General features: G+C 50.4%; 95 protein-coding genes (2 of these 95 cut by a window edge). 39 read left to right on the top strand and 56 right to left on the bottom strand.

Annotated elements, in window-relative coordinates; translation table 11 throughout:
• Positions 1-55 carry the 5' portion of a TIGR03936 family radical SAM-associated protein gene (locus DESTI_RS07725; protein WP_014809404.1) on the bottom strand. The gene continues 2,465 nt to the left of window position 1, outside the view, so 55 of the gene's 2,520 nt are visible here — the first part of the coding sequence; it begins with the start codon at positions 53-55; the stop codon falls past the left edge of the window.
• Between the two features lie 62 nt (positions 56-117).
• On the opposite strand from DESTI_RS07725, the gene DESTI_RS07730 reads away from it, so the two are divergent.
• The 10 genes from DESTI_RS07730 to DESTI_RS07775 all read left to right on the top strand — a co-directional run bounded on the left by DESTI_RS07730 (position 118) and on the right by DESTI_RS07775 (position 7,510).
• A complete protein-coding gene (locus DESTI_RS07730) occupies positions 118-366 on the top strand; it encodes a hypothetical protein (RefSeq protein WP_014809405.1) in 249 nt (82 codons plus the stop codon).
• Positions 367-405: 39 nt separating this feature from the next.
• Positions 406-1,893, top strand: a complete 1,488-nt coding sequence (locus DESTI_RS07735; protein WP_014809406.1) for an acetate--CoA ligase family protein — start codon at positions 406-408, stop codon at positions 1,891-1,893.
• A 427-nt stretch (positions 1,894-2,320) separates the two neighbouring features.
• Entirely contained in the window at positions 2,321-2,632 is a 312-nt protein-coding gene (locus DESTI_RS07740) for a TetR/AcrR family transcriptional regulator (RefSeq protein WP_052316011.1), read from the top strand.
• A gap of 12 nt (positions 2,633-2,644) precedes the next feature.
• Positions 2,645-2,917 carry an LmrA/YxaF family transcription factor gene (locus DESTI_RS07745; protein ID WP_272913409.1) on the top strand — a complete coding sequence of 91 codons (273 nt, stop codon included), beginning with the start codon at positions 2,645-2,647 and terminating at the stop codon, positions 2,915-2,917.
• Between the two features lie 70 nt (positions 2,918-2,987).
• Positions 2,988-3,746 (top strand): hypothetical protein, encoded by a 759-nt coding sequence (locus DESTI_RS28580; protein WP_014809408.1) that lies wholly within the window; start codon positions 2,988-2,990, stop codon positions 3,744-3,746.
• 53 nt (positions 3,747-3,799) lie between these two features.
• Positions 3,800-4,549, top strand: a complete 750-nt coding sequence (locus DESTI_RS28585; RefSeq protein WP_014809409.1) for an enoyl-CoA hydratase/isomerase family protein — start codon at positions 3,800-3,802, stop codon at positions 4,547-4,549.
• A 37-nt stretch (positions 4,550-4,586) separates the two neighbouring features.
• Entirely contained in the window at positions 4,587-5,510 is a 924-nt protein-coding gene (locus DESTI_RS07760) for an MBL fold metallo-hydrolase (protein WP_014809410.1), read from the top strand.
• A 154-nt stretch (positions 5,511-5,664) separates the two neighbouring features.
• Positions 5,665-6,207 (top strand): RNA pol II promoter Fmp27 protein, encoded by a 543-nt coding sequence (locus DESTI_RS07765; protein WP_014809411.1) that lies wholly within the window; start codon positions 5,665-5,667, stop codon positions 6,205-6,207.
• A 23-nt stretch (positions 6,208-6,230) separates the two neighbouring features.
• On the top strand, positions 6,231-6,869 hold the full coding sequence (locus DESTI_RS30655) for a hypothetical protein (protein WP_014809412.1): 639 nt from the start codon (positions 6,231-6,233) through the stop codon (positions 6,867-6,869).
• Positions 6,866-7,510 carry a 50S ribosomal protein L11 methyltransferase gene (locus tag DESTI_RS07775; protein ID WP_052316012.1) on the top strand — a complete coding sequence of 215 codons (645 nt, stop codon included), beginning with the start codon at positions 6,866-6,868 and terminating at the stop codon, positions 7,508-7,510. The genes DESTI_RS30655 and DESTI_RS07775 overlap by 4 nt, the downstream gene beginning before the upstream one ends.
• Before the next feature lie 79 nt (positions 7,511-7,589).
• Here the strand turns inward: DESTI_RS07775 and DESTI_RS07780 are convergent, their stop codons facing one another.
• Genes DESTI_RS07780 through dsrA form a run of 3 tightly spaced genes read right to left on the bottom strand, consistent with a single transcriptional unit; the run spans position 7,590 to position 10,275 of the window.
• Positions 7,590-7,829, bottom strand: a complete 240-nt coding sequence (locus DESTI_RS07780) for a dissimilatory sulfite reductase D family protein (protein WP_014809413.1) — start codon at positions 7,827-7,829, stop codon at positions 7,590-7,592.
• A gap of 23 nt (positions 7,830-7,852) precedes the next feature.
• Complete coding sequence (gene dsrB / locus DESTI_RS07785; RefSeq protein ID WP_014809414.1) at positions 7,853-8,971, bottom strand: dissimilatory-type sulfite reductase subunit beta; 1,119 nt, start codon at positions 8,969-8,971, stop codon at positions 7,853-7,855.
• A 14-nt stretch (positions 8,972-8,985) separates the two neighbouring features.
• Positions 8,986-10,275 carry a dissimilatory-type sulfite reductase subunit alpha gene (gene dsrA / locus DESTI_RS07790; RefSeq protein ID WP_014809415.1) on the bottom strand — a complete coding sequence of 430 codons (1,290 nt, stop codon included), beginning with the start codon at positions 10,273-10,275 and terminating at the stop codon, positions 8,986-8,988.
• Between the two features lie 780 nt (positions 10,276-11,055).
• On the opposite strand from dsrA, the gene DESTI_RS07795 reads away from it, so the two are divergent.
• Together DESTI_RS07795 and DESTI_RS07800 are read left to right on the top strand one after the other, a co-directional pair.
• On the top strand, positions 11,056-12,300 hold the full coding sequence (locus tag DESTI_RS07795; protein ID WP_014809416.1) for a hypothetical protein: 1,245 nt from the start codon (positions 11,056-11,058) through the stop codon (positions 12,298-12,300).
• A gap of 289 nt (positions 12,301-12,589) precedes the next feature.
• Positions 12,590-14,014 (top strand): cobyrinic acid a,c-diamide synthase CobB, encoded by a 1,425-nt coding sequence (locus DESTI_RS07800; protein WP_014809417.1) that lies wholly within the window; start codon positions 12,590-12,592, stop codon positions 14,012-14,014.
• 278 nt (positions 14,015-14,292) lie between these two features.
• Here the strand turns inward: DESTI_RS07800 and DESTI_RS07805 are convergent, their stop codons facing one another.
• The 11 genes from DESTI_RS07805 to proC form a co-directional block, all read right to left on the bottom strand.
• Entirely contained in the window at positions 14,293-15,627 is a 1,335-nt protein-coding gene (locus tag DESTI_RS07805; protein WP_014809418.1) for an SGNH/GDSL hydrolase family protein, read from the bottom strand.
• A 175-nt stretch (positions 15,628-15,802) separates the two neighbouring features.
• Positions 15,803-16,012 (bottom strand): hypothetical protein, encoded by a 210-nt coding sequence (locus DESTI_RS07810; RefSeq protein WP_014809419.1) that lies wholly within the window; start codon positions 16,010-16,012, stop codon positions 15,803-15,805.
• A gap of 101 nt (positions 16,013-16,113) precedes the next feature.
• Positions 16,114-16,524, bottom strand: a complete 411-nt coding sequence (locus DESTI_RS07815) for an ATP-binding protein (RefSeq protein ID WP_157212119.1) — start codon at positions 16,522-16,524, stop codon at positions 16,114-16,116.
• A gap of 17 nt (positions 16,525-16,541) precedes the next feature.
• Entirely contained in the window at positions 16,542-16,883 is a 342-nt protein-coding gene (locus DESTI_RS07820) for an STAS domain-containing protein (protein WP_014809421.1), read from the bottom strand.
• A gap of 128 nt (positions 16,884-17,011) precedes the next feature.
• Positions 17,012-17,779 (bottom strand): acyl-CoA dehydratase activase, encoded by a 768-nt coding sequence (locus tag DESTI_RS07825; RefSeq protein ID WP_014809422.1) that lies wholly within the window; start codon positions 17,777-17,779, stop codon positions 17,012-17,014.
• Position 17,780: 1 nt separating this feature from the next.
• The gene (locus DESTI_RS07830; RefSeq protein WP_014809423.1) at positions 17,781-19,013 is read right to left on the bottom strand and encodes a 2-hydroxyacyl-CoA dehydratase subunit D; all 1,233 of its coding nucleotides are present in this window, start codon (positions 19,011-19,013) and stop codon (positions 17,781-17,783) included.
• Positions 19,014-19,523: 510 nt separating this feature from the next.
• A complete protein-coding gene (locus tag DESTI_RS07835) occupies positions 19,524-21,071 on the bottom strand; it encodes a polyamine aminopropyltransferase (RefSeq protein ID WP_014809424.1) in 1,548 nt (515 codons plus the stop codon).
• Between the two features lie 12 nt (positions 21,072-21,083).
• Positions 21,084-21,308, bottom strand: a complete 225-nt coding sequence (locus DESTI_RS07840) for a DUF350 domain-containing protein (protein WP_014809425.1) — start codon at positions 21,306-21,308, stop codon at positions 21,084-21,086.
• 448 nt (positions 21,309-21,756) lie between these two features.
• On the bottom strand, positions 21,757-21,969 hold the full coding sequence (locus DESTI_RS07845; RefSeq protein WP_014809427.1) for a hypothetical protein: 213 nt from the start codon (positions 21,967-21,969) through the stop codon (positions 21,757-21,759).
• A gap of 229 nt (positions 21,970-22,198) precedes the next feature.
• Positions 22,199-24,112 carry a DUF4178 domain-containing protein gene (locus DESTI_RS07855; protein WP_083846668.1) on the bottom strand — a complete coding sequence of 638 codons (1,914 nt, stop codon included), beginning with the start codon at positions 24,110-24,112 and terminating at the stop codon, positions 22,199-22,201.
• 58 nt (positions 24,113-24,170) lie between these two features.
• Positions 24,171-24,977: a pyrroline-5-carboxylate reductase gene (proC, locus tag DESTI_RS07860; RefSeq protein ID WP_014809430.1), complete on the bottom strand. Its 807-nt coding sequence runs from the start codon at positions 24,975-24,977 to the stop codon at positions 24,171-24,173.
• Positions 24,978-25,136: 159 nt separating this feature from the next.
• On the opposite strand from proC, the gene yedF reads away from it, so the two are divergent.
• On the top strand, positions 25,137-25,769 hold the full coding sequence (gene yedF, locus DESTI_RS07865) for a sulfurtransferase-like selenium metabolism protein YedF (protein WP_014809431.1): 633 nt from the start codon (positions 25,137-25,139) through the stop codon (positions 25,767-25,769).
• A 712-nt stretch (positions 25,770-26,481) separates the two neighbouring features.
• On the opposite strand, the gene DESTI_RS07870 is transcribed toward yedF, so the two are convergent.
• Positions 26,482-27,315, bottom strand: a complete 834-nt coding sequence (locus DESTI_RS07870) for an MBL fold metallo-hydrolase (protein WP_014809432.1) — start codon at positions 27,313-27,315, stop codon at positions 26,482-26,484.
• 203 nt (positions 27,316-27,518) lie between these two features.
• Here DESTI_RS07870 and dnaK point away from each other — a divergent pair, with 203 nt between their 5' ends.
• Complete coding sequence (dnaK, locus tag DESTI_RS07875) at positions 27,519-29,432, top strand: molecular chaperone DnaK (protein WP_014809433.1); 1,914 nt, start codon at positions 27,519-27,521, stop codon at positions 29,430-29,432.
• A gap of 235 nt (positions 29,433-29,667) precedes the next feature.
• Here the strand turns inward: dnaK and DESTI_RS07880 are convergent, their stop codons facing one another.
• The 7 genes from DESTI_RS07880 to DESTI_RS07910 all read right to left on the bottom strand — a co-directional run bounded on the left by DESTI_RS07880 (position 29,668) and on the right by DESTI_RS07910 (position 38,833).
• Positions 29,668-30,819: a CaiB/BaiF CoA transferase family protein gene (locus DESTI_RS07880; RefSeq protein WP_014809434.1), complete on the bottom strand. Its 1,152-nt coding sequence runs from the start codon at positions 30,817-30,819 to the stop codon at positions 29,668-29,670.
• 238 nt (positions 30,820-31,057) lie between these two features.
• Complete coding sequence (locus tag DESTI_RS07885) at positions 31,058-32,200, bottom strand: acyl-CoA dehydrogenase family protein (RefSeq protein WP_014809435.1); 1,143 nt, start codon at positions 32,198-32,200, stop codon at positions 31,058-31,060.
• The gene (locus DESTI_RS07890; RefSeq protein ID WP_014809436.1) at positions 32,187-32,873 is read right to left on the bottom strand and encodes a TetR/AcrR family transcriptional regulator; all 687 of its coding nucleotides are present in this window, start codon (positions 32,871-32,873) and stop codon (positions 32,187-32,189) included. The genes DESTI_RS07885 and DESTI_RS07890 overlap by 14 nt, the downstream gene beginning before the upstream one ends.
• 89 nt (positions 32,874-32,962) lie before the next feature.
• Positions 32,963-35,062 (bottom strand): 3-hydroxyacyl-CoA dehydrogenase NAD-binding domain-containing protein, encoded by a 2,100-nt coding sequence (locus DESTI_RS07895; RefSeq protein WP_014809437.1) that lies wholly within the window; start codon positions 35,060-35,062, stop codon positions 32,963-32,965.
• A 14-nt stretch (positions 35,063-35,076) separates the two neighbouring features.
• Positions 35,077-36,270, bottom strand: coding sequence for a thiolase family protein (locus DESTI_RS07900; RefSeq protein ID WP_014809438.1), 1,194 nt, complete (start codon positions 36,268-36,270; stop codon positions 35,077-35,079).
• Positions 36,271-37,177: 907 nt separating this feature from the next.
• Positions 37,178-37,603 carry a tRNA (N6-threonylcarbamoyladenosine(37)-N6)-methyltransferase TrmO gene (gene tsaA, locus DESTI_RS07905; RefSeq protein ID WP_014809439.1) on the bottom strand — a complete coding sequence of 142 codons (426 nt, stop codon included), beginning with the start codon at positions 37,601-37,603 and terminating at the stop codon, positions 37,178-37,180.
• A gap of 45 nt (positions 37,604-37,648) precedes the next feature.
• A complete protein-coding gene (locus tag DESTI_RS07910) occupies positions 37,649-38,833 on the bottom strand; it encodes an ABC transporter permease (protein WP_014809440.1) in 1,185 nt (394 codons plus the stop codon).
• A gap of 256 nt (positions 38,834-39,089) precedes the next feature.
• Between DESTI_RS07910 and DESTI_RS07915 the strand changes: the two genes are divergently transcribed.
• Positions 39,090-40,511 (top strand): MATE family efflux transporter, encoded by a 1,422-nt coding sequence (locus tag DESTI_RS07915; protein ID WP_157212120.1) that lies wholly within the window; start codon positions 39,090-39,092, stop codon positions 40,509-40,511.
• A gap of 301 nt (positions 40,512-40,812) precedes the next feature.
• On the opposite strand, the gene DESTI_RS07920 is transcribed toward DESTI_RS07915, so the two are convergent.
• The 5 genes from DESTI_RS07920 to DESTI_RS07940 form a co-directional block, all read right to left on the bottom strand.
• A complete protein-coding gene (locus DESTI_RS07920; RefSeq protein WP_014809442.1) occupies positions 40,813-41,979 on the bottom strand; it encodes a deoxyguanosinetriphosphate triphosphohydrolase in 1,167 nt (388 codons plus the stop codon).
• 39 nt (positions 41,980-42,018) lie between these two features.
• A complete protein-coding gene (locus DESTI_RS07925; protein ID WP_041286046.1) occupies positions 42,019-42,486 on the bottom strand; it encodes a zinc-ribbon domain-containing protein in 468 nt (155 codons plus the stop codon).
• 346 nt (positions 42,487-42,832) lie between these two features.
• Complete coding sequence (locus DESTI_RS07930; protein WP_014809444.1) at positions 42,833-43,624, bottom strand: EI24 domain-containing protein; 792 nt, start codon at positions 43,622-43,624, stop codon at positions 42,833-42,835.
• Between the two features lie 229 nt (positions 43,625-43,853).
• Positions 43,854-44,081: a SelT/SelW/SelH family (seleno)protein gene (locus tag DESTI_RS29780; protein WP_014809445.1), complete on the bottom strand. Its 228-nt coding sequence runs from the start codon at positions 44,079-44,081 to the stop codon at positions 43,854-43,856.
• Positions 44,082-44,227: 146 nt separating this feature from the next.
• Positions 44,228-45,721: a transglutaminase-like domain-containing protein gene (locus tag DESTI_RS07940; protein WP_014809446.1), complete on the bottom strand. Its 1,494-nt coding sequence runs from the start codon at positions 45,719-45,721 to the stop codon at positions 44,228-44,230.
• A gap of 177 nt (positions 45,722-45,898) precedes the next feature.
• Here DESTI_RS07940 and DESTI_RS07945 point away from each other — a divergent pair, with 177 nt between their 5' ends.
• Positions 45,899-46,801 carry a DNA-methyltransferase gene (locus DESTI_RS07945; protein ID WP_014809447.1) on the top strand — a complete coding sequence of 301 codons (903 nt, stop codon included), beginning with the start codon at positions 45,899-45,901 and terminating at the stop codon, positions 46,799-46,801.
• A gap of 354 nt (positions 46,802-47,155) precedes the next feature.
• Here DESTI_RS07945 and DESTI_RS28590 read toward each other — a convergent pair whose 3' ends face one another.
• From DESTI_RS28590 to DESTI_RS07960, 3 genes are read right to left on the bottom strand one after another with little or no spacing between them, the layout of a single operon-like run.
• Positions 47,156-48,244, bottom strand: a complete 1,089-nt coding sequence (locus tag DESTI_RS28590) for a glycosyltransferase family 4 protein (protein ID WP_014809448.1) — start codon at positions 48,242-48,244, stop codon at positions 47,156-47,158.
• Between the two features lie 3 nt (positions 48,245-48,247).
• A complete protein-coding gene (locus DESTI_RS07955; RefSeq protein ID WP_014809449.1) occupies positions 48,248-49,216 on the bottom strand; it encodes a polysaccharide deacetylase family protein in 969 nt (322 codons plus the stop codon).
• Positions 49,213-50,286: an SGNH/GDSL hydrolase family protein gene (locus DESTI_RS07960; RefSeq protein ID WP_014809450.1), complete on the bottom strand. Its 1,074-nt coding sequence runs from the start codon at positions 50,284-50,286 to the stop codon at positions 49,213-49,215. The genes DESTI_RS07955 and DESTI_RS07960 overlap by 4 nt, the downstream gene beginning before the upstream one ends.
• Before the next feature lie 547 nt (positions 50,287-50,833).
• On the opposite strand from DESTI_RS07960, the gene DESTI_RS07965 reads away from it, so the two are divergent.
• From DESTI_RS07965 to DESTI_RS07980, 4 genes are all read left to right on the top strand, one after another.
• Positions 50,834-51,100 carry a hypothetical protein gene (locus DESTI_RS07965; protein ID WP_014809451.1) on the top strand — a complete coding sequence of 89 codons (267 nt, stop codon included), beginning with the start codon at positions 50,834-50,836 and terminating at the stop codon, positions 51,098-51,100.
• Between the two features lie 244 nt (positions 51,101-51,344).
• Positions 51,345-52,574 (top strand): (Fe-S)-binding protein, encoded by a 1,230-nt coding sequence (locus DESTI_RS07970; RefSeq protein ID WP_014809452.1) that lies wholly within the window; start codon positions 51,345-51,347, stop codon positions 52,572-52,574.
• Between the two features lie 169 nt (positions 52,575-52,743).
• Positions 52,744-53,616, top strand: coding sequence for a 16S rRNA (adenine(1518)-N(6)/adenine(1519)-N(6))-dimethyltransferase RsmA (gene rsmA, locus DESTI_RS07975; RefSeq protein ID WP_014809453.1), 873 nt, complete (start codon positions 52,744-52,746; stop codon positions 53,614-53,616).
• Between the two features lie 174 nt (positions 53,617-53,790).
• Entirely contained in the window at positions 53,791-54,042 is a 252-nt protein-coding gene (locus DESTI_RS07980; RefSeq protein ID WP_014809454.1) for a hypothetical protein, read from the top strand.
• 52 nt (positions 54,043-54,094) lie between these two features.
• On the opposite strand, the gene DESTI_RS07985 is transcribed toward DESTI_RS07980, so the two are convergent.
• The 5 genes from DESTI_RS07985 to asnB all read right to left on the bottom strand — a co-directional run bounded on the left by DESTI_RS07985 (position 54,095) and on the right by asnB (position 61,919).
• On the bottom strand, positions 54,095-54,859 hold the full coding sequence (locus DESTI_RS07985) for an MBL fold metallo-hydrolase (protein WP_014809455.1): 765 nt from the start codon (positions 54,857-54,859) through the stop codon (positions 54,095-54,097).
• A gap of 470 nt (positions 54,860-55,329) precedes the next feature.
• Positions 55,330-56,022 carry an MBL fold metallo-hydrolase gene (locus DESTI_RS07990; protein ID WP_014809456.1) on the bottom strand — a complete coding sequence of 231 codons (693 nt, stop codon included), beginning with the start codon at positions 56,020-56,022 and terminating at the stop codon, positions 55,330-55,332.
• 220 nt (positions 56,023-56,242) lie between these two features.
• Positions 56,243-56,788: a 4Fe-4S dicluster domain-containing protein gene (locus DESTI_RS07995; protein WP_014809457.1), complete on the bottom strand. Its 546-nt coding sequence runs from the start codon at positions 56,786-56,788 to the stop codon at positions 56,243-56,245.
• On the bottom strand, positions 56,763-58,748 hold the full coding sequence (locus tag DESTI_RS08000) for an aldehyde ferredoxin oxidoreductase C-terminal domain-containing protein (protein ID WP_014809458.1): 1,986 nt from the start codon (positions 58,746-58,748) through the stop codon (positions 56,763-56,765). The genes DESTI_RS07995 and DESTI_RS08000 overlap by 26 nt, the downstream gene beginning before the upstream one ends.
• Positions 58,749-60,044: 1,296 nt before the next feature.
• The gene (gene asnB / locus DESTI_RS08010; protein WP_014809459.1) at positions 60,045-61,919 is read right to left on the bottom strand and encodes an asparagine synthase (glutamine-hydrolyzing); all 1,875 of its coding nucleotides are present in this window, start codon (positions 61,917-61,919) and stop codon (positions 60,045-60,047) included.
• Positions 61,920-62,544: 625 nt separating this feature from the next.
• On the opposite strand from asnB, the gene DESTI_RS08015 reads away from it, so the two are divergent.
• The 6 genes from DESTI_RS08015 to DESTI_RS08040 all read left to right on the top strand — a co-directional run bounded on the left by DESTI_RS08015 (position 62,545) and on the right by DESTI_RS08040 (position 70,645).
• Positions 62,545-64,305, top strand: coding sequence for a sigma 54-interacting transcriptional regulator (locus DESTI_RS08015; protein ID WP_014809460.1), 1,761 nt, complete (start codon positions 62,545-62,547; stop codon positions 64,303-64,305).
• Positions 64,306-64,756: 451 nt separating this feature from the next.
• On the top strand, positions 64,757-66,211 hold the full coding sequence (locus tag DESTI_RS08020; RefSeq protein WP_014809461.1) for a hypothetical protein: 1,455 nt from the start codon (positions 64,757-64,759) through the stop codon (positions 66,209-66,211).
• Between the two features lie 22 nt (positions 66,212-66,233).
• Positions 66,234-67,682 carry a 4-hydroxyphenylacetate 3-hydroxylase family protein gene (locus DESTI_RS08025; protein WP_014809462.1) on the top strand — a complete coding sequence of 483 codons (1,449 nt, stop codon included), beginning with the start codon at positions 66,234-66,236 and terminating at the stop codon, positions 67,680-67,682.
• A 57-nt stretch (positions 67,683-67,739) separates the two neighbouring features.
• Positions 67,740-68,066, top strand: coding sequence for a hypothetical protein (locus DESTI_RS08030; RefSeq protein ID WP_014809463.1), 327 nt, complete (start codon positions 67,740-67,742; stop codon positions 68,064-68,066).
• Entirely contained in the window at positions 68,063-69,415 is a 1,353-nt protein-coding gene (locus tag DESTI_RS08035; protein ID WP_014809464.1) for an acetyl-CoA hydrolase/transferase family protein, read from the top strand. The genes DESTI_RS08030 and DESTI_RS08035 overlap by 4 nt, the downstream gene beginning before the upstream one ends.
• A gap of 318 nt (positions 69,416-69,733) precedes the next feature.
• Positions 69,734-70,645 carry an N-acyl homoserine lactonase family protein gene (locus DESTI_RS08040; protein ID WP_014809465.1) on the top strand — a complete coding sequence of 304 codons (912 nt, stop codon included), beginning with the start codon at positions 69,734-69,736 and terminating at the stop codon, positions 70,643-70,645.
• A gap of 502 nt (positions 70,646-71,147) precedes the next feature.
• Here DESTI_RS08040 and DESTI_RS08045 read toward each other — a convergent pair.
• From DESTI_RS08045 to mfd, 3 genes are all read right to left on the bottom strand, one after another.
• Positions 71,148-72,179 carry a rod shape-determining protein gene (locus DESTI_RS08045; protein ID WP_014809466.1) on the bottom strand — a complete coding sequence of 344 codons (1,032 nt, stop codon included), beginning with the start codon at positions 72,177-72,179 and terminating at the stop codon, positions 71,148-71,150.
• Between the two features lie 119 nt (positions 72,180-72,298).
• Entirely contained in the window at positions 72,299-73,573 is a 1,275-nt protein-coding gene (locus DESTI_RS08050; protein ID WP_272913397.1) for a peptidylprolyl isomerase, read from the bottom strand.
• Between the two features lie 155 nt (positions 73,574-73,728).
• A complete protein-coding gene (mfd, locus tag DESTI_RS08055) occupies positions 73,729-77,331 on the bottom strand; it encodes a transcription-repair coupling factor (protein ID WP_157212123.1) in 3,603 nt (1,200 codons plus the stop codon).
• 384 nt (positions 77,332-77,715) lie between these two features.
• On the opposite strand from mfd, the gene DESTI_RS08060 reads away from it, so the two are divergent.
• Positions 77,716-78,420 (top strand): YfgM family protein, encoded by a 705-nt coding sequence (locus DESTI_RS08060; RefSeq protein WP_014809469.1) that lies wholly within the window; start codon positions 77,716-77,718, stop codon positions 78,418-78,420.
• 38 nt (positions 78,421-78,458) lie between these two features.
• Here DESTI_RS08060 and DESTI_RS08065 read toward each other — a convergent pair whose 3' ends face one another.
• Positions 78,459-78,674 (bottom strand): hypothetical protein, encoded by a 216-nt coding sequence (locus DESTI_RS08065; protein ID WP_014809470.1) that lies wholly within the window; start codon positions 78,672-78,674, stop codon positions 78,459-78,461.
• A gap of 175 nt (positions 78,675-78,849) precedes the next feature.
• On the opposite strand from DESTI_RS08065, the gene DESTI_RS08070 reads away from it, so the two are divergent.
• Complete coding sequence (locus tag DESTI_RS08070) at positions 78,850-79,125, top strand: HU family DNA-binding protein (protein ID WP_014809472.1); 276 nt, start codon at positions 78,850-78,852, stop codon at positions 79,123-79,125.
• A 328-nt stretch (positions 79,126-79,453) separates the two neighbouring features.
• Here the strand turns inward: DESTI_RS08070 and DESTI_RS08075 are convergent, their stop codons facing one another.
• From DESTI_RS08075 to DESTI_RS08090, 4 genes are all read right to left on the bottom strand, one after another.
• Positions 79,454-80,035 (bottom strand): hypothetical protein, encoded by a 582-nt coding sequence (locus DESTI_RS08075; RefSeq protein ID WP_014809473.1) that lies wholly within the window; start codon positions 80,033-80,035, stop codon positions 79,454-79,456.
• A gap of 560 nt (positions 80,036-80,595) precedes the next feature.
• Positions 80,596-81,120 carry a hypothetical protein gene (locus tag DESTI_RS08080; RefSeq protein ID WP_014809474.1) on the bottom strand — a complete coding sequence of 175 codons (525 nt, stop codon included), beginning with the start codon at positions 81,118-81,120 and terminating at the stop codon, positions 80,596-80,598.
• Between the two features lie 4 nt (positions 81,121-81,124).
• On the bottom strand, positions 81,125-81,709 hold the full coding sequence (locus DESTI_RS08085; protein ID WP_014809475.1) for an RNA polymerase sigma factor: 585 nt from the start codon (positions 81,707-81,709) through the stop codon (positions 81,125-81,127).
• 126 nt (positions 81,710-81,835) lie between these two features.
• Positions 81,836-82,678 carry an RNA polymerase factor sigma-32 gene (locus DESTI_RS08090; RefSeq protein ID WP_014809476.1) on the bottom strand — a complete coding sequence of 281 codons (843 nt, stop codon included), beginning with the start codon at positions 82,676-82,678 and terminating at the stop codon, positions 81,836-81,838.
• A gap of 153 nt (positions 82,679-82,831) precedes the next feature.
• Between DESTI_RS08090 and DESTI_RS30660 the strand changes: the two genes are divergently transcribed.
• Positions 82,832-83,122 (top strand): hypothetical protein, encoded by a 291-nt coding sequence (locus tag DESTI_RS30660; protein WP_157212124.1) that lies wholly within the window; start codon positions 82,832-82,834, stop codon positions 83,120-83,122.
• 44 nt (positions 83,123-83,166) lie between these two features.
• Here the strand turns inward: DESTI_RS30660 and DESTI_RS08100 are convergent, their stop codons facing one another.
• The 4 genes from DESTI_RS08100 to DESTI_RS08110 form a co-directional block, all read right to left on the bottom strand.
• The gene (locus DESTI_RS08100) at positions 83,167-85,680 is read right to left on the bottom strand and encodes a Lon protease family protein (RefSeq protein ID WP_014809478.1); all 2,514 of its coding nucleotides are present in this window, start codon (positions 85,678-85,680) and stop codon (positions 83,167-83,169) included.
• 146 nt (positions 85,681-85,826) lie between these two features.
• On the bottom strand, positions 85,827-86,000 hold the full coding sequence (locus DESTI_RS30665) for a hypothetical protein (protein WP_014809479.1): 174 nt from the start codon (positions 85,998-86,000) through the stop codon (positions 85,827-85,829).
• Between the two features lie 19 nt (positions 86,001-86,019).
• Positions 86,020-86,433 (bottom strand): hypothetical protein, encoded by a 414-nt coding sequence (locus tag DESTI_RS08105; RefSeq protein ID WP_014809480.1) that lies wholly within the window; start codon positions 86,431-86,433, stop codon positions 86,020-86,022.
• Positions 86,434-86,492: 59 nt separating this feature from the next.
• Entirely contained in the window at positions 86,493-87,101 is a 609-nt protein-coding gene (locus DESTI_RS08110; protein WP_014809481.1) for a D-sedoheptulose-7-phosphate isomerase, read from the bottom strand.
• 357 nt (positions 87,102-87,458) lie between these two features.
• Between DESTI_RS08110 and DESTI_RS08115 the strand changes: the two genes are divergently transcribed.
• The 8 genes from DESTI_RS08115 (at position 87,459) to DESTI_RS08150 (ending at position 98,793) form a co-directional block, all read left to right on the top strand.
• Positions 87,459-89,456: a ribonuclease catalytic domain-containing protein gene (locus DESTI_RS08115; protein WP_014809482.1), complete on the top strand. Its 1,998-nt coding sequence runs from the start codon at positions 87,459-87,461 to the stop codon at positions 89,454-89,456.
• 64 nt (positions 89,457-89,520) lie between these two features.
• Positions 89,521-93,363 (top strand): serine/threonine-protein kinase, encoded by a 3,843-nt coding sequence (locus DESTI_RS08120; protein ID WP_014809483.1) that lies wholly within the window; start codon positions 89,521-89,523, stop codon positions 93,361-93,363.
• 91 nt (positions 93,364-93,454) lie between these two features.
• Positions 93,455-94,081 (top strand): NUDIX hydrolase, encoded by a 627-nt coding sequence (locus DESTI_RS08125; protein WP_014809484.1) that lies wholly within the window; start codon positions 93,455-93,457, stop codon positions 94,079-94,081.
• Positions 94,074-94,286, top strand: coding sequence for an FmdE family protein (locus DESTI_RS31710; RefSeq protein WP_014809485.1), 213 nt, complete (start codon positions 94,074-94,076; stop codon positions 94,284-94,286). The genes DESTI_RS08125 and DESTI_RS31710 overlap by 8 nt, the downstream gene beginning before the upstream one ends.
• Positions 94,231-94,890 (top strand): MBL fold metallo-hydrolase, encoded by a 660-nt coding sequence (locus DESTI_RS08130; protein WP_014809486.1) that lies wholly within the window; start codon positions 94,231-94,233, stop codon positions 94,888-94,890. Before DESTI_RS31710 ends, DESTI_RS08130 begins: the two co-directional genes overlap by 56 nt.
• Positions 94,891-95,226: 336 nt before the next feature.
• Positions 95,227-96,780, top strand: coding sequence for an FG-GAP repeat domain-containing protein (locus tag DESTI_RS08140; protein WP_014809487.1), 1,554 nt, complete (start codon positions 95,227-95,229; stop codon positions 96,778-96,780).
• Positions 96,781-96,973: 193 nt separating this feature from the next.
• On the top strand, positions 96,974-98,152 hold the full coding sequence (locus DESTI_RS08145) for an AAA family ATPase (protein WP_014809488.1): 1,179 nt from the start codon (positions 96,974-96,976) through the stop codon (positions 98,150-98,152).
• Positions 98,149-98,793, top strand: coding sequence for a DUF4276 family protein (locus DESTI_RS08150; RefSeq protein ID WP_014809489.1), 645 nt, complete (start codon positions 98,149-98,151; stop codon positions 98,791-98,793). Before DESTI_RS08145 ends, DESTI_RS08150 begins: the two co-directional genes overlap by 4 nt.
• A 146-nt stretch (positions 98,794-98,939) precedes the next feature.
• On the opposite strand, the gene DESTI_RS08155 is transcribed toward DESTI_RS08150, so the two are convergent.
• From DESTI_RS08155 to DESTI_RS08165, 3 genes are all read right to left on the bottom strand, one after another.
• Positions 98,940-101,039 carry a sodium-translocating pyrophosphatase gene (locus tag DESTI_RS08155; protein ID WP_014809490.1) on the bottom strand — a complete coding sequence of 700 codons (2,100 nt, stop codon included), beginning with the start codon at positions 101,037-101,039 and terminating at the stop codon, positions 98,940-98,942.
• 153 nt (positions 101,040-101,192) lie between these two features.
• The gene (locus tag DESTI_RS08160) at positions 101,193-102,740 is read right to left on the bottom strand and encodes an adenylate/guanylate cyclase domain-containing protein (protein WP_041286052.1); all 1,548 of its coding nucleotides are present in this window, start codon (positions 102,738-102,740) and stop codon (positions 101,193-101,195) included.
• 25 nt (positions 102,741-102,765) lie between these two features.
• Positions 102,766-103,455: a SagB/ThcOx family dehydrogenase gene (locus DESTI_RS08165; RefSeq protein ID WP_014809492.1), complete on the bottom strand. Its 690-nt coding sequence runs from the start codon at positions 103,453-103,455 to the stop codon at positions 102,766-102,768.
• Between the two features lie 265 nt (positions 103,456-103,720).
• Between DESTI_RS08165 and rbp the strand changes: the two genes are divergently transcribed.
• Positions 103,721-104,011 carry an RNA-binding regulator gene (rbp, locus tag DESTI_RS08170; protein ID WP_052316124.1) on the top strand — a complete coding sequence of 97 codons (291 nt, stop codon included), beginning with the start codon at positions 103,721-103,723 and terminating at the stop codon, positions 104,009-104,011.
• Positions 104,012-104,515: 504 nt separating this feature from the next.
• Here the strand turns inward: rbp and DESTI_RS28595 are convergent.
• The 5 genes from DESTI_RS28595 to DESTI_RS08195 form a co-directional block, all read right to left on the bottom strand.
• Positions 104,516-105,118: a pyridoxamine 5'-phosphate oxidase family protein gene (locus DESTI_RS28595; RefSeq protein WP_014809494.1), complete on the bottom strand. Its 603-nt coding sequence runs from the start codon at positions 105,116-105,118 to the stop codon at positions 104,516-104,518.
• Between the two features lie 264 nt (positions 105,119-105,382).
• Positions 105,383-106,525 (bottom strand): acyl-CoA dehydrogenase family protein, encoded by a 1,143-nt coding sequence (locus tag DESTI_RS08180; protein ID WP_014809495.1) that lies wholly within the window; start codon positions 106,523-106,525, stop codon positions 105,383-105,385.
• Between the two features lie 472 nt (positions 106,526-106,997).
• On the bottom strand, positions 106,998-108,203 hold the full coding sequence (locus tag DESTI_RS08185; protein WP_014809496.1) for an acetyl-CoA acetyltransferase: 1,206 nt from the start codon (positions 108,201-108,203) through the stop codon (positions 106,998-107,000).
• A 10-nt stretch (positions 108,204-108,213) separates the two neighbouring features.
• Positions 108,214-110,940 carry an SDR family NAD(P)-dependent oxidoreductase gene (locus DESTI_RS08190; protein WP_014809497.1) on the bottom strand — a complete coding sequence of 909 codons (2,727 nt, stop codon included), beginning with the start codon at positions 110,938-110,940 and terminating at the stop codon, positions 108,214-108,216.
• Positions 110,941-110,960: 20 nt separating this feature from the next.
• A complete protein-coding gene (locus tag DESTI_RS08195; protein ID WP_014809498.1) occupies positions 110,961-113,087 on the bottom strand; it encodes an SDR family oxidoreductase in 2,127 nt (708 codons plus the stop codon).
• 1,000 nt (positions 113,088-114,087) lie between these two features.
• Between DESTI_RS08195 and DESTI_RS08200 the strand changes: the two genes are divergently transcribed.
• Positions 114,088-115,343: the 5' portion of a cobyrinic acid a,c-diamide synthase CobB gene (locus tag DESTI_RS08200; protein ID WP_014809499.1), read on the top strand. It continues 154 nt past the right edge of the window; 1,256 of the gene's 1,410 nt are visible here — the first part of the coding sequence; it begins with the start codon at positions 114,088-114,090; its stop codon lies beyond the right edge, outside the window.

Here is a 115,343-nt window from a genome sequence, read left to right on the forward strand (position 1 = left end):
CTAAGTCATGAGAATTGCTGTCTGTTTCAACACTATTCACTTCACGGTCTTTCATAGAAAACGATTGATCTCCCAATCAACTAGGTTTGCGTCCACAGAGATGATACCATACAAACCATGACACGTACACGCCTGGCAGGTTTGATCGTTGGAGCAATCGTTACAATCGCAGTCTTCTGGGGACTGCTCTATTTGATGCTCTATGGGGGCTATGTCGAATCAGATCACATCATGCTGTTCGTATCGATTTCACTCGGGCCGGTAGCTGCGGTCTCGGTAATTGCCGGATATTTGGTGTGGTGGCTTGTCGTATTCTTGCTTACCCTCTTGAGTCCGGATTCAACTGACCGATCCGACCCCCAATGAACGCATGCTATGAAAAAGTTGTTTCTTGGAGGTTTGTTCGTGAACGGATATTCAGATAACCCACTGTACAAGGTGATGCATCCGGAAAGTGTAGCATTCTGGGGCGCATCAAGCAATCCTCTCGGTATGGGGAGTGTCCAGCTTTCTCAACTCGTTGCTATGAAGTTTCCCGGCGCTGTCTTTCCTATGCACCCAAGGGAGACGGAGATCATGGGGTACAAAGCGTACCGGCACGTAAAGGACCTTCCCGTTGTCCCGGACCTGGCAGTTTTTGTGCTGCCCACTAAAGTTGTGCCTGAAGTCCTCGAAGAATGCGGACAGGGAGGAATAAAGTACGTTGTCATCGTATCCGCCGGATTCGCAGAAATGGGATCTGAAGGCAAACAGATGCAAGATCGATTGGTCGAGATCGCCAGGAAATACGGCATCGTGTTCCTCGGACCCAACTGCATAGGGGTTATTAACTCCCACTGGAAGCTCAATACCACGTTCTTCCCGTACGACGCTCAACCGGGATTCATCGGAATCGCCTCCCAGAGCGGGAGCTTCGTGACGCAGATGTTCGTGCACCTCGAGACCTTCGGCATGGGATTCAGCCAGGGATTCAGTATCGGCAACGAAGCCATGGTCGATATAGCGGATTGTTTGGAATATCTCGGGGGCTGCCCGGATACGAAAGTCATCGCGTTGTACATCGAGAGCATCAGGCGCGGCCGCGAGTTTTTCCGGGTCGCACGGAAAGTATCGAAAAAGAAACCCATTGTCGCGTTCTATGTAGGCGGGTCTGAATCGGGAAAGAAAGCCGCTATGTCCCATACCGGCGCGATGGCGGGGCCGGACTCTCTGTACGATGGCATCCTGAAACAGGCCGGTATTATCAGAGCCCATTCCATTCAGGAGATGTTCGATTTCTGCTTTGTCATGGGAAGTCAGCCGCTCCCAAACGGGAATCGCATCGCCATCTTGACGCATTCCGGTGGCCCTGGAGCAGCCGCGGCGGATGCAGCAGAACGAAACGGCCTGCAGCTTGCCACGCTTTCGCCAAAGACCGTCGATGCTCTGAGAGAACTGGTTCCCCATACGGCAAGTATCGGGAATCCCGTGGATTTGACATTCAACAAGGATCCCAACGATTACACGAAAACCATGCCGTCAATTCTGCTCCAGGACGATAATGTGGACAGCCTTTTCATGTATCTGCTCATCCCGGTAGGCAGGGTTATGCAAGCCCTGGCGGCCACCGGGGCAAATCACGAGCAAGCAACCATCCTTGCGGACCAGTTCCTTGACAGTCAATGTCATGCGGTTGTAGGTCTTTCCGGCAAATTCGGGAAACCTGTTGCAGGAGGATCGTTTTGCACGCGCAATGAACCGTTCATACGAAAACTGCAGGATGCAGGTTTTCCGGTGCTTACCAGCCCGGAACGCGCTGTGAGAGCACTGGCAGGGCTAAGCCGGTACGCGAAAGCAAGGCAAGCCATTCTAGCAGAGGATCGGAAACATGGCGTAGACCAAACTGCGGAGTGATCCGTCCCAGAAAATAGTACCAACGTCCTATTTGATCGAACAATGGTCTTTTTGTCTGGACGATGTAACGAGTCACTGATTCACTTCGCGCGTGGTTATGGCTGTTTTTCAGTTCGTAGGCAAAAATCCCCCCAGCCCCCCTTTATAAAAGGGGGGTAAAAGGTGCGTGCAATCAACCCTTTAGCATGTAGGATGTGATGAGCGAAGCGAATCGCATCGGTCGCGAAAGACCTCGACTGATGCGGTTCGCTTCGCTCACCGGCATCCTACGTACCAATTCATCTAAGGCTTTGCCCTTCGTCCCGTTTCTACAGGAAGACCATGGCGAAAATGTGAGTATCTATGCCATGTCATAGTACCTTATCCATTGACAGCCGTTCCATTCTCATGTCATTGTAGACTGACCAGTCAGTACGAAAGGACCTGTATGCCGTCCAAAGGCGATATTACCCGAGCGCGAATCATTGACGCTGCACGAAGACTATTTCGTCTCCAGGGATATGCTCGGACCAGCATCGACGATATCTGCAGCGAATCCGGTGTCAAAAGAGGCAATCTCTATTTCTACTTTAAATCAAAGGAAGAAGTGGCGGATGCTGCTATCAAGGATGCTCTGGACAAGCAGATCCCTTTTTTCGAGCAGATGATGGCAGACGAGACGGACCCTTTGAGAAGGATCGAATTGCTCATTGATGGCATCGTCGGATATCACGTAGCTCGCGGCTGCAATGCATGCTGACTGTTCGGCAACATCGCCCAGGAGCTGGGCGACAGCAATCGGGTGCTTGCTCAATCAGCCAATCGTTTTTTCGTGTTATGGGGCGAATTGCTTCGTTCTCATTTCGATCGGGCCAAAGCTCAAGGATGTCTCGAGCCCGATGCGGATACGGATGGACTCAGCAGACTGGTAATGAGTACCATTGAAGGGGCGCTTCTGCTCTGCAAAGCATCCAAGGATACGGAAGCTTTTAAGAAGACGGCAGAGGCTCTCAAGCAGGCAATCAGACCGGGAAGAGGAGCATAAGGCAGCGATCCGGCGTGCATGAGCATGCGTAAGAAATAGACTTTACAGTCAGTCAAAAAAAGGAGCAGTCATGAGTTCCCACATGCTTACCGAATCACTTACTGCATTTTTCAAGAACTTCAACGTCCCGGTTTTCGGGATCTCCGCGGCCGAAGCACTGGAGACGGAGCCCGCAGGCTCGAGACCCTCGGACCGCCTTGAAAGAGCACAAAGCCTGGTGAGCTTGGGAATGCCGGTACCAAAAGGGGTATTTCGCGCGAAAGAGGGGAGTGAAGCGCTGTACTGGCGTACGGCTAATATCTACTATCGTCAGATTGACGCTCTGGTCCTGAGAACGGCCATTTTCCTCGAGGAACACGGAGAAACCGCGGTTCCTGTGTACGGTTGTTTTCCGTATGCAATACGGGGAAAAGGCGACATGGTCGGAGATCTCGATCTCATCAAGGTCGGCGTTGCGACAGGAATAGGCGCAAAAGGTAAGAATGGACTGCTCTATCACACGATGTACGGTCCCAGGCTGATTCTCGGCGGAATTATTACCACAGCGAATCTGGAAAGCTTCGCATGGCCCGAATGCGATCAGAAGGGATGTCCTGTAGATTGTTTCGATTGTCAGGATCGGTGTCCTGTTTCGGCCATTGAAAAGGATGGGAAGGTGAACGGGCCCCGTTGCACCAAGCAGTCGTCTGTGAGCCCACTCTTTTCCCATATGATGAAGTCCGGCAAACCCCAGCCGAAGGAGCTTCAGATGCTTAACCACGTCACGGCTGTGGACGACCATTCCTGGTATTCATGTATAGCCTGCGTGGCGGTATGCCCGCACATGTGATTACCGACGATTGAAGTTGCCTTAATCAACAAGTCTTTATTGAGGAGGTGAGCATGCAGTACGTGGAGTTGTTGCAGGAGGAAAATCTTGCCCTGGTCGCATTAAATCGAGGCAAGGTGAATGCGTTAAACGATGAAGTTGTCGGGGAACTGACTTCGTGTCTTGAGAAGCTTGCAGCGGACGTTTCCGTTGCTGCGGTTATCCTGACGGGGAAAGGAAAGTTCTTCTCGTTCGGTTTTGATATTCCCCACTTCATGAGCTACTCAAAGGAAGACTTTACCAGGTATCTGGAGAGCTTTTCCTTCCTGTATACCAAGGTGTACCTGTTTCCTAAACCGGTGATTGCAGCACTCAACGGTCATGCTATCGCAGGTGGATGTATGCTGGCAAACGCATGCGACTACCGGATAATGACCGAAGGAAAGGGAAAGATTTCCCTCAATGAGGTTACGTTCGGATCGTCCGTGTTTGCCGGAGCGGTGGACATTTTGAAAGCCCTGGTGGGATCGAGGAACGCTGAAACCATTCTTCTGGGTGGAAACATGTACAGCGCGGAACAGGCAGAAACTCTGGGGCTTATCGATCGGAGGACATCCGAAGAGAACCTGATGAGTGAAGCAAAGAGAATTGCCCGGGATTGCGGACGGCTGGATCGCAGAGCGTTTGAAAGCATAAAGAGGCTGCTCAGATATGAACTGGTAGAGCGATACAAGGAACGAGAGGCAGCGTCAATTTCGGAATTCGTCGAGATCTGGTATTCGGAAGAAACGCGAAATCAGATAAAAAACATTGCTATTCGTTAAAGGACCGCCATAGCGGAATTCATTCCCGGAGCACATTATGCAACCACTTGAAATACTACCCGATCTATTTTTTATCCAGCGTGGTTACCTTAACGGAAATCATTTCGTGTACAGGTCGGATAAGTCAATCCTGATAGACACTGCCTATATTAGGGATTTCAGGGATACCGAAAAAGCGTTGAACGACCTGGGAGTAAACCTTTCCCGGGTCGAGATGATCGTCAATACGCATTGTCACTGCGATCACGTCGGTGGGAACAGGATTATTCAGGAGAGATCCGATTGCCGAATCGCCATGCATGAGATAGGCAAGTACTTCATTGATATGAAAGATTCATGGTCCACGTGGTGGAAATATTACATGCAGGAGGCGGATTTCTTCAGATGCGATGTGGGGCTGAAAGATGAAGACGTGCTTGCGGTCGGTCCTTACGAGTTTCGGGTATTGCATACTCCGGGGCATTCCGCGGACGGAATGGTTTTGTACCACGAAGCCGAGAAACTCCTCATTTCGTCGGACACTCTATGGGAAAACGATATGGCGGTTATGACCATGAGAGTCGAAGGTTCCACTGCGATTTTTTCCATGCTCGAATCTTTGAAAAAGCTCTCATCGCTTGACATCAAGATGGTTTTTCCGGGACATGGAGACCCCTTTTACGATGCTCAGGGAGCTATACAGAAAACCAAAGAAAGACTTTTCGATTTTCTGGAAAATCCGAAACGGGTCGGCAACGACTTGATCAAGAAGATTATTATCTACACCTTGATGATGAAGAGGAGCATCGACGAGGAAACCTTTTACGACTATCTCATGACAACGCCCTGGTTTGTTGAAACCGTGGATCTCTATTTCGACGGCAAGTACGAGAAGAAATATCACGATACCATGCAGGGCTTTTTCAGGCGAGGGATTGTGAAACGAAATTGCGGCACACTTTTTACCACTGTCAAACCGTGAACTCCGAAAAAAATCTTGTCCGCACCAGTTGCCGGAAACGAATCAACCTATTATTATCACACATAGTATCGCATCCTTTTAGTGCTTGACTGCGATCTCCTGCTGAAGTATTGTTCGACCACTTTAGAAGCCCCCTCTTCTGTGGGTGAAATCCATGGCTGAACGTGAAGATGACGATCTTACAGTGCAATTGCTGACACAGTTAAGAGATGAAATGCGCGCAATGCGTGACTCCGTCGATATGAGGTTCGACTCACTTGATAACCGCATGAAATCTCTTGAAACGAGAATGATATCGCTTGAAGGAGCAGTTGGTTCCCTTCAGACGCAAGTTGATTCTCTTCAGACTCAAGTTGGTTCCCTTCAGACTCAAGTTGGTTCCCTTCAGACTCAAGTTGGTTCCCTTCAGACTCAAGTTGGTTCCCTTCAGACTCAAGTTGATTCCCTTCAGACACAAGCTGATTTCTTTCAGCGTCGATTGGACCATTTCGAAGCCAGACTCGACAGCATGGAGGAACGAAACGAGACCCGTAATCAGGACCTTTTGCGTCGTTTCGGTCTCCTGGAATCAGACCTCAAGAAATTCGCCTCTGTTGCCAATGAAGCCATCCTGCATTATGCTGGGGAAATGGACTCTGTTAGGGACCGCGTACTGTACATAGAAAACAAACTCGGAATCCCCTACCCCAATGACTAACTAGAACATATTCGGATCACACAATGAATCTCCAGGGTCATCTCCGGCGATACATGGAATTGGTCGCTCGGGCGGATAGACTGTTCGATACTGTTGCGCACTCTCACGGTAATCTCATGGCCTGCAAAGCAGGATGCGACGACTGCTGTCACGTATATTTCAGAGTGACGCTGATTGAAGCGTTTGTTATCAACCAGGCCTTCAAACAGAATGTCTCCGATGGCTTTCGATCTAGGGCCATTTCCAGGGCCGAGCAGGTCGAACCGCTTTTTCGGCAGGCCGAGCAACTCATCGCACTGGCAGATGAAAAAGGGCAGGCAATTGAGACCGCTTCCCGGATCAAGATTCGATGCCCTCTCAACGAAGACCATGCCTGCATATTGTACGAGTATCGGCCCATAACCTGCCGTCTGTACGGTACTCCCCAGAAAATGGCCGGCAAAGTTGTCTCCTGTCCAAGGAACGGATTTCTGGCGGGAACCAAGTACACGACTATCGATATCGATGACATACAGAAGCGTTTATCCCGGTATTCACGCGATTTGCTCGTGGATTTAGTGGGGATCGATCCTCAGCCGCCGGGACCTCTGTACTGCATTTCGGATGTCATCAGAACCACCTTCGACAAAAACTACTTTCTCTCATTGAGCGAATCGCTTTGAAGCGTAAATCTCGAAAAACTCAGCCCGGCGCAACAGGCTGCCTTGATGTAGGAGAGCGACTGAGGCTTGTTCCTTATTGGGAGCGGGGTATTCACAAGACAGACAGATTGGAAATTGTTCTGGACCCCGGACCGGCATTCGGCATCGGCGACCATCCGACAACAATAATAGCACTGGAATACCTTGAAAAGGCAGTGCATGTCATTGGAAGTAGGCCATTCTCTTTACTGGACGTGGGGACCGGCACAGGAGTGCTGGCCCTGGCGGGAATAGCTATGGGATCGCATCTTACCCTGGGCCTGGATATCGATTGCGCTTCCGTCTATGTGGCTCGATGGAATCTCAAGTGTAACAGCCCTGACCGAGAAAGCTCCGCCTCATTTGTGGTGGGCGGGGTGGAATGTGCCAGGGGGAAGTTCGATATAGTCACTGCAAATCTGGCAGCTCCCACGCTCCTGAGAATTCGAGATCAATTATCTGCTTGCGTAGGAAAAGTCCTTGTCCTTTCCGGAATTGCAGAAGTGATGAAAGAACAGGTTCTGGACGTTTATTCGGCTCTGGGGCTTGTTCTGAAAGAGAGTGATGGAAGACAAGAGTGGAATGGGGCGCTTTTTGTAAAGGCGTCTGATGCGCTTCTCTGAAGCGAAGCAGGGGAGGGGCACTGCCCCTCCCCTGAACCCGAAGCTCGGTCAAAGGATCCGGTTCAACCAGCCGAAGGGACTAGTCCTCTTCCAGATGCTGCTTTCCCATGCCCTTCAGGCCGATCAAGGTCGTGCTTCCACTTGACCAATACTCGAGAGTTCCTTCCTGGACCATCTTGTTGACCAGGTTTTTGATGTCCCGGTTTTTCCATTCGGGAACCATCGAGTAAAAGTCCTTCAGATAGAACTTTGATTTGGTTTTGCTCTTGGTTGTAAGAGTGTCTACTATAGCTTTTTTTGCTTCATCTTCGGTCATCATGGAAAAAAACTCCTTTTGACCAACTAGAACTTGAATTGGGTCGACTGCCGCCAGGTTGTATAGGCAAAGCGATAATCATCAATGAGATGATGGGTGAACGGAATCTGGGTTTTCTCGAAGAAGCGTTCCCAACCGATTCTTTCAGCCCAATCGCCAAGTCGCTCGTACTTGCGTGCGTCTTTCGCGTACACGTCCACAATGTTCTTCACTGCTGCGACGGTGCTGCCCCAACGCGGCGGCTCATTGGGGATGAACGGGATAACGACTTTGGAGAACTTCGGCTTGCTGATTCTGTTGGAAAGCTTGCCGCCGACGAGGATGGCGATTCCGCTTCCGACTTCATCCGCCAGAGGCATGGCTGCGCACATGGTGTAGCAGTTACCGCAGAACATGCAGCGCTCACCGTTTACTTCGAGGCTCTTCAAGCCACCTGCAGACTTGGCCGGCTTAATGGCTGCCGTGGGGCAGGCCGCAATTGCGAGGGGGAGTTCGCACAGCTTGTCGATCCACTCACCATCGATCATGGGCGGTTTGCGGTGAATTCCGAGGATCGCTATGTCCGAACAATGGACTGCGCCGCACATATTCAGACAGCAAGCCAGAGAGACTCGCACGGGTGCGGGCATGTTCATGGAACCGAATTCTTCGAACAGACCGTCCATAACCGCCTTGACCACGCCGGAAGCGTCGATCGCGGGGGTGTGGCAATGAGCCCAACCCTGGGTATGAACGATGTTGGTGATACCGGAACCGGTTCCACCGATCGGGAACTTGTAAGAGCCCGCGGCGAACTTACGGCCCTTGAGATCGTCGATCAAGGGTTTCACCTTGCTCTTATCACTCACCAGGAACTCGATATTGTTTCTTGTCGTAAATCTCAGGTAACCGTCGCAATACTTATCCGCTATCTCGCAGATTTCGCGAAGGTGCTCGACACTCATGAGGCGGCAGCCGCCTACACGGACCGTGTACACTTCATCGCCACCTTCAGCGACGTGTACCAGGACACCGGGCTCCAGGATTTCATGATATTCCCATTTGCCGAAATTCTTTTCGATAACGGGCGGGAAAAATTCTCTAAAATACCTTGGGCCTATATCTGTAATTCTATCCTGTAGAGGATTGCTGGGATCGTAAGGCATCTGTGACCTCCTGTTTACCTTGGGTGTTTCGTTCGGTAGACTTCGATGTCTCGGGTCCAGCCGCCCTCGACCTCTTCCTCTTTCCAGAAGATGTACGGGTTGGATCTGGGCTCGTCCACCATTCTCGGATCGGGCTCCAGTTCGATCACACGCAGGAATTCCTGCATGCTCTTTCTCTGGATCAACTCGCCGAGACGTTCACGGTTCTTGCCTTCTTCCATCCACCAATCCCAAACTTTTTCGATCAACTCTTTCAGCTCATCGAACGGCGGCTCCATCTTCATGAACGGAACGGTGAGTGTGGACATCTGTGCACCTTCAAGAATCGGAGCTTTTGCGCCGAACAGTATGCTCGCTCCGCGATCTTCACCGATCCTGAGGGCTCGAGGCATAACATTGAGGCAATGCATGCAGCGCACGCATTCTGCATTGTTGATCTCAAGCTTGCTGCCGTCCCAGCACATGCAGTTTGTCGGACAGAGATTAATGACTTCAGCAATAATATCGAACTTGCCCCAGTCTCTGCTGGAATGTGCACCCGCATTGGGTTTCAGCTCGCCGCCCACATATGCTTTCACGGCTTCCTGGTTGATACGAATATCGTCTCTCCAGGTACCGATGACAGACATATCCGAACGAGCGATGGAGGCCACGCAACCATTGGGGCATGCGTCAAATTTGAACTTGAACTTGTAAGGGAATGCAGGTCTGTGGAGTTCTTCCTGATAGGCATTGGTCATCTGATGGCAAGCTTCCTGGCTGTCATAGCAGGCGAACTCGCAACGAGACATACCGAGGCAGCACTCGGGGGTTCTCAGGTTCGATCCCGAACCGCCCAGGTCCTGATTCAATTCATGGGTCATGTCGTAGAAGAGGGGCTCGAGATGATCGGTGGTAGTTCCCAAGAAGACGATATCACCGGTCGATCCGTGCATGTTCGTCAAACCGCTTCCGTGTCTGTCCCACAGATCACAGAGTTCGCGCAGGAACTTGGTGGTGTAATACTTGCTTGAGGGCTGGTTCACACGAACAGTATGGAAATGAGCAACACCAGGGAACTGCTGCGGCTGATCGCAGTATCTTCCGATGATCCCTCCGCCGTATCCGAAAACACCCACGATTCCGCCGTGTTTCCAATGGGTGACTTTGTCCTCGTAAGACATTTCCAGGACGCCAAGCAGGTCGTCAGGCGCGTCTTTCAGGATATGTTTCCCTTTTTCGACTTGCTGCTTGATATCGGAAACGAAACTAGGCCACGGTCCATTTTCCAACTCATCAAGCATGGGAGTCTTGTGTTTTCCCATTAAGGTTCCTCCTTCTTTACTTCGGGTTTTTGTTTGTCCATTTCATCGAGATCAGGCTAACTGCAGTGAACAAAAAAACAATTCCTCCAAAGAGCATTTTACCCTCTTTTTATGCTCCACTGAGGGAATAGTTTCGAATTTGCAGCGGGTTAAGTGAACGGGGAATTCTCCGGTCACCCGAACCTAGATTCGATCAAGTCTATCGCACAGCCCTTAACCAAGTCAAGAAAAAACATGGATTTTTCGCATCCATTCAGTTATTCGCGGACAAAATCCCCCTGCCGCCCTTTCTAAAAGGGGAGGTAAAGAAGCAACGTGCAATTCTCTCCTTAGTAAGGGGGGGTTAGAGAGGATTTATAAAGTCGGAGCGACCGACATCGCAGGAAAAGATTTTCTCTGCTCCGTGTCAGTGAATGATTATGATTTTGCATGACAAATGAATCGGCTGTTATCCCTTTGTGACAAAGCAAAAAAGGCTTTCTCTGTGAACTCCCGATTCATCCGATTTCCAACCATTTACAGCAGAGGACCCCGGCACCGTCAATAAAACGATTCGAATTGACGAATATCGTCGAGCCGATTATAGACCAAATTCTCTGATACCGATTCGCTTTTCTTCTCATAATCTGGGGGGCTGGAGGTATCCTTCGCTCCGGACGACGCAAAGCCCGTCTAATCACCCGCTCAGGACACCTCAGCCTTCGCTATCTTATAGGCACGACTGCCAAATGGTATGGGCATTTCCCTATTGAGGTTGCGGTTTTTGAAATCGGAGAAGAGTTGCGGTATCATCTGCCGAGAAATGTCTCGCACGTCTATCCGATCGACAGATATGGCATTCACATGATTCTTGCAGGAAAAGATGTTCCGTCCCACTTTTGCTATTCAACCCCCAATGGACCTGCCGTCTTCGAGCAGTCGCAGCTAAACGAATTTCTGCCGACGAATCGCTCTGAGGCGCTATCCGGAGCTGCTTCCGGAATCGCCTACGGTTCTTATCTTAGCGCTATCGAGCATTTTCTTGCCGAACATGAAGCGGACCTGGCGCAGGCTTTAGAAAAATGTCTCTCAGGCAATTCCTTATTTGTGGAAGAAGTGGAAATCATTGCAGAAAAACATGGCAGCGATTATCATCCGGCCAGGGTAAATGTTCTCTATGCAGACCGAAAAATCTCATTCGTCGTAAATGTCGCCTTGAGCGAACGCGGAAAGCAGAGACTTCTCGGAGATTTTTTCGTACTCCGGAGCCTTGCCGGGTATATTCGGCCCAGCTTTGTTCCGGAAGCATATTTTTCGGGCAGCACAATGATTGAATCCGCGGACGGACCGGTTTTCGCGGAGATGTTTTTGGCAGAATGGTTCGATAATTTTCACGAATTCCATCTGAAAGAATCAGACGAAGGTGTGCCCGGACTGGAACTCTGGGATTTTTCACAAGGCTGCCGCATGATGTCCCGGGTCGAAGAAGAGGAAATTTATCGTCAGGCGGCGTATATTCTCACGTGGTACTACAATCCGGGATCCTTCGAGGAAATTTTTCCCTGGCATCATGCGTCGGGGGATTTCGTCGTCCGATCGGACCACAGCACTATTGACGTGCGATTGATAACGGTCCGGCAATATGCTTCACGGCTGGAAATCCCGGAAGATGCGCGACCGGACCCGCTTCAACCGCTTCTCTTCTTTTTGGCAAATTTGACGGTGAGAATGCGACTGGACAGATTCGACGGAATAGGGAATGTGGCATTTGCAGGATCTCACGCAGTGCATGCGTGTGTTCGCGGCTTCATGGACGCATTGCAGGTGAAGTGTGCTCAGGGTTTCTGCGATCCCGAGTTGATCCGTGAGTTCTTTCGCGCTGTACGCGAATTGTCGCCTGGAGATTTGGCGGAGATATTTTCCTGTGTAGTGGGCGCTTATCACGAAGACGCTCCGGATGTTCCCATCATTCTGGCTAATCTTCCCGATCATATATTGGCCGTATATTTCGCGTTGCAGGAAATCGCCGCTCATCCGAGCGCTTGAGTTGCGCCTTGCATCGAGAAACGTTACAATTCTTTGGTTCGATCAAGGTTGGATGTATATACCTATTGCCAAAATTAACATCCATTTGAGGATAAGAGTGTTGGTGGGTGCCGGCCTCCGTGCCGGCACATCTTCAATATAACAAATGATATCAGTAGAATGGACCGGCAGGGACGCCGGTCTCCACTGATATCTTGGTATTGGAGCGTGAGACAGACGTCAACATTTTTGGCAATCAGTCTAAATCTGCCCATCAGCGTATTCAATAGTGTACGAGAGAGATAGGGAAATGGCGTCATCCATTAGAACGCCCAGAATAGTGCTGGCCGCACTCAGGGGAGGGGCAGGAAAAACCCTCCTGAGTGTCGGGATTGTCGCGGCTCTGCGAAAGCGGGGATGCAGGATCGGCGTTTTCAAGAAAGGGCCGGATTATATCGATGCGGGCTGGCTCGGGCTTGCAGCCGATGCGGTGTGTCATAATCTCGATCCGTACCTGTTTTCCAGAGAAACGCTGTTGAGCTCCTTCCTGGAGAAATCCCAGGGCATGGAAATCGCCATAATAGAAGGAAACAGAGGCCTTTTCGACGGAGTTGACGCTCAGGGTAGCTTCAGTACCGCGGAACTGTCAAAAACACTGAAAGCTCCCGCGATCTTGATAATAGATACCACGAAGATGACCCGAACGGCTGCTGCACTGGCACTCGGTTGTTGCGCTCTGGACCCGAGCCTGGAACTAAAGGGAATCATCCTTAATCGTGTGGGCGGATCACGGCATGAGCGAGTGGTTACCGAAGCGATCGAGCACGCAGTCTCCGTCCCGGTCATAGGATGTGTGAGAAAGCTGTCCCTGGACAACTTTCCCCAGCGACATCTCGGCCTGCTGCCTCTTCACGAGCATCCCGGAGCATTGGATTTCATCCGCGATGCCGCCGCGGTAGCGGAACAGAGCATTAATCTGGACAGACTTGTGGACATTGCCGGGCAAGCCGGAGAACTGGCTTTGGAACAGCTCTCGCTGCCGAACAGGAGATCCGACCATTATTCGGGAATAAGAATCGGAGTAATCAGAGATTCCGCGTTTCAGTTCTATTATCCTGAGAATCTGGAAGCCCTGAGCAATCAAGGAGCGGAACTCGTTTTCATAAGTGCGCTGAAACCCGAGGCGTTACCGGATGTTCACGCCGTGTATATTGGCGGAGGATTTCCGGAAACCCACGCGGAGCAGTTGGCTGAAAACACCATTTTCAAACGATCTTTGTATGAAGCTGTGGAGAGAGGGCTGCCCGTTTATGCAGAATGCGGCGGTTTGATGTATCTTTGCAGGACTCTCCGAATAGACGAAAGAGTCTACCCGATGACAGGCGTGTTTCAGGTTGACACGGTTCTCGAAAGAAAGCCACAGGGTCTGGGGTACATTCAGGTTGAAGTCACCGGGGCGAATCCATTTTTTCGCAAAGGAGACCGCCTCACCGGGCATGAGTTTCATTACTCTTCACTAAGAGGGAGACTTCCGGATTGGATGTATTCGTTTGCAGTGCTGAGAGGGCAAGGAATGGATGGACGGCGTGACGGACTTTGCAGATTGAATGCCCTGGGAACTTACATGCACCTTCATGCTCTCGGAGAACCACGCTGGGCGCAGGGTCTTTTGCGCAAAGCTGCTGAATTCAAGATTTCATGCGAAGATTCCCGTCGGCTCGCGATGACCCTTTAAATCCGGATCGGTACGGCCGAATGTGCGAAATAATGGGATGATATTTGGGGAGCGATAGACCAAAAACTCTGACGTTTATCCCACGCTTCAATACAAAATGTTAGTGGGGACCGGCGTCTGTCTCCCCCCGACCTTTCAGCTCACGCAGCGATGTGATGAGCGAAGCGAATCGCATCGGTCGCGAAAGACCTCGACTGATGCGGTGAACCCGCGCTGATCGCGGGTTCACCACATCCTACGCTGGCTTCAGTTTCATCATACAAGTTTGCTTCCTAAGTTCATCTCTTGAATGACAATGCAAGAGGATGCAAAAGCAGTTTGTCCCGGATGCAGCGTGCTATTACCTTATGACCTTCAACATTCGGGTGGTTGTCAGGCGTAATTTTGTAAGGCTGTTTTCCAGAAGTGACGGCTTCTCTCAGATAGGGAAGCGTATCGATATACGCTATCCCGTTCTTGCGGAAATAGTCGAACGCTCGCTCCCTTACGTTGGACTCGTTTTCAACAATTGCCGAGTATGCCTGTGGAACGATCTTTTCTAAGTTGGCCGAGTATTTGGTTACCGCTCCCTTGAATACGGTATGTTTTGTCGGAATCACAAGGACACAGAAACGAATCCCTTGCGACTCAGCTTTGGACTTCATCAAGCGAAATGCGTCCAATGAAAAAGCAAGTCCTCGTTTAATCCAATCGTTCTGCATGTCCAGCCCACTGAAGACTCTCTTGGTGGAAAACACCGTGCAGTTCGTGCCATCATCAAAAAAGAACGCGTCGTTCGAAAACGAACACAGGAAATTGATGAAACATCTCAGGCCGTTTCCAATCAAACCGCTATCGGGAGTGTCGAGGAAAGCGTATTCAGACATAGCGTACATGGCGCGGATCAGAGCAACCAGTTTCAGTCCGGCGCGGTTCGCGGGCACCACTGCGTTCTCGAAATTCGCTCGTGCCTGTCTTGTCACCCTGGGAACCATATGGAGAAATTCCATCGATTCTTCGAGAGTGCACTGCGTCGGGGGACGCTTCGTCTGCCCTGAAAAATAATGGAAGTCCACCAGGTGAAATGAGTCAAACAAGTCGTTGCCCGTGTAGAACGTTGCGATCATGACACGAGGCTTCCTTTCGATCGCCTGATCGGAAAGGAGCAGATAGTGAACGGGACCGTATCCCGGACAGGAGACGTTCACCACCTCATGCGAGAAATCCGGGGCCGAATCCGAAGACGGTCGTTCGCACTCCGAGACCAAATTAACCTTGCCCGAGTAGAATTCCGGGACCCGTTGTACGGCAATAAGAGGATCTTCAAAGAATGAACTGAGTATTTCAGGCCACGCTTCACGGGGACTTACTCCCGATCCGTACGTTATGGAATCGCCCAGAGCCAGGAGTTCGGGGCTGCGTCTGAGGTTTGGAGAACTGCTCAATCCAGGGCTGTCAGAAACGAACCGGTATTCGAGATCCGCATCGGGGACGACTTCAGATGGAAAAATAAGACTGTTCAGTTGGGGAAAAATCCACGTACCTACAGTTAAGACTAGTTCCATTAACAGCAGGCCGAGAAGAATAGCCAAACAAGTATGGGGAAGAGTCTTGCTTTTCTTGAGCAGCAGCATCGGGGAGTCCGCAGCGCAAGTCGATTAGTCAGTGCTGATATTATTAATAGCATATAATCGGTATGTTATCAAAATTAAAATGAAGTGAAATGAATAATATGTTCTAACTATCCAGGATATATGAGATATATAAATCTATGAGGCTTCTTTCAGCAACGGAGAAGGGGAGAATTCGTCACAACTGCGGTCTTCCTTCGTAACGGGTCTTGCAGTCGGAAACACAACTCGCGTAGGCTCCCGGATTGAGCACGGGATCGTATGCTACCCTGCATTGCATAATGCAGTTGTCCATTTCATAATTTGACTGGGTTGTGGCCGGAAAGGCAGCCAAGAGCAAGGTAGCGGCCAGCACTATAAGCAGGACTTTCGCACGGTTGCGTTTCATACGTGACCTCCGCTCTTCTTTTCTCGTTTCTGACTGTATCTTAAGGAGAGGTGAAAATTCTGCCTCTACACCTTTATAGATGCAAGATGAGGCGAACCGGATCACTTGATCGTGATCGTAAGAATGTTTTTGCCATTTTCTCGCAGATAGTTCATCGAATGCGCAGTTTGCCGCACAAGGTAAATCCCCAGTCCGCCTTCAGTACAATCCATAATTGAATCATGGAGTTGTGGCGGCGGAAGTGAGAGCGGGTCGAACGCACAGCCGTCGTCTTCGCATCTGATGGTAACTTCAGACTCCTGCAAAGAGAGCATCAACTGTATTTCGTGCGCCCATTCGTCCTTGAACGCATATTTGATTACGTTCGTAACCACCTCTTCCAGAATGAGGTTTACACAGTAGATAGTCCGCTCCGGAATTTGCCTTGAACGGAGAAAATCCTCCGCGGACGACATTAAACGAGTGAGTTCGTCGAAATTATTCGCCAAACTGAAGTGTATCGTGTCCATCATTGGATCCCGCATGCATTTCAGCCTGCAAGAATCGCCAGGGCCTCCTTCTCGTCATGCGTTACGGGTATGAATTTCGCGGTACCGGAATTCAGCAGGGTTTCTTCCACCATCGGCTGAGGATTAAGAACCACTAGCTTGTTCCGGGATGACGCAAGCGCTTTGGCAGCGGCAAACAACAAGCGGATTCCAAGCGATGCGAGATACGTTACAGCGCTCATATCAATGAGCAATGAGGTGTTGTTGACTTCCGCAATGCGTCTGAATTCATCTCCTATTTCGGCTTCGCCCGCGACGTCGAGCTTTCCGGACAATGCAATTCGTGTCAGATATGCTTCTTTTTCCGTGACTTTCAGCTCCATGGATTTCCTCCGAATGCTTTTTGCCATGAATAAACCACAAGTATCGAAGAATATAAAGAGAAAACTATGAGGGAAACATTTCTTGTAAGGTATCCGGGTTCGTTTCTCAATTGCAGTGCGGTGAGAAACTATTCTGCAGCGTAGAGGGCGGCCCCCAGAGCACCCATAATCTGAGGATGAGGTGATATCTGAATGGGAACATCGGCATGTTCCTGGAGCATCTCGGCAAGAAACGGATTGTGTTCGATGACTCCTCCGGTGAGCACAACCGTATCGGTGAGCGTATCCATCTCCATGATCCGTTTGAGAACGGATCGGAACAAACCCCTTACGATGCGGTCGACAGGATAACCGGCTTTGATCTTCTCCAGGACCTCGGTAGCGGAAAACACCGTGCAGTAACTTCCGAGCACGACTTCACCCGTTGCGGTTCGAGCAAGCCGATCCAATTTATCCAGAGGCAAGCGGAGCCGTAGAGCCATTTCTTCCAGGAAAGCGCCCGTGCCTGCAGCGCATTTCCGGTTCATTTTGAAACTGACCCTCTGGCCGGATGCATCGAGCTTTATGATCTTATTGTCCTGTCCGCCTATGTCGATAATGGTAATCGGTCCTTGAAAGAAATGCAGGCAACCTCTACCGTGACACGATATTTCGGTGCGGTCGGAAGTGGCAAACGGCACACTCTTGCGACCGTATCCTGTGGAGACAACGTGCCGCACATCACCGTTATGCAATCCGGCGCTTTGCAGAGCTGCAGACCACGCTTCCAGAGCTGCGGCTTCGAAATCCGTTCCGGAATATACGACGCGACTGCCTATCATCTGAGACTGAGCGTCCAGAATGACTGCCTTCGTCGTGCAAGAGCCTACATCTACTCCACCGGTGTACCGAATCATCTCATTTCTTTTCGTCGAGCTGCTCTATGAAAGCCTCGATATTGGTCTTGGCCTGTTCTTCGGAATAACACCGGAGGTCGTTCAGGTCGCCGTTTATAACGAGAGTGGGAACCTTCAATCGTTGCGTCATTCGCTGAGGCATGCAATACCTGCTATTGCTGTTGTTCGGACAGGTCTTGGCATCATGGAAAATGACGCCGTCCACGGAAAACTTGGTGATCCACGCATCCATGTATGCTTCTTTGTAGGTTTCATCCCGTACGATGAACAGCTCGGTATATGCGCGTGCCATGGATTCCAGCGGCTGAGCAGGGTCGAATGCATCGAAAATCCAGCTATTGCAGTACGTGGAAGCAACGATATTGGTTTTGAGTGACGTAAACAGCTCACTGAGATCACGAAGCTTGCCCCAAATAGGCATACCATCCCAGTAGATTCTATGGCGCTCGCCTTCTATGGCGGCAACTTTGTTCTCAATGCGTTCGTGCAATTCACTCAAGAGAAGTTTGTAATATTCGACTGCCTCCGGCAAACCCCTGAGCACAACAGCCGGAGCCATGTGAATGCTGGTGTCGAAAAACGTCAACGGCGCCGGAATGGTAGCTCCACATTCAAGCACCTGACGCCACAGGCGGGTACACTCAAGAGAGAGTCCGACCACTTCACGCAGGCGATCTATATCGAAGCGATTCCCGGACACTTCTTCGAGAATGGGAATCATCTCCTTGAGTTGTGCGACCAGATCGGCAATGTGATGATCGTCGACGGACTTGATATTTCGGTGGGTGTGCAATCCGACTATCGGCACGTTCCATTCTCTCGCATAGAATGCAAACCAATCCTGCACGTCCCGGCACTGATTCGTGTTGTAAACGAGGACGTCCGCCTTCGGAACCGATTCGAGCCCGTACGCTTTTGTGAGGGGAGTTATTCCTTTGAGATAAGCGCCCACATCCGATGTCAAGTACGAACAGATGTCCGGAGAATAACCGATTGCATTGGCCAGGGGAATGAAGTCGGTTGCCAACCGGGTCGCGCCCAGGAGAGCACCATGATTCTCAGGATAATATACCTGGAATCCCATTGCATGCAGGAGCTCAGCCGGTCCGACGGAAGTGCACCATGCAATTTTGGGACTGCCGTTTTTCTTGGCCGTGTCCAATGACGTGAAATAATCCGCCATGAGTCTCTTCATATGAGATGTTGCAGCAATGGATTTTCGTACTTCTGCCATATGCATTCTCCGGGGGCTTGAGTGTTGTCGGTTATTTAAACTAGCGTATCCCGGTGAATTTTACAAGATAGTCCGGGACCGCTTGTAGGTCCATACATAACTGCATTTCGCCAATAGACTATTTACTGCAACTGAGAGCCAGTCCGAAATTCCTGTAATGGCTGTTGCTAGTCCGGGTGGTCAGGACCAATGCGGATCGGTAGGGGTCCCGCTAACACGCAGGTGGGTGCCCGGTAGCGCGCGGCGTCCCTGCCGCTCACAATTTATTGATTTATCAACATATCGTCCAGTGGCACGGAGGCCGGTTGCTCCCAATCGGAATGGCTCTCCTTCATCACTCCTGCGGATTCTCAATAACTGGAAACCGGATCTTCCTGGAAATTCGTACGTCGGCAGAGACGCCGACGTCTACCGGGGCATGCAGAACATTATTCCTCAGGCATACCATGTATCTACCCGCACCTATTCACGAATACTTGGCTCTTGAATCTTCTTTGTGCGGCTGAATGTTCACGATCCAAAACGGCGCCATCCTTGCCGGTAATATTTTACCAGGACCTGATCGTCGAGACGATTCGCTGCAATATCCCGAACCGGCTTGTAGTCTTGCGGAAAGAGAAACAGACTATGTAGAACATCATCATTAAGGAATTTGAGTGGGACGTTCTTTTCCAGTTCGAGCATTCCGGGGTCGAGGCCCCTTTGTGATGCCATAACGAATCCCCAATCTCCGAAAGACGGTACGTACGCATGGTACGGATAGACATGGAATCGGCCGTTTCCTTCCGGCCCAAGAGGAGTTTCTTCCCAGGTTTTCACGATGCACCAGAAGGCCTCGGGAGCATAGAAAGGACTGGTCGCCTGAGTGACCGCAATTCCGCCTGCGTTCAAATGCCTGGAAAGCAGCTTATAGAAACTTTTGGTATAGAGTCGTGCCAAGGAAAGTGTGTTCGGGTCCGGTAAATCCAGAAAAATCACATCCCAGAATTCCTCGGATTCCTCAAGGAATTTTCCTGCATCCTGAATGTGTACCTTCACTCTCGGGTCTGAAAGCGCATTATTCGACAAGCCTGCGAGCAAAGGTTTTTCACGGAACAGACCGATGACCTCGGGATCGAGATCGACCAGATCGATGCTCTTTATGTGCGAATACTTGAGCAGTTCCCGCACAGCCATTCCGTCTCCGCCTCCGAGCACCAGAGCACGGGCGGCTCCGGGTAATGCAGACATTGCGGGATGGATGAGAGCTTCATGATAGCGGTGCTCGTCAACACTGGAGAATTGCAGACCGCCATCGATGAACATTCGTACATCGCTGTGCCATTTGGTGATTACGATCCTCTGGTACGGTGTCTGTCGCACAAGGATGATATTATCCTGATACAGAGCGTTTTCCGTGAATGATGTGAATGCTCCGGAGCCGATAAAGCCGACTGTCAGTATCGCTGCACAAATTCCCGCAGCAACTGCAAGAGCACGCTTCTTCTTGAGCATGTGCCCCATGACCCGAATGGCGACTGCTGAAACTCCCACGTTTACGAGCCCGAACAGGAAGCTGGTCCGGAGTATGCCCAAATGAGGGACCAGCAAGAGCGGAAATGCGCAGGACGCGATCAGGGCACCGATATAGTCCAGAGCCAAAACATTGGAAACCGTGAGTCGAAGAGCTTCGTGGCTGCGCAGGATCCGAATGAGCAGGGGAATTTCCATGCCCACCAGCGTTCCCGTTACGGTCAAGACACAAATCAGAACAGGAAGATACGATGAGAGGAAAGAAAACGTCAGCAGCAGCACTGCCGCAGACAATCCGCCCGAAAGCCCGATCCCGATTTGGATGGCCACGAATGCATCGGAAAGACGGGTTTCCACATAACGGGTCAGGTAGGACCCGAGTCCCATTGCCGAAAGGAATACTCCAATGACTATGGAGAACTGGGTTATGGAACCGCCCAGGAGATAACTGGAGAGCGAGGCAGCTATAAGCTCATATACCAAGCCGCACACTGCAACAATGAACACCGCGGCAAGGAGAAATACTCCCGGAAAGCGAGGGGCCATAATGTTTGTTCGCTACCTTATCGCTGCCTGGATAATGATTGCCAGAGAGATAAATACCGATCCCATGATGATTGCCAGCGCAGTATTCTGATCCTGCTCGATTTCCTTTTGAATGGAAAACGGGGTTACTTTATCCATAATCCAGAGCGCTGCAACGAACACCAGAAGTCCGATGATGCTGTAAATTACTGTGCTGAGCATCGCCAAAGGTTTCAAATCGTGCCAGAATTGTTCCATTTCTCATCTCCCCGAAGGGTCTTCCGTTTTTCTTGGAGAGTTCACATGAACTTCCTGTCTGGGTATCGTCAAAGACCGGAATGAAAAAGTCACAAAGAAAAATTCTTTAATACCGATTCGCTTTACTTTTCATAATCTGGGAGGCAGGAAGTATCCTTCGCTCCAGACGACGCAAAGCCGTCTAATCACTCCGCTCAGGACACCCCCAGCCTTCCGCTATCTCACGTGCCCAACTGCGAAATGGCATAATCCCATTTTGCATTCAGAAGAGGAAATTGGGGGACCTCTTGTAAGAATGCCCCCCAAATCCCCTCGAAAAACTTTTGCCATTCGCCGGAACCTGAATTTCCAAGGAGAAATTCAGGTTCCGGCGAGTGTTGAAAGTTCTTGAGGAGGGGTTCGGGGAGGAACTTCTTTCAAGAAGTTCCTCCCCGATTTCTCTTCTTCGTCACTTGCCTCCGCGGTAGCCGCCACCTGCATGGGTTCGTCCCAGAAAATAAGCGAATCCCGCTCCTGGATGCCTTGTGGAGCCTTCTCTCAAACTGACCGGTTTCTTCAGGTCCGCGGGAAGAAACCAGCCATGAAAGCCTGCTCCATATGCGACCACTGTTGAAGACAGGAGAAGCGTTCCTATCACTATTTTTGTAAGCAGACCCGCCATAACGGTGTGGTCCTCTCATTCCATTCTTGCATTGAGAAAGCAACTTTCTGTGTTCGTAGCAAACCAAGCTGCGATCAAGTTAACGCCTACACAAAGCTCACTCAAGAAAATGTTGTCATTCGCCGGAACCTGAATTTCCAAGGAGAAATTCAGGTTCCGGCGAGTGTTGAAAGTTCTTGAGAAGAAGTCGGGGAGGAACTTCTTACAAGAAGTTCCTCCCGACTTCTTCTCAGTCATCATCGTCATCTTCCGCCACTTGCTGCCATCGTCTGGCTTCGAAAATGAGCCTTCCCAAGGGCTCGGCAAAAGTCATCAGACCGGCAAGAATCAGCGGAATGAAGAAATACCACGAAATCGTAACATCTGAATACAAAGAAATCTGGATAGGCTCTTTCATGGGAGGACCATTGATACCGCTTCCTCCTGTGGCATGAACGAGCAACTTGTATGTTCCCGCTTTCTTGATTTTGAAATAGCTGCTGAAATTGGACGATCCCTCGGACCAGGATCCGTCTGAGTCAGTCCCATAGTAGTAACTGGCGTCCCCTGAGAATTCGGAGACTACGCTTTCTCCAGCGTTAACAACCGCGAAATCCAGAGCAAGCCAGGAATTCTTCAAAGGGGCATGGCCTGCCAGTCGCAAGATAGTTCCATCCTGTTTGATCGCAAAAGGTTGAGTCAGGTGTTCTTTGGAATACTGATCGTACGTTATTTTCTCGTGGAGCACCGCAGTCTTTTTCTCACTCGTGCAACTGTAGGTCAACAGAAGCACGTTAAGGATCAGGAAAACACATGCAATCTTCCAGAGACCTACCAGCGATGCATAGGGAATGTAAGGCTGGCAGGAGTACACTCCACCTCGGGAGGGAATCCTCCGCCCTTTCGGTACTGCGGCCTGCATTTCTTCAGGACTGACGTACCTCCCTCGGAACAGCTCGATTTCTCTACCGGTTTTTTCGCGGTCTATGCACTCGGGTGGCTTTACCAGATGCACATAATGGGTGGATTCTCCGACAACGGCTCGCCACGGGAGCGCTCCGTCCACCCATTTCAGGGACTGAGTGCCTTGCTCGTAGAATTTGAAGGTATCCTGACCGACTCTGACTTTCTGCTTGGGTTTAATTCCGGGAGGAATTGCCACGCTACCGTGAAACGGTGAACTCAACGTAAAATGGCCCCGTTCCTCCGAAAGCCATAGATAGCCCGCATCGGGATTGTACAGGACGTATTCGAAAGTACGATAATGTTTTGTGCCTTCTTGCTCGTCATAGAGCAGTCTGCCCATGACCTCGTACTGTACTTTGTCAAAAGTAAGAGGTGTTCCCACGGGAAAAGTAAAGAGTGGCTCAGGATCTTCATTTTTTCCCACCACTTTGGCTTGCGCTTCGGTGAGATCCAGCCCGGCTCCGCATGCCTCACAAACCACCATTTCTGTAGTAGAGACTCGCGCACCTTCGTACGGCTTTCCGCAGGATGGGCATCGAATAATCAGGCCGACTCTGCTTTCAGGAGCAGTCTTGTCTTCAGGGCTCGACTTGGCTGATTTCAGCTCGAGGATGCGTCCGATGAAAGCTCTGGGAGCACCTGTTCCGGCATCATATTCCAGGCCGAAAGAAAAGCTGCCGTCCTGTCCTGCTCCATCGGCATAACGATAAGTTTCACCGATCTCCACCTGAAAGGGAATCTCTCCTTCTCCGCCGATACACCGTGCTTCCCCGATTTCTTCCACTACCCCGATCTTGGGGCCCAGGGCGATTTCCATTCCGGGCTTTAGATCGTCAAAAGGAGGAACAGGTCCGGTGAGAGTAAATGGTTTTTCCAGAAAGAGCTCGCCTTCATCCTCGCTTAGCCACAGGATCGACCCGTCCTGCATCTCAACGTACCACTCGTTCCAGGTTCCAGTGTCGTGGGCGTATACGAGCCGGCCGAGTACCCGAAAGGATTCCTTCTTGAGTTTCCCCGATGCACCCACCTTGAATCGGGCTGAGAGAGGCAGATCCAACGATTTGTTACCTGCGCGCAAAGCCGATTCGTCATCCCAGTAGATCGCGGTCCGGCAATAATCGCAGATCTTCATCAGGATTCCGGGATTCGTAACCAGGTGTGCGGCTCCGCACGATGGGCAGTGAAATCGTCTTTCCATGTTCCGTAGAGTGCTACCTGTTTCTGACCGTGATTTTCGGGACCATAGGCGTTAACCGCTAATCTTTATCCAGCTCCTGGGCTCGGTTTGTGGCCGCTTCGATGACGTCCATGAGGATTCCCCGTAATCCGGCCCGTTCCATCTCCTGCAATCCGGCAATGGTTGTTCCGCCAGGAGACGTGATCCGATCTTTCAGCTCGCTGAAGGACGCACCGGTTTCCGCCATTTTTGCGGAACCCAGGAAGGTTTGCACTGTCAAAGCCCGCGCGGTAACCCGATCGAGTCCCATACGGACAGCTCCGTCGGTAAATGCCTCCATGATCGGAAAAAGGTACCCCGGCCCGCTTCCTGAAAGGGCTGTCACCACGTTCATGTACTTTTCGTCCACCGCAACTGCGACTCCGACGGCAGAGAACAGATCCAGAGCGACGTCCATATCTTTCTGATCCGCTCCTCCGGCTTTGCACAGTGCTGCTGCACCGAATCCCACCATTGCGGGTGCATTCGGCATCACTCGGATGACGCGAGCGCGCTGGGAAAGACGCGAAAGCATAGTTCGGGTAGATATCCCTGCGGCTATGGAAATCACGAGTTTCGTTTCGCCGATATGTGACGCAAGCTCATCCAGCACAGCGGGCATGATTTGCGGTTTGATCGCTACAATGAGTATCTCGGTATCGGTTGTCGCAACATCAGTCAATGTTGTTACCGGCACCACGCCGAACTCGTTCTTGAGCACGCTTAACCGGGTTTGGTCCACGTCAAAGACTCGAATGTGTTCACCCAAAGATTTGCCCGATGACACAAATCCTCTAATAAGGGCGAAACCCATGTTTCCTGCGCCGATTACACCGATATGTTGCAACCTACTCTCCTTAGCTTGATAATAGTAAAAGGTATGAGCTATATTAAATATAGGAAAAGCCGCGGTTTGCCCGCGTGCCGATTATAGTAGCACGGAAGCGCCCCGGCCCGACAGAAAAAATCCTTTTCTCATCAGAGCGGGTGGCCCCAGGAGGTTTGAATGGGTGAAGTACAAACGGTTGATTGCCGCGGTCTCTCATGTCCTCAACCCGTGTTGGAGACAAGGAAGGCTCTTGAAGAATCGGTTGCCTCCCAACTGAGAATTCTCGTGGACAATATTACGTCCCGTGAAAACGTGAAGAGATTTGCCTCGAGCCAGGGTTTGGGCGTTCAGGTACGTGAGATGGGGGCTGACGAATTCGAGTTACTGTTGGAACGAGTTCAGGATACGGCATCTCCCGAAAATAAGCCCACGGAATCGCAATCTTCTCCAGTGGAGCAAGAATCCCTGAACGGCAAGAACGTAGTGTACGTGGGCAACGACTGCATGGGCCGCGGCGACGATGAACTCGGTCGAAAGCTCATTCGCGGATTCCTGCGCACGTTGATCGATGTCGCACCTGTTCCATGGAAAATCATCTTCATTAATGCGGGAGTGAAACTGACGACACTGGACGAAGAGGCTGTTGAAGCTATTTCCGTCCTGGCAGACAGAGGCGTTGAGATTCTCTCTTGCGGGACTTGTCTCGAACACTTCGGCCTTGTGGATCGACTCAAAGTGGGACGCGTTACCAACATGTTCGAGGTAATCGAATCTCTCAACGGCGCGACAAAGGTGATTTCTCCGGATTGATACCTTTTGTCATCAAAGCAAAAAACCGGGAAAACCCATACGGGAACTTGAGGGAGAGGCTTTTTACAGATGGATTATGTCATTAGCTCCGCGAATTTGCCACCTTTGCGTTGGGGCACCACTTGGCTCAAAGTTCGAAAGTCCCGAAGGGACGAACCATGAGTAGCCACGGGTGCAAGAAACTGTCTCAAAAGTCGTAATCTATCCTGGATCGTGGCACGAACTTCTCATCATCTTCACGGCCTGACTGTAGGGGAGCCCCTCGTGGGTGCCCGGTAAAGACCGGCCTCCGTGCCGGTCATTGCGGGAGGGCAGGCACGAGACCTGCCCCTACAGGGATGATGAATCGTGGCACGATTTTTGTGCATTCGAGAATTTTGAGACAGTTTCGCAAACCCGTGGGTAACGGCGTGCCACAGCATAAAGGCTAGGACCCTGGAAGGGTCCGCCATTGAGTTCATCCGAGTTCAAGTTGAACGATAGTGGACCCCGCTAGGGTCCTCACTGGTCGGTTTGGCTACAATTCTTTCCATGGGTTCCACCCATGGCTACATTTGGATCGCCCCGTTGGGGCTCCGGCCGGCACGCCTCAGCCATATGAGCGCCAATAGCGGAGCGAAAGGAACAATCCGTTATAGAAAAAACCATCGCACTCCTTCCTAAAATCGCAATTCTTCGGTTGTCGATTTTCGACATTCGATGGCTTGATGGGCTACAATTCTATTTCGAGACCTTCGTATGCGGCTTGACTATTAGGGAATTTTTGCTGGGCTTTACGTTCGATTTCCTCGACGAGATCGTCGCTGTTTCCGTGATGAAAGAGAATCAGGCGCTTCACTCTGGCTGCAACAGCTAATTCCACGGCTGCTTCCCATGTGCTGTGTCCCCACGATTGTCGTGAGATATCATCCCACAGTCCGAGATACTGCTCTGGCGTAAACATACTGTCGTAAATCAGAATGTCCGCATCCGCTGCAAGCTTCAGCATTTCGGGGTGTATGCCTTCCATGTGTTCGGTGTCGCTCGCATAGACCACGGTTTTCGAGCAGAATTCAAGGCGGTATCCGAAGCTGCCGCCGGGATGATTGAGCCGCTCGGCTTGTACAAGCGCACCGTCGATCGAGACTTGTTCTCCCGGATCCAGATTGTGGAAAGTCAGCATTGCAGCCAGTTCATCCAACCGAACCGGAAAATTGGGATAGTCCATCTGTTCTCGCATGATCCGATGTATCGTGGAACTCAAGTCTTTTCCGCCGTACAGATGGAACTCGTTTCCATTGGTGAAAGCCGGGGCAAAGAAGGGAAATCCTTGAACATGGTCCCAATGCAGGTGAGAAAAGAAAATGTGGCCGCAAATTTTTCGCGGAGTGGTTCTGAAGCTTTTGCACATAGCTTCGCCGAGTTCCCGTATTCCGGTTCCCGCGTCAAAGATGATCAGGGTCTTGTCGCAACGAACCTCGACGCATGCAGTATTGCCGCCAAATTTCAGTGTGGTAGGCCCGGGACGGGGCAAGCTGCCGTGAACTCCCCAAAATTTGATAAACATAGCCCTTTCCGTTGGAGCATATAGTTACCGAATGGAGTTTATCCAAGCGCAAAAACTATCCTATTATTGCAGAGGTGAGGAGGGTAAGTCAATCATTGCCTGATTATTTGATACAGTTTATCTCCAGTCGGTTGACACGGGGTAGGGGATGCTTATCTGAGAAATAACCTGAACGGTTAAATTCCCGTGGAGGTAAACTCATAATGTCCAAACCCATTGGCATAGATCTTGGCACGACAAATTCAGTCGTCGCTGTTACGGTGGGAAAATCACCGGAAGTAATAGTAAATGAAGAAGGCTCCAGGCTAACGCCCTCGGTAGTGGCTTTTACTGACAAAGGAGAACGGTTGGTCGGGCAATTGGCAAAACGGCAGGCAGTCACCAATCCGAAAAACACAATCTCCTCCATCAAGCGATTCATGGGCAGACGCTATGATGAAGTGCAGCAAGAGCTAAAAACCATCACGTACGATGTCACTCCCGGTTCTGAAGGGGATGTGAGGATAAAAGCGCAGGGAAAAACTTATTCTCCACCGGAAATTTCCGCGATGATTCTTCAGAAGCTCAAAAAAGCTGCGGAAGATTATCTCGGTGAAAAAGTAACTGACGCGGTTATCACGGTTCCCGCGTATTTCAACGATGCGCAACGTCAGGCTACAAAAGATGCAGGCCGTATTGCGGGTCTCAAGGTATTGAGGATCATCAACGAACCTACAGCCGCGGCTCTGGCATACGGACTCGACAAGAAGAAGAACGAGCAAATTGCAGTGTACGATTTCGGCGGCGGAACGTTCGATATTTCCATTCTGGAAGTCGGAGAAGGTGTAGTTGAAGTCAAATCTACCAACGGAGACACTCATCTCGGTGGGGACGATCTGGACTTGCGTATCATCCAGTGGTTGGTGGATGAATTTAAAAAGGATCAGGGAATTGACCTCGGCCGCGATCCCATGGCAATGCAGAGGCTCAAAGAAGCTGCGGAAAAAGCAAAGATAGAATTGTCCTCAACCATGGAGACCGATGTCAATCTGCCTTTCGTCACGGCTGATGCTTCAGGTCCAAAGCACCTGAATGTAAAACTGACGCGGGCCAAATTCGAATCGCTGGTTCAAGACCTGATCGAGAGAACCATGGAGCCCTGCAGGCGTGCAATTCAGGATGCAGGCATTTCTGCCCGCGATATAGATGAGGTCGTTCTGGTGGGCGGTTCCACGAGAATCCCCATGGTCGTGGAAAAGGTAAAAGGATTCTTCGGAAAAGAGCCACATAAAGGGGTTAATCCGGATGAGGTAGTGGCATTGGGCGCAGCGGTTCAGGCTGGGGTCCTTTCAGGAGAGGTTTCCGACGTACTGTTGCTCGATGTTACCCCGCTTTCACTGGGTATCGAGACACTCGGCGGTGTCATGACGAGACTCATAGACCGTAATACAACGGTTCCAACTCGAAAAACCGAGATCTTCTCCACAGCAGCGGACGGTCAGGACAGTGTTGAGGTCCATGTGGTCCAGGGTGAGCGCGAAATGGCAGCGGACAACAGAACCCTGGGGAGATTCCATTTGACCGGAATCCCGCCTGCTCCACGAGGTGTCCCTCAGATCGAGGTTACCTTCGACATCGACGCCAATGGCATAGTGAATGTATCGGCCCTGGACAAGGGAACCGGGCGGAAGCAGGACATTACCATTACCGCTTCCAGTGGGCTCTCTGAAGACGAAATTCAGAGGATGGTCCGTGAGGCTGAGAGGAATTCCGCAGAGGACAGGCGTAAACGCGAAATGGTGGATGTCCGCAATCAACTGGATTCTCTTACGTACAGTGTGGAGCGATTACTGAAAGAGAACCGAGACAGGCTGCGATCTGAGGATATCTCTGCAGCGGAATCCGCTCTGCAGCAGGCGCGTGACGCCATGAATTCCGGCGACATGGAACGTATGCGCTCCGCTATGGATGTCCTGAACAGCGCATCTCATCAGGTTGCTCAAAACCTGTACGGTCAAACTGCCTATGGCCAGCAAGGAGCCCCAGGTGAAGGCGCACCATTCGAGGGCGGTGCGGGGCAAGCCAGACCAGCAGGACAAGACCAGGATTATGTCGACGCAGAATGGCGCCAGACCTAATACTAGTGTGCTTTCAAAGCAGTAATATCCGGGAACCTTTTTTGTAAAAAAGGATCCCGAACCCTCCAAAAAACTTTTAGCACTCGCCCAAGCCCATAGTTTTTCGATAGAAAAACCGTGGGCTTGGGCGAATATTAAAAGTTCTTGGGAAGGGTCTGGGAAACACTTCTTACAAGAAGGGTTTCCCAGATTTTATCTCTTTGAATGCAAACCAGTATAACGCTATCCGCATGCCCTAAATTACCCCTTTTGACCGCAATTCCAGCAGGTCTTTCTCTTGTAAGCCCAATTTTCCCAAAATTTCTTGATTATTCTGACCCAAATCAGGGGCGGGACAATCCTCCGGAACGGGAGATTCCGAGAGCTTCAGCGGACAGGCAAGAACAGGGTGTCCTTGCGGTGACGTGTTCACCATATTCCGTGCACGGACAAGCGGCGACTCCACGGCCTCGTTCAAGGTAAGGACCGGTTCGCAACACGCGTCCGCATCTTTGAGGATTTCGAGCCATTCTTCTCTGGTACGGGATGCAAAAAGGGCAGCGACTTCCGACACCACATTTTCTCCTGCATACTGGCCATTCAAAAGATCGGGTCTTCCCGCAGCCTGGCAAAAATTCACCCAGAATTTGGGTTCGATTGCCCCCAGAGACATGTACTGTCCATCGCTCGTTCTGTACAGGCCATAGCAGGGGAATCGTCCGTTCAGCAGCATTTTCCCCGGCAAAGGAGTCTCCATACCCGTGCCCACTCCTGCAAATACCATGGTCGCGAGAGAAAGAGAGCCATCGAACATAGCAGTGTCCACGAACTGGCCGCGACCGGTTCGTTCACGCTGGATTACTGCCGCAAGAAGCCCCACGAGTCCGAACAGCGCTCCTCCGGCAAGATCCGCAATCTGTACGCCGGGAACCACAGGTTGGCCGTCTCTGGTTCCGGTCATGCCGATAATACCTGCAAGCGACAGATAATTCAGGTCATGTCCTGCACGCAGACGGTTCGGGCCGTTATGGCCGTAACCGGTAATGGAAACGTGAATCAACCGGGGATTGCGTGCGCTCGTATCAGAATATCCCAGACCGAGGCGTTCCATGGTTCCGGGTCTGAATCCCTCCACCAGCGTATCGTAATGGTCCAGAAGATCGAGAAAGATGCGCTTGCCTTCCGGATGCTTCAGGTTCAGGCTCACACTCTTCTTGTTCCGGTTCACTGCCGCAAAATAGGGTGACTCCTGACCTCCACTCCCGAGCGCCCGGGCGTAGTCTCCACCTACGGGATTCTCAATCTTTACGATTTCCGCGCCAAGCATGGCCAAAAGCCATGTCATGTACGGACCCGGAAGATTCATGCTCAAATCCAGAACCTTCAACCCCGAAAGCGCTTGCACCATATTCCACCACCTGATGCGCTTTCAAAGGGGCAAATCTGGGGAACCTTTTTTGTAAAAAAGGTTCCCCAGACCCTTCCAAAAAACTTTTAACACTGGCCTAATTCCCGGTTTTTCCGCTGGAAAAAGCGGGAATTAGGCGAATGCTAAAAGTTCTTGGGATGGGGCTCGGGGAAACACTTCTTACAAGAAGGGTTTCCCCGGTTTTACCTCTTTGATTGCGAATGCGAGGGCCGGATTGCTACAGGCCCATTCGTTTTGCCACGATAGTCTTCATGATTTCGTTTGTCCCTGCGAAGATCGAGAAGACTCGGATATCTCGCCATGCTCGTGCTACGGGGTATTCTTCGCAGTATCCGTATCCACCGTGGAGTTGGAGACAGCCGTCGATAATCCGTGTTGCGGCTTCTGTTATCCAGTATTTTGCCATAGAGACTTCAGTTACCACATCTTTTTTCTCCATGTGGTCTACAATCAGTTTGTCGAGAAACGTCCTGGCCAGCTTCAATTCCGTTGCCATTTCCACAAGCTTGAACTGAGTATTCTGAAATTTGGAGATTGGTTTGCCGAAGGCCGATCGTTCACCGCAGTACTTGACGGTAAGCTGAAAAATATTCTCGGCTGAGGCAAGCGCTCCGACACTGCACACAAGCCGTTCTTGCTGGAGCTTCTCCATAAGCATGACAAATCCGGAGCCTTTCTGGCCGAGTCGCTGGGATTTGTGGACTCTGCAATCGCTGAAGTAGAGCTCCGCTGTATCCTGACTGTGCCATCCGATCTTTTTGAGTCTCCGTCCTTTTTCAAATCCCGGAGTTCCGGCTTCAACCACGTACAAATCTATGGCCCGGTGAGGGTTATCTACCTTCGGATCTCTCACTGCAAGCACGACCAGGTCCGCATTTATCCCGCTGCTGATAAAAGTCTTCTGACCGTTGATGATTACATGATCGCCATCTTCAACGGCGGTAGTGCGGATGCCTGCGAGATCGCTTCCCGCATTGGGTTCCGTCATCGCGACGGCAGTGATGATGTCGCCCGATATACAACTTGGAAGATACTTGTGTTTTAACTCCTCCGAAGCATACGACAGGATATACGGGACTACGATATCGCTATGGAGCCCGGTGAGCAGGCCGAAAAAATTGCTCCGGGCCAGCTCTTCCATGAGAATGACGGAATAGAGGAAGTCTACGCCCATTCCGCCGTATTCTTCGGGGACCTGCATGCATAGGAATCCCTGTTCGCCCATCTTTTTCCAGACGCTTTTGGGAACGATTCCAGCCTCTTCCCATTCCTCCACATGTGGTACGACTTCCTTCTCGAAAAAGCGGGCAACGGCTTCCTTGAATATCCGGTGTTCTTCCGTGTAGTTAATTATTTCCACTTTCGACTCCTTTTTTCGGCCGCGATTTGGGCGGGTCCTTGCGGGCCGCTATACCGTGGAAAATCAGTTCGCAAAGCTCTTCCGTGAGTTCGTCCGGAGAGATCTCCTTGTTGAAAATGATGCCGGGTAAACAGAGGTGCTCCACACCTCCCAGGACAATCTGCCTGATGCTCAGAGGCGAGAGATCATTGCGGATTTCTCCGTTATCGATACCTTCCTGAATTACATCAAGGGATATTTTAGAGTATCGTTTCACCGACTCGTAAGCGTCGCTCTTGAAATAATCCGGGTAATTACGGACCTCAAGGAGTAGTATTTTTGCGAAAACCCGATTCGTGGAATACATATTTATGTGAGACCACATCAGCTTGCGGAGCTTGTTCAAAGATCCCTTGATTCCCTTCAGATCCATTTCAGCTCGAGAAATGTAAAACTCCAGGTATTCGCCGAGCACCTGATGAAGCAGATCTCTCTTATCTTTAAAATACTTGTAAATAAGCGCTTCCGTGACACAAGCGGTCTTGGCAATTTCTGCAGTGGTTATTGCATTGAACTCCTTTTCTTCAAGGAGCAGTTTCAGAGCCTCCGCGATCTTGGTCCGACCGGGAGGAAAGAGCTTGCGCTGTTTCTTTCGGATTGTGCTTTCCGTTCGTAAGGATGTGACCGTTTTCATGGGCTTACTCTAAGACGCTTTGAATGTGATTTTTTGTCCGGATGGACGTGAATCGGAGAAGCTCTTTCGAAGAGCCTCTCCTGTATCGGTCAGATCAATGCGGTCTCGAGACCGCACGCGATGAGACGGTCGAATTCGGGCGCAGGCTTCAACTGCGGCATAAGATACTTTGCTGAAAGCTCTTCCAAACGGGCTTTTACGTTGCTCACGCCTTTCAAGCTCACGTACCTCGCGGGTCCGTGCCAGCAGTCAGGAAAGCCGATTCCCAATACCGCCCCTAAATCCATGCTGTAAAAGTCCTTGAGCACGCCTTCGCTCATGCACCAGAAGGCTTCATTCACCATTCCCAGCAGGAGAATGTCTTTGACATCCTCATCGGAAGGTAGAGGAAAACCCTCGGCATATGCAATGTGCTGAAGGATCGATTCATCTCGAAGCATCCTTTTTGAGTCCAGATAGAAACAAGGCTTGCCTGCTCCCGTGCAACCCGCCTCATACAGACGGCCGAGCGACTCGGGAAGCTCTAATCTACCCTTGAATTTCCGAGCAAGGAAGTTCCCCGCGTGGTAAATGACGTTGCCACCCGCTGTTCCGTAGATGTGCAAAGGTCCCTGGGGGAATCCTGCCTGCAATGCAAGCATATCGACATCCCAGGGAGAAACCCCTAATTCAACCAGTCTGATCCCGTTATTTACGAAAGTGCCGAAAGTCCTGCTCGTATAGAATCCCGGCCCGTCACCCATGAGAATGACCGTCTTTCCGATTGCCCTTCCCACAGTGACTACCGTGGCCACTGCGGCTTGACTGGAATTCTTCCCCTGGATGACTTCCAGAAGGGGCATGAGCGGAACCGGCGAGAAGAAATGCATTCCCACCACCTGCTCAGGTCTGATCGCTCCTTCCGAGATCTCGGCCATAGGAATGGTAGATGTGTTCGATGCGAATATGGCATCCGGGTTGACAGCCTGCACATGAGCGAGAATCCGTTTCTTGAGATCCGGATCCTCAAATACGCATTCGATGATGAGCGGGATGCCTTTCAAGTCCGAATAATCAACGGTCCACGAAATATTCGATAATACCGCATCTTTTCGTGCACGAGCCCACCTTCCGCGAATCACGAGATCTTCAAGTGTCTCACTGAGGTTTTCTACGGCAGCTTTTACCCTGGTTTCGTCAACATCTATCAACAGAGTCCTTATTCCCTTATCTGCGGCTATCTGAGCTATGCCCAATCCCATGAGGCCTGCGCCGATCACCGCAATGCGGTCCACGGGTACTGCTTTGGAGGCATCAACTCTGGCAAGTTTGGGGCCGAGGCTGGTTGCGAGAAAGAACAAATCGATCTTGTTGCGGCTGTTCTCGTGGAACAGTAAAGGCACGAATAGATCCACTTCTTTCTTCACCGCATCATCGAACGAAAGTGTCAGCCCTGCTTCGAGAGCATCAATGGCTGCAATGAGATACGGTCTGTACGGGCTGATAGTATAACGGAATCGGGCACTGTTGAGGATCGCCTGTTTTTCTTCCAATCCTGGTGCATCGGGCTCGACGTAATCGGGATCATAATTGCGGTTGATCGCACCCGAGTGCGTCGCGGTCCACTCCGTCGCTTTTTGCATCAGATCGGCCGGCGAGCATACGGTGAATGCTCCCGATGCTGCCAACGCCTCCACTGGAACAACCCGAGCGGTGGTAATCATGTCCACAGCGGTTTTGAAACCAACGACTCGCTTCAGCGTCTGCGTGCCACCACCTGCAGGAAAGAGTCCCACGCTCACTTCAGGCAGTCCCATCTTCGATCCCGGTGTGGCAAAAATATGATCGCAGGCCCACAACAGCAGCTCGAAACCGCCACCCAGTGCTGACTGATTGTTCAGAGCAGCCACTACGGGAAATGGGCTTTCTGCAAGATCGGCAAGAGCATCCTGATATCTCCGGACTGTCAGCCGAGCGGTTTGAGGAGTGGCATCAGTGATGATTTCCTTCAGATTTGCTCCATCGAGGAAGCTCTTCTTCTTTGCCGAAACAATGACGACTCCATTCACGGCATCTTTTTGCGCCCGTGCGGAAGCTTTTTCGAGATCGGTTATGAATTGCAGCCCAATGGTGTTTACCGGGCCGGCCGTATCTATGACAAAAGTGGCCACACGAGTGGCCTGATCCAAATGGTATGCGACTTCAGGCATGTCAATACTCCCCTTTAAACCCTTATGAGGGCAGCCTCGCCCTGGGTGAGGCCGCCGCAAATCGCCGCAACCCCCATTCCTCCGCCCCTGCGACGGAGTTCATACATCATGGTCATGGTAATTCTGAGTCCCGAGGCTCCCACCGGGTGGCCTATGGCGATCGCTCCACCATTTACGTTCGTCTTTTTGAGAAGATCGTACCACTTGTCCACATCGTTCCGAGCTAGTATCTTCGTGCTTACCAGAGGCATGGCCGCAAAAGCTTCGTTGATTTCGATGAGATCGATCGTATCGAGATCCACGCCTGCCCTGGTCAGGACCTTTTTGATGGTCAATGCTGGTATCCAGGAGATACCATAGGGCATGTCCGTTTCTCCGGCCATTTCTACAATGGTTGCCAATGGAGTCAATCCGAGTTTCTGTGCCCTGGTCTCGGTCATGACCACCATGGCAGATGCGCCGTCATTCAAGCCGGGAGCATTTCCCGCTGTGGTCGTCCTGGCCCCGAATACGGGAGGAAGCTGTTCAATGGCTGCAAGATTTCCGTTCGGCCGGGGAAATTCATCCAGTTCAAACCTGAATTTCTCCTTTCCCTTGGAGACCATCATGGGAGCGATTTCGTCCGCGAATTTTCCCTGTTCCTGAGCTTTTAGCCATTTGAGGTGGGATGCCATCGCCCAGCTATCCAGCATACGTTTCGGGACCTCGTATTTGGCAGCGCCGTCGGAAGCATCGACAGCCACGGAATTGTAACCGGGATAACTGATAGGGAAAATCTGGTCCTTCAGTTTAACTTCACCAATGCGAATTCCCGCCCTGAGTTGCCGTGACATGTGAGGCACCAGGCTCATGGATTCGACGCCTATCACCAGGGCGGAAGAAACTTCACCCAGACGGAGCGCCCATAAAGCCATGCGAAGGGCAGTAAGCGGCGAGCAACATGCCGTATCCAGCGTGATGGTGAATTTGTCTATCCCGAGCTTCAGGGCCATTTGCCTGCCGGTTACCGAACCTGTTTCGAATGCGGCAGGAATGCAGTTCCCGACGAACACCTGATCGATTTCCGCCTTGAGATCCTTTCCCTGAGCATTCAGAGCAGCCTGGGCTGCATGCACTCCGAGATCCAGCGGCTCAGTGCCGGAAAGCGAGCCCAGGTATTTTCCGAAAGGAGTTCTCTTTGCCCCTACAATGACGAATTTTTCTGTCATAAATGACCTCCCACCGGGAGCGCTCGAGAGCAACCGGTAAATGTGACCCACTCAGAAAAAGAGGTTTAATTAAGAAGGATTCTTACTATGCTGCCAACAGACTAATCCCAAAATGGTAAGTGATCATCACCCACCATCGGACCTTTGTCAAGAAAATTGTACGAAGAGAAATTGGGCGCGGTCGGCCACGGGACTGTCATATCATAAGGGTGCAGGAAGCGTTAAGAATAAATGTCGGATTTCGGTAACCCTTCCATTATAGAGACATTTGCCGAGAGATTCGCTCTTTGCTCGGATGATTTCTCTTATACCGATTCGCTTTTCTTTTCACAATCTGGGAAGGCTCGAGGTATCCTTCGCTCCGGACGCAAAGCCGTCTAATCACTCCACTCAGGACACCCCAGCCTTCGCTGAGTTGTAGCGATTGCCAGGAATTCTGACGTTTATCCCGTGCTCCCGTACAAGATACTAGCAGGGACCGGCGTCCCGAAACTGTTTCAAAAGTCGAAATCTATCTCAGATCGTGGCACGAAATTCTCATCATCTTCACGGCCTGATTGTAGCTCACGTAGGATGTGATGAGCGAAGCGAATCGCATCGGTCGCGAAAGACCTCGACTGATGCGATTCCCGTTGGTCATCGCATCCTACATTGGCCACGCTGTCAGTTTATAGAGATGGATAATCGTGGCACGATTTGTGTGCATTCGAGAATTTTGAGACACTTTCTCCCTGCCGGTCCATTCTATCGATATCATTGATTATGTCGAATATGTGCCGGCACGGAGGCACGGCACCCACCAATACCCCATCTTCAATCGGACACTGGTCTTGGCAATTGATATATGTGCATCACTGCGAAATGGTATTACGGCCTCAATGAGACGTGTCTCGACTGCAAGTCCATATTACTGGAGAGATGCATTGTTCCACGTGTCTTCCGCTCGTGCGATCTTGATGTCAATGACGGGTGTATCGTCCAACGCTTCCAACGGGCTCACCAGAAATCTGGTGGTGGACTCCATTTTGACAATGGTCACCGGATGTAGGCCGATAGGATTCGGACGCGCAGGCGATCGTGTCGCGAATACCCCTTTCAAGGGCTTGTTCTTATTTTTCTGAGGGTGGACCCGTAACACGGAACGGTCTGCCAGATGCATCCAGGTGAACAAGACAATTTCCGATCCCGCCTGCAATCCATCGGTAGCATCCGTGAATTCCGGATCAAGTTCGATCCAGGCTTCAGGTGCTCCCTCGGAACCCTGGTTCGGACACTGACTCAATTCCTTGAGCGAAGATCGCACCTTTCCTATCGGCCGTACGATAAATGTCATGCAATCGCCTTTCCAAATTGTTTTGCTGAGGGTTACCGGGATAGGCTACTCGAATCGCATGGCAGTCACTGAATCCAGACGACTCGCGCGCACCGATGGATACAGGCCGGAAACAATCCCGAGGCACATGGTAAAGAGCAGTCCTCCTGCTACACTCGTGAACAGTATTTGAAGCGAGATATCAACCCCTATGGGATCCTTCAGGAGATACACAGATACGATCCCTACCAGCACGCCTATTGCGCCCGCGAACATACTGATCAGGCCCGATTCGGTAAGGAATTGCAGGAGTATGAGTTCCTCCTTGGCACCCAGTGCCTTTCTGAGGCCGATCTCTTTTGTTCGGTCCTGCACCGCGGCAAGCATGACATTCATAATTCCGAGCCCGCCCAGAACCAGCGTCACCCCCAATGCAGCCCAGATAAATAGCTTCACCAGGTACACGGTAGACTTGACCTTTTCAATCCTCTTCGGAAAATAGACAATGCGCATTGCGTTCTCGTAACCTTTATGGTTGTTGTTTAGAACGTCCTGCACCTCCAACCGAACTCGATCCACATCATTCCAGTTGCTTACCCTGACGTAGATATTGTGAATGGAGGAAACGCCCTGGAATAAGCTTTGAGCTGTAGTAATGGGGATAAATACTCCTCTCCGAATATCCGTGTGCTGTATTCCTCCGAGTGTACCGATCACTTTGAAGCTCAAATTACCTAATCGGATGACCTGTCCCACCGGATCGACATTCTTGAACAGATATTTGACCACATCCTGTCCGAGCACCACCACCGGTTTACGCCCTACAACATCCGAGGGGCCGATCAGTCTCCCGCTTTGTAGGCGACAGGTCTGAGTCATCCAGTACTCGTGATTTATGCCGAATAGTCCTGGTCCCCATTGAGTCGTCTGAAAATATGCCTCGACTTTGGGAAGTGTAACCACAGGCGCAACGGCAATAACGTCATTGAGTTGTTTAAGATTATTTACATCCGAATTGACGAATTCGCCGGGATGAAATTCCAGGTCGTTCTTGTACTCCGCTTTTATAACAGTAGCTTCACCTAGCAATTCCAGGTGCTCACCCATCTTCTTCTCAACCGAGTCCCCCATTGTCTGTATCAGGATGAACCCAGCCGTGCCGAAGGCTATTCCTGCAATGACCGCTTTGTACCGCCTCCTGTTACGCAGTACCAGACGCCAGCACATGGTCATCAAGTCATCAATTCTCAACGTACATGCTCCAAACGCGAAATCCTTAATTATCTCTCAGAGTATAGCATCGCCACACGAGGCGCTCAACTGTGTAAAGAGTCGAAGCACTCACTCAAACTTCAACCGATAGGAAAAAAGCGGCCAAATTGAAATTATTCGCCTTCCCGAATTGCCGGTGGTAAAGTGCTCTTTTCCAAGAAGGCGGTCAATATTGCACACAGATAGAGATTCGATCACGGCGACAGTTTCGAGCAGTTCGCCTCAAAAAAGCATTATGCAGCGATTTGCCCACCTGCTTTCGGCCCAAGGTATCGAGGCAGTCACAAGCATGGTGTTCTTTTTGTACCTTGCCCGGCTGGACGCGTCGGTTTTCGGAGAGGTCATGTACGCCATGGCTGCCGGAAGCATCGTGATGAAAGTCGTGCAATTCGGGCTGTATTATCCGCTCGTATCGGATCTCGGGTCCGCAAGTCCGGGAGAAGAACCGGAAATACTCAATCGCGTAAACGTGATCAAGTTTCTCCTCCTGGTCCCTTCAATGGTGGTAATTTTTGGGATTGTGTTTTACCGCGGTTTTTCTTTGCAGATGGGGCTCGTCATTGTTTTCGTGTGTCTCGGATTCGCCTTGGAAGCGTTTGCAGAGACGTTTTTTGCCGATTTTCGTGTTCGAGGACTCCAGGACAGGGAAGCGCGGGCTCGTATTACTTCATCCGTCGTATCTTATGGATTCGGATTCGGCACTGCAGCATTGGGGTTCAGTCCCATTGTCGTAAGTCTTTTCAAGCTGATTTCTGCAGGCATCCGAACCTGGTACGGCGCGGCTGATTACCTGAAGGATTATTCTGCCAGGATTGTTTCCATTCCGAATTGGCCCATGGTCTGGAAGGTGTTCAGCGCTGCTTCTGTTTTCGCTGTGATCGAGATTCTTGGGATTATTTACAATAAAACCAACATCTTTTTCCTTGAAGAGGCAGCGGGCGTAAAGGGCGTCGCTCTGTACAGCGCAACATGGAATCTGGTTGACCCTGTTTCAATCCTTGCGAGCGAGCAATTCCTTGGCTGGGTCATTTTCCCGCTTCTGGCAACCCTCTGGTGGAAACGCAGGCAAAGTGTCGACAAACTCGTGCGAAGCAATGCTCAATGGTTGATGGCTCTCGCGTTTCCCATCATGTTCGTTCTCCATACGGAAAGCGGACTGATGATCGGTCTCGTGTACGGTCAGGGCTACGAACAGGCAATCTGGATGCAGCAGTACCTTGTGTGGACGATCCTCATCTCTTTCGAGAATAACCTGTTTTCGTATGTAATGATGGTTGCGGGAGCAGCCAAGACGCTCCTGATATTTACTATTGCAGCAACCTTGTTGAACCTGGTTTTCAATCTCGTTCTGGTTGCGCCTCTCGGGTTGGAGGGCGCTTGTCTGGTAATCATTCTCACGAAGCTGTCAATGATGGTGTTTACGTTCTTATACTGCCAGATCCGCTTCCGTTTTTTCGGGTGGAAAGATTTCTTATTTCCCCTTTTGCTGGGTATTGCAAGTGTGGTTGTTTTTGTAGGCTTGGAACCCGTTGTCACGCTGCACCCGGCAGTTGCGATCACTCTCGCACTGTACTCCGGCGCGGTCTTCGTGCTCGGACCCCGTTTTATGGGGAGATTGCCCGCGAAAAAACCGGCATCCAATACCGATTCACCCTAAAGAAATTGGATTTGGGAACTTCCTGTAAATAGATTGTGCCGTTAGCTCAGCAGATTCCCGGCTTTGCGTTTAGCGCCGCTCCGGCTCAAGGCGCAAGGTCCTGAAGGGACGAACCATGAGTAGCCACGGGTGCAACCCGTGGGCAGCGATGCCACATCATGAGGGCTTGGACCCCGCCAGGGTCCTCACGGCTTGATCTTGTGATAATTGTTTCCATGGGTTTCACCCATGGCTACCATTTGGATCGCCCCCTTGGCGCTCCGGCCGGCACGTCTCAGCCACACGAGCGAGTAACCACACTCTAATATTCGTACGGCAGGAAGAGCTTCCTGTGCTCGTCGAGGGCGAAACGATCCGTCATTCCGGCTATATAATCGCAGACAATCCGTTCCGGCCGGACTGGTTCGGATGCGATCCTCTCCTGAACGGGAGGCGGGAGTTGAGAAGGGCGCCTCACATATTCCTGGAACAAATCTCTCAATAATCTATTGGCCTTATATTGCATCCTCATTATTTTGTGATGCGTGTAGAACCTGCTGTGCAGGAATTTGTTGAGCTGTTCTTTCCAGAGCTGCATTTCAGTTGAAAAAACTGCCGTAGGGCTGTCAGCAGCCGTAATCTCCCCGGAGGTTCGGTAATTATTGGAACTGAGACGTTCTTCCGTTTCCTTCACCAGATCCCGGATCAACATGTCGATCAAAAATCGCGTGCATTGATAACGAAAGGTATTTTTATCCAGGCAGGGATACCGCTCTTTGAGAATGAGTGTCACCCTGTTCCATATGTCCAGTTCGGCCAGGTCGGATTCGTCAAAAAAACCCGATCGAAGCCCGTCTTCGATATCGTGACAATTGTAGGCGATCTCGTCCGCTAGATTGACGATCTGAGCCTCAAGTGAAGGACTCGGTTCAGCCATGAATTCTGCAATCAACTCCTGAGGAGCGCGGTCGTATACCGTGGAATGCCGTATGATACCCGCTCTGGTTTCGTACGTGAGATTGAGCCCCGGAAATTCCGGGTATCGTGCCTCGAGATAATCGACCACTCTCAGCGATTGGCTGTTATGCTCGAATCCGCCGCTATCCTTCATTAGTTCGTGAAGGGAATGCTCTCCTGCATGGCCGAACGGAGTGTGCCCCAAATCGTGCGCCAGAGCGATTGCATGGGTCAAATCTTCATTTGCCCCCAGATATTGCGCGATGCTCCGTGCGATCTGGGCAACTTCCAGAGTGTGTGTCAAGCGGGTGCGATAGTGATCGCCTTCGTAGTACGCAAAAACCTGTGTTTTATATTCCAGGCGTCTGAAGGCTTTTGAGTGAATAATTCTGTCGCGATCCCGCTGGAATGCGGTGCGATATGGGCATTCTTCCTCAGGATGCACGCGACCCCGATTATTTTCGGACAGCGATGCATATCCGGCAAGGAAAGATCTTTCTCTCTGTTCCTGTACGGCGCGTTTTATAATCATAGTGGCATCTGCTTCCAGTATTAGCAGCCGGTTGTTTTTCTATCTCGGACGGGCTGGGTTTATGTCTTGAGGAGCATTTTCTTCCCATTGAGGCAACCCGCTGCCCGGTCGCTGGGATGCCGGGCCAGGCAGGATGATGTTCACAATGAGAGCAAAAAGGATAATGACGCCCAATGAGGCAGCTATCCAAAACGCAAGCCTTCTCCAGCTATTGGACGATTTGTTCGAAGTCTGGCTACCTGACAATTTCCCATTCCTCCGTTCGGAAGGAAAACGGAACTCGTGAAACGCATCTGAAGGAATTGTGAGGTCATCCGCCGGCTGAGCGTAAATCGGCTCCGGGTCCGAGCGTAGGATTGTCTTGTCTTCCGCTGTGATTCCGCTGTTCTCGTGGTAGGGCTGTACCGTGCCGCAGTGAGGGCACCGTAGTTTCACCTTTTCTCCCGGCGGAATACGGCTTTGGTCGACTCTCATTTTTTTCTGACATGCAGAGCACTGGACTATCATATGTGAAACCGTGTGCCTCCAATCACTCTCGAATGCCTCCGTACGCTGGAGATGGGAAAAAACACGTTCACAAAGAACGTTAGCTCAGAATGTTATCAGGTAATAGTCTTTTTTCAAGACACAGGAAGAGTCCGCATAAGACTTCCAAGCTGTTCTGCATTCAGTAGAGTAATATTGGAGGGATCTTCTCTGTAAAAGATCATCCCTCCAAACCCTTCCACAAGATTTTTTTCATTGCCGGAACCGGAATTTCCCTCAGGGAAATTCGAGTTCCGGCAGTGTAAAAAGTTCTTGAGGCGGGGTTCGGGGAGGAACTTCTTACAAGAAGTTCCTCCCCGATTTGCTTTTACTCGATCCCGGAGCGGGGCTGTTGAGGACCTTTGAGTTCCAGGAACAGGAGCGTTCCTCCGACGGCAGCAGCAGGAATGAAGAACAGGTTAATAAACGGAATAGAAGCTGTTATCAGATTTCCCAGGCCGAATCCGATGATAGTGCCAAGGCGCGACCTGAAAAACTTCTTCTTCGCACTCCAGGAGAAACGGTATCTGTCCATCGGATATCCGAGATATTCGTAGGCCAGCATGTACGCGGAAAGCAGCCATCCACACGCGGAAAAGAGAAATCCGCCAACTCCGGGAATGAGGAGAAAGAACAGGCAAGCGACGAGCAGAATGAGATAAAGCGCCAGTAGTTTAAAGGAGTGGGCGATAGCTCGACTTGAATCTTTGATGAGGCCGATTACGGAAAATGGAGTATCGGTATAATTGCCGGTGACGAGCTCCTCTGTCTTCTGAGAAAGAAGATCGTTGAAGGGTGCCGAAAGAGCCGAGGCTACACGTGCGAAAAAGAAGAAAAAGAGCACTGTCAATACAATGGTAAGAACAAAAACTACCACGTAATAGAGCGCACGCCAGTACCATTCTTCGGAGGGAAGAACCCCGAGCATTCTGCCGAGTCCAAAATAGAGAAGCACGTATGCAATGCCCATAATGATGAGGCTAATGACCAGAGGAGCTGCCGCGTACTTCCACAGCTGCCGATTCCTTTTCAAAAATAGCGCTCCTCTCAGCACATAGAGCGGTGCCGGAGTGAATCTATTTGCCAGACTTTCTGATGGTTGAATAGTCTCTCGGCTCATTTAGGCTTCATCTCATACCGATTCGCTTTTTTCATAGTCTGGGAGGCTGGAGGTATCCTTCGCTCCGGAGGACGCAAAGCCGTCTAATCACTCCGCTCCAGGATACTCCAGCCTTCGCTATCATATGTGCATAACTGTGAAATCGTATCAAATGGCGGTTTGCATTTCAATAATGTGCAGGGAGGAACTTCTCAAACGAAACCTCTCCCCCAATTTGTATCTTGAAGTATCATATCGTTTTCTTGATGAGTTCCACTATTTCATTGTCCTCTGGAAATCGATGTCTTTCGTGTTTCGAGAAAATCGTTTTCCCCTTGTACTCCACATCGAAGATTCCCCCGCTGGATCTGATCAACTCCGAGGTAATACCGAGTTTTTCTTCCAGATCCTTCGCCAGACCGGCGGCTCGCGGCTGGTAGTTTCACATACCGCAATATGTTATCTTGCATTTCTCCATTTTATGTACTGGCCTCCTTCTTGTTAAACGGTCACGCTAGGTTCCGAGAGTTCATCTTCGGAACCTTCCCCGCAACTATATGATCGGGTACCGATAGAAAATATTCTGTCATCTTTTATAGAAACCAATTCACGTTAGCAACCGGTTTATCGATAATCGAGCACATCCAATTTTAAGTTGCCCACCATTTTCAGTATAGCTTGCGCACTTTCACTATGATTTCGAGAGGCAATCTTAATGTGCGTGGGATCTGCCGGAACTTGGTTGAGTGTGGGGTCCACCGCGAGCCAGCCGTCAACGAATGATTCAGCCCAGGCATGATAGAGAAATCCGACGTCTTCAGAGTAGACGATACCTGTTGCGATGCGAGTCGGTATGTGCAGAGACCGGGCCAGTGCTGCGTATAGATTTGCATGAGCCTGGCATTCGCCTTCCCGGCTTCTCAGCACAGCAATTGCCGTGAAGGAATCCTGCATCTTACTTTCAATATTTTCTGCAGTCCATTTCACCAGTTTACGAATCTTTTCGTACTGAGTATCGGATCGTTCGACTATTTCCCTGGCTTGAGAGACAATTTCCGGATGATCTGACTGAATGACCATGGTGGGATTGAGATCGTCCGGTGAAAAGGAGTCTGCAGCATGGCGCTTGTCCCTGGTGCGATCCGGTTCCACATGGACGGTAATCTCGAATCCGCTCCTACCGGTATCGCTGTCAGGCACAATTATATCCTGCCGATGATCCCGAGCGAGAAGATTGCTATCAATACCGGATATACCCGCTTTCAGGTAACGCAGTTTTCCTGCGTGGGGAATAGTCTTAGCGACCTTTATCCGGCTCACGTCCAGGATCAGGTCCTTCCCTGAAGTTTTTTTTTCCAGGAATTTCCGAGCGGAGGACTCATCTTCGAGCACCGTGATGAGCGATCCGTCTACTCCTTTTTCCAACACCGTCAATCCCTTGTTGTTCAACCAGGACAGGACAAGACCTCGTCCACAGTGATTCTTTATCTTCCAAACGGCACCATTCGGTCCAGGATCTCCAGGAACCGTATTTATCTCCTGCTGGACAGTCTCAAGCTCCTGCCCCTCGGCATTGAAAATGCCGAACGAGTACTTTTCGCCGTCCCTGAGACCTCTTATGATAGGCATGAGGGAAATTGCGCTAGAGTGATGGATTTTTCCTTCAACCTTATATGCACGGCTGTGTTTTTCTCCATCCACCTCGATATCCACGCGGAATTCTTTACCTTCAAGCTTGCCGATCATGTGCATGTCCTTACCATTTATGCGCACCTTGGAATCGATGGACAGAAGCGCAAGATCGGGCATGACCCGCACTTTTTCATTCAGGACGATTTCGTTTGTCTTTTTCAGTGCAGTAAGCCGCGTGACCGAATCGCTATGAATGATGAAATTCTTACCATCCGGCTCGATCTTGAAATGGCTGTATCCGATTCTATCTTCTTTGAAATACGTGCCGTACCAGGCTTCTTTGAAAGGTATTTTATCGAGACTTTTGCATCCCTGTACAAGAAGTGTTTTATCCCCGGGAACATCCGAAGGCGAATTCACCATGCAGGATGAAATCATGAGTGCAGCAGCGAAGATGAATACCGGTAAGACTCGTTGTCGTATCATGGCATGTCCTTCGGGGAATCAGTATACTGTGCCCCGCCGTTGCTTGCAACGAAGCGCCTGGAAAAAGACCATATATTCCTTGATTCGCCGTCTCCTCATGTGGCATGTTTGCGAGACTCGATGCATTGATATATCGTGGGAAGATTCGTTCAATCCCGTGAAGTGAGTGGAAAACGAATGAAGCTGGATTCGATGTGCGACAATAGTTCAATTCCTCAAGAGTATTTTGCTCGAAACAGCAATCGACGCCATGCGATAAGATTGTTCCTCGGTGATTGCCTTTCGGGAATGGAACAGATTCTCGAGCCCGGGAGCGTCGATCTTATAGTTACTTCTCCACCCTACAATATTGGGGTCCAGTACGGATCGTATAACGACAAAATCCCGCGTGAAGCATATCTAAAATGGATGGGAGATTGGGGGAAACTGGTCAAGCGAGTGTTGTCGCCAGAGGGTTCGCTGTTCTTGAACATCGGGTCCAAACCGTCCGATCCGTGGGTTCCATTCGAGGTTGCCACAACATTGAAGGAATCTCTTGTCTTGCAGAATGTCATTCACTGGATCAAATCCATTTACATTGAGAACGAAAGCTACGGAAAATCGACATCCATCAATGTGGGTCATTTCAAACCCATCAACAGCAAGCGGTTCATAAACGATGCGCACGAATACATATTTCATTTCACTCTTGACGGCAATGTCGCTTTGGACCGACTCAGCATAGGGGTTCCGTACAAAGACACATCCAATGTGGAACGCTGGAAATCTGCAGGCCAAGGGGTTCGATGTCGGGGTAACAACTGGTATATACCGTACCCGACCATTCAGCATCGCGTTCATGACCGGCCGCATCCTGCGAGTTTCCCTCCGGAACTTGTCGAGATGTGTATCAAGGTGCATGGAGCGAACAGGATTCAGTTAGTATTGGATCCGTTTCTCGGCATCGGCAATACAGCAATTGCTTGCATGCGCATGGGCGTCGGAATGTACGGGTTCGAAATAGATGAAGAGTATCTCGCTGTTGCCAAGACTCGATTGATCGAGGCTTCCTCTCAGACGGTTCTGCAATTAGAAAAGTGAATACCGGCTTTTCTTCTGTACGAGGTCAATAAGGTTTTGCAGTTATAGTCAGTGCCAAAAATTCTGTCGTTTATCCCTCGTGTGAATTACAGGATATTGGTAGGGACCGGCGTCCCTGCCGGTCCATTCTATCGATATCATTGATCATATTGAAGATGTGCCGGCACGGAGGCACGGCACCTACCAATATTCCTACTCCTCAATCGGTCACTAATTTTCGCAACTGCTTAAGATAGTTCTCACCTACAGGGCAGGTCCGTGGCACCCGAAATTGTCATTCGGCCCGGATACAAGGGTGCCACTGACCTGCGAAGCCAGGTCAGTGCAGTTAACATCTTGAAATGCAAAATGGTGTCACTTGCTTCTCCGCTGCAATGCTTCCAGGAACACCTCTTGTGTCCTGCTCACCATAGCATTGAGGGAGTGACGGGCCACAGCTCTCTCACGACCTGCCTGTCCCATCGATCTCGCTTTGTCAGGATTCGCAAGCAGACTCACCAGCGCATCGGCAAGACCTCGAGGATCGCCGGGGTTCACCAATAGTCCGGTGCGGCCTTCCTCTATGAGTTCAGGGATACCGCCAACCCGAGTGCCCACAATGGGAAGTCCCATTGCCATGGCTTCTATGACGACATTCGGTGAAGCTTCACTCGCGGAAGGCAACGTGAAGACTGAGGCATTCCGCAAAGCAGGCCTGATATCCGATTGGGCGGGCACGAGCCGAACCCGATTCTGAAGCGAGTATGCCTCGATCCGTTGCGCAACATCTGCTTTGAGAGACCCGTTCCCCATGATTACGAATGTTGCGTCAGGAACTTCTTCAGCAGCCAATCGGAATCCCTCGAGAAGGTTGAGCGGGTCCTTTTCGGCAACGAGTCTTCCTATGAAGAGGACAGATCCCACTTTAGTGGGTCCATCCCCGTCCGGCTCGAAATAATCGGTATCCACGGCATTGGGGATCACCGCAATCCGCGAAGGGTCCACGGAAAAACGTTGTACCATTACCTTCTTTAGCATCTCCGCATTACAGATAATGGTATCTGAAAACCGCCACAACAATTGTTCATGCTGCCTGGGTAAAAGACTGCGGTAACCGGATACGATTACAGGAACGCGAAGAATGCGTCCGAAGACCCGTCCCCATATGTTCGGCACGACAGTTAACGTGTACAGGATGTGCGGGCGTTTTTGCAGAAGCCTTGCTGCCAGGTTCGCAAGAGCACGGGGAGTCACCCATGAGTCTTCAGACATGTGGTGAATGGGTATACCCGTTTCCTGAGCTGCCGGGAGCATATCTTTGCCGCCGCGCAGCACCCAGAGTTCGGGTTCGAAGACATTCAGATCGAGATGCTTCAGGAGATGGACAGCATAGCGCTGTGTGCCGCCGAATTCCAGATCCTGCAGCAACACCGCAAGCTTAATGGGGGATTGATGCGAGTGCATGTTTCAATGCTCGACAATGTCCCGAGCACGAGGAGAGGCGAACAGCCTACCAAGCTCGGACAAGGTTATGGATTCGAGAGAATAGGTCTGATGCAGCCATGCAAAAAAACGGTCAAGCTTATCCAGGAAACGATCCACGTCTTCAGTGGTCCGGTGTTGGGGACATCCCCCGGGAATGAGTTCCGAAGAATGAAAGAACACTGTCAGGACTCGACCTCCTCGCATCTTATGGAGTCGCACCGCAAGCTTCAACCTGTTCAAGCCCGTCCATAACGGCTGAGCCGGCAATGACAGCAGATTCGCTGCCATCCACGAGATACGGCGTTCTATCCGAGCGTTCGTCTTTATACTATCCAGGACAGAGCCAAGAGTACTTGTTACCGGCAAAATGGTCAAAGGTGCTTCCAGGATTTCGGAATTTCCCGGGCGACGAGGATCTGAAGGGTCGGGGAAATAGGGATCGATCGGAACCGATAAATGATCCGGACCTCCATAATACCTTCGCATGGGAGCAATGCTGCTGTCCACAAGCATGCCTGCTTTTCGAAGGACGGAAAACATCTTCGGCCCGAGATTGAATCTGCCCATCCTGAAGGAGGTAGCAACAATTCCCATTTCCCGGATCGATTCCAAGAGCGTCTGCAGCTTTGCAGTCAAGAGATGCTCCGGCATGAGTTCAGACGGAACAGGTTGCGGATATGGAAGCTCCTCAAAAGGTGGTGTATTCCAGTGATGCAGATGAGCGCCTATTTCACCGTGCCACGTGTCGCACAGATTGACGAGGAGTCCTTGAAGGTTTTTGTTGCTTGCAACAGCATGGGTCACCAGGAGAGTAGGGTGGATGTTCCATCTTTGAAACACCCGGTTCAAACAGGGAAGCGCCTGCACGTTCTCCACCGGGACGTCTCGTGCAGCATAGGAATTACTGAACAGCCCTTCTTCTTCAACGTCTATGGTGACAACGAGTTTCATCTGTCGGCAATGGAATCCGGAAGATCGAGCTGAAGCTTCTCTTTGAGGACCGTTGTCATGAAGTCTGCTACTGCAAGCCGGCCGTCATCGGTAAGGTGAACGCCGTCAGGCTGATAGCAAGGAACCTGGCGATCGCACAGGATTCGTCTGAAATTAACAAAATACTCTTTGTTTGCGAGCCTCTCCGCAAGCTTGTTGTATGGCAGCGTGAAATTGTTGCGCACAGTGGCCCATCGTTCATCGTCAAGGATGAGATTCTTCTCTCCAGCTTTTACGAATGGTGCAACAGTACAGTCCTCAACCCAGAGCGTAGGCTGCCAGAACAGGATGAACCGGGACCCGTACGCTGATGCGAGCTTATTTATATAGTCATACCGTTTTTCCACTGCATCCATCATACTCGCGAATTCGGGTGAATCCACATTCACTGGCACAGCGACCTGCATAATCTTGTCGTAAAGCTCTTTGGTAAATGAAGCATATACCGCCGCATTCAACGGCTTGAGCAATCCGAACCAGCTCTGGTAGTAGCTCTCAATGAGCGCACGGACACGCCGGTAACCGTGATGTGCCTGCGGGTCTCTGTGTTCGAGAAAATACTTCACATCATTGGCGCCGTCAAAAAAGATGATCACGTCCGGCGGTTCGAGGTTGATCAGCATCTTCTGCAGATACTTGGTCTCCAGCAGAGAGTTGAACGAGTTCACACCACAGTTGTATACCGAGAAATGCAATCCGTTCCTGTTGGAATTGAGCAGCATTGAAACACAACTGGGAATGGTCCTGTCACTCAGAGGCGTGGCTCCTCTCATGGTGGAACCGCCGAAAGCCCAAACTCGACGATTCTTCTCCGGATCTTCGGACATCGAATTGTACGCTGTAGGGCGAAGACCGTGAGGCTGCAAGAATAGAGTATAAGCATCGTACACAGCTCTGCTGCCCTCTCTCGCATGGCCGTACAGAATGTAGTTGCTTCCGACAATGGCAAGAAAACTGAGAACCTCCAAGGCTACTACAGAGATCAGAAGCCATTTAAGAACCCGGAACAACCCTCGAAATACTCTCTTCAAACTTCTACCTCTAGAAACGCTCAAAACATTCATAATACCATGAATATGGGATGCAGTGCGAGAAAACTGTTGTCGGCCTGTATCCATCGGGTTATTCGACTAAGAAATCGTGTGCCCTATGGGGGTTATAGTCAGTGCCAAAAATTCTGTCGTTTATCCCTCGTGTGAATTACAGGATATTGGTAGGGACCGGCGTTCCTGCCGGTCCATTCTATCGATATCATTGATCATATTTAAGATGTGCCGACACGAGGCACGGCACCTACCAATCTTCCTAATCTTCAATCGGTCCCTAATTTTGGCAACTGATATGATATGGCTCATGACATGCACTGGCCGTGAAGGTTACGTAGGGTGCCGGTGAGCACAGCAAACCGCATCAATCGAGTCAACGACCGGTTTCCAAAAACTAATTAGTTCAGATTACAGATCCTGTAAACGTGATGTATGTAAATTGATAGATGAGAATTAATTGAAAATTAATTGACTTTATTAAATAAAATTGGATATAATTCAGAAAAATTTCCAACTGCGGAAAGAGACTGCCATGAAAAAATCGGTAATCCTTCTCGTGATTTTGATTCTCGCCACTGCTTCGACGGCTTTGTGTGAACCTCTGAACCCGTATCTGCCAATGAACGCGGTTGCTGCGGAGCCTATGGACCCTTATAATCTCAATGAAATTCCCATGTGTTCGGAAAAACTCTACTTGCCGTGCCCTTCACCTATACCGTTTTCCGCACAATTTCCCGATATTCCTCCTTTACAGGTGGCTTTCCGGGGTGTTTTCGGCTGCCCGGTACCGGTGCCCTAGTTTCGATCGATCTGTACCATCCGAGCCGGTGCTCATGACCGGCTTTTCTCGCGTCCGGCAATGCGTTTCGTCAAGCAAGCGGGCTTTGACACTTACAGGCCCAAATGTTACAGTGAGGGACGTTTATCCTATTCTGCAGGCAAGAAAGTAATTGGGGCGAATTTTGTACAAGTGATCTCCAGAAGGTTACTCTCTTGAAAGCGGAACGGTATTCCTTTATCAAGGTTTTCTCAGGGGAAACAGTATGACTACGTGTGAAGAACAAATAGCCTGCGGTGATTCCGCACAGTCGTCGACTCAAGACAGCGCGAACATTCAATCCTGTTTAACCTGTGGCGAATGCGTTTCACGATGCTTTCTTACGGACGGCTACCCCGACATGAACCCCAGAAAGCTGGTTCGCAAGGTTGTGACGGGTAAAGTCGAAGAAATGGCAGACTCGGAATTCATCTGGGCGTGCACCATGTGCGGAAGGTGTACAACCGATTGCCGCGAAAACCTGGACATGGAAGAGATAGTCGGCCAGCTTCGATATAACGCGCTTACCCGCGGCAAAGCTCCGGCTCGACTGCTCGAAGGAATTGAAAAAGCCCTGGAATTCGGCAACAACACCGGCGTGGATGCAGAAGAATTCGTTGAAATGGCTGAGTGGATGGCCGAAGAAATGGCTGACGAAATGGAAGACGTGGAAGAAGGCGAAATTGAAGTGCCTTTTGACGTTGAAGGCGCAGAGATGCTCTATGTCCCGAATCCTCGCGAGTACACGTCCAACCCGGCTCAATTCCAAACGTACTTGAAATTCTTTAGATTCACGAACACGAACTGGACGCTTTCGTCCCGGGTCTTCGATATAACCAACTGGGGCTACTATGTGGGAGATCGAAAGTTTGCCACGCAGCTCGTCCGCAATCTGGTGGAAGAAGCTGAGCGACTCAAAGTAAAGACACTGTTGTCCACAGAATGCGGTCACGGATTCAAGATTCTTCGCAAAGATGCAGAGAGCTGGTTGGGCAGAAAACCTGAAATCGAGGTAATTTCTATTGTCGAACTTGCCCACCGCTATTTGAAAGAGGGAAGGCTGCCTGTAAAAGCCGGCTCTGTCCGGGAAACCGTCACGTATCACGACCCGTGCAACGTAGGCCGAAAGCTCGGTATTTATGAAGAGCCTAGAGAGTTGATTGCCTCGGTGGCCGATAATTTCGTAGAAGTCTGGCCCAACAGGAAGTATTCGATTTGCTGCGGCGGTGGCGGGAGTGTTAAACAGAACCCCCAGATGGGAACCAAAAGACTCGAGCACGCCCAGATGAAACGCGATCAGATACTCAAGACGGGCGCAGACGTTGTGGTTACCAGTTGTCAAAGTTGTCTCAGCCAGCTCGGTGACCTGCAGGAACGGTACGAAATGCCGGTCAAGGTCAAGTCCCTGATCGAATTCCTTGTCGAAGCCATAGAGAACGGTGCAGATGACGATTAACAATAAGCTTTGACTGGTAGAAACTGCTTTTCCAAGGATTGTTCGCTGCTTTCAATTCTCTGACCGCGGTTTGTGCTGCATTGTGGAGCGGAAGCCATCCCGTTCCTTTTGGTTGCATCACGGATTAATTTCAATAATACATCAGTAATGGAGTGCTTTTCTGAAGGCCATGTCAACGCCTGTGAACGTCAAAAAGACTTTCAGGGAAAAAGGGCTCACGCCAAAGAAATGGATGGGCCAGAATCTCCTCGTGGACAAGCTCTACCTGTCGAAGATCGTTCAGGCTGCACGAGTCAATCCAGGTGAATCGATTGTTGAAATAGGAGCAGGACTGGGAGTATTGACCGAAGCGCTCCTTGCCCGCGGAGCAAAGGTGTGGGCTCTGGAAGTGGATTCCGGTTTCTATAAAGTGCTCCAGGAGAAATTTGAAGGTAATCCGGATGTGGAACTCATCCATGCGGATGCGCTCAAATACGATTTTAGATCTCTGGCCCAGAGAATCGGGGTGCTCAGAGTAGTGGCGAACCTTCCGTATAATATTTCGAGTCGACTCCTCTTTCGATTTCACGAGCACAGAAACCTCTTTGCTTCCCTTCACATTCTCCTGCAAAAGGAAGTTGCGGAACGGCTCGTATCCGACCCTGGAACCAAGGATTACGGCGTTCTGACGGTGCTCCTCGGGACAAGCGCCAGCATCGAGATACTCTTCGATATTCCCGGCAAAGCATTCTACCCGGCTCCGGATGTAGTTTCATCCTTTGTCAAAGTGGAATTTCCCGAGCATGCCCCCGTGCCGGTTCGGGACCCGCAGCTTTTGAACATCCTGACAAAGGCCTCCTTTACCGGACGGCGCAAGACATTGAGGAACACGTTACGGAATCCGGCTCTTTTCGGGATCTCCATGGACGAAGTGGTCGATGCTGCAAGTGATGCTGCGATAGACCTGAACCGGAGAGGAGAAACCTTGTCTCCAGCCGAATTCGGCCGTTTCGCGGATGCTCTCGTCAAAAGGCGAGAAAGCAGGACAGCCAGTGAAAAATAAGGGACATTGCTCTGACGAATTTTCTCAATTCCTTCGGGATGTTAAACCACCAGCGACAAATTGACTTCCATGTTTGCTGCAGTTAAACTGTACATGTAATTGACAATTTTGACCGCTAAAGGACAATTTTGAAGAGAAACCGGTTGGAAAACAATTTTCGAGAGGAGAAGTCTTATGAACACGATCCAGCCAGGTGATCAGGTAGTCAGCATGGGGCCGGACAGGGAATCAATCGAAGTACATACGGTGGTCAGTGTTCTGCCCGGTGGATTGCAGGTTGATGGTACTTCCGGCAAAATCTCTAAGACGGAATTGAGGGCCTACAAAGAGAGCATTGTGAATCAGATACGAGAAAAAGAGAGCGAACTCAAATCGATCAAACAGGATATCAGATCTCTCTATGAATCACTCGGCCGCGTAGAATAAATGATCCAGGGCGGGCAGTATTCCGGTTCATGAGGGGAACCTGTATGAAAGTTCACTTATCTTTCTTTTCGAGATCGGGAAATGCCTCTTTTTGCCTTGTTTCCCAATCATCAGGTGCGTACAAGATGGCATAATTGGAAACTCCCAGAGGAGATCTCCAATATTCGATGAATGCTCGCACCTCTTCTTTCGGCTCGATGACTCCGAAATGGCTTTCGAGAAGAACATCGGCCTGCAAGCGCAAGAGCCTTGTCAATGAATTCACGTACTGCTCTTCATTGGAGAGTAACTCCGAATGGAGCGGACCGTGGATATCCTGCCCGAAAAGAATAAGCTGACCGTCAATTTCAGTCGTATACGCAACCGAACCCGGAGAGTGACCGGGGCAATGAATCGCCGTCACTGTACCGTTGCCGATGGAAAGGGTTGATTCTTGATCCTGCAATCTGATGTCAACGGTAAGTGGTTCCAGGCAGGCTCCATACCAGGCAGCGCCGGTCACATGGTTATCTCCTGTTTGCAGATATATCGCATCCAATTCATGAGCTACGATTTTGCAGCCATATTCGTCTCTTATGGCCTTAGCTCCGCCGGCATGATCGAAGTGGCAATGAGTCAGGAGAAGGTATTCTATTTGAGCATTCGATTCGAGGCATTCCGCAATGTTCTTTCGTAATTTCGAGTGACCTCGACCGCTTCCGGCATCAATGAGGGCTGCTTTATCGCCGAAGCGCACGAGGAAGATGCCCGCATCCGATGGATCGGTCAACTCCATTCCGCCCACTTGCCAGAGATTATTCCTGACTTTTATGCTCAACCTGACTCCTATAGAATTTGGGCACATGCTTAGACGCTTAGGAGGCTGTCTCAAAAGTCGAAACTTATCCCAGATCGTGGCACGAAGTTTTCATCATCTTTCCGGCCTGATTGTAGGGGCGCCTCTCGTGGGTGCCCGGTAGTGACCGGCCTCCGTGCCGGTCATTGCAGGAGGGTAGGCACGAGACCTGCCCCTACAGGGACGGATGAATCGTGGCACGATTTGTGTGCATTCGAGAATTCTGAGACAGTCTCCTTAGGTCTTAGGTGCGCCTGCCTAGCATCGGAACCGCCCATTCAGCAATTCCATTAAATGCTGTCATTGCGAGCGAAGCGAAGCAATCGCCTGAAATTAGCCGGTTGAGTCAGGAGATCGTCTCGCAAAACGCGGGATGGTGCACTCCTCGCAACGTCAGGTTTTAAGGGCCTCTCTGGCGCCCGAGGACCCGAAGATTCTCCATGTCGTTGTCATCAACAGCGACATGGTTGCGGAGCCGGGGTAATACAATTCTGAATGAATTCGTCAACCTCTCGCCTTGGCTCGATAATACCGAAATGGCCCTCGAGAAGAAGATCGGCATTCAAGTTTGCCACTCTTTCCAGTGAAGCCAGGTACTTTTCTTCATCGGACAGCAGTTCCGAATGGAGCGGACCGGCGAGGTCTTGCCCGAAAAGAATGAGCTGACCGTCAAGGTACGTTGTGTACACGACCGAACCCGGAGAGTGACCCGGGCAATGGATGGCTGTAACAGTACCATTACCGATAGACAGAGTCGATTCTTCTCCCTGCAATTTGATGTCGATGGAGAACGGTTTGAAGTGCGCCTTGTGCCGAGCTGCTCCGGTTACACGGTTATCGCCGGATTCCATATAAACCGCATCCAACTCATGAGCCACGATTTTGCAACCATATTCATCTCTTACGGCTTCAGCCCCACCAGTATGATCGAAATGGCAATGCGTCAGCAGGAGGTATTCGAGTTGCCCATTCGATCCCAAGCATCCAGCGATGTTTTTAGTGAGCTGCGAATGATCTCGTCCGCTTCCGGCATCGATAAGGGCTGCTTTGTCGTCAAAGAGCACGAGGTAGACCGCGGCGTCGGAGGGATCGGTCAGCCCTCGTCCGCCCACTTGCCACAGATTATCCTTGATTTTTATGGGCACTCCGACCTCCTGTGTGTCGCATGAAGAGTTTCCTTCGGTTTGTGCCGATTTATACCGATTTGCTTTCAGAGTTAGACGAAAATCCCTTCTAACCCCCCTTTATTAAAGGGGGGAATGGGGGGATTTTAAACGCAAATTCGTATTGCATCAGACGGCATAGGATTTCTTGGCCTCATGAATGACTTCTTCACTGCAATATTGCACTTTTTCGGTCGCCTGTTCAGTCTTTCTTTGAGAGAGAAATCCGGGAAACAGTATCCATGACCTTGTCCAATCCGTATTTGTTGATCATGGCCTCAATTCCTATCTCTACGTCCTCCAGCTTCACTTCTTCTTCCACTTCCTCTTCTCTCTCTTCGTAGATCAGGACATTATTGAGGCACTTCTCAACACACTTCGGTTTTTCCAGAGCGGGATCGCTTTCACACATGTCGCATTTCAGAGGGAGACCTGAATCGGGTTCCTTGAAAAAATCCCTGGAAGGACAGGAAGCCCTGCAAAAGGAACACTCATCGTATTCTTTTCCGTCAATCAGGTATTTGTCTCTGCCCATGCATTCGGCCGGAGCATACTCACCTGCGAATACCGGAAGCCAGATATTTTTTAGTCGATGACTGATCACCTGAATACGAGCCCTTGCCGGATTAATGCTGCTGTATTTCGGTGTGGCGTGATACGCGGAGCAAATGATCTCACATGCACGGCAGCCGTTGCATTTATCAGCATCAATCTTGATGGTCTTAATTTTCTTCGTTATTTTCGCCATCTTTTAAGATTCCTCTCTTCTCTAAATCTTCAGCAACATAGCCCAGATCCAGTTCAATCAATCTCTCTTTTGTCGGAACACCATTCATGTTCCATCCCTTGAATTTGTAGTACGTAGACAAGAGTTCTTCTTCCAGTTCCGGGAATCTCCTCTTCCAATGGTCTTCAGGCGGCTTCTCATCTGCCCTTCTCATGCCTCGCCTGTTGTTGAATGCTCTGTGCAGATTTCTGCTTCTATTCACTATTTTCTTCAATCCGGCTTCATCCACATCCATACCGCTCGCTGCGGAGATAAGTTTCGGGTAATTGTGTATATGATACGGAGGCTTCAGGCAAAACGACCCCATGCCGGCACATATTCCCAGGGCATCGTCAATGTTGTGCAGCATTTCCATCCAATCCACAATTTCACTGCACATTTGCGGAGTCGGGAAATAAGGTATCGATTTATCTCCCCTTGGCTCCCACTCAAGAACATATTGTTTGAATCTGTCGTCCGGAACCTGAATCCAATCCCTTACAAAGGCTTCCCTCTGTTCTCTCGTGGGAAAAGCTGCCTGTGGGAAATTCCCTTCGATTTGGGTGATGCTTATCTTCTCGTTGGTGGAATACATAAGGTAGTAGATAGGATCCAACATTCCCAGTTTGAGAGGCAATTGCTCGTGCTTCTTGATAGTATTATGATCGAATTTCTCCGCTCCTTTGCCGATCTTTCTGGCTGCATAGTAAACGCCGTCTGCTAGAATGTCTCCAATTCCTTCCCTGTGGGCAACTCTGTCAAGCAACCAGAAAAATCGTCCTTCTTTGTCGGAGGGACATCCTTCAAAGTCCTTATCGGTCAGAATGCCTGCTTCATAGAGTTCAACGGCAAACGCCAGTATTTGTGGCGTCGAGAATGAGTCCACTCCATATTCAGTGGCTCGTTGAAGGATCCTGAAGTTAAAGTTGAGGTCATCCACATAGGAAGCCATGGCATACGTTAGCTTGCCGAAGCATTTCATCATGTATCTCGAACCGCTATCAGGGGATGCAACCAGTGCTCCGCATTGTTGCGGACAATTAAAGCAGCTTATCAGGCGTTGAATAGCGGTCAATTGAGCATTCGTCCAATTCGCTTCATTGTCCTTGCTCCAGAAATCTCTCCTCCGAGTACGAGCATTGCCCCACATGAAATTTTCAGTATGCCACTTCTCATCGGTGTGCTTCATCTCCTGGGGGGATCCGATGCCGGACAAAATGGTCATCACATCCGGGATGGGGTTCGTATTCCGAAAGTTTATATATTCGGTGACTTCGTCCATGAGGGACATGAATTCCGCACCGCGGGCAAGATAGACATCCTTGGTGCCGCGAACGGCGATTGCCTTGATGTTCTTATCCCCCATCACGGCTCCTCCGCCGAGCCTACTGGCACTGGACCTACTTTGCTCAATGGAGGCAGTAAAGACACGGTTTTCACCTGCCAGCCCGATGGCGGCCACCTGAGCCTTAGGTTGTTTCAACTCCTCTCGTATGAGATCCTGGGTCTCAAGAGCGCCCTTACCCTTCAAATGCGTGGCATCCCGAATTTCTACCTTGTCATTGTGTATCCACAAATAAACGAGCTTCGGGGATTTGTTGCGAATGACAATCTTGTCATATCCGGCATATTTCAACTCTGCAGAAAAGAATCCCCCCATCATGGGATACGCCAGTAGTCCCGACTGCGGTGAGATGAAAGTAAAAAGAGTACGGTTAGCGCTATAAGCCGGAGTGCCGTTGAGAAGACCAGTGCTGACTGTCAGAATATTCTCATCATCAAATGCTTCAGTCTCAGGGGGAACACGATCCCAGTGCAATTTTACGCTGGTACCCAGACCCCCAAGATGAAGTTCCGTTAATTTCGGGTCTGTTTCTACCCGTTCGATGTTTCCTCTCGCTAGATCAATTTCTAAATGGTATCCCGTCTCTGCGTACCTCATCTTACTTTACTCCTCACAGTCGACTTGCGATATGCCTCATCGGTGCTTCTGCAACCAAAGAAGCGACTCATACCAATTTGCACTCAAAATCCCCCCATTCCCCCCTTTAATAAAGGGGGGTTAGGGGATTTTCGTCTAACACTGAAAGCAAATCGGTATCATCTCGAGTTCTATGCTGGTCGAATAACGCCGCTTAAATAGTTTTCCGGTCGAGGCGTTCCTGATTACGTGCTGTATCGGCAATGACATCGACGTCTTTTCTTCATCGAACGGATCGGAACAGCCGAGTGGTCTGCCATCCTGAGGTCAATTCCATGAAGCTGATTATGTCTCGCATGACATAAGCCATAATACGAATATCACTTATATAAAAAAGTTTGTCAAGGGTTTTTGCTTTTGTCACGAATTTTGCGTTGATAATCGATGTTCTTGAACTGACGGCCAGTCCAAATCAGATGCACCATTGAAGCACGTTCTATCCGGTCCCTGTTGCGTCATTCATTACTTCCATGGGTAATTTTGCTGAATGTAACAATTGCCAGCATTGATGTCCGATTGAGGCTAGAGGCCGGCATATCCGAAATATGATCAATGATATCGATAGAATGGATCGGCAGGGACGTCGGCACCCGCTAATATCTTGTATTCGAGTGGGGTAAACGTCAGAATTTTTGGTAATCGACTTATACCGATTCGCTTTTGTTTTTTGTAATCTGGCAGGCTTGAGGTATCCTTCGCCCCGGACGACGCAAGGCCGTCTAATCACTCCGCTCAGAACACCTCAGCCTTCGCCATCTTATACGCATAATTGCAAAATTATTAAACATCAGGTACCAAGCTTCCTCACTGCGCGTATATCAAAACCTTGCCAACTATCATGTGAGTTCTGTTCGGTTTTCGGACGAGATGTAATGATGGTCGTAAATACGCGAAGCTACTCGAATGGAGTTTTCAGCGCAGTGCGCAGAGGTCCGTGTCGTTAGAGCGATTGTCAAAAGTTCCGACGTTTATTCCACGCCCGAATACTACCTATTAAATGGAGACCGACCTCTCGGGGGAGAGACTGTCTCAAAATTCTCGAATGCACAACAAATCGTGCCACGATTCGCCATCTTCGTAGGAGTAGGCCTAGTGCATACCCTTATTTGGGAGGACACGAGGCGCGCTCCTAAATCAGGCCAGCAGGACCATGAGAACTTCGTGCTACGATTCAGGACAAATTTCGACTTCTGAGACAACCTCGAGATGCCGGCCGCCACCATGATCCGGTAGCGGTCGGCCTGCGTGCCGGCCAGATCAGGTTGATACGAGCGAACTCGTGTTAATCTGCGATTCCCACTCGCTGAAGATAAGGATTAGCCATAATTTGTGTGCATTATCGGCTTTTCCTGCCAGATGTTCCGACCAGATTTTCTCGACCTGTCCTCTCCTGAAGACCGTGTGACGCCCTCCCAAAAGTCGATCCTCGGCCCATTTCCGGAGATCGGTTTTGAACCATTGCCCCAGAGGCACTTGAAATCCGTACTTCGATCTTTCGAGGATTTCAGACGGTACCAGGCCCCGGGCTGCCTGCTTGAGGATCTTCTTGGTCTGTCGATAACCCATCTTGAATCCGAGGGGCATTCTGCAGGCGAGTTCAACGACGCGGTAATCCAGCAAAGGGCTTCTCACCTCCAGGCTGTGGGCCATGCTCATGCGATCCACCTTGGTAAGAATGTCTTCTGCCATGTAGGTCTGTATATCCGTGAACATCATGCGGGTTACAGGGTCCAGACCTGTCCATTGTCTGGCTGCTTGCAACACCGAATCAGAATCCGCGTGATAATCCATTCCCGTAAGGAGCCGTGCTTCAGATAACGTGAACGTCTGCGGAATAACCGCAAGAGGATTCTCTCGCATTCGCCGGGATGCGGCCACAAACAGCTTCATCTTCTTCGTAATGCTCGTCCCGTAATAATCCGTTGTTGCAGGCAATAACCGCACAAAAGGTTCGATGCACCGCTCTCTCAAGAGAGACGGGACCAAATCGTATATCGTCTGCAACCGCCGCGCGACGTATCGTTCGTACCCCCCGAAGAGCTCGTCTCCGCCGTCTCCGGAAAGAGCCACCGTAACGTGCTCTCGAGTGTGCTGCGACAAATACCAGGTGGGAATTGCTGAAGAATCTCCGAACGGCTCCCCGAAATGGCGCACCACTTCAGGGAATATGTCCTGAATTGTGTAGTTCACTGCCCGTTCGGTGTGGTCCGTTCCGATGGAACGGGCAGCAAGCTTTGACCATTTCGATTCGTCGTGGGTTGTTCCCGGAAAAGATATGCTGAACGTTTTCACCGTTCGGAAGCTATTCCGGGCCATGAGGGAAGTAATAAGCGTGGAGTCGATGCCGCCGCTCAGAAACGATCCGAGCGGTACGTCGGAGATGAGTCTTCTACTGACCGCATCATCGAGCAATCCTCGTAATTCTTCGACGGTGCTGCCGTAATTCAAGCCATGCTGCGGCTCGGGAGGTTCCCAGTATTTCTCGATCGTCAATCCGTTCTTGTCGAAGACTGCCATGTGGCCAGGAGGCAACTTTTGCACCCCCGCAAAGATCGTGTGCGGCGCGGGTATGAAATCATAGAGGAGATATTCGAGCAGCGCCTGATGCGAGAGTTCCTGAGGGACTGCTCTGTCCCGGGTCAAGGCCTGGAGCTCCGAGGCAAAACTCAGCCTGTTCTTTTGCAGAGAATAATATAAGGGTTTCTTCCCCAGCCGATCACGTACGATAATCAGTTTCTTGCGTACATCGTCCCACAGAGCAAAGCTGAACATGCCATTCAATGTTCCGGGAAGATCCTCTGGATTGTCGAGATACAATTCAAGAATGACTTCAGTGTCCGAGCGTGTCCTGAATGTACGTCCTCTTTTGAGTAGCCCTTCTCGAAGCTCTTGAAAATTGTAAATTTCCCCATTAAAAACCAGAGCGGCACGCCCATCCACGGAGAGCATCGGCTGTTTTGCAGCATCGGTCAAATCGAGAATCGAAAGCCTCCGGTGCCCCAGAACACATGCATCGAATGTGCAGGTCCCACCCATATCGGGACCGCGATGCGTCATATCGTTGCACATGGCCTCAACCACAGAAACATCCGGGGTTTTTGAAAAATCGACAATACCGCAAATACCGCACATTCGGGGCGCTCCTCGCTACTTATGGTCAGAGGTGACCCAGTATACTGCATTCCGTGCCGAGTATGCAGTACCGGGTTGCTTCCCACGAACGCATGGTTTACAGCCAAAACTTCTGATGTTTGTCCCACGCCTAATACAAGATAGATAATAAGTGGGGACCGATATCCCAGTGTCCCGAAAGTGACTCAAAAATCGAAATTTGTCCCAGATCGTGGCACGAAGTTCTCATCATCTTCACGGCCTGATTGTAGGGGCGCCCCTCGTGGGTGCTCGGTGGTGACCGGCCTCAGTGCCGGTCATTCCGGGAAGGGCAGGCATCCCGCGTGTTCGCGGGACCCCTACGAGGATGATGAATCGTGGCACGATCTTTGCGTATTCGAGAATTTTGAGACAGTCTCTCCCTCCCGGCCCATTCTATCGATATCATCGATCATATTGAAGATGTGTCGGCACGGAGGCCGGCACCCACCAATACTCTTATCCTTAATCGAACACTCATTTCGGCAATTCCTATAAAAGCAGCTTCCAAAGGCACTGCCAAACATCGGCACGAAATCCGGTTGTGAGGATATCCGGGAGAGGGTATCCTACACAGGAAACCACTGTAATGAACTAGGATCCATACATGGAACGAATGTCGCACATACCGGATACTGTCAGGGCACTCATCGACGCAATTCACAATCCTATTATTGCAATCGATGCTCAGGGAACAATCGCGATGTGCAACAGCGCCGCAGAAAGCATGCTCGGTCATACCCGGGAACAGGTCTATGGCAAACGATTGGATTCCTATCTTGAAACTTCGGAACTTCACCGGATTCTGGAAACCGGCCAGGGAGAATTGGTCAGAAGACTCTCCATAGGATCCAAGGCGTACGTGTCAAACCGAACACCCGTGAGAATCAACGGAGAAACCATCGGTGCCGTGGCAGTTCTTCAGGATATTTCAGAGCTTGAGGCAATCTCCAGCGAACTGGAGCATACAAGGCTCATCTCGGAGCAGCTCAATGCAATCATAGAATCGTCTTTTGACGGGATCTACGTCACCGACGGCCAGGCCCGCACGCTCAAGGTCAATGCGGCCTATGAGCGCATAACCGGCCTCAGACGTGAAGACGTACTGGGCCGCACCATGATGGATTTGGTAAAAGAAGGGTTTTACGATGAATCGGTAACTATACGCGTTCTGGAAACCGGTAAACCGCAATCCATTCTCCAGACTATAAAGACCGGCAAGACCGTGATGGTCACTGGAACACCGTTTCTTGACAAAGAAGGCAAAACCATGCTCGTGGTGACGAATGTGCGAGACGTGACTGAGTTGAATCTCCTCCAGAAAAAATTGGAAAATATGCATAAGTTGCAGTCTGAAGCCAAAATAGAGCTGGAACAGCTCAAAGAATCCCGCAGAGGAGGCGTTCGGCTATCATTAAGGTCCAAGAGCATGCAGGAAATTCTGCAATTAGGTCTGAGATTGTCTCACGTGGATTCAACTGTGCTCGTGGAAGGAGAATCAGGAGTCGGCAAGGAAGTCTTCGCTGACATTATTCACAATAGCGGCCCCAGACAAGGGAACCCCTTTATCAAGATCAGTTGCGGAGCAATACCGGACCAACTGCTGGAATCCGAACTCTTCGGGTATGTTTCCGGCGCTTTCACCGGAGCAAGGAAGCAAGGCAAAGCCGGGTTATTCGAGGTGGCGGACGGCGGGACTATATTCCTGGACGAAATAGGAGAAATGCCCCTCGGTCTTCAGGTCAAGCTCCTGAGGGTGCTTCAGGAAAGAACCATCACAAGAGTAGGTGATACGGTCCCCATCAAAGTGGACGTGCGCGTAATTGCCGCAACCAACAGGAATCTTGCTGGAATGGCTCAAGTAGGACAGTTCAGAAAAGACCTCTACTACAGACTAAACGTTGTGCCGGTACGGATTCCGCCTTTAAGAGAGAGAAAGGAAGACATAATTGACCTGGTCTATCGTTTCCTGGATTCCTGTAACAAGAGGTACGGATTCAGCAAACAGATCGATCGGGAAGTGCTGAACGTTCTCATGGATTATGAATGGCCCGGTAATGTGCGAGAGTTGGAGAATGTCATGGAACAGATGGTGGTTGTCACTCAAGGAGAAGTGATCACGATGGATGACCTGCCCTCGCAGTTGAAACGAGCCATGGAAGGAACACAAGTATTGCCCGTGGAGGACAAACCCCTGAAAACGGTTCTGGAGGAAGTGGAACGTCGTTCTCTCGAACTGGCGTATCGAAAACATAAGACCACGCGCGCTGTTGCCAAGATACTGGGGATAAATCAATCGACTGTTGTCCGCAAAATGCGTCAGTACGGGATACGCCCCATCGGCATTGCTCAGGGAGATGCTCTGTGATGCAGGACTGCATCTATAGATGCTGCTATGCATCAATCTCTCATTCGCGTTCAGATACCCGGTTCCCACTCTAGGACTATTCCGCGATGCAGAAATGCATCAAACGCAAAGACCAACACCCCGCTGAGTTCACCACGCATATTCTCACCCATTCGCACACTGTCTTCGATTGAACGGCTCCCAACCGTGACCGCGTGCTGTTTTTTCCGGATTGCCTCAGGACCCATGCCTGCAACGCGAGCTTGACACAGTTCGGCACACTTGTTGCTTCTCAAATGAGCGCGATGTTCAATTTGCTGCAGACTTCGGACCGTCTGTAGACCTTGTAATTCAAACCGAGAGCTCTCGATTACGACTTACCCGTTAGTACCATGTGCGCTGAACGGGCAATTCTCAAGTCGCGCGGACCCTTGAGATAAAAGGAGAATCATTCCCAAAAAGGAGAAGTCTCATGAGCTGGTTAGGCCCAATACACGAACGAAAGGTAGGCGAGCAACAGCCGTACATACCTTTTGGCCCCTTCCATATCAGGTTGCCCTTCGTTCACTATCGATTCGAAGTAGCGGATTTTGTTCAGGGTCTGGTCATGTGCGCCGTCTGCCTGGGCATAATCCCTATTCTCCAGGAATATCTGGGAATGCCGTTTGAAATAGCGATCACCATCGTGATCCTGAACGGTTTTCTTTATTGCTGGCATGCCCATCTGGGAGATCCTGTGGTTCCCGGTTGGATCACACCGGCCATCCCCTTGTTACTGCTATGGCTGAAGACGTTTCCCGAGGGTGTTCCCCGTATGCATGCCCTTATTGCATTCGAGTTCGAGTTGGGCCTTTTCGCTCTCTTCCTTGGGATGACCGGCCTGGCGAGACGATTTGTCGATCTCGTCCCTGATGCGTTGAAAGCGGGAATCCTGATCGGCGCCGGAATAGCGGCCATCAGGCTGGTATTCGAAACAGGTGGAAGATTTGACAAATACCCCTGGACCATTACCATCGCGATCGGTTTTGCATTCTTCATCCTGTTTTCCAACTTTTTCAAGAGCCTTCGGCCCAAGCATAAGATTTTCAAGTTCGTGTCGGATTTGGGGCTTCTTCCTGCGCTCCTTCTGGCAATCCCCATCGCGCCGCTTCTTGGAGAGCTTCCGTGGCCGACGATCCAATGGGGATTCACTGTCCCAGATTTTTACACCCTGTTCACCGAATGGACACCTTTTTCCAGCAGGATCGGCTTTCCCCCAATTGAGCTGTATCTCGCTTGTGCCCCTCTGGTTGCCGCCACCTATATCGTCCTGTTCGGAGACCTCATCCAGGTTGAAGCACTCGTGGATGAAGCGCGAGTGTTCCGTCACGGTGACGAGAATGTACATTTTGATGCAAACCGTAACAACATCATCGTGGGAATGAGAAATGTGGGAATGTCAATGTTCGGACCCGACTTGTCTATGTGCGGCCCCATTTGGGCAGCCATGCAGGTGGTGGAATGCGAACGTTACAAACACGGGCGCGAGGCAATGGACAGTCTGTTCGGCGGGGTAGCATCATTCCGACTAGGCACATTTTTCGCCTATTTCCTCATGCCAATCGTGAGTCTCGTAAAGCCAATTCTTCCCATTGCACTGTCCTTAACTATGTTGGTTCAAGGCTACGTGTCTGTCCGCATCGGAGTCCTCAAGGCTCGCACTTACAATGACCTTGGAGTGGCGGGCGTAGTAGGCGCTGTGCTCATTTCCCGCGGCGCAGCGTATGCATTTGGAGTTGGCATAATTCTTTGTCTGCTGATCTACGGTCGAGACTTTTTCCGTAGATGGCAAGCGTACAACAAAGTTGACGATCCTGTATTCAACAGCACCATCGATATAGAGGAACCTAAGCCTGAACCAGAGTCGCTTAAGGTGGCCGCTGGTTGATCAGGATAGAGGAGAAACGACAATGGCTCTTAAGACCGGAGTACAATACGAAGAGAGTCTCCGTAAACTAAATCTGAAAGTGTATTTGTTGGGCGAGTTGGTCTCGAATCCGGTAGACCACCCCATGATCAGACCGTCAATGAATTCAGTGAAAATGACATACTCGCTGGCGGAGGACCCTCAGCATGAAGATCTCATGACAGCGACATCTCATCTTACCGGCCAAAAGGTAAATCGCTTCTGTCATCTGCATCAGAGTACGGAGGACCTTATAAAGAAGGTGAAGATGCAGAGACTTCTCGGGCAAAAAACGGGCTCCTGCTTTCAACGCTGCGTAGGCATGGATGCAATTAATGCCGTAGACAGCACGACGTTCGAGATGGACGAAAAACTCGGGACCGAGTACCACAAGCGTTTTTTGGCATTTTTGAACATGATGCAGGAACAGGACCTCACTGTCGATGGTGCTATGACCGATCCGAAAGGGGATCGCGGATTAGCTCCAAGCAAACAAGCCGATCCGGATATGTACGTGCATGTGGTGGAGAAGAAACCTGACGGGATAGTCGTCCGGGGTGCCAAGGCTCACCAGACAGGCGCCATAAACTCCCACTGGATTCTCGTCATGCCCACCATTTCCATGCAGAAAGACGACGCGGATTATGCCGTCTGTTTTGCTGCTCCCGCCGATGCGGAAGGCATTTTCTACATTTACGGCAGACAATCATGCGACACCAGGAAACTCGAAGGCGGTGAAATCGACGTAGGAAACAAGCAATTCGGGGGACATGAGGCTCTCATGGTATTCGAGGACGTGTTCATCCCCTGGGAAAATGTGTTTATGTGCGGAGAGCATGAATTCAGCGGAATGCTTGTCGAACGATTCGCAGGATATCACCGGCAGAGTTACGGGGGCTGCAAAGTGGGTGTCGGCGACGTTCTCATCGGTGCCGCGGCTCTGGCGGCCGACTACAATGGAGCGGCAAAAGCTTCGCACATCAAAGACAAGCTCATAGAAATGGTCCATCTCAACGAAACGCTCTATGCGTGCGGAATAGCCTGTTCATCAGAAGGCCGGAGAACTCCGTCCGGTACGTACCTCATCAACCTTCTGCTTGCCAATGTGTGTAAACAAAACGTCACACGTCTTCCGTACGAAATTGCCAGGTTGGCTGAAGACATTGCAGGAGGCTTAATGGTGACCATGGCATCAGAGCGCGATCTCAAGCACCCGGAAGTCGGGAAAGTCATTGAAAAGTACTTTCAGGGAGTAGCTTCAGTCCCGACCGAGCACCGCATGCGCATTTTGCGACTCATCGAGAACATGACCCTGGGTACGGCCGCGGTAGGGTACAGAACCGAATCCATGCATGGTGCAGGATCGCCTCAGGCACAACGCATAATGATTTCGCGGCAAGGCAACCTGGAGCAGAAGAAAAATCTGGCCAAGGAACTTGCGGGGATCAGATGATTGATCCGACCGAAGAGGTGAGTAACGAATAATCGAGAATCGCAGGGTCTGACAGCTTTGAGATCGGTCGGCATCAAATACTGCGGGGGATGCAACCCCCAAATCGAGCGCTCTGAAATTGTAGACCGCTTGACACGACTATTTCCTGAAGACTGGCTCCTGGAAAGAGGTGAGCCTGCCGATCGATGGGACATTGTGATTCTCGTTTGCGGGTGCCCCGTAGCCTGTCTTGACCGACCGGAAACACGGGGCCTCGCACGAAATTACATCCTGATAAGCGGTTCCATGGTGGATTTCCGTCCTGTACCAAAGGAAAGACTCGTGGCAGTGACCGTACAGAGATTGCAGGAACTCGTTTCCTGCGGAAAAGGAGAATTTCCGTGAATTGGAAATCTTATTATAACCAGCGCACATTCCCCGCCCGTGAGGCGGTCAAAGCAATAAAATCGGGAGATAGAGTCGTTCATGCTCATGCATGCGGAGAACCAGCATGTCTGGTCAACGCAATGGTGGATCGTGCAGACGAGCTGCGAGACGTAGAGATCGTTCACATGGTCTCCATGGGAAAGGCAAAATATTGTCAGCCCGAGTATGCGACTTCGTTCCGGCACAATGCTCTCTTTGTCGGTAACACCAGTAGACAGGCAGTGAACGAGGGACGAGGTGATTATACGTGCTGCTATTTTTCCGAAATTCCGCTCCTGTTTCGAAACGGTCTTTTACCTGTCGATGTGGCCCTTATAGCAGTCTCACCCCCGGATAAACTCGGTTTTGTTTGTCTCGGCATATCGGTGGACTACACAAAGCAGGCGGCATTGAGTGCCAAGACGGTAATAGCGGCCGTTAATCCCAATATGCCGAGGATCGGAGGCGATTCGTATCTTCACGTCACAGATATTGACTATTTCGTGCCTACGGAAGAGCCGCTTATCGAATTACAGCCTCCTGCTCTCGGAGATCTTGAAAGAGCCATCGGAAGCAATGTGGCAAGTCTCATCAAAGACGGAGACTGCCTGCAACTCGGTATTGGAGCACTGCCCGATGCGGTACTCAGCTTTTTGGGAGAAAAAACCGATCTGGGTATCCATTCGGAGATGATCTCCGATGGAGTGATGAAGCTCGTGGAAGCAGGTGTCGTAACCTGCAAGAGAAAGAATTTTAGGCCCAGAAAAGCAGTCATAACATTTGCCATGGGAACACGGGGATTCTACGAATGGCTGAATGACAACGCCTTAATGGAATCCTATCCTGTAGATTTCACGAACGATCCATCCATTATCGCTCAGAACGATAACATGGTGTCCATAAATTCGGCAATTTCTGTAGACCTCCAGGGTCAAGTGGCTGCAGATACGCTCGGCTCGAAACAATTCAGCGGAGTTGGCGGTCAGGTGGACTTCGTTAGGGGCGCAAACCGTTCCAAAGGCGGCAGGAGCATTATCGCGATGCCATCCACTGCTGCCAAAGGGAAGGCTTCCCGTATCGTAGCAGCTCTCGACCGCGGTCAGGCTGTCACCACTCCCAGAAATGACGTGGCTTACGTCGTCACCGAAAACGGGGTAGCCGCTCTCAAAGGCAAAACCATTCGACAGCGTGCAGAGGCGCTTATAGCAATAGCGGCTCCGGAATTTCAAGACCGACTCAGGGAGGAATTCTTTGAAGTGTACGGATTGAGAGGCCCAACAATCCAGGTTTCTGTTCAAGTGGCTGCCGGCTCGGCTGGCGCAGCGTGACGGAGCCTGGAATTCTGCAATTTGACGAACGCAGATTATCGGTATATCAACCCCGCACCGGAGGAAGAAGAAACCTGGACTATCATCCCGCGTAGGCGCTAAGTTAGGGTCACGCTGCTTAGAAGGGCACTTCGGAGTGTCAAGAAGACCACCAATGTCCCCCTTTTTTAAAGGGGGATTCAGGGGGATTTTAGGGATTTAGATCAAAATCCTCCCTTGGCCCCCTCTTTATAAAAGAGGGGAAATACTCTGGTAAGTTAGCGCATATATCATCAGCCGGTGCGGAATTGTTACGAGATAAAAAAAGGAGGAACCGTAATGGCAGCCGAGATTTCTCGCAGGCATTTTTTTAAGTTCGCCGGTGCAACCGCTCTGGCATGCGGTGCAGTCAATGCAGAGGATCTATTCGGCCACGTACCGTCAGCTTCCGCCGCGGTACTGGAAGTGAAGGCGAAAGCCTTCAAGTGCGGAATTCTCAAGACCCAGACACAGTATATGCTCAAGGATACCAGGGTCGGCACTCCAATGGACATTCCTGTGACCTTCTTCGTCATCAGTCACGGAAAGGATTGGGTTGCTTTTGATACGGGGAATAACGCTATGGTCGCGAAAGACCCGGTCGCATATTGGGGAGAAGCCGTGACCAAGGCATATTATCCCGTGATGAAGGACTACGAGGAATTTCAGGTTCAAGTCCAGAAAATCGGACTCAAACCAAAGGATTTCAAGGCAGTGATATTGAGTCACGGGCATCTGGATCATGCTGGCGCCATTGACAATTTCAAAGGTACAGATGTCCCCATTTACCTTCAGGGAAAAGAACTGGAAATAATCAAGAAGGCAGTGGCAACCGGTGAAAGATCGGCCTACATTCCGGCTGACTTCGCGGCGATCGATCAGCTCAATATCAAGCCAGTTGACGGTCTCTTCGACGTGTTCGGGGATCAGACGGTAATCGCGTTTCCGACTCCGGGCCACACCGATGGGCATCAGTCCCTGTTCGTGAAGCAGACAAACGGGAAAGCCTTGATTCTCGCTGCAGACGCCATGTACACAATAGAGAACATGCGAGATGCAATCCCTCCGGGATTGGCAATGAATATTCCCACAGCAACACAGGGTCTGTACGTATTCAAAGTGATGAGCTATATCGGTGCTTCTGTGGTTCCTTCACACGATCCTGGCTATTGGGAGACGAAGGCGCTTTCGCCCAAGGATTTTGAAGCCTGAGGCTGGAATGTGCAGTCGTGGAAGGGCGTTGATGCTCTGATGAGAGCAAGATGAAGTTGTTCCCTATATTCCGGGGGCGTTTGTCAGGCCACTCTCCCGCGAGGTGTGGGATCGCTTCGCTCCTCGCAATGACAAGCAGTAGGACTATTTTGCATTCAAGATGCTTACTGCACGGACCTGGCGGACAGGTCCGTGCTTCCGCCTTAATGAGAACTATCTGACTGCAGGTCGGTATACATTCGTTGCTGAACGGTGGATTCCTCTGCTGCTCCCGCGGGAGACTCCGGCCCCCGCCAGCAAGGTCAAGTATCATATCTTCATCTTATAGTGCCAAAATTGAGGCCCGATTGCACAAAGAACAATGCGTAGCGGCGGGCCTCCGTGCTGTGGTGGGTGGGCAGAGATGAATTACCGGGCTATTTTCTTCCGTCCCTACGGGACGAAGAGGTGGGAAGCAAAGTTTCCGCTTATGAACTCTTCCCTCGCTCTTCTTGCCCGGAGACTACGCGATTGATATTTCTCTTAAGAGGTCCAGATCCTGCAGCATCATTCCTGCTCCTCGGGCAACGGTAGTCAGCGGATTATCCGGAACGATCACCGGAACTCCAATTTCGCGCCTGACTCGGATATCGAGATTTCTGAGTAATGCACCGCCACCGGTCAGAACGATTCCCGTATCGATGATATCAGCCGCGAGTTCCGGGGGACACTGTTCCATGGCAACTTTTACGCTATCCACGATGGAATTCACCGAATCCATGATCGCGTGGGTGATGTCCCCGGAATTGATGGTGATCGTTTTCGGAATTCCGTCCATCAGGTCTCGTCCTTTGACGTCCACTTCCTCGATATCATCATCGGGGTAGGCTCTTCCTACCAGGATCTTTATCTGTTCTGCCGTAGAGGGACCGATCAAAATGCTGTAATGCTTTCGAATGAAATTCAGGATATCCATGTCCAGCTTGTCTCCGGCTATCTTGCTGGAACTGCTGTACACCACTCCGGTAAGTGAAATAATTGCCACTTCCGTGGTGCCGCCGCCAATATCCACAATCATGTTGCTCATGGGTTCGGTTATGGGAAGACCTGCCCCGAGCGCTGCAGCCATGGCCTCTTCTACGATGTAGACTTCATGAGCACCGGCATTCAGTGTGGAATCCCGAACCGCACGCCGTTCGACGGGGGTGACTCCGGAGGGTACGGAAATGATGACACGCGGTCGAACAAATGCTTTTCGGCCGTGAACTTTCTGAATAAAAAACTTCAACATGAGGCTAGCCATCTCAAAATTCGCGATGACTCCCTCCCGCAGCGGGCGAAATACCTCAATGGAACCGGGGACCCGGCCGATCATCTTCTTGGCGTCTTCGCCGATCCATACCTCGGATCTGCGCTTGTCTTTTTTCCGCAAGGCTACGACGGAAGGTTCGTTGAGAACGATTCCTTTGCCTTGTGCATAGACCAGCGTATTAGCCGTGCCAAGATCAATGGCAAGGTTCTTGGATATTTTTGAGGCGAAAAAATTAACGAGCATGAGCCGCCAAGAAGACCGTTCTACCGTTGTCGATATCGGATTTGAGCGTCGAAATCCGGGAAACAACCCGGAATGGGAAATGCCTTTGCAAGGACAAGAAACCCTGAATAAGGAATGTACTAGATTTTGACTTCAATGATAGAATTTTTCCTTAATTCGTCGAGCCATTCTTTCATCCTGGCCTGAATTTTCTCCGTCCGGATCAACTCTATGACTTTTCTGCGAACTTTACGATATTCCTTTTCTTCTTCCGGAGTCAGTATTCCGAGAGATTTCTCGTTACCCTTGACTTCCTCTTCCTTCTCGTCAGGTTTTTCGGCTGTATCGGGAGTATTTTTCTTTTTGACATTTTCCCGTTGTTTGTTCAATTGCTCTTCCAACTGCTTTCGTTCTTTCTCGGGAATATTCTCAACCTTCTTCACCCTGTTCTTTGAGTCCGCAATGTAGAAGATTACGACTGCATCGGGAGAAGTCAGCGGAGGAATCAGATCTCCGTCCTTAAAACGTTGAAGCATTTTCTGGAGCGCGGGTACCATGTTCTTGGTATCCATGAACCCAAGATCGCCTCCAGATGAAGCCAGATGATCCTTGGAATACCTCTTGGCGAGCTGAGCGAAATCCGCGCCGGTCATGGCTTCTTTGTAGATTTCTCTGGCCTGAGCCATTGCTCTTTCCATATCCGCCCTTTTATGGCCTGGGGGAAGCTTCAGGGTAATCTGTCTCAGTCTTACCTGTCCGCCAACATAAATCTCTCTGGTTTTCGGGATCTCCGGTTGCTTCGCCTCTGTTTGCGGGCGAGCAGGGGTCATACTCTCAATGAGCTTGTTGTGAAGATCGTCGATCTCACCTTTATGGTTCTTGAAAAACTGCTGAGCATCTTCCTCGCTAAGAGGAACCTTTTGTGCCACTTCCGCGGAAATAAGCCGGTTGAGGGTTAACTGACGCCGCATAAGTTTCCGATATTCAGGGTAAGACATTCCTATGCCGCTCAGATGAAGCACAAACTGATCTTCCGAGAGGTTATTCCGTTTTCGTATGGATTCCAGCGATGCGTCGAGTATCCTGTCCTCGATCTTGAGACCCTTTTTCTTCGCCTCTTGCTCCAGGAGGTGTATTATTATCAATTCTTCAAGGATTTCACGTTCAGTAGGCCATTTTCCCGGTGGCACGACACCCAGAGGAAGACTGAGAAAGCTCCGCATGAGAGGTTGTTTGTGTTTCTTGACGTCGGATTCCAGTATGACCTCGCCATTCACCACAGCCGCCACTCTGTCGGACCCTATTTCCGTTGCGGCTGATATCTTCGTGAGTGAAAAAATAAGAAAACAACCTAGTAAAAAGAAGAGTGCTCGTTTCATGTACCACGGTCCTCGATGAGCCCGGGTAGTCCTCACAAAGATTCTTGCAACGGAGCTGCAAACCCGGGTTCAGCTATTTTGGAGCAGAGCGTTTCATGTCGGGAGAATTGTTACGAAAAAAAGAAACGGGTTCCTCCTCGCACAAAACCCAAAACGGTAATTAAATAATAGAGAACTTGATATTTTTCAAGTCATGATCTTCTTCTGATCCGAACGGTCGCCCTGAAGTGCTCCTTATCGGATTTTTCACCGTCCGTAGACTCTGGACGGTTATGATCGAGCCGGCTGAATAATTCTTGGCATTTCTTGATTCGCGTGTCGGGATTGGTCTTCCCGATTCGGTACTTCAGGCGATCTCCGGGCATGATTTTGACGAGATGATCTGCCTGCGCCCATTGCACGAGAGTTTCCGGGCGAATCGGAGTATCCGGATCGAACGTAAGTACGAGATCTTGACCATTGTAATCGAGTCTCAGGATTCGAATTTCTTTCATCGCGAGCCGAATTCTCATGACTTGAATCAAATGGTGCACCTGAATGGGAGGCTTGCCGTAGAGATCGAAGATTTCTTCTTCCGTGTCCTCTATCTCTGAATTGGTTTCCGCTTTTGAAAGTCTCTTATAAAGATTCATACGCTGTTGCGTGTCAGGCACGTAATCGTCCGGGATGTACACTTCCATCTTCAGGTGTATTTCTGGATCGATTCTAGGCGCGGATTCCTCTCCCTTGAGTTCCTGTATCGCGTCTTCCAGAAGATCCAGGTACATCTCGTAGCCCACGAGAGAGACATGCCCGGATTGTGAAGTACCCAGAATATTGCCTGCTCCTCGAATCTCCATGTCTCGCATGGCAATTCTGAATCCCTGACCGAGACTCGAATATTCCTGCATTACTGACAAACGTTTTACCGCATCGGGAGTTATCATGGTTTCAGGAGGGGTAAGCAGGTACGCGTATGCGCGCACGTGGGATCTTCCTACACGGCCCCGCAATTGATACAAATCTGCAAGTCCGAAGGTATCGGATCGCTCGATGACGATAGTGTTCGCAGTGGGAATGTCCAATCCCGATTCTATGATGCTCGTACAGACGAGAATATTGTACTTGCCCGTAAGAAAGTCCACCATTACCTGTTCCAGTTCCCGTTCCGCCATTTGCCCGTGAGCTATGCAGAATCTTCCCTCAGGAACGAGCTTTTGCAGCGCGGCAGTCCTTCGGGCTATGCTCTGGACCCGGTTATGCACATAGAAAACCTGGCCGCCTCTGTTCAACTCTTTGAGGAGCGCTTCTCTGACCACTTCTTCGGACTGACGCATCACATATGTCCTGATGGACTGTCGATTCGTCGGAGGGGTCTCGATGACGGATAAATCCCGGATTCCTGTAAGAGAAAGATTGAGAGTACGGGGTATGGGGGTCGCTGTGAGTGTAAGAACATCAACGTGCGCTTTGTATTTTTTGACTCGCTCCTTATGCGCGACGCCGAAACGTTGTTCTTCATCGACCACAAGGAGCCCCAGATCTTTGAAAACAACGTCTTTCTGCAGTAAGCGGTGGGTTCCGACAACCAGATCGACTTTGCCCTGTTCGACTTGCCGCAGCGTTTCCTTTTGTTCAGCGTTGGAACGAAACCTGGAAAGCACGTCTACAATGAAGGGATATCCTCTGAATCGTTTCTTGAACGTATCGAAATGTTGTTGAGCCAGGACCGTTGTGGGCACGAGAACAGCAACTTGCCTGCCATCCATTATTGCCCGAAAAGCTGCTCTTAGAGCCACTTCTGTTTTTCCGTACCCTACGTCGCCGCACACCAGCCGGTCCATAGGCATGTCCGTGTCCATGGATTCCATGACATCTTGAATTGCCCGGGCCTGATCCGGAGTTTCCTCAAAATCGAACGATGCTTCGAATGCGGCGAAATTTTCATCCGGCGGAGAATAAGCGGATCTTCTGGTCACTTGACGTTTGGCATAGATTTCGAGCAACTCCCCGGCCATTTCCTTAATGGACTTCTTGATCCTGGCCTTTATCTTGACCCAGCCTTTACCGCCAAGCTTATCGATGCGCGGAGGTTCTTCGGAACCTGCAATATACTTCTGAATTACTTGCAGTCGCTCGACCGGATGATACAGGAGATCTCCCCCTGCATATTCGATGAGCATTACCTCGCCTACAACTCCGTCAAATTCTTTGCGGACGAGGCCACGGTAAATTCCTATTCCATAATCCTCATGGACCACCGGCTCGCCTTCAGCCAGATCCATCAATGAGGAAATCAGCGTGCCCCGGGCCCGCTTCTTTGGCACCGACCTGACTCTGGAACCGAAAATCTCTTCTTCACACAGGACGATCCGGTGAGCCTGATCCAGCTTGAATCCGGAAGAACAAGCGCCGACATACAGCCGTATTCCCGGAGTGGGCTCTGCATCGAAATTGACGGGCTCAAATCCGGTTCCGCGGTAATCGATATTGAGACCGTACGGTTCCAGCAGTTTCAGGAGCCGGTGAGCTTGTCCTTGTGTATGGCTGACCAGGAATAGTTCATATCCGTCATCTCGCCAGGATTCCATGCGTTTGACAAGCTTTGCCATTCCGCTGTCATAACCTTTTGACTGGAGAAGTTCGGATCTGACATTGTCATTGGATTGGGCATTGAGCCTGAAAGAAACCGCCCCCGGCTCGTGTATCTCGAGGGGAGAAACGGTCACCGTGCGAAACCGCTGTATTCGTTGAAAAAAATCTTCCTGTGTGAGATATACCCGATCGGGATCCGGGACCGGATATCCATCTTCTGCCGCATTCTCCCAACCGTGCCTGATTTCCTCCTCAAAGTCCTCAAATGCACGCCCCAGAATGTCTTCATTCGGGAGCACAAGAGTACTATCCGAGGGGACATAGTCCAGGAGCGTTTCCAGCGCGGGGAAGAAATAGGGGATGTAAAACTCTGCGCCCGGAAAGCGTATGCCATGGCGAAAATCATCGATGAGACGCTGTCTTACACGCTTTTCCGTGCCTCTGTCTTCGCAGGCCTGTAATAGTCGCTGCAAACCTTCGTCTCTGGTTTCAGTATCAGGCACGAGCATGTGAACAGGAGCGACAAGAACCTGTCGAACATCGTCCCGTGAACGTTGATTCGTGGGATCGAAAAACCGCATGGACTCGATCAGGTCGCCGCTCTGCTCGATACGAATCGGATAAGGATACAAAGGGGAGTACAAATCTATAATGAAACCGCGTACAGAGAAGTCTCCCGCATCTTCCACGAGGGGGACCCGGTTGTAACCGGCTGCAACCAGACGTTCCAACAATTCGTCGCGGTCTATCTCGCTGCCCAAGGCGATCGTAAACGACGCTCGATCGAATGCACGCGCGGGTATGAGCTTGCGAATCAATGCATCCAGGCCGACCACCACTACCCTGGGTGGTTCGGGTTCTCTCAGCCTGAAGAGGGTGGACATCCGTTCGACCCACGACTCGTTTTCCAGTGCCGCATGGGTAAACGGGAGCATGTCCGAGGAAGGATAGCGCATCACCTTGTCGGTAAGAGGATATCTGTATTCCTCGTCTTCACCGAGAAAAAATCGAATATCCGAGGCAACACTGAGGGCCGCTCCTCCGTCGGGCATCACGACGATTATTGTCCTGAAGCTTTTCCTCGTAGCCGCAGCTATAAGGAATGCAGGAGCCGAGCCCACTAAGCCATAGACCCCGCCGTTATCGGCGGATTTCGTCAGAAAATTTACTGCCTCTTCAAAAGAAGAAGATTGTGTCGAAGGGAATGGGTCAGTTTTCATGAGTTCCAATTGGACTCCGGCGTATAGCAAAATTCGACAGTATTTGCGATCGATCGTTTCTCATTCGATGCACGCGCGAACTTTTCAGAATAACTCGATTTCATGTTCCCGATCAAGCGCTTTGCGGTCCGGTACATCGTCTGCATATCGGGTTTCGGCTGGTTCAAGGCTGTACAGAGGCTTTCAAAGCCTGAGAAAGGATTGCATTGACTTGCGACTCTTAATCGGCTATCCATTTAGGTTATTCCGTTTCGGCCACTCGTCTCGAGTGTGACAACAAAGCCGTATATTCCACCGTCAGGTCTGAGCCGTTGTTGGCACGGCAGAACGCATGCGTTCGGAAGACTGTGACACGCATACGATCAAGAAGCGAGGTGTTTGACTTTGGCTGATAAGAAAATCACGCGCAAGGAGCTTCTTAAAGAACCGGATGAGTTCCTCACGCTCTCTACAAAAATAATCCGTCATGCCAGACTGAACCCGCGGATGTACGGAGCGGCATTTGCCGCGCTCATAGTTATTGTTCTCGCAGTGCTGGGGTGGTTTGCCTATAGTCACCAGCAGGAGGTCAGGAGTCACGAGCTGTTCGAACAGGCCTACACATCGTACGAGCAACTGACAAACCAGAGTTCTCCGACTCCGGAACAGTCGGACAAAGCTTTTCAAGAATTCGATCGTATCGCCAAAGAATACCCCTCCCGTACCGGCGGCGAAATGGCGCTGCTCTATTCAGCCCATGTTTTGTACAAGAAGCAAGACTACAAGGACGCTCTTGAACGATATAGCCGACTTCAAAGCTCGAGTCTCGTGCAACACGGATTGGGACCGCTGGTTACCTATCATCTGGCAATGACACGCATGGCGATGAAGGAATACGATCAAGCTCTTGCTCTCTTTGACCAACTCTCGAAAGACACGCTTTCTCCATATCGTCGAGAAGCATATTCTTCTATTGCCAAGACCTACGAACTGATGGGCAAGAACAAAGAAGCAGTTCAAGCATACAAACAGTACCTGAAAATGTTTCCTGAAGCTCCGGACGCCTCTTTTGTGAAGACCCGGATTATGGATCTTTCGGCCAAAGGGTAAGCCCGAGGAGGAATTCCTCCCCTCGGGTCGGAACCTCTTCACAGGCGCTGAATAAAGACATCTGCTTCCATAACCCACACTTCGAACTCATTGTCTTCAGCATCGATACGATAGGATCCCTTGATGTCGTCTGAATCGAATGCCTGCAATTCGATCAACTGATCCAGAATCGATCGCACTTCTTTGAACTCCAAATCATCTTCACAAGCGATATTAAAGCTTCTTCCCGAATGGAGAAAGGGTATAAATTCCATGCTTCACTTCCTCTTGGGGAAGCTTAAGACACATTGTCACCGCGGTCAAGCGAAGACAGGCAAGTGCTAACACTATGATATTTCTTGACAGCCTAAGACAGAGTATGTATAAAACGCTCGTAAGCATATTTTTGTCTCATTATGAGAATTGTATTGGCGAAAGGAGGAGTCAACAATGACCAAGTCCGATCTGGTGGCAAAACTTGCCGAAGAAGCTGGAATATCGAAAAAAGCTGCCCTGGCGGCGCTCGACTCTGTAGTGACTGCTATTCACGATGTTCTGAGCAAAGGTGAAAAAGTTCGTATTACCGATCTCGGTAGTTTCAGTATCGTTAAAAGACAGGCACGACAGGGCGTAAATCCCAGGACAGGCAAGCCGATTAAGATTCCGCCGACCCAGGCGCCTAAGTTCAGCCCGGCAAAAGCTCTGAAGGACTCGGTCAAGAAATAACGAAGTCCGATTGAGAGCAATAAGATAATTTCCGCTTTTTACCGAGCGTACTTTGATTAATGAAAACATCCGGGGGGGGCCGTGTATACGGCCCTCTATGAGAATAGTGCTTCCATCTGTATGAAAATATTCCGGTATATTCCTCTGATACTGCTGATGCTCACGATGGTTTCGTGCTCCGCCCTTTTGGACGGTAAGTTTACCCCCCGAGATGGCAAACAATCACCATACAAAGCGAATACCGACCCGTACGAGCCCCCAAAAGACCCTTCTTCTCGACTGTAGACTCTGTGACCTATAAAAAAGGTGGCGTCATCGCCGAGCACTTTCAATAAACATCATCAAAATCACGCCACATACCCGGCGGTCCGGGAGGCAGACGTCTGGAGCGATCGCCTTGAGGCGGTCCCATTCTTGGAGGAGTAGGGGCACCTGGACCGGGCCGGGGACGAATCATCTGACGCAATTCTTTCTGAAAATCTTTGAGAAACAAGATGAGCTCCGCTTGTTGCCTTACGGTGAGCAAGGAAGAGACTTCATTGTAAAGCTCATCCTGCAGGGCTTCCAATTTCTTCCTTTTTTCACGGACATCAGCAATGATGGGGCTCAATTTATTCGGATCTTCTTGACCCCGAGGACTCTTGAGAATGTCCCTCAAGGTCTGGAAATCGTTCGCAAGAGATTGTTGAATTTCTTTGCGGTTTGACAGGAACTTCTTGCGAATTTCCATTATTTTGTCCGCGGTTTGTTTATCCAGATCCAGAGCTTCCATCATTTTCCACATGGTGAGGAACTCCAGACGTTCCTGAATTTTCTCCGGATCGCGTTTCTGAAAGTCCTGTTCCTTGGCGTGGGCCTGAACAGGAATCGCTAAAAGCAATACGAGGAGAAAAACGAATAAAGGGTGCATCTATACGCTCCTTGTTCCAAATAACTATTCGTACCAATTTGCTTTCAAACTCAGAGGAAAATCTCCACTAACCTCCCTTTACTAAAGGGGGAATGGGTGCATAGGCGCTAACTTAGCGTGCTCTTGGTCGTTTGTTCCGGAGGAACAACTGGCAATAGGCCGGCGATTCATCGCCGGTTAAGGAAAAACCTTATGATTTCGAGTCCCGGAGGGACGGCTGATACACAAATTCCCGGCAATGAAGAAACTGTTGCAAAACTGTTTGGAGCAACGAAATCGTGGCACGATTCATCATCCTTGTAGGGGCAGGTCTCGTGCCTGCCCTCTCGCAATGACCGGCACGGAGGCCGGTCACTACCGGGCACCTACGAGGGGCGCCCCTACAATCAGGCCGGAAAGCCGGCGAGAAGATCGTGCCACGATATGGGATGAATTTCGACTTTTGAGACAGTCTCTGAATTACCGGGCTATTTTCTTTAGTCCCTGCGGGACAAAGAATTGCAGAAAAGTCAGCGCCTATGCGGAATGGAAGCATTTTGAATGCAAAATCAGAACATTTTCTAGCCATGTTCTTCTTCAACCTCAAACCAACTCACGGCAATGTCATCCTGCCTGAGGCCACGGACTTCAATCGTTAAATCCTGGGCCTGAAAAGGGAGCGTTTCCTGGGACAACGGCCCCATGGCCATATCCAGTTCTTCCATGAGAATTGTTGCCTGCTGTGGGTCATCAATGGCATAGCGGCCACGGTCCGGTATGAAGCAAAAGACCGCAAAAAACGAAATAGCGGCAGCCAGGAATGTTCCGGCAATTTTCCAATTGTACGAAGATCTATTCAGGAATTCTTTTTCCCTGATACGGGCTTCTAATGTGCTCTCATAAGAATCCCAGAATTCCGAACCGGGAATTGGAGGATTGCAGAGTCCTGCCGTATGGAAAAGCAGTTGTGTCTCTGCTTGGATGCGGGCACACGATTCACACGCTGCAATATGATGCTCCAGCCAGTTTTTCCGATCGACGTCCAATCCTTCATCCAAGTCTTCGATGATGAACTTTTCTGCTCGAGCACATTCAAGGGTCTTCATACGCTCACCCTTTCTCAGGATAGGGAACTCTTCCGTTGTCGTTTGCATAGCCACGTGCTTCGCCGAACAGCATTTTTTGCCGGAGAGTTTTGACAGCCTGGAAGAAATTTCCACGCGCTCCGCCTTCAGTTCCCCCCATTACGGCTGCGATTTCTTTGTAATCCATATTTTCGTAAATTCTCAGAATAAACGTTACTCTTTGTTTTTCGGGAAGTTGTTCGATCGCGTCTCTCAAAGATTTGCGCATTCGCGCGGAATCCAACAGATCGGAAACAGACGCGGATTCGTCGGGGAAATCGTCGAAATCGCAATCGGCAATAGGAGAACGCTTTCTCACTCTCAGATGATCGCGAACTGCATTGAGAGCGATGCTGTACAACCATGTTTTGAATGAAGAGGCCATCATGAATCCGGGCAGTCCCTCGTATACTTTGAGGAAAACGGTTTGAGAAATATCTTTTGCGTCTTCCTGGTCCCGTACCAACCTCAAAATCATCATGGTGAGGGGTTTAGCATATCTTCTCACAAGTTCGGAAAAAGCATCTTTTCTGCCTTTCCGAAATTGCTGCACAAGATCGTCATCGTTCATCACCTGTCTCATTCTTTTCAATTAGACGAAAAAGACATGCGAACGTTATACGTCAAATCTGCTTTTTTGGTAAATAAGGTAGGTTCGGAAAGAGATGCAGGGGACGAATCCCCTGCATAGTGAAGTCTAGGCGGCCAGTTCGGAACGCAAGTAATTGCCACGGAGCTTTTCCAGAGCGCTTCTTTCAATCTGACGCGCTCGCTCGCGGGTAATACCGAAGTGTTTTCCCAATTCCTTTAGCGTCACAGGATCTTCTGCCAGAATCCTTTGTTCTACAATGTACTTTTCTCGAGGATTGAGTGTCTCGAGAGCGTTAACAGCCCACATTCTCAGGTCCTGTTGCGCTTCGTAATCGGAAAGCGTTTCTTCCTGATCGGGTCTTTCATCTTTCAGAGTATCTGCAAAAGAGTCTCGAGATTGATCGCCGATCAAATCGTCCAACGACAAGTCATGTGCCTTGAGACGTGCAGCCATTTCTATTACTTCATCCTGCGTAACACTTATCTTGTCTGCAAGTTTGGCAACATTCTCAAGATGATTTTCCATATCACGAGCCTCGGGAAGATCGGAAACCCGATAAAAAAGCTTTCGTTGAGCCTGGGTTGTTCCTATTTTCACGAGTGACCATGATTTTATGATAAAATTCTGAATGTATGCTTTAATCCACCAAATAGCATACGAAATAAGCCTGTATCCTCGATCGGGATCAAATCGTTCAACTGCTTTCATGAGGCCGATATTGCCTTCCTGAATGAGATCCATAAGTTTCACACCGTAGTTCCTGTAACCCAGTGCCACTTTGATTACGAATCTCAAATTTGACGTGATCAGCGTTTTTGCGGCCTCTTCATCTTTCTGATCACGGTACCGGACTGCAAGAAGATATTCTGACTCTCTGTCCAAAATCGCATAGCGTTCTATTTGAGAAAGATATATCCTCAGTCCGTCAGTTTCGATGGGGTAATTCATATTTCATTCCTCCCGGTTGTTGTGCCGCGGCATGTCCAACCATATGGATGCACGTGATAAGAAAATGGTTCGTACATTTTCCATAGATTCATAAACCCTACTTTCAGCAGAATGCACATTTGACATCCATTCTGCGTTCATGAGGACGGAACGATGTTCCTGAGGAAACTTTTGACGAGAATTCAGGGAGAATTCCTCGTTTGGAAACAAACGCACTCCAGAGAACAGAACACGCAGTTCACCCCAGACAATGCATACGTACATGACCAATCTCCCCCAATTCCCTCAAATCAAGAATTCCGTGGATCCGATGTCAGGAGTAATACAAAGGCAAGAGAGCTAGAAAAAGAGTTTGATGAGCTACTGAAGAGGCGATCCAAAAATAGCCTGCCTGAAAACGAAGACGTTTCAGATAAAGTTCACAATCCAAGGTCGCTCGGTTGAATGGTAGAGTGTATTTCACACTCTACCATTCACACAACTCTCTCCTATACGGAATTTTCACTCGGAGGCGCTTCCGAAGACTCGTCTTTCCCTTCCTCCCCCTTCGATTCTTCCGCCGGGGTCTCAAATTCTTTCAAACCTTCAGACAATTCATCAAGGCGGTTGTTCACTAAATAATTAATGGAGTCCTCTGGGAAATTACCTTCTTCATCGGGGATACCAGCCGGCTTCCCTGTTAAAATCTCAATTCCCTGATCGACATGCTGCACTGCCCAGATGTGAAAATTACCTTTTCTCACTTCTTCCAGGACTTCAGAGTCCACCATGAGATCGCCTATGTTGCGTGCGGGAATCATGACCCCCTGTTTGCCTGTGAATCCCATGCTCTTGCAGACTTTAAAAAAGCCTTCAATTTTTTGGTTTACCCCTCCAATGGGTTGCACTTCTCCGTGCTGGTTCACACTGCCGGTAACAGCGATCCCCTGGTCTATCGGGACCTCAGACAATGCACTCAGTATCGCGTAAAGCTCTGTGGACGATGCCGAATCTCCATCCACGCCTCCGTACGATTGCTCGAAGGTGATGCTCGCAGTCAGGTTCAGAGGCTTGTCCTGTGCGAAGCGGCCTCTCAGAAATCCGGTCAATATGAGAGTGCCTTTATTGTACGTGTGGCCGGAAAGCTCTGCTTCCCGTTCGATTGAGACAATTCCCAACTTTCCCATGCTGGTCTTTACGGTAATTCTTGAAGGACGTCCAAAGGAGAACTCCGGAAAACTGTAAACACTGAGCCCATTTATCTGGCCCACTCTTTCTCCTTGTGTGTCGATCATGATGATCCCGTCAGTCACGTACTCGTGGATTTTGTCCTCGATCATATTGAGCCGTTCAATCCTGTCTCTATTTGCAGCTTCCACGAATTCCGCGCTGATCATCTCTGCATGAGCTTGTCGTGCATCGAAATCGGCTTCCCTCAGCAGGTCACTTACGCGCTCGAATTGAGCTGTAATCTTTTTTTTCCTGCCGCCCCAGCGAACGGCCAACTTTGCCAGTGCAATCAGTCCTGAAGCATCACAGGGGAGGAGATTTTCTTCTTTGCACAGATGGGAAACGAAACCGGCGAGTTGTCGAAGATTCGATTCCGTATTGGGTATGGAAGTATCAAAATCGGCTTTGATTTTAAAAACTTTCCTGAAATCCTCTTCATACCAGTGGAGAAGATCGTAGATCTCCGGTTCACCGATCATGATCACTTTAATATTGATTGGGATCGGCTCGGGTTTCAGCGCCGACGTGAACAGAAAACTGTACGGATCTGTTTGTATCTCAACCATGGAGTTTCGGAGGCTTCTCTTCAGAGCAGGCCATACCCCAACTTCGAGTATAGCATCCCTCGCATTGAGGATGAGATACCCACCGTTTGCATTGAGAAAGCTGCCGGCCTTAATGTGGAGATAATCGGAAAGCCACATTCCACTCCGGTCCATGGCCCGCTCAATCGTTCCGAACAGGTTTCTGAAGGTTGGGGTGGTTTCGATTACTATTGGCGGTTTAGTGGTTTCTGAATTATCCACCAGAAGATTCACTTCATAGTCTCTAAATTGACTGGGATCCGGTGGTACCAGCATGGGCGGCCCAGCAGGTTCGCCTCCCGCTCCCTGGGGGGTGATCAGTTTCGGCCGGAAACGATCCAGATGATTCACCGTATCGTCTTCTATTTCGTCGAGATAAGCCCGTACGGAATCCACGGTGAATTCATCATGGATCGGATTCAAGACTTCTTTGATAAACGGGTGCACCCAGTCTTTGGAGAGCTTTTCCAGATCTTCCTGGATGGTCTTTTCTATATCTCGTGCGGCCTTGAATATCTTTTCCATCTCTTGAGAGAGTTCTTTGTGCTGCTGCTTTATCCGCGCAAGCTCGTCCGCAGAAAATTTTCCTTCTTCCACGAGTTGTTCGAGCTGATCGATCTTCATGGGATTTCCGACGATAACCGGTGCAAGATCCGGCCGAGTGAATGGGCCGACCTGTACCTGTACCATCATGAAATTCTGTTGATTGACTTTATTTTCGAAATTCTTGAACAGCGCTTTTTGGGCACCCATATGACGGTTAACGATTTCGTTTCTGGCAGTCTGAAATTCTTCGCTCTCGAAAATTGCAGGAATCTTCTTCTTCAGAGAATTGACCAGATCATTCATCCTGGCCTTGAACTTTCGACCTTCGCCCGCTGTGAGAGCTATTAACCTCGGCTGGCTGGGATTCTTGAAATTGTTCACATAGCACAGGTCGTCAGGAATGGGACCTTCCACATTGAACTCGTCCAGCAGCCGTTTGACGGTCGCCATACGACCGGTTCCATTATATCCGGAGACATACACGTTGTAGCCATAAGCATTCATGGCCAAGCCGCGTTTGATGGCTTTTACGGCTCTGTCCTGGCCGATTATGTCCTCCTGCGGCTCGATGTTCTCAGTCGTATTGTTCAGTATTCCGTCTTCAGGAGGGTTCCAGGTAAGATCTGCCACAGATAACCGAAGCTCTTCTCTCAAGTTGGTCATAGTTTTTACCCTAATTGCAGAATTTTCTCGGATCTCCGAGCACTTTTGACTACACTTTAAGACAAACAGCCTATGAGTTCTGTTTGCGAAGAATTTCCAAAATTGATACTGCACATAAAAAAAAAGTATGATTTGCTTTGGTTCGGCTACAGTTTTATAAGCTCTTTTATCTCCTGCTTGGTCCAGGGAAACAGCGGATCTTTTGCCTCCCAGAGCAGATCGAGGACCTCCTTTTCCTGGAGAACCCCTTTCTTCTTGAGGAGCTTAATTAACTCTATCACTACTTGACCGGAATCGAACCCGTAATGACTGTCCTGCATTGTGCGTCTCCAGGCACACTCATTTGCTCAGTGTGCGTAACATCTGCAAGTATTCCCTCAACACATCGACAACCTCGATGGGTGGATCGAGAAAAGAAATTCCAACGGTGAACGCATGTCCCAGGGCTGTCGGACGTCTTTCGTACCAGTCAACTTGCGCTATTAACTCGAGCACTCCGAATCTCTTTCCAAGATCCAGCGAAATTTCGAGTGAATTACGGCCGTACGTTGATTCCGTGAACGAAAGGTGAAAATCATCAACTTCCATGGTCGGTGTTTCAAATACCAGACCGATAAGATTGAGGGACTTGGTCACGGCCTTCTGTTGGGACGATCTGCGGTCTGATTCCATGCCATGGACCACGGTGAATTTGAATGGAATTTGAACCTCGGCCGTATGGGCCGGCAATCGCGTACCAACTTTTTCGCTCATATCCCGTCCAATCTTCGTAGCTGCAGCCGTACTGGACCGCGCTTGTTCGTAAATTGCGGTCAAATTGCCTTTGAACCGGCAAAAGCGGTTCCAAAGAGCATTTCGTCCACTATTTCCACAAGAGTATGGCCTATAATCTGGTGCACTTCTTGTATCCTTGGAGTCGGACCGCCTTGTACACTCAGATAATAGGTGCAAGCGTTCTGCATCGGACTTTCGACGGGGCCGCCGATTCCGACAGTAATGAGACCGTTTTGTTGCGCGGCAGTCAATGCCCGGATTACGTTCGGGGATTTACCTGAAGTGCTGATGCCGATAGCTGCATCCCCCCTGGTACCGAGAGCCCGTACTTGTTTTTCGAATACCTCTTCATAGCCGAAGTCATTCGCTATGGAGGTCATCACCGAAGAATCTGTCGTCAAAGCGACAGCAGCCAGTGGAGGTCTATCGATAAGATATCGGTTGACAAATTCGGCGGCAATGTGCTGAGCATCGGCTGCGGAGCCGCCATTTCCGAAAAGAATGATCTTTTTCCCCTCTCGCAAAACAGAGACAAGTGCGCGCGCAATGTGCTCCATGATCTCCAAGTTTTCGCTCAGGAATTCGGCTCTAAGCTTTTGACTGGCCTCAAAGATTTCCAGTATGCGCGATTTCACCGTGTTCGGCATGCGTATCGTGTGCACCTCTTGGATTTCTTCATATCACAGACACGTGAAATAATGAACTATACATTGTTTATGGGAATATCTCTTCTCCCGGTCCGATTCGGAAAAGCGGCTATTTACTTACCGAATGCTTTAGAGCACAATAGACGACGTTTTCGGGCTCAAAAATCAGTAGCCTCCGGCCGTTCAATCTTGTTAAATTAAACGGGAAGGAAAATCAATTCGAATTATTCGGGAGCCGCAATAAGATCTGAGGATCAAAGCTGCCGTTAAGAATAAATGCTATTCTGCCGAGAGGTAATTCGGCGGTTGAAATCTCGATTATGAGTGGCGGAACCCGAGATACGAAAACGGTAGTCAATGAGTTTTCAAAAGAACGATATAGTCGATTATTACGAGAATTGCAGGATTTCCTGTGGGTTGATTGTCGATGTCGACGATCGCAAGCTGAAAGTGCTGAACGATCAGGGCAAAGAGACCAAAATTTCGTCCAGCAGAGCTTTAACGACAGGAACAGACCCGGCTTTCCCCTTCTCCGGCACCAAAGAAGAACAAGTGAGGAGATTGAAAGAGCTCTCCGCATCGAGAGATGCCCTGAAGAGAAACATCGATCTCAAAGAATTGTGGGAAGTCGTCGGCGATGTAACCAGAGAAATCGACATCAGCGATTTGAGTGAATTATTTTTCGGAAACCAAATCGATCAGAATAAGACTGCCTCCCTCATTAGAGCTATCTTTGAAGACAGGGTCTATTTCAAAATAGGGCAGGGCTCTATTGAAGTACCTTCCCAAAATCAGGTCAAGCAGGCGCTCGTTCAGCGTGAAAAGGAATTGCAGCGCCGTCAACTGATCGAGCAGTCGGCCAAGTTTCTCAGCCAAATCAAATCCTCCGAGGAATTGAAAGCAACCGATGCACCGGAAGACCTGATTCTCATGCTGGAAGAAGCGGCTTTGGCCGGAAAAGACTGGATGTTGTTCAAACAGGTGAAAGAGATCTTCCTTCAGGCCGGACTGATTCCCCAGTGGGACCCCTTCAAAGTCCTTGTGCGATTGGGAAAATGGTCTGAAGACGAAAACATAACGCTACGCGCCGAGAGAATTCCTGTAGAGTTTTCATCCGAAGCGTTAGCAGGAGCGGAACACGCCTCGAAAAAACCTCTTCCCGACATAACCTTCTTCTCGGGCCAGGATCTGTTGGCTATCGATTCCTCCACCACACGGGACGTGGATGACGCTATCAGTTTATCCAGAGACGGCGATCATCTCGTCCTGGGGGTGCATATCACCGATGCAAGTTATTACGTGGAACACAATTCTTCACTCGATCTCGAAATACGGGATCGTGCGACGTCGATATATCTTCCTGAAATAACTATCCCTATGATGCCGAGAGTGCTTTCCGAACAGGCAGCAAGTCTCGAATCGGGACAAGACCGACTCGCTCTCACAGTGCTGGTGAGGTTCGGGCCGGAAATGCAGCTTCTGGATTTCGCGCTGAAGAGATCCATAATCAGGATTAACCAGCGGCTGACGTATGAAGAAGCTGAAGAAAAGATAGCAGTACCTGGGTCGACGGAAGCGCTGATGTTTGCCGTTGCTTCTTCCCTGAGGCAGAAGAGAATCGAATCTGGGGCAATCATCTTCAAAGATCCGGAGATCTCTGTACGAGTCAATCATGCCGGAGAAATAGAGGTTTTCGTTCGCAACAGAGAAACCCCTGCTCAGATTCTCGTCTCGGAAATGATGATCCTGGCCAACAATTTGTTTGCCCGGTATCTTCGAGACAACAAAATTCCGGGCATATTCAGGAGCCAAGGCCCCCCCTTGGAAAAGATAGAGCTCGGGGAGGAGTACGATCCGGTTGCATCGTACCGCAGCAAGAAAGTTCTTGCCCGCGGCGACTTGAGCACGGACCCGGATGCTCACTCAACCCTGGGTTTAGATATCTATACCACGGCATCATCGCCGCTGAGACGTTATCCCGACTTGATCGTTCAACGACAACTCAAGGCCGCTCTTGAGGGAGCGACTCTGCTAAGACCCCAGGAATTGGAGAGAATCCTGGATCAGATCATACCTCGATTGGATCGTGCGGCTTCATTGGAGCGAGAAAGACAAAAGTACTTTCTCCTCAAATACCTTGAAAAGCGAAAGGCGCAGGAGTTCCAAGCCATAGTGCTACATCGATTCCCTCGATTTTACCTTGTGCAGATTACGGACCTGGCACTTAATGCCGTATTACGCACCCCTGCCGGAACGAATTTGAGTCCGGGGGAAAGGGTAGTTACGAAAATCGAAAAAGTCAGCCCGAGAGACGACCGGCTGACATTGTCCTTGGTATCCGCCAATCCTGTCTGATATGGAGTGCACGAGTTCTGTTTAGTTTGACTGAGGCACTCGAACTCTAAGAAACGAATCGGAAGTGGAAAAAATATCCATCAAAATAATACCTACACCTGCCACTCAGGATATGTCTGCGGCAAGCATTGAGAAATTGGCTCGCATCACGAAAATTCCCGAGGAGAAGCTTCGGGAGCGTATATCCCGTGGCAAAGCCATATCGATCACGACAGCTCCGCATCCGAAGCTGGACAAGCTCCTGGAACTGATCAGGCGAATCGGTTTTTCGGTGGCCACCGGCCCAGCCACAAGTAAAGCGATCAGCTCGAAAACCGACACCTCGACGTTTCCTTCCCGCGGATTGAGAACCGAGGCCGGTGAGTGGCGCATCGGTGACTTTATAGAGAACCTGTACGAAGTAAAAGACATAAAACAGGGGGGAATGGGGTCGGTCTACATTGTGCGCCATGCGCGATGGAACTCGATGATGGCGGTAAAATCCCTCCAGCACAAATTTCGTGAGAACGAGGAAGATCGTGCACTCTTCCTCAAAGAAGCGGAAACCTGGATTGACATCGGATTCCACCCCAATATAGCCGCCTGCTACTACGTCAGGAACATTAAAGAGAGCCCCAGAATCTTCATCGAATATGTGGATGGAGGCGGCTTGAATGAGTGGCTTGCCAGACGCAAGAATGTGGGTTGGGATCTGCTCCTGGACTTAATGGTTCAAGTCAGTGACGGACTGCATCACGCCCACACGAAAGGTCTGGTGCACCGGGACGTCAAACCCGGAAACTGCATGATAACGAAAGACGGTATCCTGAAAGTCACGGATTTCGGACTCACCAAGCGCAGGAATCAAGATATCGCGTCTGACCATTCCCCTGGCACTACAGCCGAAATCACTCTGGATCGAGAATCCATTACTGCCGCGGGTATGGGAACTCCCGGGTACATGGCTCCGGAGATGTGGATTCCCCATGCTGAAGTGGGACCTCCGGCGGACATGTATGCTTTTGGTGTCATGTTTTTTGAGCTGTGTTGCGGCCGCAAACCTTTCCTGGTTAAACCCGGCGAAAAAAGAGACAAATTGGCGCTGGCTCACGTGAAGAAAGCTCCGCCCAGACCCCAGACTCTTCGACCCGACATCCCGGCGGAAATAGAAGATCTTATTCTAAGATGTTTGTCGAAACATCCGGAGAATCGCTATCCGACTTTTCGCGACATTCGACAAGAACTCCAGTCCATGTACGAGAAGATTTGCGGCAGGCGTTTTTCGCGGGAAACCCCCGATGAGGTGAAGCTCCTTTCCGACGCATTGAACAATCGTGCAGTATCTCTCATGGACTTGAATCACGAAGATGAGGCAAGACAGAGATTGCGTGAAGCCCTCGATTCGGATCCTCATCACCCTGAAGCCACGTACAATTTGGGCTTGCTTGATTGGATCAAGACCAAGAACCCCGATCCGGAACTTATGGTCAGACTTGAGGAAGTGATAAAAACCCCCGAATACACGGGAAGGGGATCCTATTTGCTGGGACGCTGCTGCCTCGGTGTCGGCGATGTCCAGAAGGCTCTCAAAGCTTGTGAACAGGCAATTTCTTCCGAGGATTCGCACGAGGAATGGCTCAAGTCTTACGCAATCGCCCTCATCGGAGCCAATCGAAACGAGGATGCTGTCAATTATCTCGAGACTTACGTGAACGAATTCCCCAATGACGAAGACGCTATGGGGTGGCTCATCGGAGCGCTTCAAACAAGCGGACGAACAGATGCAGTTGCCGCTAAACTAAATGGGATACCGGGTTCATCCTCTCTGAAAGGTCAAACTGCGCACGAAATAGCAGATACGTACCGTTTCAGCGTATTGACCGAAATGATGAAACTTACAGGTCATACTGGGTGGATAACGTGTATGGCCCTGTTCCCACGTTCCGGAAAGCTCCTGACCGGCTCTCGGGATCGTACGCTTCGGATCTGGAACTTGGAGGAAGGGCGTGAAGAGAAAAGTTTCAATGTCGTGGGCGAACCCCCGGCGGCCCTCTGGATTTCCCCTGACGAACAAATCATTGCCATTGCCTCAGCACAACCCGGAGTCCCGGTAAAGTTGCTCGATCTGACATCCGGGCGCTTTCAAGGTAATCTCCTCGTACAGGGCAAGCTGAGCGATCTGGGTTTTTCTCCGGATGGCAAACAGATTCTCACCGTTGAGCAGAAAGGCGCCGCTCGCCTGTGGGATACTTCAGATTTTAAGGCCCAGACTTTCCAGATACCTACGCACACAGTTGCTGCTGTCTCATATGACGCCGGCGGTCGGCCGTACATTTTCTTGACCGCCATTGACCGCATCATTCGCAAAGTGAATCCCCTGGATTCGACTACCGACGCTTATGAACGGCATCACCGGGAACTGATTACGGTACTTGGGGTAAGTGCCGACGGCAGCCGCATTTTAAGCTGCGGTCGCGACAAACAGGCGATTCTCTGGGACACGGCCGACGGAACCGTTTTGAGTTCCTTTCTTGCACATCAGGATATTCCTTCCCTGGCAGTGATTAATCTAAACAGAGAACTCGCTGCTACCTATGACCCCAAATCGGGCATCAAGGTTTGGGATGCGAAGAGCGGTACGGTGTTTCGAAGCTTTGCTCCAGGGGACAGCGACATAAACTGTATTGCATTCGGTCCCGAAGGAAAGACGGTATTGGCAGGAAGTAGAGATATGAACATCCGAATATGGGATGTTCAAGGTCGCCAAATCATCCCGACCTTCGCGCTCACGAAAATCAGGCCCATCACAAAGCAGGCAAAGTCGGAAAAGAAGTACCATGCTATGGTGGAGACGGCCAAGAAAGCGATAAAACGCGGATCGTACGCGATGGCTTATTCTCTGCTCCGAGATTCCCAAATGCTGGCCGGATATGAACGATCGGACACTACGTTGGATTTGATTGTCCGTTTGAGGGACCACGGGCGACGCGTTGGATTGCATGGGGCTTGGAAACGTAAAGATGTGGAGACAACCTCCGGGGTCATGGATATAGCATTTTCGCCATCCGCAATCTATTTTACCACTGCCCATGCCGACCATACGATTCGATTGTGGAGCACGACGACTGGAGAAAATATCAAAGTATTCAAGGGGCATACCAATCTCGTCACATCCCTGGCGTTGTCCGTGAACGGAAGAGAAATGATCTCCGGGAGCGACGATCGCTCTGCCAGAGTGTGGGACATTAACACGGGAAGGAATTATCTCGTCTTGAAGGGACACACCGAGAGCGTCAGCTCGGTGGATTACGCTCGCGACGGGAGCATGGCTGCAACCGGGTCATGGGATTGTACCAGCAGGATATGGCGATTGCCGGAAGGTTCCCAGGTCAAGGTTCTCAAGGGACATGACGAAAGGGTCACGTCGATTGCTTTCGGCCAGGACCCCGGATATCTTGTCACAGCCGGATACGACGGAATTGTCAAAATGTGGGAAATCTCTTCCGGACGCGTTCTGCGCGACCTCAAAGGCCATAAGGACCGAATTATGTGTCTGGAGGTTTCTCCTGCGGGAGATCTGCTCATTTCCGCCTCCATGGACGGAACGGTGAGAGTGTGGGACTTCAGGAAAGGCACATGCCTTAGGGTTCTTGAAGTCAACGAAATGGGAGTCCGGACTGCAGCGTTCTCACAAGATCAAAAGTACCTCGTAACTGGCGGGCCTGATACCGTACTGAGGATCTGGGATATCGAAAAAGGTGAGTGCCAGAGAGCGTTCCAGGGCCATTCACGAGAAATTACCGGGGCCAAGTTTTCATCCAACGGGCGATTTGTGGTAAGTTCATCGGTAGATGGAAATGTCATGATCTGGGAATTGGATTGGGACTGGGAATTTGACCCGCAGAAGAACAATGAAAGACCTGTATAAAAGCAATTTTTGCCTCGATAAGTGATCCAACGGCCTTACTCTCTCCTGTGTTTGGCTCCATTTGTTTCGCTATCTGGTGTTTGAGACAATCATGATTCGAAAAAACAGACCAATATGGAAACTTCCCGATTTTGAGGACAGGCTGGAAAAGATCCTCAGCACGAGACAGAAACTGGTCCTGCCGCCTGACAACAATATTACTGCTGCGGTGCTCGTTCCGTTGTTTTGCAAGAACGGATCGCGTCACGTGCTCTTGACCAAAAGATCCGATTTTGTTGAGCACCACAGAGGGGAAATCTCTTTTCCCGGAGGGAAACTCGACGCGTGTGACATTACGATCCTGGATTGCGCTCTTCGGGAAACAGCGGAAGAAATCGGAGTAGATCCGGCTCACGTGCGGATACTAGGCGAATTGGATGATTTCTATACTGTGGCCACCGGTTTTCGGGTGATTCCTTTTGTGGGACTTATCCCATATCCGTATGAGTTCCGGACCAGCGTTCGCGAGATTTCAGGACTCTTGGACGTGCCACTGGACGTGTTCTTCGATCCCGCAAAACGGTCTGAAGAGATCTGGATGATTCGAGATGAACCTGTGGAAGTAGTTTCCTATCTCTGGGAAGGACACAACATCTGGGGAGCAACAGCTCGCATTCTCAAACATTTCACAGAAATTACCGAGGAATGGCAAGGTGTTCAGGATGAATCCAATGACTGATGGACAGCTCCCTCAGGATTTCCTGAAATGTGTGGATTTTCACGGTCATGTGTGTCCCGGTCTGGCTATAGGATACGCCGCTGTCAGACGCGTGGGGCTCCTGTCGAGACACGATTCTTACTGCTTTATTGAAGAAAAGGTTTCATCATATGAAAGTAGCAGATCATTTTTATGTATATTTATGGGACAATCCCCGAGAGAATAACTGCAATACGGTTTTCATTGATGGCAAAGTTCCCGTGCTTATAGATCCGGGACATCTGCATCGCGTACCCAATCTCAAAGAGCGTATGATTGCAGACGGTGTCGACCCTGAAAAAGTCAAGGTCGTCATAGTCACCCATGCCCACCCCGACCATTTTGGCGGCGCTACGGCATTCAAACATGCCAAGACAGCGCTATCCCTTCAAGAGGAAGAGTTCATCGAGAAAGTGGCTGCTCCAATGTACGCGCGTCAGGGCGCGGAGATGCCTAATTACAGGATCGACTTCTACTTGCAGGACGGCGATCTCATTCTGGGAAAACACGAATTCCGGATACTCCTGACACCCGGCCACAGTCCGGGAGGATTATCTGTGTATTGGCCGCGCTACAAGGCATTGTTCCCCGGAGATGTGGTATTTTCTCAGAGTATCGGCCGGGTAGATTTACCAGGTGGAGACGTCAAGGCGCTGCAGGGAAGCGTGCAAAAATTATCCGAGCTGGAAGTGGATCTGATCGTTCCCGGTCATGGGCCTGCGATTCAAGGGGCATCGAATGTCCTCAAGAACTTTGATTTCATTAAGAAAGCTTTCTTCGGCGCGATGTAGCGAACCGATGTACAAAAATTCGGCAGGCTGCGGCCAAAACTTTATACAAATTAAAACTTAATAATTCTGGTCGATTATGAAAAGCACGCTCCGATGTTCAAAAATTTTGACAAACTATGACCTGATTTTCGAATTGTTGATGGATGGCTGGTTCAATGAAGTTGGCTGCAACGTGGTGAATTCAGGAGATAAATTAGGGGTGAGCCGGTTCCGATTTGAAATGGCACGCAGATTGCTCTATACCGGGTCAAGAAAAAGAATCTATTCCTCCTACGCCAACTGCAATTCGACAGTTGGTTTTTTTTTGAATGTGACGGTTAGCGGAAGACAAATCTGATGATGGTGATTAAGAACAGCTCGGCTCGATTCCGGGTTGCGGTGATTGCCTTTTTTTTCATATTCCTGTGTTCATCTTTTTCTTCAGGCGAATCCCCCCGCAAAATACTCGTATTGCCGTTTCACGTCGAGAGTTTGGAACGGGATCTGCTGAATTTCAGCGACCATGTAAATCGAAGTGTTCGGAAAGCGATGGAGAATCTCGGCAGCGAATTCTCTTTGGAACCGGAACGATCGTCACGAGAATTGCTGAAAGAGAAAAGCGCGCCTGAAACCGAAGAAGAAGCTCTATCCATTGCTCTGGAAAATCATGCGGACCTGGTGGTGTACGGATTTCTCACCCAGGATGAGTCCCAGTTCCGATTGAAAGGGGTCATGTGGGACGTCTCGAGCGGTAGAGCGATAGTGTCCACCGATATGACGGTTGCAAACATTCACGCGCTTGCCGGCGTGTTGCAGCTTTTTATCGCATCACTCGACAAACGATTGCACGGGACTCCTCGACTCACCTTTTATCAAAGCGAACCGCCTGTTTCTCCGGATCTGAAGCAATTACATCGACTGCCGACGTTAGTGGCTCTTCCCAGGAACACAGGACCGTGGAGAAGCTCAGAAATCGGATCTGCCCTGCTCGGTCTCGATGTGGGAGATCTCGACGGTGACAAGAAGAATGAGATTGTGTTCCTGGAGGAATCGGGGCTCACCATTCACCGATTCGAAAACGGCACGTTGAGGCCGCTCACACAATTTGCTGAATCTCCTGCCCAGTACATCAGTGCCGAAATCGAGGATTTGGATGGGGACGGAATAGCAGAGCTCATCCTTTGCTATCAGACTCCCGCAGGTGTGGAGTCCGCAGTAGCACGGTATCTCAACAGAAATTTCAGGATCGTAACCAAACTGCGCCATGTGATACTCAAGAGCATACGTGACGACATCGGGAATACCAAAAAGAGGATTCTTGTAGGACAGAGAACCGATGCTGCCGACATGTTTTCAGGAGAAATGGTTCTGTATAATCTGCAGGGAGATACCGTCAAAGAGGACGGAAACATCCAGTTGCCACCGGGAACTCTGATCCTGAGTTACGATTCCGGCGAACTCGGCAAACCGGGTCAGCATTTCAGGGCTATTTTGAATCAAGATCAACGGCTGATGTTGTTCGATCGCGAGAATCGGCTTATTTCCAGCGTGTCTGATCGAATATTCGGACATTATCGGCGGCTGCGTATTCTGGCAGGTTCGACCATGCGGCAAATCATATGTCCCGGAAGGATTTTCATAGCCGATACAAAAGGAGAAGGAGAAAACGAACTCCTGGTCATGAAAAGCAGCGATCGAGGCAGTTACATCCAGGCACTCGGATGGAACGGCACTCAACTCGCCGAAAAATGGAAGACCGTGGAAAACCAGGGAAACATCTCAGATTTCAGGATACGCGATTTTAAGAATGCAGGTAATCAATCTCTCGTGATGATACTCGTCAAACCCATGCAGTTTCTCGCCCTCTCAGGCCCACGAAGCGTAATTTTCGCATTCGATCTGCTCCGGTAATTACTTCCACGCCAAGCATCCCCGGAACAAAATGCCACAGAACGTAGATCCGGATCACGCGTAAAATCCTGGAGAATTACAGGACAAATCGTTGGTGAGAAGATGTCGTCCTCATTTTAACGAACATTCTTGACGCCTTGTTCAGAACAAAGTACGTTGCGGAACCAATTAGCAGGTCTTTGGGGCATATGAAATGGACTGGCGACTTACCTCAATTGAAATTCAAGGATATCGGCCGTTCAAGGAAGCTGTATTCACCTTGGGTCCTTTGGTTGTGCTGGTTGGAGCAAATGGAGCAGGGAAGTCCAGCCTTTTTGAGTTCCTAAGATTTTTGAGGGATAGTGCATATCAGGAACTCCCTGCTGAAATTGTTGCTGGCTCTATCGGTCAACAAATTTTCCATATTCCGGGACCGGAGAAATTTTCCTGGAAAGCCGAAATCGATACCCGTCAGAGCGTTCCTATTGTTTACGAAGGGGAGGTCCTCGGTCCGGTAGGCCGCGTTCATGTCTCATCATTGATAGTGAGATCCCAAAGACCAGTAGGAGGAAATCTTAAACCATTCGTACTCATGGAAGTTCATGAACGTAAGGGGGAGGCATATGAATTTGACCCAGTTGAAGATCGCTACATTAGTCAAAAGATCGAGTTGACGAAAGCTAACCAGTCAGCTCTCAGCATTATGACAAATCCTGCATTTACGACGTTATACAATTTGAAAGAATATCTTACTGGGTGGCGATTTTACAGCTCTTTCGCGATAGCAAACGAGAAGATTAGAAGATCAGTACCTGTAGAACAGGAACCGGTCCTGCATGAAGATGCCGGCAATCTGAGTTCAGTGCTTCACTATCTTATGCTCGAGCACCGTGAACAATTCGATGAGCTACAACAGTTCCTGCGCTTAACCATCCCGGGTTTTGCAGGGTTATCCGTAAAAGCGCGAGGCGGCCCCGGAGAGGTGATGGCCTTTTGGCAAGAAAAGGGGATAGATCGGGAATTGAGTCTCGCCGATTTGGCTGATGGAATACTCAGGCTCATTTGTTGGGCCACTATTTGTGTTCATCCCCATCCACCGCGACTCATTTGCATTGATGAGCCGGACCAGGGAGTTCATCCAAGAACGCTGCCGATTTTGGCCGGTTTTTTTCAGAAGGCATCTGAGCGGACCCAGATACTATTGGCCACCCACGCATCATATTTCTTGACTCAGTTTGATCTGGAGCATATCGCTGTCATGCGAAAAAATATGGGAAGGGCGGAATTCGTGCGACCTCATGACTCAGCCGCGCTCAGAGCAAATCTGGAAGACTTCGGGCCCGAAGAATTGGAGGCACTGCATCGGAGTGATGAACTGGAGCAACTTCCATGAAAGTGCTGGTATATGTGGAAGGTCCCTCCGATAAAGCTGCCATGGAAACTTTGCTATCCCCTCTTCTGGAACGTAAACAGCGTGAAGGTGTTCGCATCAGTTTCCATGAGGCACCTACTGGCGACAGGAAGAAATCGGTTCTCCTCAAGATTCCGGTTAAGGCAGTCAACATACTGCGTAACGATCCTGAAACTATGGTTGTGGCTCTACCGGATTTGTATCCGAAAAATAAAGGATTTCCCCATTCAACTCCAGAGGAATTGCGGTCAGGAGTGATAGACCAATTCGAGAAAGCTCTTGTCAACAAGGGAGTTGAAGATCATAGGATGTTAAACCGGTTCAAGGTCTTCTGCTTCAAACACGATATGGAAGCGCTACTTCTTGCGGCAGAAGACTCGCTCAGACAACGTATAGGCCCACCGCGACTCATGTGCTCGTGGATTCACCCTGTAGAGAACCAAAATCACGACATACCGCCCAAGCGGGTTGTGGAAGAGGTGTTTTCTCAACGGAATCAAAGATACCGAGATACCGTGGATGCACCAATGATTCTCGCCGAAGCCGAATATCAAGATTTGATGGAGGAGTGCAATCAGTGTTTTCGACCGTTTGTTGAATTTCTGGAAAACTGCCGAGAATAACTGCCTGGTGTCCATCCTACCGATTCTCATCGTGACTCACTGACTTTATCTGTTCATGCTCGGCAACTAACCATAAAAAAAGGGAAAACCCTTTTCGGAGTTTTCCCTAATTCAACAGTAATCGAAACGAATCGATTTATAAATTCTTACATAACGAAGGGGACAACCAACAAGGCCACCATGTTGACGACCTTGATAACCGGGTTCAGAGCCGGGCCCGCGGTATCTTTGTACGGGTCGCCGACGGTGTCGCCGGTAACAGCGGCTTTGTGAGCCTCAGAGCCCTTGCCGCCCAGATTGCCTTCTTCGATGTATTTCTTCGCGTTATCCCAGGTGGCTCCACCGGTGGTCATTGCGATCGCGAGGAACAGCCCCACTACGATACTACCGATGAGAGCGCCGCCGAGAGCTTCTCTACCAAGACCGGGGATGAATGCCACGGCCAGCGGAATGGCAACGGGCAGGAGAGAAGGAATAACCATTTCCCTCTGGGCTGCCGCAGTAACCAGGTCCACGCATTTGCCGTATTCGGCTTTGACTCCCGGTAATCCTTCCTTGAGTCCTGCGATTTCACGGAACTGTCTTCGCACTTCGTCAACGATGGCGCCGGCTGCCTTGCCCACCGCGAGCATACAAAGAGCTGCAAAGAAGTAAGGAATGATCCCGCCGATAAGAAGTCCGACGATAATCTTGGGATTGGAAAGATCGAACGACATTGCCTTACCGGAAAGCTCTTCAATCGCTCTTGTGTACTCGGCAAAGAGCACCAGAGCTGCGAGAGCAGCGGAGCCGATGGCATAGCCTTTGGTAACCGCTTTGGTGGTATTTCCAACTGCGTCCAACGGGTCGGTTCTGTTACGTACTTCGTCGGACAGTTCGGCCATTTCAGCAATACCGCCCGCGTTGTCGGTAATAGGACCGTAGGAGTCGATGGCAACGACCATACCGGTCATGGAAAGCATGGAAACAACCGTAATTGCAATGCCGTACAGACCCGTTCCTGTGCCGCCCTGTACTCCGGAAAAACCGCCGCCCATTCCGTACCCGATCAGTATTGATACCGCGAGCACGATAACAGGCAACACGGTGGACATCATACCAATAGCCAATCCGGCGATGATGTTGGTGCCGTGACCGGTGGAGCTGGCTTTGGACACGTACTTAACCGGACCGTACATACCCGTGAAATACTCGGTGATGACAACGATCAAGCCGGTGAGAACGAGACCGAGTACTGCCATCCAGAATACGTTGATAGCGCTGATTTCATAGCCGCCGCCCTTGGGAGGACCCAGGGGAAGTTTCTGAGCGACAAAATAAAAGGCGATAGCAGCCAGGATGCCGGCAACAGCCAAGCCTTTGTAAAGGGCGCCCATAATGTACAGGTCCTTCTCTGCCTGACTTTTGCTGAGGCGGACAAAAAATGTTCCAATGATGGACGCGATGATGGCCACACCACCGACAAAGAGTGGCAGATAAAAAGCCGGTTTGTCGATTCCGCCGTAAATAGTGCTGCCGAGTAGCATGGCCGCCACAATGGTGACCGTGTACGTTTCGTACAAGTCAGCAGCCATACCCGCACAGTCACCAACGTTGTCGCCAACGTTGTCCGCGATAACACCAGCATTGCGGGGATCGTCCTCGGGAAGATCCGCTTCGACTTTACCGACCAAGTCGGCGCCGACGTCAGCAGCCTTGGTGTAGATACCACCGCCAACACGAGCAAAAACGCTCATGAGGGAGCTTCCGAAGCCCAGACCTACCAGTGCGCTGAAGATTTTGTGAGGATCGGGATCAGACGATTTGGCAAGCATGAAAAAACCGGCAACGCCCAAGAGCGCCAGACCGGTAACCACGATTCCTGTGACCGACCCACCCCTGAATGCAACGTCCATGGCATCCGGCAGGCTTTTGCTGGCCGCCGCCGCCACACGCACGTTCGCGTTTACGGAGACTTTCATTCCGAGAAAGCCTGCGAGACCGGAGCCCACTAGACCTACTATGAATCCGATTGCCGGCATTGAGCCAAGCGTTAACAAAAGAACGATAAAAAGGATAATCGCAATGATAGCGACCACTTTATACTGGCGGGTCAGATACGCCATAGCGCCTTCTGCAACGTAGCTGGAAATCTCTTGCATTCGCGCATTGCCGGCGTCCTGCTTAAAGACCCACCCGGCTGTAAAGAGGCTGTACGCCACTCCTATTGCTCCACAAATCAGTGCGATCCAAACGATCTGATCCATCCACCTACCTCCTTAGGTAAATAATTCGACCTCTTACACATGGGGAAACACGATTGTATCCGAGAAAACTATCCACAATTCCCGGTAATGTCAAGGATAAACACGCACAAGCGCTCTTTCCATGCCTCAGTTTTCAGGGAGACGAAGAGTTGATCAGTCTATCAAACGGAAAATTTGTACACTTTTCTTTTTGCCCTTTACCTGTGCATTGAACGGTGCAGAAAGCGTACGTGATAGTGTCAGTGAATCGCGGGTATCTTTGCTTATAAGGATATCGGCGTCTAACTCTTTTGTAAGTCCTTGTATTCTCGATGCGAGGTTCACTGTATCACCGACGAGAGCATACGATATCTTGTACCGGCTGCCGACGATCCCCGCGAGGGCAGGTCCGGTATGAATTCCAATCCCGTGGTGGAGGGGGTCTTGTCCCTGCTCTAAGCGCCGCTGATTCAGAGCCGCAAGTCGGGCGCGCATTTCAAGTGCCGCAGCTACAGCCTTGTCCGCGTGGGCAGGATCGTCCAAAGGTGCTCCAAAAACCGCCTCGACCTCATCTCCCACATACTGGAGGACGATTCCCCCATGCTGCACGACTGCAGCGCTCATCTCCTCGAAATAGTTGTTTATTGAATCAAGCACCTGCTCGGGGGAGAAACGCTCCGCCATGGTGGTGAAATCCCGAAGATCGGAAAACAGAAGCGTAACCTGACGAATCTCGCCGCCTGCAAAACTCTTGCGGGAAAGGACTTCTCTACTTATTTCAGGACTCGTGAACAGATTGAACACTTCTCGTATCCGCTCGCGTTCTTTCAGCTCTCTGGCCATTTCGTTTACCCGATCGCCCATGTGGCCTATTTCATCATTGCTCATGACCTGCACGCGCGCGTCGTAGTCGCCTGCGGATATGGTTTCTGCAGCCTTCATAATTTCCCAGGCAGGAGCGGAAATATTCCGGGAGAAAAGCAAAACCAACCATAAACCGTACAAAGCTGCAAACGCGAAAAGAATCACTGAAAATACGCCAAGGTGAGGCAGCACGACATTCGGATCGGCATACCGGGCATTTGCATTTATCATCAATGCCGTCTGGAACATCGGAATGAAGCAAATTGCGAAGTACATAATGAGAAGTTTATGGCGGATGGTCAGTTTAAAGGTTTTCCTTTGATCCTTCACTTTTCCTTCCGGAAACAGCTTGGGAATCACCGCGATGCGACAAGCCTGTTCCAGCAGCACGAGAGCCAGTAACGTTATCATTACCGCATTGCTGAAATTGTAAACGATCGCAACGCCAAGATTGAAGGCGGAATCCGGGCTCCGTAGCTTGAAAAACACCGGAAACGCCACTGAGGGAACGATCCAGGCCGCGAGATTCATGAATGCTGCATAAAAAGGAATATTTACGGCACGTCGACGGGCGTTCTCCAGAGCGGTTTCTGGAAGTTCTCTTCCTTGTTTCAGTGCTTTGAGCGCAGAATTGACTGGAGCCGCCAAAACCAGCAGAACGGCTACCGCTGCCGGTACGAGAACCGCCAAAAGCGCCAGATTGGCTCCCCGGTCCAATGCGGCCATGCGATGCCATTCTTCTTGCGGGTACGCACTTCCCAGGAGCACCTGGACAAGAAAGAAGCCCGCGAGGTTACTTCCGATGTTAATGACCAACACTGTCCAGGAGAATGGAATTGCGGGAAGGAATCGATTCATGAGCAAGACTTCATACATGCACTCACTAATTGCCCACCGGAAGCAGAAGGAGGGGGACCATTCCGGCCGGCAGTTTCAGTACTGCTGCAACCTGATTGTCCTGGAATGCGCCTACACTGGCTGCTTTCAGTCCCAGGGATTCCGCCTGAAGATAGACATTCTGGTTTGCAGCGCCGGCTTCCATGAAGACATACTGCATGCCTCGACCGCCGTACTTTCCAGTCATCCGTTCAAATACCGCGGCAATGACGATTATCGCCGGAGCTCGTGCAATCCACACCTGAGACAAAGCTGCATGTGCAAGTAAGTTACGCTGGTCGCCAGGGACGATTTGCCGGAGCGTGTTGTCTGCCGGATTATAGCGATACACGCCTGCGGGCACTCCTTCCACGGTATTCTGGCCTGCAACGAGAAACGCTTCCAACGCGTTCAATCCACCTGCGGAAGGAAACACCTTGGTAGTTGCACTGGTAACAGCATCGGCAGGTAAGTTGCCGTTTGCAGACCACAGCAATTGTGACACGTTTGCGAGACTAAGCGTGGATCCGGTGAAATTACGCGATGACTTCTTGTGTAAAATAGCGGCTTCCAGGGGTTTGTTTCCCGTAAGCGCAGGCTTCGGGAGTTTTATATCTGTAGTCTGAGCTTCCGCTGTCGTCATAAAAGTCACGCATAGAATTCCGCACCAAACCATAAGCCGAGGCAAGTATCTCATGAGAACTCCTGTTCAGTTTCCAGAGCTATACCCTATAGAAGGTATAAAGTTCAACTGTTTCGCATCCGGTCACAACAGCCCTGTAAAAACGGCTTTGGCATTCCAAAAATCCTTTACAAGGTCGCAAATTGAAGTTACAAGATAAGATAGGTGAAATTCTGTGCGTTCGTAAATATTAAAACTAATTTTGTTTTTGAGAATGGTTCCCCCGATTCTTACATTACTGCTTTTTTCTTCCATGAATGGACGCGTTTGTTGCATTCCCGTGGAATATCCTCGAAAGGAGAGTCCAAGTGACAGGAATCAATTTTATGTCGGCAACATATCATTCAAAACCGAAGATGAGCAGCTCAGAGATCTTTTTGAAACGTACGGACAGGTTGATGCTGCAAAAGTGATCATCGATCGCGCAACGGGTCGATCGCGAGGTTTTGGATTTGTTGAGATGCCCGATCGTGATGCGGGTTTGAGAGCAATCGAAGATTTGGATTCAAAAGATTTCATGGGTCGAAGTCTCAGAGTGAACGAAGCGAGGCCGCGTAAGGGTCATTTCTAGGCCAAAGCAGTCTTCTCACAGACAGACACAATATTGAACCCGATAAATTACGAGCTCTCGGGGTGTCGCTCGATTCGAGCCAAAAATTCTGACGCTTGTCCCGCGCCCGAGTACAAGGTCTTGGTGGGGACTGGTGTCTCGAGACCGTCTCAAAATTCACGAATGCACAAAAATAGTGCCACGATTCATCATCCTTGTAGGGGCAGGTCTCGTGCCTGCCCTCCCGCAATGACCGGCACGGAGGCCGGTCACTACCGGGCACCCACGAGGGGCGCCCCTACAATTAGACCGTGAAGATAATGACAATTTCGTGCCACGATCTGGGGTAAATTTCGACTTCTGAGACAGTCTCTCTCTGCCGGTCCATCCTATCGATATCATTGATTAATGGAAGATGTGCCGACACGGAGGCCGGCACCCACCAATGTTCTTAAATCTTCAATCGGACGTTAATTTCGGTAATTGCCATGTACTTCAGCAAGCAAGATTGAGGAGCCTTGAAATCTAATCCATATCGTTCGGATCGAACCCCATTGCTTTGACAGCCTCGGAATCGCCGGGCCAGTTGCGATTTTTCAGATATCGCGCCAGTGCGAATCGTTCTTCTGGAGCCTTATTTTGGGCCAGGTCGCTCTTCGCAGAGATGCAAGTCGGAGTGATTTCAACTACTTCACAGGCCTTAAAGGCTGGCATTTCCTGATTTACGAGCTCGTGATCCGAGCAGTTCTCATGTTTGGCGACCAGGTCGTTCAAGGCCGCCACCTTCAAGGAGCCATCCGGAACGATACGCGATTGGCCTCGAATAATGACGCAATGATACAATTGGTGCACCTTACAGATACGACGGTCCGGATCTGTGCCTGCATCAAGATAGGCCAACGGAATATCAACCTCGAAGCAGACCTTGGGATCTCGTGCCATATTGTCCAGTTTTTCACCCTTCTTGGCGCAATGAAAATAGATCTTCTCCTGGTGATACACGAAATTTACCGGCGTAATGTAGGGATAACCGTCCGCTCCATTGGTGGCCAATCGACCTACATTCGTTGAAGCGAGAATCCGTTCGATCTGCTGATGGTCGGTTATTTCACAATGCTTTCGCCGCACCTGCCAACACCTCCTTATACCGATCGCAATCAAAGAGGAAAATTCGGGGAAACCCTTCTTGTAAGAAGTGTTTCCCCGAGCCCCATCCCAAGAACTTCTAGTATTCGTCTGAGTTGTTGTTTTTCTATAGAAAAAACAACAACTCAGACAAGTGTTAAAAGTCTTTTGGAAGGGTTTGGGGAACTTTTTTACAGAAGAAGGTTCCCCAAATCTTACTGCTTTGAAAGCGCACTGGTATTAGGAATTTTCGACTTTCGTCCAATCCTAAAGTCCCATGAATTTTGCGGCTATGGTTTTCATGATTTCGTTCGTACCTGCGAAAATTTGCATGACACGGATGTCTCTCCACGCTCGGGCTATGGCGTATTCTTCGCAATAACCATATCCGCCGTGAAGCTGTAAGCAGGTATCGGCAACTCTGGTTGCCATTTCCGTTGTCCAGTATTTGGCCATGGAGACTTCCACGACAATGTTCTTGCCTTCCATGTGATCCACAATGAGCTTGTCTACAAAGGTGCGAGCCATTTTTGTGTCTGCGGCCATTTCAACGATCTTGAATTGTGTGTTCTGAAACTTGGAAATCGGTTTTCCGAAAGCCTGTCTCTCCTGACAATATTTTATCGTCATCTCGAGCATGTGTTCTGCCGCGGGCACGGCAGAAATACACACCATGAGACGTTCCTGTTGCAGCTTATTCATGAGCATGAGAAAGCCCGATCCCTTTTCGCCTAAACGGTTCTTCTTGGGAACGCGGCAATCATTGAAAAAGAGTTCTGCGGTATCCTGGCTGTGCCAGCCTATTTTCTTCAGATTTCGTCCCTTCTCGAATCCGGGAGTGGACGCTTCAACTACATACAGGTCAATCGCAGCATAGGGATTGGTTTCTTTGGGATCTCGTACCGCCAGAACTACGATGTCGCAGTTGATACCGTTACTGATAAAAGTCTTCTGACCGTTCACGATCACGTGATCGCCGTCTTCGACAGCCGTGGTCCTTATGGAAGCCAGATCGCTGCCGGTGTTGGGTTCGGTCATGGCTATTGCAGAAACCGCATCACCGGAAACACAGGGAGGCAGATATTGTCTCTTCAGTTCCTCGGAGCCGAATGACAATATGTAAGGAACAACAACGTCACTGTGCAACGGCGCAGCCAGACCGGTGTGCCCGGTACGAACCAGTTCTTCCGAGAGGATGACGCTGTACAGGAAGTCAGCGCCGAAACCTCCGTATTCTTCCGGCACGTTCATACAGAGGAAGCCCTGATCCCCCATTTTCTTCCAGACGCTTTTCGGCACGATTCCGGCTTCTTCCCATTGGTCAACGTAGGGAACAACTTCTTTTTCCAGGAATTTGCGGAGAGATTGCCGGAAAATGTTGTGTTCTTCAGTGTACTTGATTATCTCCATGAGGCCCTCTTGATGAGAATCGCGTTTCGAAGCAGAGACGTATGACGCAGTGAATGAAATGAACCACATCGTTTGCGAACCGGCAATTGATCCGATCGATACGGATTCGCATTCAAGGCATTTATAGCAGATGACATAATTTCTGACCTTTTGAACACATTGTGCCTTAAATGAACGGTAGGGGCCGGCGTCCCTGCCGGCCCGAACTGGTTGATTTGTATTTGAAAAATGTGCCGGCACGGAGGCACGGCACCTACCAATTGCCGAGAAGTGCTTTTCGCAATTGGGCACTGTTTTATGCACTTGCTCTAATATCCGGGAACTTTTGTTACAAACGGATTGTGCCCGTAGCTCAGCTAATTTCCTAGCTTTGCCAACATTCTCACCCACATTAGCGCTAATTGCTGAGAAAAAGAAACAATCCATTTACAGGAAAGGTTCCCGGATATTAACGCCTTGAATGCGAATCCGTCTAATACTTCCCAATAATTCCAATGCTACAGACGTTCATGAAAGGAACGCCGCCCAGATTGTGGGTGAGCCCGTACCTGGGGTTCGGAATTTGCCGTGCTCCGGCCCTGCCGTGAAGCTGGAGATACATTTCGTAGAGCATTCGCAATCCCGATGCTCCGATGGGATGACCGAAGCACTTCAGGCCTCCATCTACCTGACAGGGAACTCCCTTGCCTTCTCTGTCATAAAAGCCGTCAAGAGAGTCGTATACCGCACGCCCGCGCTCGGAGATATGGAGGTCCTCGTACGTGACCAATTCAGTGATGGAAAAGCAGTCGTGCACCTCCATCATGCTGATTTCTTTGCGGGGGGCTTTTATCCCGGCTTCTTCATAAGCCCGAATGCTGGCCTGAGACGTGGTAATGAAGTGGTCTCCATCCCAGTTGTTATAGCCCATTTCCTCGCCGCTGCTGAGGGCAAGCTGAAGCGCCTTCACGGTCACAAAATCTTTCTTGCCCATTTCCTTTGCTTTTTCCACGGTGGTCACAATGGCGCAGGCTGCTCCGTCACTGACGCCACAACAATCGAAAAGCCCCAGAGGATGCGCAATGATCGGAGCAGACAGGACTTGATCGAGCGTCACCGGTTTTCGAAGATGCGCTTTGGGATTGAGTGCTCCGTTTGCATGACTCTTCACGGAAACATGCCCGATTGCTCTTTTCAAGTCCTGTTCGGGGATCTTGTATTTTGCCGCGTACGCAGTGGCGAGTTGCGCGAAAGCCCCGGGAGCTGTCACGTTCGGCCACCACAGCCAGCTCAGGGAACCCCAGTTGGAGCCCGGATTCGGGAGTCCTCCGTAACCGGTATCTTTGAGTTTCTCCACTCCCATTGCCAGGCACATGTCATACGCACCGGAAGCGACCGCGTACACTGCACCGCGAAATGATTCTGTGCCGCTCGCACAAAAATTCTCGACCCGAGTCACGGGGATAAGGGGAAGTCGAAGGGTCACGGACAGCGGTAAGCCGCTTTTACCCACATTCACTTCTTCGAGGCACGTTCCAAGCCATGCAGCCTGTATGTCCTTGGGCTCGACTCCTGCATCTCCAAGGCATTCGGTGAATGCTTCCACCATGAGCTCTTCGGCTCCCACATCCCAGCGTTCGCCGAATCGGGTGCAACCCATGCCTATAATCGCAACTTTGTCTTTGATTCCTGTTGCCATGTTGGTCCCCTTAGAACTTGAACAGCTTCTCAATGAGCTGCGATTTCATGAGATCACCCTCGATTTTGAGCTTTCCCGAGGTGAAAGCCTGCATCGCGTTCAACTTGCCCGTGATGAGGGCCAGAAAATCTTCATCCGACATGATTATCGAAGTCGTTGGTTTCTCGTGTTTACCCGGGAGCACCGTGCACGCGGCATCCTTGATAATAACGTGCCACTCGCCGCCGCCACTTCCGGTGATGCGATACTGAAACACAACGTCCACGCCCGCGGCTTTGTCCGATCGGAATGCTTCAGGCATGCGCTCGAAGATGCTCTTGACGGTGACGGTTGGTTTTGGAGCCGGGGTCGTGCTCTCAGACTTCGGGTTGAATGCCTCCAGCATCGCACCGAGAGCAACGGTCGCATTGTACGATTCCGCTGCGCCAGTCATGTCGTTAATGGCGTCCCAATTCTGCTGAATCTGTTCCGGGGTAGGGGGGGCGACTCCATCGCCCACGATAGCGCCCGGACCGGTCACCACGGCCGCCCGGTTGTAGCAGCCCATTTCGGCATTGAAAACCATGCCTGTTTCCGAACAGGAATCCGCGCACAGGTACAGTACAAGAGGTGCAACGTACTCCGGCTTCAGTTTTTCGAAAAGATCGGGTGGAAGCACGTCCTCTGTGAGGCGTGTGGCTGCCACGGGAGCTACGGCGTTGATCTTAATGTTGTATTTCTCGCCTTCCAGCTTCAACGTATTCATGAAGCCCGCGAGTCCCATCTTTGCCGCTGAATAGTTTGTCTGGCCGAAGTTCCCGTACAGTCCTGCAGCAGAAGTCGTCACTATGATGCGGCCGTATCCCTGTTCACGCATTTTCATGAATGCAGGTTTGGTCACATTGAATGCGCCGTCGAGGTGAACGGACCGTATTGCCGCCCATTCCGACGGCTCCATTTTCGCGAGAGTCCGATCTCTTAAGATTCCTGCATTGTTTATAACAATGTCCACGCGACCGAACGCCTCGACAGCCTTTTCGACTATTGCGGCTCCTCCTTCAGGAGTGGCAACGGAATCGTAGCTTGCAACCGCTTCCGCGCCGAGAGCTTTGATCTCTTCCACCACTGTATCCGCTGCTGCCTGCGATCCTCCTGCTCCATCCCGGGAACCGCCCAGATCGTTGACCACCAGCTTAGCCCCGCGCTTCGCAAGTTCCAGAGCATAAATACGGCCCAGACCCGCACCTGCACCGGTTACGATTGCCACCTGGCCGTCGAAGCGGATTTCATCCGATTTCGGCTCTTCCTGAATCGGCAGAGGAACTGCTTTCCAGAAATAGCCGCTGAATCCGCGTTCCGTATCGGTGTAGCGCTTTCTGAAAGCCAGTTTCACCGGCTGCCCCACTCGGACGTCAGAAAGCTCGCAATCCGTAAAGTCAGCCATGAACCTGCCACCGCCATCGAATTGCACCATGCCGTAGATTGCAGGCGGGTCCAGGGACACTGCCAGAAGATCGCCGGTAAAACTCTTCACCGTTGCGGGTGAATCGGCAAATTCATACTCCACTTGGGTACCGGTCTTTCGGCAATCGGGATTCACGCAAATATCCATTTTCGGAAATTGGGGGGTGCCGCATTCAGTGCATTTGCCACCCACCATGCCAAGGAGCATTTTCCGGTTTCGCCAAAGAACCGTCATTGCGGTCTGAGTCGGCATTTCCGCGCGAATTCCCATTTCCGTTTGGATGAGATCGCGAAATCTAAGGAACTTGGCATAATTATCCGTGGTTTTCTTGTTCGCCAGAGAGCCGCCGATGCCGACCCTTTGCGGAAGATTGACAATATTTTCCGTTACCTGGAAATAGAGAGCATCGCATCCCTGTCCGAATCCGGCAACGAGTATTCTGTCACCGGGCTTGGCCTGTTCCAGAGTCTGGACGAGCATGACCAGAGGATGGGCGGTTCCGGTTTCACCGCACACATCGTGGAGATTATCCACCAGCTTTTCCGGACCTGCGCCAAGACTTGCTGCTATTTTGCGGTGTTCGGCTTTGAAAAAGCAGGGAAAAACGAATTTATCCACCTGATCCATGGAAATGGAAAGCTTCCCGAACAGACCTTTAACTGCTTCAGGAACAATCCTGGAGTAACCTGCATCCCGAACCCAACGCTCTTCCCACATGTAATCGTATTTGGAACGATCTCCACGGAAGTGATCCACAAAATCGTGAGAGACTGAATAAGACCCTTTGAACTCGGCAATAACGTCAGAGTCCCCCACCAGCAGCGAAGCCGCGCCGTCACCAAACCACATTTCGTAGAAATAAGCCGCTTTGGTTTCTCTCTTATCGGATGCGGTCACCAGGATATTCTTACGGCCTTCCCGCCCGATGGAAGATAGCGCCGCAATTAATCCGGTGGTGCCGGATTTGAGCGACGATGTCAAATCCTGGGTGACTATATCGTCACGAAGATTAAGAGCAGTCTTCAGCATTCCTGCATTGGATCGATCGGCAAAGGGTAGGGAGGTGGAGCAAAGATAGACGCCGTGCACTGCCGATTTATCCAAATCCCGAAGACAATCCTGTGATGCCGACACAGCCATGGTCAAGCTGTCCTCGTCCCAATTGCAGAAGGATCTCTCGCCCTGCGCAACCAGGACGACAGCCGGAGCGAACCAGCCCATGGTTTGGTAGATGCTCATGCGGTTGAGCCTTAGTCTGGGAATGTACCCGCCATATGAAACAATGCCGATCATTTTGGGATCTCCTGTATCGATCAGAACTTGAACAGTTTTTCAATGAGCTGGGACTTCATGAGATCCCCCTGGATCTTCAGCTTCCCCGACGTGTACGCCTGCATTGCATTGAGCTCTTTACCGATAAGCTTGAGAAAATCTTCGGCTGCCATGAGAATTGTCGTTGTTGGAGCAGCATGGACTCCTTGTGCAACCGTGCAGGTTCCATCCTTGACGATTACATGCCATTCCCCACCGTTCGGACCTGAAATCTTGTACTGAAACACCACGTCCAATCCGGCAGCTTTGTCGGCTTGAAAAGCATCTTGGATGCGATCGAACACTCGCGAGACAGTCTGATCGCCACTTTTCGGAGGTGTTTTCAGCACAGGTTTTCCAACAGCGTTCAACATATCTCCCAGAGCAGCAGTGATGCTGTAACATTCGGCAGCGCCTTCGAGTGATGCGATATTCTTGCTGTTGCGAGCGATTTCTTCAGCAGTCGGAATGGTTTGTCCGTCACCGAGGACAACACCGGGTCCGGTTACAATGGCGGCTCGGTTGTAGTACCCCATTCCTGCATTGTAAATCGAGCCGGTGACCGGGCATTGTTCGGAGCACAGAAACATGACCAGCGGAGTGACGAATTCCGGTTTCAGCTTTTCCGAGAGGTCCGGTGGAAGTATGTCTTCGGTCAGTCTTGTCATGGCAATTGGGGCAATTGCGTTGATTTTGATGCCGTTCTTCTCGCCCTCGAGTTTCAGGCTGTTCATAAAACCTACAAGAGCCATTTTGGCCGCGGAATAGTTGGTCTGGCCGAAATTTCCGTACAGTCCCGCTGCCGACGTAGTCACGATTATGCGGCCATAGCCATTCTCTCTCATCTTGATATATGCGGGTCTGGTTACGTTATAGGCTCCGTCGAGGTGAACCGACATGACCGCATCCCATTCCGAAGCTTCCATTTTGGTCAGGCTCTTGTCCCGCAGGATGCCGGCATTGTTAATGAGGATGTCTACCCTTCCGAATGCTTCAACAGCTTTGTCGATTATGGCTTCGCCCCCTTCGGGAGTGGAAACCGAATCGTAGGACGCTACTGCTTCGCCTCCGAGAGCTTTGATTTCTTCCACCACTTTATCCGCAGGAGTACTCGAACCTTGACCTGAGCCATCGCGGGCTCCTCCGAGATCGTTCACCACTACTTTGGCTCCGCGTTTTGCCAATTCCAGGGCGTACAAACGTCCAAGGCCCTGTCCGGCTCCGGTGACAACCGCAACCTGATCGTCGAACCGGATGCCCTGTCGTTTGGAACGCTGTTCAATCTCTTCTGGAGTAAGCCATTCCACGAGTCCCCGATCTATGACGACTTCTCCGGTTTCAGTATTGACGGTCCGAAAGACTGCCCGACCTTCTTCAAGCTTCCAGATTTGCGTCTTGATGGGCACACCCGGGTAAATGGTTTTGGAGAAGCGATTCCGGAATCGCGTCATGCGCTCGGGCTCACCCGGAAAGAGGTGCTTTATGACTGCTCTGCACGCGTATCCATGGGTACACAAGCCGTGCATGATTGGTTTGGTGAAACCGCTGGCTTTGGCAAAATCCGGGTCCACATGAAGCGCGAAGATGTCGCCGGAAAGCCTGTACAGGAGAGGTTGATCCGCAGACGGTAACGCGTGCTCCTCAAAATCCGGTGGACGGTCAGGAAACTCGATGGTTTCTCCCGGCGCGTCATCTCCCCCAAATCCGCCATCGCGACGGCAGAACAGGGTGAATATGTTCGTGAACAGCTTCTGACCGTCGGAATGGAAGGTGTCGGCTTCGGCAACCACAAGAGCGCCCTTTTCGGCACCCTTGTCGTAAATGCCTGTAATTGCGCCCTCTGTGATCAATTTTCCTTTAACCGGTATGGGGTTGTGAAAAATGATATCCTGCTCGCCGTGGAGAATCCCTGCGAGATTAGCTCCGGAACTGAGCCCCACCTCTGCAAGAAAGTCGAAAACCGCGCCGATTGAGAAACTGGGAATGGTTTTGAGCCGATTTTCGTAGCAGTATTCCAGATCCTCGAACCCGGCGCCGACTCCAAGGGCGTACAGGACTACATCCTTCCAGTCGTATTCGCGGGTAACAGGACCAATCTTCTTCCCGACACTGTCCAAATCCAGGGCCATAGAGGTCCTCCATCGTGTAAGTACCGTGTGAGGTCAAACATTGAGAATCGGTGAGGAAACTTTTGTATTCTGAGTCTTGCGTTATTGCCGAATCCACTCGGATCACTAATACTGCCCGTAACCCGTTTTCCTGCAAGAATTTTGGGTTCCGGTACTCCACAAACCTTCTCTGATTGGGTTTGGATCGCAGCGTTAATTTACCAGCATGCTCCCTCTTTTTGCAAAAGGAGAAGATGTATTAGCGCAAAAATAAGGAAAACTCTGCCGATGCGAATCGGACTGTCTTCAGTACCGACCATGCTACAGTAATTGCCGAAATTAATGTCCAGTTGAAGATTCAAGAGTATTGGTGGGCGCCGGCCTCCGTGCCGGCACATCTTCTATATAATCAATGATATCGATAGAATGGACCGGCAGAGAGAAACTGTCTCAAAAGTCGAAATTTATCCCGAATCGTGGCACGAAATTCTCATCATCTTCACGGCCTGATTGTAGGGGCGGACCTCGTGGGTGCCCAGTAGTGACCGGCCTCCGTGCCGGTCATTGCAGGAGGGCAGGCACGAGACCTGCCCCTACAAGGATGATGAATCGTGGCACGATTTTTTGTGGATTCATGACTTTTGAGACACTTTCGAGACGCTGGTCCCCACTAACAGGCGCAGGATAAACGCCAGAACTTTTGACAGTACTATGAATGCCGATCGTCTGACATACGGAAGCAGGGCATTACTTTTCTGAATGCAAAATGGTATCAATACTATAGTCCAATTCCTAATGCGCTGGATGCGGACAATCGTTTGCTCCTGAGATAACGGCCTGTGTGGCCATTCTTAAGCACGTAACGATATCAGTTGCATTCAAGAGGAAGGAAAGACAGGAGTAGGTACGGTGAATCGTTCGGCCATCTTTCGGCGGACATGGGGACTTTGCTTTGCGCATCGCGTCTCTCGTTCGCTGTTTCTGACGAAACACTCCTACTTCTTAAATAGTGCAGAGAAATATGAGCTCATCGAAGATCACGAATCTCCCCAGGGTAGTGGTTGCAGCCCTCAAGGGAGGCGCAGGAAAGACGTTCCTCACAGTAGGGCTGGTTGCTGCACTGAGGAAACGCGGTCTGAATGTCGGTGTCTTTAAGAAAGGACCCGATTATATAGACGCTGGATGGTTGGGTATGGCTGCAGGGAGAGATTGTTACAATCTCGATGCGTTCCTGTTCCCGGAGGAAATTGCCCGGGAAAGCTTTTTACGAAAATCCGCAGGCAGTGACGTTTCCATTGTTGAGGGGAATCGAGGACTCTTTGACGGAGTAGATGCCAAAGGGAGCTACAGCACGGCTGAACTGGCAAAGCTCGTCAATGCGCCTGTGATTCTCATTGTGGACGCTACGAAAATAACGAGGACGGCCGCAGCTATGGTTCTCGGCTGCAAACTGCTGGACCCCGATCTCAGGATAGAAGGAGTCATTCTGAACCGTGTTGCAGGCACACGCCACGAAACCGTACTGAGAGAGGCGATCGAATCTGCTGCTCACGTTCCGGTCCTTGGATCGGTGGCTAAGTTGCCTCTGGAAAACTTTCCTCAACGGCACCTCGGTCTTCTTCCCTTGTACGAGCACCCTCAGGCAGCGGAATTCGTGGATCAAGCTGCAGAAATCGTGGAGCGAGCGGTCGATCTCGAGAAAGTGCTGGCAATTTGTCAGTCCGCGGAGCATCTCGAAATCCCCGACTCTTCGGCTCTCGATCAGGCAGCGGCAGTGGAGAGTAAACCTCTGTTACGAATCGGTATCCTCAAAGATTCGGCATTTCAATTCTACTACCCCGAAAATCTGGAAGCTCTTCGGAATGCCGGCGCTGATCTGATTTTTCTCAGCGCCCTGGTCGAGAAGGACTTACCGGAACTGGATGCGCTCTATATTGGCGGAGGTTTTCCCGAAACTCATGCCGAAGCTCTGGCGCGCAATGACGTGTTCAAGAATTCTCTTCGGTCGGCCGTTGAGAATGGATTACCTGTGTACGCAGAATGTGGCGGGCTCATGTACCTGTCCCGAAATTTACTTATTGATCGGCACTCTTATCCGATGGTAGGAGTCTTCCCCGTGGATTCGGTTTTGGAACGGAATCCCCAGGGGCATGGATATATTCAGGTGGAAGTGCAAGAGGCAAACCCTTTTTACCCTGAAGGAACCGTTCTCAAAGGCCATGAATTTCATTATTCGTACGTGACAGGCCTGGACAGGCCGGGTGCTTCATACGCATT

This window comes from Desulfomonile tiedjei DSM 6799 (genome assembly GCF_000266945.1).
GTDB lineage: Bacteria > Desulfobacterota > Desulfomonilia > Desulfomonilales > Desulfomonilaceae > Desulfomonile > Desulfomonile tiedjei.

Excerpts from the sequence above, each read along its gene's own strand:
- DESTI_RS07730 (WP_014809405.1), top strand. The coding sequence starts at position 118 with ATGACACGTACACGCCTGGCAGGTTTGATCGTTGGAGCAATCGTTACA.
- DESTI_RS07740 (WP_052316011.1), top strand. The coding sequence starts at position 2,321 with ATGCCGTCCAAAGGCGATATTACCCGAGCGCGAATCATTGACGCTGCA.
- DESTI_RS28580 (WP_014809408.1), top strand. The coding sequence starts at position 2,988 with ATGAGTTCCCACATGCTTACCGAATCACTTACTGCATTTTTCAAGAAC.
- DESTI_RS28585 (WP_014809409.1), top strand. The coding sequence starts at position 3,800 with ATGCAGTACGTGGAGTTGTTGCAGGAGGAAAATCTTGCCCTGGTCGCA.
- DESTI_RS07760 (WP_014809410.1), top strand. The coding sequence starts at position 4,587 with ATGCAACCACTTGAAATACTACCCGATCTATTTTTTATCCAGCGTGGT.
- DESTI_RS07765 (WP_014809411.1), top strand. The coding sequence starts at position 5,665 with ATGGCTGAACGTGAAGATGACGATCTTACAGTGCAATTGCTGACACAG.
- DESTI_RS30655 (WP_014809412.1), top strand. The coding sequence starts at position 6,231 with ATGAATCTCCAGGGTCATCTCCGGCGATACATGGAATTGGTCGCTCGG.
- DESTI_RS07780 (WP_014809413.1), bottom strand. The coding sequence starts at position 7,829 with ATGATGACCGAAGATGAAGCAAAAAAAGCTATAGTAGACACTCTTACA.
- dsrB (WP_014809414.1), bottom strand. The coding sequence starts at position 8,971 with ATGCCTTACGATCCCAGCAATCCTCTACAGGATAGAATTACAGATATA.
- dsrA (WP_014809415.1), bottom strand. The coding sequence starts at position 10,275 with ATGGGAAAACACAAGACTCCCATGCTTGATGAGTTGGAAAATGGACCG.
- DESTI_RS07800 (WP_014809417.1), top strand. The coding sequence starts at position 12,590 with ATGGCGTCATCCATTAGAACGCCCAGAATAGTGCTGGCCGCACTCAGG.
- DESTI_RS07805 (WP_014809418.1), bottom strand. The coding sequence starts at position 15,627 with ATGCTGCTGCTCAAGAAAAGCAAGACTCTTCCCCATACTTGTTTGGCT.
- DESTI_RS07810 (WP_014809419.1), bottom strand. The coding sequence starts at position 16,012 with ATGAAACGCAACCGTGCGAAAGTCCTGCTTATAGTGCTGGCCGCTACC.
- DESTI_RS07815 (WP_157212119.1), bottom strand. The coding sequence starts at position 16,524 with ATGATGGACACGATACACTTCAGTTTGGCGAATAATTTCGACGAACTC.
- DESTI_RS07820 (WP_014809421.1), bottom strand. The coding sequence starts at position 16,883 with ATGGAGCTGAAAGTCACGGAAAAAGAAGCATATCTGACACGAATTGCA.
- DESTI_RS07825 (WP_014809422.1), bottom strand. The coding sequence starts at position 17,779 with ATGATTCGGTACACCGGTGGAGTAGATGTAGGCTCTTGCACGACGAAG.
- DESTI_RS07830 (WP_014809423.1), bottom strand. The coding sequence starts at position 19,013 with ATGGCAGAAGTACGAAAATCCATTGCTGCAACATCTCATATGAAGAGA.
- DESTI_RS07835 (WP_014809424.1), bottom strand. The coding sequence starts at position 21,071 with ATGGCCCCTCGCTTTCCGGGAGTATTTCTCCTTGCCGCGGTGTTCATT.
- DESTI_RS07840 (WP_014809425.1), bottom strand. The coding sequence starts at position 21,308 with ATGGAACAATTCTGGCACGATTTGAAACCTTTGGCGATGCTCAGCACA.
- DESTI_RS07845 (WP_014809427.1), bottom strand. The coding sequence starts at position 21,969 with ATGGCGGGTCTGCTTACAAAAATAGTGATAGGAACGCTTCTCCTGTCT.
- DESTI_RS07855 (WP_083846668.1), bottom strand. The coding sequence starts at position 24,112 with ATGGAAAGACGATTTCACTGCCCATCGTGCGGAGCCGCACACCTGGTT.
- yedF (WP_014809431.1), top strand. The coding sequence starts at position 25,137 with ATGGGTGAAGTACAAACGGTTGATTGCCGCGGTCTCTCATGTCCTCAA.
- DESTI_RS07870 (WP_014809432.1), bottom strand. The coding sequence starts at position 27,315 with ATGTTTATCAAATTTTGGGGAGTTCACGGCAGCTTGCCCCGTCCCGGG.
- dnaK (WP_014809433.1), top strand. The coding sequence starts at position 27,519 with ATGTCCAAACCCATTGGCATAGATCTTGGCACGACAAATTCAGTCGTC.
- DESTI_RS07880 (WP_014809434.1), bottom strand. The coding sequence starts at position 30,819 with ATGGTGCAAGCGCTTTCGGGGTTGAAGGTTCTGGATTTGAGCATGAAT.
- DESTI_RS07890 (WP_014809436.1), bottom strand. The coding sequence starts at position 32,873 with ATGAAAACGGTCACATCCTTACGAACGGAAAGCACAATCCGAAAGAAA.
- DESTI_RS07895 (WP_014809437.1), bottom strand. The coding sequence starts at position 35,062 with ATGCCTGAAGTCGCATACCATTTGGATCAGGCCACTCGTGTGGCCACT.
- DESTI_RS07900 (WP_014809438.1), bottom strand. The coding sequence starts at position 36,270 with ATGACAGAAAAATTCGTCATTGTAGGGGCAAAGAGAACTCCTTTCGGA.
- tsaA (WP_014809439.1), bottom strand. The coding sequence starts at position 37,603 with ATGACATTTATCGTACGGCCGATAGGAAAGGTGCGATCTTCGCTCAAG.
- DESTI_RS07915 (WP_157212120.1), top strand. The coding sequence starts at position 39,090 with ATGCAGCGATTTGCCCACCTGCTTTCGGCCCAAGGTATCGAGGCAGTC.
- DESTI_RS07920 (WP_014809442.1), bottom strand. The coding sequence starts at position 41,979 with ATGATTATAAAACGCGCCGTACAGGAACAGAGAGAAAGATCTTTCCTT.
- DESTI_RS07925 (WP_041286046.1), bottom strand. The coding sequence starts at position 42,486 with ATGATAGTCCAGTGCTCTGCATGTCAGAAAAAAATGAGAGTCGACCAA.
- DESTI_RS07930 (WP_014809444.1), bottom strand. The coding sequence starts at position 43,624 with ATGAGCCGAGAGACTATTCAACCATCAGAAAGTCTGGCAAATAGATTC.
- DESTI_RS07940 (WP_014809446.1), bottom strand. The coding sequence starts at position 45,721 with ATGATACGACAACGAGTCTTACCGGTATTCATCTTCGCTGCTGCACTC.
- DESTI_RS07945 (WP_014809447.1), top strand. The coding sequence starts at position 45,899 with ATGAAGCTGGATTCGATGTGCGACAATAGTTCAATTCCTCAAGAGTAT.
- DESTI_RS28590 (WP_014809448.1), bottom strand. The coding sequence starts at position 48,244 with ATGCACTCGCATCAATCCCCCATTAAGCTTGCGGTGTTGCTGCAGGAT.
- DESTI_RS07955 (WP_014809449.1), bottom strand. The coding sequence starts at position 49,216 with ATGAAACTCGTTGTCACCATAGACGTTGAAGAAGAAGGGCTGTTCAGT.
- DESTI_RS07965 (WP_014809451.1), top strand. The coding sequence starts at position 50,834 with ATGAAAAAATCGGTAATCCTTCTCGTGATTTTGATTCTCGCCACTGCT.
- DESTI_RS07970 (WP_014809452.1), top strand. The coding sequence starts at position 51,345 with ATGACTACGTGTGAAGAACAAATAGCCTGCGGTGATTCCGCACAGTCG.
- rsmA (WP_014809453.1), top strand. The coding sequence starts at position 52,744 with ATGTCAACGCCTGTGAACGTCAAAAAGACTTTCAGGGAAAAAGGGCTC.
- DESTI_RS07980 (WP_014809454.1), top strand. The coding sequence starts at position 53,791 with ATGAACACGATCCAGCCAGGTGATCAGGTAGTCAGCATGGGGCCGGAC.
- DESTI_RS07995 (WP_014809457.1), bottom strand. The coding sequence starts at position 56,788 with ATGGCGAAAATAACGAAGAAAATTAAGACCATCAAGATTGATGCTGAT.
- DESTI_RS08000 (WP_014809458.1), bottom strand. The coding sequence starts at position 58,748 with ATGAGGTACGCAGAGACGGGATACCATTTAGAAATTGATCTAGCGAGA.
- asnB (WP_014809459.1), bottom strand. The coding sequence starts at position 61,919 with ATGTGCGGTATTTGCGGTATTGTCGATTTTTCAAAAACCCCGGATGTT.
- DESTI_RS08015 (WP_014809460.1), top strand. The coding sequence starts at position 62,545 with ATGGAACGAATGTCGCACATACCGGATACTGTCAGGGCACTCATCGAC.
- DESTI_RS08020 (WP_014809461.1), top strand. The coding sequence starts at position 64,757 with ATGAGCTGGTTAGGCCCAATACACGAACGAAAGGTAGGCGAGCAACAG.
- DESTI_RS08025 (WP_014809462.1), top strand. The coding sequence starts at position 66,234 with ATGGCTCTTAAGACCGGAGTACAATACGAAGAGAGTCTCCGTAAACTA.
- DESTI_RS08040 (WP_014809465.1), top strand. The coding sequence starts at position 69,734 with ATGGCAGCCGAGATTTCTCGCAGGCATTTTTTTAAGTTCGCCGGTGCA.
- DESTI_RS08045 (WP_014809466.1), bottom strand. The coding sequence starts at position 72,179 with ATGCTCGTTAATTTTTTCGCCTCAAAAATATCCAAGAACCTTGCCATT.
- mfd (WP_157212123.1), bottom strand. The coding sequence starts at position 77,331 with ATGAAAACTGACCCATTCCCTTCGACACAATCTTCTTCTTTTGAAGAG.
- DESTI_RS08065 (WP_014809470.1), bottom strand. The coding sequence starts at position 78,674 with ATGGAATTTATACCCTTTCTCCATTCGGGAAGAAGCTTTAATATCGCT.
- DESTI_RS08070 (WP_014809472.1), top strand. The coding sequence starts at position 78,850 with ATGACCAAGTCCGATCTGGTGGCAAAACTTGCCGAAGAAGCTGGAATA.
- DESTI_RS08075 (WP_014809473.1), bottom strand. The coding sequence starts at position 80,035 with ATGCACCCTTTATTCGTTTTTCTCCTCGTATTGCTTTTAGCGATTCCT.
- DESTI_RS08080 (WP_014809474.1), bottom strand. The coding sequence starts at position 81,120 with ATGAAGACCCTTGAATGTGCTCGAGCAGAAAAGTTCATCATCGAAGAC.
- DESTI_RS08085 (WP_014809475.1), bottom strand. The coding sequence starts at position 81,709 with ATGAACGATGACGATCTTGTGCAGCAATTTCGGAAAGGCAGAAAAGAT.
- DESTI_RS08090 (WP_014809476.1), bottom strand. The coding sequence starts at position 82,678 with ATGAATTACCCCATCGAAACTGACGGACTGAGGATATATCTTTCTCAA.
- DESTI_RS30660 (WP_157212124.1), top strand. The coding sequence starts at position 82,832 with ATGTTCCTGAGGAAACTTTTGACGAGAATTCAGGGAGAATTCCTCGTT.
- DESTI_RS08100 (WP_014809478.1), bottom strand. The coding sequence starts at position 85,680 with ATGACCAACTTGAGAGAAGAGCTTCGGTTATCTGTGGCAGATCTTACC.
- DESTI_RS30665 (WP_014809479.1), bottom strand. The coding sequence starts at position 86,000 with ATGCAGGACAGTCATTACGGGTTCGATTCCGGTCAAGTAGTGATAGAG.
- DESTI_RS08105 (WP_014809480.1), bottom strand. The coding sequence starts at position 86,433 with ATGAGCGAAAAAGTTGGTACGCGATTGCCGGCCCATACGGCCGAGGTT.
- DESTI_RS08110 (WP_014809481.1), bottom strand. The coding sequence starts at position 87,101 with ATGCCGAACACGGTGAAATCGCGCATACTGGAAATCTTTGAGGCCAGT.
- DESTI_RS08115 (WP_014809482.1), top strand. The coding sequence starts at position 87,459 with ATGAGTTTTCAAAAGAACGATATAGTCGATTATTACGAGAATTGCAGG.
- DESTI_RS08125 (WP_014809484.1), top strand. The coding sequence starts at position 93,455 with ATGATTCGAAAAAACAGACCAATATGGAAACTTCCCGATTTTGAGGAC.
- DESTI_RS31710 (WP_014809485.1), top strand. The coding sequence starts at position 94,074 with ATGACTGATGGACAGCTCCCTCAGGATTTCCTGAAATGTGTGGATTTT.
- DESTI_RS08130 (WP_014809486.1), top strand. The coding sequence starts at position 94,231 with ATGAAAGTAGCAGATCATTTTTATGTATATTTATGGGACAATCCCCGA.
- DESTI_RS08140 (WP_014809487.1), top strand. The coding sequence starts at position 95,227 with ATGATGGTGATTAAGAACAGCTCGGCTCGATTCCGGGTTGCGGTGATT.
- DESTI_RS08145 (WP_014809488.1), top strand. The coding sequence starts at position 96,974 with ATGGACTGGCGACTTACCTCAATTGAAATTCAAGGATATCGGCCGTTC.
- DESTI_RS08150 (WP_014809489.1), top strand. The coding sequence starts at position 98,149 with ATGAAAGTGCTGGTATATGTGGAAGGTCCCTCCGATAAAGCTGCCATG.
- DESTI_RS08155 (WP_014809490.1), bottom strand. The coding sequence starts at position 101,039 with ATGGATCAGATCGTTTGGATCGCACTGATTTGTGGAGCAATAGGAGTG.
- DESTI_RS08160 (WP_041286052.1), bottom strand. The coding sequence starts at position 102,740 with ATGAATCGATTCCTTCCCGCAATTCCATTCTCCTGGACAGTGTTGGTC.
- DESTI_RS08165 (WP_014809492.1), bottom strand. The coding sequence starts at position 103,455 with ATGAGATACTTGCCTCGGCTTATGGTTTGGTGCGGAATTCTATGCGTG.
- DESTI_RS08180 (WP_014809495.1), bottom strand. The coding sequence starts at position 106,525 with ATGGAGATAATCAAGTACACTGAAGAACACAACATTTTCCGGCAATCT.
- DESTI_RS08185 (WP_014809496.1), bottom strand. The coding sequence starts at position 108,203 with ATGGCAACAGGAATCAAAGACAAAGTTGCGATTATAGGCATGGGTTGC.
- DESTI_RS08190 (WP_014809497.1), bottom strand. The coding sequence starts at position 110,940 with ATGATCGGCATTGTTTCATATGGCGGGTACATTCCCAGACTAAGGCTC.
- DESTI_RS08195 (WP_014809498.1), bottom strand. The coding sequence starts at position 113,087 with ATGGCCCTGGATTTGGACAGTGTCGGGAAGAAGATTGGTCCTGTTACC.